Consider the following 84,746-nt stretch of genomic DNA (forward strand, 5'->3'; position numbering starts at 1 on the left):
TGCCCTGCCCGGACACCCCATTCTTGGCCCGCAAATTTCTCTACGTCTTCGCGTTCCTGATCGCGCTCGTCATCGCCGGCGCCTTCGCCTACCGCCTGTACGGCGTCGAGATCCTGCGCATGGCGCTGGTCCCGTCGGAGGCGTTCAAGGCGCAGCCGCGCGTCGCTCCGGAGCGCTACGCCGATCGCGCGATGTGGATCGCCCGTCCCGACATCCCCGCCAACCCCGCGCTGTGGACCCCCGCCGGCTACACGCCCGAGCCGAGCCCCGGGGCCGCGGTCTTCTTCATCCACCCGACCTCGTACATCGGCCGCGACCATTGGAACGCGACGCTGGACGATGCCGAGACCAACGCGCGTGCCGCGATCTTCCTGCGCGGCCAGGCGAGCGCGTTCAACGCCGCCGGCGAGATCTGGTCGCCGCGCTATCGCCAGGCGACGTTCGGCGCCTTCCTGACCAGCGTCGCCGACGCCAATCGCGCGCTCGACCTCGCCTACGGCGACGTCGCCGCCGCCTTCGCCACCTTCGTCGAACAGGTCGATCCCAAGCGGCCGATCATCCTCGCCGGCCACAGCCAGGGCGCGCTCCACCTCACCCGCCTGCTGCGCGAGCAGATCGCCGGCAAGCCGATCGCGAAGCGGATCGTCGCCGCTTATGTCGTCGGCTGGCCGGTGTCGAAGACCACCGACCTCGCCGCGCTCGGCCTTCCCGAATGCACCCGTCCCGACCAGGCGCGCTGCCTGCTGTCGTGGGAGAGTTTCGCCGAGCCCGCCGACCCGCAACAGATCACCGACCTCTACGACCAGACGCAGGGGTTCGACGGCCGCCCGCGCCGCGGCACCGACATGGTCTGCACCAATCCGCTGACCGGTACCGCCGGCGCCGACGCCCCCGCGACCGCCAATCTCGGCACGCTCTATCCCTCCGCCGATCTCAGCAGCGCGAGCATCGCGCCGGGCGCGGTGCCGGCGCGCTGCGGCCCGCGCGGCATCCTGCTGATCGGCGCGCCGCCGGAGGTCGGCAGCTACGTGCTGCCCGGCAACAATTACCACGTCTACGATTACAGCCTGTTCTGGGCCAACGTCCGCGCCGACGCGCAGCGCCGCCTCGCCGCCTTCGGGGCGAAGCGATGATCACCCCCGACCGCGCCGTCTTCCGCGAGGCGTTGCCGACCGGCGGCCGGCTGCTCGGCCTCGACCTCGGCAGCAAGACGATCGGCACCGCCGTATGCGACGCCGGCTGGAGCTTCGCCAGCCCCGCCGCGCTGATCCGCCGCACCAAATTCACCAAGGACAAAGCCGCGCTGGTCGCGCTCGCCACCGCGCAGCAGGTGAAGGGTCTGGTCCTCGGCCTCCCCCTCAACCTCGACGGCAGCGAGAGCCCGCGCAGCCAGTCGACCCGCGCCTTCGCGAGGAATTGCGACGACCTCGGCCTGCCGATCCTGCTGTGGGACGAACGCTGGTCGACGGTCGCGGTCGAGCGCACGATGATCGAACAGGACATGAGCCGCGCCAAACGCGCCGAGCGCATCGACAACCTCGCCGCGGCGCACATCCTGCAAGCGGCGATCGACGCGCTGGTGATGGTTTAGGGGGGGTGTGGTGAGTTGCCGGCCGTCCGGTTACCGGAACGCGCATTGCGATATGCACCGCCAGGCAGCACCACTTTTCCCGAAAACGATCAGACCCCGGTAAGGCGATTTCGCTCGACTCGATCAACCGATCCAGTTTTCGACGCGCAGACCGCGAACACGTTGGAATTCCCCGACGTTGCCAGTAACCAACGTTGCGCCGACGGCGTAAGCGTGCGCCGCAATCAGAAGGTCGTTCGGACCGATCGGTTTGCCGGCAGCTTCCAGTCCGGCGCGGATACCCGCATATTCCGCGTCGGCGGGGACATCGAGGGCCAGAATGTCGATGCTCGCAAGGATGGCCTCCACCTGTGCGACCAGTCGGGGCGAACCCTTCTTCGCGCATCCGTAGCGCAACTCGGCCGCGGTGATGATGCTGACGCACATCGCCTCGCTGCCGTGAGCTGCCACCCGTTCGAAGACCCGGCCTTGAGGGCTGCGCACCAGATCGGACACGATGTTGGTGTCGAGCATATAGCGGGTCCGGCTCATAGATCGATATCCCTGAGCAGCAGCAGCGGCGCGTCGAGATCGTCGGGAAACGCATCGGAAGGATCGAGGGGGGACAGGGATCGAAGCGTGTCGAGCAGGTTGGGCCGGGGTTCGGGCTCGATGATGAGACGATCACCCTCCTTGTGGATCAGGACACGACTGCCGGAAAATTCGAACTCCGCTGGAATGCGGACGGCCTGACTGCGGTTGTTGCGGAACAGCTTCGCTTCGCGGACGTCGCGACTCGGGGCGGGCTTGGCCATCTCGCAACCTCCATTGTATATGCCATGTATATACCAAGGATGCGGCCATTCTTCAAATGTCGGTACCGCTGCGCTATCGACCGCCGCTGTGGCGCACATCCTGCAAGCGCCGATCGATGCGCTGGTGATACGTCAAGATCGTTGATGACTTGCGAAATGGCCTCGTCAGGGCAGGTTCTTCTCGACGACGGCCTTTCTCCGCGGATCGGCAGGAACATCAGCAGCGGATTGGGCCCTTGCCCTCGCGGTACATGACGGTGGCCGTGGTCGGCTTCGATTGAGCGTTTACAGCTACGCTCAAAGAAAATCCGGACGCATCGTTATAGGTCGAGAAGTGAAACCCGGGACGTTGCTGAACCGCGGAACGGTTCAGGCCGGACTTCCTCGCCTGCCGATCATAATGGTCGACGACGTCCTTCAAGGTCGAAGACGTCGAGAAGCTGTACCCCCGATAACAGCCAATGGCTTGATCGCGGAGCAGCAAAGTAACTCCAACGGGCGCCGGAAACTGCGACGGCTTGGCCAGAACCGGCGATGCGATCGCGGCAGCGGCAAGGAGTGCCACCAGTCGGTTCGACATGCCCATCATTCCACTGCCTCCTGTTTCTGCTCGGTTGTACCGGCATCTTGAACAACCATACAATTATGGCGCCGCAAGCCAAGGGAGAGGAAACCCGCTTCTCGCGCATGGATCTGGAGGATTATCATGGCACTTAGACTGCATCCGTCGCTCGCGGTGCACGCCGGCGACTGGCTCAAGACCGAAGTCGTCGAGCCGCACGGCATCACCGTGAAGGCGCTCGCCGAGCACCTCGGTGTATCGCGTCAGGGGCTGAGCAACCTGCTCAACGGCCACGGCGGATTGTCCCCCGATATGGCGCTGCGCTTCGAGAAAGCGTTCGGCATCAAGGCGGATACGCTGCTGCGTATGCAACTCGCCTACGATCTGGCGCTGCTGCGCGAGCATCAGGACGACATCAAGGTCGAGCGGGTGGCGCAAGCCGCCTGACCGGAGATAGTCGCCGACCTGCCCCTGTCCTACACCCCGCCCCCTCTGCTACGCCCCGCTTGCTCTTTCGCATCGTCGACCCGCATCATCACCAAAACGGAAACGATCGGGCCGGATCGTTTCCATTCAAGTGTCCATCTTGTCCATGTTGCCCCGATTCCGCCACAATCTCACCGGCCCCGGGATCGCGCCTCCCCGCTTGCCCCCACCCGCCCTGCGCGCTAACCGGCGCGCTTGATGAACCGTTCGGACCACCGCCCCGCTGCCCTGATCCAGGGTGGCGCCGTCTTCCCGCACCGGCACCTCACCGGCATCGACGGGCTCCAGCCGCATGAGATCGCCTTTCTGCTCGACGAGGCGGAAAGCTGGGTCGCGGCGAACCGCAGCCATGCCGCGCCCGACAAGCGGCTCGACGGCCTCACCCAGATCAACGCCTTTTTCGAGAACAGCACGCGCACGCTGCTGAGCTTCGAGATCGCCGGCAAGCGGCTCGGCGCCGACGTCGTCAACATGCACGCGGCGCAGTCTAGCGTGAAGAAGGGCGAGACGCTGATCGACACCGCGCAGACGCTCAACGCGATGCGCGCCGACGTCATCGTCATCCGCCATATGGCGAGCGGCGCAGTGCGGCTGATCGCCGACAAGGTCGATTGCCCGGTGCTCAATGCCGGCGACGGCCGCCACGAACATCCGACGCAGGCGCTGCTCGACGCGCTCACCATCCGCCGCCGCAAGGGGTCGATCGCCGGCCAGCGCGTGGTGATCTGCGGCGACGTGCTGCACAGCCGCGTCGCGCGCTCGAACATCCTCGCGCTCACCGCGCTCGCCGCCGAGGTGCGCGTCTGCGCGCCGTCGACGCTGATGCCCGCCGGGATCGAGCGGATGGGGGTGACGCCGTTCACCGATTTCGACGCGGCGCTGGTCGGCGCCGACGTGGTGATGATGCTGCGCGTCCAGAACGAGCGGATGGCGGGCGGCTATATCCCGTCGAGCCGCGAATATCGGCTGCGCTACGGGCTGACGCCGGAGCGGCTGGCGAAGCTGCCCGACGCGCTGGTGATGCATCCGGGGCCGATGAATCGGGGGGTGGAGATCGATTCGGTGGTGGCGGACGGGCCGCAATCGGCGATCACCGAACAGGTGGAGATGGGCGTGGCGGTACGGATGGCGTGTCTCGACGTGCTCACCCGGCGCGCGCGCGGCGTGGAGGGCTGGGCATGAGCACGGGCACGATCGCCTTCCTCGACGCGCGGCTCGCCTGCCCCGTCGCCGGCGTCGCGCCGGGCGGGCTGCTGGTCCGCGACGGCGTGATCGTCGCACGCGGCACGTTCAAACTGCCCGGCGACGCGGTGACGGTCGATTGCGGCGGGCGGGCGCTGGCGCCGGGGATCGTCGACCTCGGCGTGTTCAAGGTCGACCGCGATGCCTGCCGAACGGGCGGAATCGTCCGCGTCGCGCTGATGCCCGACGGCAATCCGGTGCTCGACGATCCCGGCATCGTCCAGCGCGCGGCGCTGATCGGCAAGCCCGATCTGTGGATCCACCCGATCGCCGCGGCGACGCAGGGCCTCGCCGGCACCGACATGGCGGAGATGGCGATCTGCGTCTCGGCCGGCGCGCGGGCGGTGGGCACCGGGCGCGGCTGGATCGCCGATACCGGCGTCATGCTGCGCGTGCTGTCCTATGCCCGCGACCTCGACATCGCGGTGATCGCGCATGCCGAGGACGGCGCGCTGACCGCGGGCGCGGTGGCGACCGACGGCGAGACCGCGACGCGGCACGGCCTGCCCGCCGCGCCGGCGGTGGCCGAGGCGCTGGCGGTGGCGCGCGACCTGATGCTGGCCGAGGAAAGCGGCGCGCGGCTCCACATCCGCCAGGCGACCACCGCCGCCGCCTTCGACCTGATCCGCGCGGCCAAGCGCCGCGGCGTCCGCGTCACCTGCGGCATCACCCCCGCGCATCTCCATCTGTCGGACATCGCGATGAGCGACTTCCGCACCTACGCCCACCTTTCGCCGCCGCTGCGCAGCGAGAGCGACAGGCTGGCGGCACGCGCCGCGGTGGCGGACGGGACGATCGACGTCCTCTCCTCGGGCCACGACCCGCACGGACCGGAGGCGAAGCGCCTGCCCTTCGTCGATTCGGCGGCGGGGATGGCGGGGGCGGAGACGCTGCTGCCGCTCGGGCTGCTGCTGGTCCGCGACGGCGTGCTGCCGCTCGAGCGATTGCTGGCGATGCTCTCGGTCCATCCGGCGAAGGTGCTCGGGCTCGACACGGGGACGCTGGAGGTCGGCAAGCCTGCCGACCTGATGCTATTCGATACCGACACCCCCTGGCAGGTCGACGGCGAGGCCTTCGCCTCGGCGGGCAACACGCCGTTCGACGGCCTGCCCGTCCAGGGCCGGGTGCTCAGGCTGTGGAAGGCCGGCCGGGAGGTCTGATCAGCGCGCCGCCACCTGCACCGGCGCGCGCAGCCATTGCGCGACCCGGTCGCCGGCCTCGCGGCGGACGAAACAGGCGCCACCCTCGGCGCGATAGCGGCCGCACATCCGGTCCGCCTCGGCGCGGCTGAACCCGCCCACCGACACGCGGTAGAGCGACCCCTGCGGCGCCGCGACCATCGTCCCCGTCGGCCGCTGCCCGGTCAGCGCCGCGAAGCGCCGCGTCGCATCGGTCCAGCCCGATTTGGCGACCGCGACATTGCTGTATGCGCCGATCTGCACATACCATTCGCCCGCCTCGGCTGCCCGGACGGGCATCGCCGCCGCCTGCCGCACCGGCGCCGCGACGGTGCGGACCAGCATCGTCGGCAGCGGCTGCGCCACCTCGCGCGGCGGCGCGAACACCACCCGCGTGAACGGCGAGGCCGGCACCGGCGTCTCGACCGCAGCGGTCCGCACGGGCACCGCCTGCGCCGGCATCACCGGCACCGGCGCGTTGAGCGCCAGCGCCACCGGCCGGCCGGCATCGGCCCCCGCGGTCACGCCGAGCAGGCTCGCGACCTGATCCGACGCCGCCCGCGGCTGCGCGAACGCCGCCCATTGCTCCAGCCGCGCATCGACATCGGCGGGCGACATATCCGCCGCCGCCGCGACCCGCGCCATCGCCCATTGGCCGGCGAGCGCATAGCTCAACGCCAGATTCTGCCGCACCTTGGCATCCGCGCCCGGCGCCCGCGCCGCCGCGTTGAGTGTGGCGATCGCCCCGGCCGGATTGCCGGCGAGCGCCGTGGCAAGGCCGAGGTCGCCGACCGGAATGATCGCCGCGTTGCGCGTCAGCGTCGCCTGCGCCGCCGACCAGTCGCCGGTGGCGATCTGCGCCAGCGCGAGGTTGAGCGCCGCCTTGCCGTTGCCCGGCGTCAGTTCCATCACCTCGGCAAAGGTATCGCGCGCCGACGCGAAGCGCCCCGCCTGCTGATATGCCTGCCCCAGCACCATCCGATAGTCCGCATTCCGCGGCGCCAGCGCGACCGCCGCCTCGGCGCGTTCGATCGCGGTGGCGGGATCGCGTTTCGCCAGCGCCCGCGCCGCTTCCTCGGCGTGCCGCGTCGCGGTCCGCGCGACGATCCGGTCGTTGCGATCGCTCGCCGCGGCAATGCGCCCGCCGCCGCCGGTACACCCGACCACCGATCCGCCGAGCACCAGCGCGGACAGGCCGAAGGTCAGGATCAGCCGCGGGGCAGAAGCCATCACCGCGCTCATGCTCCGACCACCCGACGACCGAAGCCACCCGCTGCCGGGCGCGGTCCGAAGCCTCCGCCATGCACCGTCGGCACGCTGAACACGGTACGCCGGAAATTCGTCTCGAGCCGCCCGGAGACATAGCTCCACAGCTGCGCGATCTCCGCCGCCGACTGGCCGCCGGGATCGGCCTCCATCACCGTGCCGCCATCGATCATCGCGGTGGCATAATCGGGGCGCTGGTGGACGGTCACCGGCGCGACGCTGCCATGCTGCGCCAGCGCCACCGCGGCGTCGGCGTTGATCGGGGCATCCGGCGTCGCGGCGTTGATGACGAAGATCAGCGGCTTGCCGGCGCGCTGACACAGATCGACGGTCGCGCCCACCGCGCGCAGGTCGTGCGGCGACGGCCGCGTCGGCACCACGACCAGTTCGGCGACCGCAATGACGCTCTGGATCGCCAGCGTGATCGCCGGCGGCGTGTCGATCATCACCAGCTTGAACCCCTGCTGGCGCAGCATCTCCAGATCCGCCTGGAGCCGCGCCACGACGGTCTGCGCGAAAGCGGGATACGCCGTGGTACGATCGCCCCACCAGTCGGACAACGTGCCGTGCGGATCGATGTCGATGAGGACCACGGGGCCATGCCCGGCGATCTGGGCCTGCACCGCCAGATGCCCGGACAATGTCGTCTTGCCCGAACCACCCTTTTGCGATGCCATCGCGAGAACGCGCATAGGCCCCCTTCAATCTGTGCCGTCAAACCGTAAGCGAACCTGACAGGACAGCGCTAACGGACGGTTAATGTAGCGCTTTGCGCGATGTGGCTTTGCCTGCGCGCCGGTCCGGGGCATGATGCGACCGATATGGTGAAGAGGGTGACGAGCATGCGGAATACCGGTTGGATCGCGGTCGCGTTGCTGGCCAGCCTCGCCGGTGCCGCACCGGCCGGGGCGCAGGCGGTCAAGGCGGGCGTCGATGCCTGGAGCCGCGGCGACTTCGCCGGCGCGGTCGCGCAATGGCGCGGCCCGGCGGTCGCGGGCGATGCCGACGCGCAGTTCAACCTCGGCCAGGCGTATAAGCTCGGCCGCGGCGTGCCGCTCGATCCGGCGCTGGCGGAAAGCTGGTTCCGCAAGGCGGCGCTGCAAGGCCATCCGCAGGCCGAGGACAATTACGGCTTCGCGCTGTTCCAGGCCGGCCGCAAGGCGGAAGCCGCGCCCTGGCTCGAAAAGTCGGTGCGGCGCGGCGAGCCGCGCGGCCAGTTGGTGCTCGGCACGATGCTGTTCAACGGTGACGGCGTGCCCCGCGACTATCCCCGCGCCTATGCGCTGATGACGCTGGCGTCGCAGGCGGGGCTGAAGTCGGCCTCGGAAACGCTGGCGCAGATGGACCAATATATCACGCCCGCCGACCGTCAGCGCGGCACGGCACTGGCGCAGCGCTACGCGACCGAATCGCGCGCCGGGCCGCCCGCCGCCGACCGCGGTGGGATGATGGCGGCCGAGAACACCGCCCCCCGCCGCGGTACCGTTCCGATTGCCACCCCGGCGAAGGCGCCGGCGCGCCCGAAGCCGGCCCCCGCGGACCTGTCGCCCGACCGCCCGGTCGCCGATCGCATCGCGCCGCACGAGAAACGCCCTGCCCCGCCCCGCCCCGCTGCGGCGCCCGCCGGCGGCGCATGGAAGATCCAGCTCGGCGCCTTCAGCACGCAGGCGAACGCGCAGACGCAATGGTCGCGGGTCCGCGGCAAGCTCGGCAGCGCACAGCCGGTCTATGCCAAGGCCGGCACCGTGATCCGCCTGCAAGCGAGCGGCTTCGCATCAAAGGCGGCGGCGCAGAAGGCGTGCGCGGCGGCAGGCGTCGCATGCGTGGTCGTCGCGCCTTAGATCCGATCGACAGCCCTCAGCCCGTCACCCCGGACTTGATCCGGGGTCCCGCTGCGTCCTTTTTATTGCTGTCGGGAAAAAGCGGGACCCCGGGTCAAGCCCGGGGTGACGGAGGAATGGTTCGCGCGGAGGCGCAGAGGACGCAGAGGTGTAGCGCATGGGGTTCAGCGCGATCTTGCCCCCGGCTTCGGCGAGAAAGTCGTCGACGCGGCGAGCGTAACAGCTCTGCGTCCTCCGCGCCTCCGCGCGAACCCGATCGTCGTTTAGACCTTTCGCTTCCGACGATGGTGAATGTCGGGTCCGCCGCAATTCCGCGTGGCGGCCTTTATCCGTCGACCCAGTCGGCGCGCCGATACCCCTGCGCATAGAGGAGCGTCGACAGGTCGCCATGATCGATCCGCGCGCCGGCTGCCGCGGCGACGATCGGCTTGGCGTGATAGGCCACACCCAGCCCCGCCCGCTTGATCATCGCGAGGTCGTTGGCGCCGTCGCCCACCGCAAGCGACAGCGCGGGATCGATGCCGCGCTCGGCGATCCAGGCGAGCAACGTGTCCTCCTTGGTCGCCGACCCGACGATCGGCTTGGCGACTTTGCCGGTCAGCCGACCGTCCTCGATCAGCAGCACGTTGGCGATCGCGCGATCGAAGCCGATCTCTGCGGCGACGGGTTCGGCGAACCGGGTGAAGCCGCCTGACACCAGCACCGCCGCCGCACCCTGCGCGCGCATCGTGCGGACCAGCGCCTTCGCGCCCGGCATGATCCGCACCCGCTCGGCGAGGCATTGCGCGATCACCGCTTCGTCCAGCCCGGCGAGCAAGGCCACACGCGCATCGAGCGCCCCCTCGAAGTCCAGCTCGCCGCGCATCGCCGCCTCGGTCACCGCCGCTACCTCCGCCTTGATGCCGGCATAATCGGCGAGTTCGTCGATGCACTCGACGGTGATCATCGTCGAATCCATGTCGGCGACGATCAGCGCCTTGCGCCGTGTGGCGGTCGGCTGGACGATGACGTCGCTACGGGCGAGAACGCTTTCCAGCGCGCCGCGCGCCGCATCCGCGTCGCCGGCGAAGGCGATATCCGCGGCGACGCCGGGCTCCAGCCACGTCGTCGCGCCCGGTACGCAGCCCGCGGCCGCCAGCCGGTCGGTCGCTACCGACAGGTCGCCTGCGCCGAGCGTTTCGCCTATGAGCGTCGCGGTGAACATGCCTGTCTCCAACCCCAAACCAAGGGTCGCGCTCATCGCAGGCCCCACCGCCAGCGGCAAGTCCGCCGCGGCGATCGCGCTTGCCGAGGCGCACGACGGCGTCGTCATCAACGCCGACGCAAGCCAGGTCTATGCCGATCTCGCCGTCCTCACCGCCCGGCCGAGCGCCGAGGAGACTGCACGCGTACCGCACCGGCTGTTCGGCCATGTCGACGCCGCGGATGCCGGTTATTCCGCCGCGCGCTGGGCCGACGAAGCGCGCGCTGCGATCGCCGCGGCGCAGGCGGCGGGCAAGCTGCCGATCCTCGTCGGCGGCACCGGCCTGTACCTGCGCACGCTGCTCGACGGTATCGCGCCGGTGCCGGAGATCGATCCGGCGATCCGCGTCGCGGTGCGCGCGCTGCCGGTCGCGGAGGCGCATCGCCTGCTCGCCGGCGAGGATGCGGCCGCAGCCGCCCGCCTCGCCCCGGCGGATACGACGCGGGTCGCGCGGGCATTGGAGGTGGTGCGATCGACCGGCCGGCCGCTGGCGGCATGGCAGCACGAGCGCGTCGGCGGGATCGGCGATACGATCACGCTTGCCGCCGCCATCCTGCTGCCCGACCGCGACCGCTTGTTCGAACGGATCGACACGCGGTGCCACGCGATGTTCGACGGCGGCGCGATCGAAGAGGTCGCCGTCCTGCTCGCACGCGACGACGTTCCGGCCGACGCGCCGATCCGCCGGGCGATCGGCGTCCCCCCGATCGCCGCCCTCCTCGCCGGGACGGTCGATCGCCCCGCCGCGGTGGCGCAGGTGCAACTCGACACGCGCCGATATGCCAAGCGGCAGTATACCTGGTTCCGTAATCAACCGCCGGAGAGCTGGCGGTGCGAGACAGATTCAAACGAATTAATCTATTCATTAGCAAGTTTGTTACGCGAAGAGGGTTGACCCGTATCGGACCGGCGGCTAACCGCACCGCAGCATTCCCGTACAGCAACGTTGGAGACAGACCGTGGGCGAAAAGAGCGGAGCAGACATCCTGGTCGAGGCGCTGTGCGATCTCGGCGTGGAGGTCGTGTTCGGCTACCCCGGTGGGGCGGTCTTGCCGATCTATGACGCGATGTTCCGCGCCAATGCGAATGGCGCGCGGCTGAAGCACATCCTCGTCCGCCACGAGCAGGCGGCGACGCATGCGGCGGAGGGCTATGCGCGCTCGACCGGCAAGCCCGGCGTCGTGCTCGTCACCTCGGGTCCCGGCGCGACCAATGCGGTCACCGGCATCACCGACGCGTTGCTCGATTCGATCCCGATGGTCGTCATCACCGGACAGGTGCCAACCGCATTGATCGGCACCGACGCATTTCAGGAGGCGGATACGGTCGGCATCACGCGCCATTGTTCCAAGCACAATTATCTGGTCAAGGACCCGGCGACGCTCGGCGCGACGATCCACGAGGCGTTCCATATCGCCACCTCGGGCCGCCCCGGTCCGGTCGTCGTCGACATCCCCAAGGACGTTCAGGTCGCGACCGCGCGCTACAGCAAGCCCGGCCCGATCCAGCACAAGACGTATCGCCCGCAGGTGAAGGCACCGCAGCCGCAGATCGAGCAGCTCGTCGACATGCTCGCCGCGGCGGAGCGGCCGATACTCTACACCGGCGGGGGGATCATCAATTCGGGTCCCGCGGCGTCGCAATTGCTGCGCGAGCTGGCGCGGATCACCGGTGCGCCGGTGACGTCGACGCTGATGGGCCTCGGCTGTTTCCCCGCCTCGTCCGACCAGTTCCTCGGCATGCTCGGCATGCACGGGACCTATGAGGCGAACATGGCGATGAACCAGGCGGACCTGATCGTCGCGATCGGCAGCCGCTTCGACGACCGCGTCACCGGCCGGCTCGACGCGTTCAGCCCGAACAGCCGCAAGGTCCATATCGATATCGACCGGTCGAGCGTGAACAAGAACGTCCGCGTCGATCTCGCGATCATCGCCGATGCCGGTCACGCCATGGAGGATATGGTCCGCATCTGGAAGGCGCGCCAGCATCCCAAGCCCGATACCGGCGAATGGTGGAACCGGATCGCCGGGTGGCGCGCCAAGAAGAGCCTGAGCTTCCCTGAAAGCGGCGAGGCGATCATGCCGCAGCGCGCCGTCCGCGCCTTGTGGGAGGCGACGCATCGCCGCGACCCGATCATCACCACTGAGGTCGGCCAGCACCAGATGTGGGCCGCACAGCATTTCGGCTTCGAAAAGCCCAACAAATGGCTGACCAGCGGCGGGCTCGGCACGATGGGCTACGGCCTGCCCGCGGCGATCGGCGCGCAGCTCGGCAACCCCAATGCGCTGGTCATCGACATCGCCGGCGAAGCCTCGATCCAGATGAACATCCAGGAGCTCGCCACCGCCTCGCAATACCGGCTGCCGGTCAAGATCTTCATTCTCAACAACGAATATATGGGGATGGTGCGCCAGTGGCAGGAGCTGACCTACGAGAGCCGCTATGCCGAAAGCTATTCGGATTCGCTGCCCGATTTCGTCAGGCTCGGCGAGGCCTATGGCTGGAAGGGCATCCGCATCGACACGATGGGCGAGCTGGACGACGGCATCCAGGCGATGCTCGATCATGACGGCCCGGTGATCGTCGACTGCCGCGTCGCCAAGCTGGCGAACTGCTTCCCGATGATCCCGTCGGGCGCGGCGCATACCGACATGATCCTTCAGGCCAACGAAGTGTCCGGCACGATGGACGACGAGGCCAAGGCCCTCGTCTGACCAAACCAGAACAGACCGTCACCGCGGCTAAAGCTGGGGTTTCGTGCCCCAAGCGCGCGCTCATATAACAGGGAGACCCTGGCCTTTGCCGGGGTGACGATGCGGATGCATATCAAGACCGAAGCTGCCGAACGCCATACGCTGGCGGTGATCGTCGACAACGAGCCGGGCATCCTCGCCCGCATCGCCGGCCTGTTCACCGCACGCGGCTATAATATCGAGAGCCTGACCGTCAGCGAGATCACCGCCGACAAGACGGTCAGCCGCATCACCATCGTCACCAGCGCCTCGCCGGCGACGATGGAACAGATCATCGCGCAGCTCGACCGGCTGGTGCCCGTCCACAAAGTCACCGACCTCACCGCGCAGGGCGCCCACGTCGAGCGCGAACTGGCGCTGATCAAGGTCGCCGGCACCGGCGATCACCGGATCGAGGCGCTGCGCCTCGCCGACGTCTATCGCGCCCGCGTGGTCGATGCGACCACCACCAGCTTCGTCTTCGAGGTGACGGGCTCGATCGAGAAGATCGACAAGTTCGTCGAGCTGATGAGCGAGGTCGGCCTGATCGAGGTCGCCCGCACCGGCATCGTCGCCATTTCGCGCGGCCGCGAGGCGGCCTGAATTTTACCCACCACCCCGTCACCGGCGGTGACGAAAGGAAGAAGCATGAAAGTCTATTACGATCGCGACGCCGATCTGAACCTGATCACCGACAAGAAGATCGCCATCGTCGGCTACGGAAGCCAGGGTCATGCTCACGCGCAGAACCTGCGCGATTCGGGCGTCAAGGACGTCGCGATCGCGCTGCGCGAGGGGTCGGCGACCGCCAAGAAGGCGATCGATGCCGGCTTCGCGGTCAAGTCGAACAAGGAAGCGGCGCAATGGGCCGACATCGTCATGATCCTCGCCCCCGACGAGCATCAGGCGGCGATCTGGGATGCGGACCTCAAGGGCAATATGAAGCCCGGCGCGGCGCTCGCCTTCGCCCATGGCCTCAACGTGCATTTCGGCCTGATCGAGCCGCCCGCGGACATCGACGTCATCATGATCGCCCCCAAGGGCCCGGGCCACACCGTGCGCAGCGAATATGTCCGCGGCGGCGGCGTGCCCTGCCTGATCGCGATCCATCAGGACGCCAGCGGCAACGCGCATGACGTCGCGCTCGCTTATGCCAGCGGCGTCGGCGGCGGTCGTTCGGGAATCATCGAAACCAACTTCCGCGAGGAATGCGAAACCGACCTGTTCGGCGAGCAGGCGGTGCTGTGCGGCGGCATCACCCATCTGATCCAGGCGGGTTTCGAGACGCTGACCGAGGCGGGTTACGCCCCCGAGATGGCCTATTTCGAGTGCCTTCACGAGACCAAGCTGATCGTCGACCTGCTCTATGAGGGCGGCATCGCCAACATGCGCTATTCGATCAGCAACACCGCCGAATATGGCGACATCACCACCGGCCCGCGGATCATCACCGACGAGACCAAGAAGGAGATGAAGCGCGTGCTCGCCGACATCCAGTCGGGCCGTTTCGTCAAGAACTTCGTCCTCGACAACCGCGCCGGCCAGCCCGAGCTGAAGGCGGCGCGCAAGCAGGCCGCCGCGCATCCGATCGAGAAGGTCGGCACCGAGCTGCGCGCGATGATGCCGTGGATCGGCGCCAACAAGCTGGTCGACAAGGACAAGAACTGACGTCGTACAGCTCCTCCCCCGCCAGGGGGAGGGGGACCGCCACGCGTCAGCGTGGTGGTGGAGGGAGAGGATACGGGACGTTTCGACAACGAGGCTCCCGCCTTTCCTCCCCCTCCGTCAGCGCCGCGCGCTGCCACCTCCCCGTGGCGGGCAAGGAATGGTAATTGGAACGATCCGTTTCGGCTTTGCCTCTTCCGATTGTCACAAACCCGTGGTTAAACCTCCGAAACATCTATTCGGAGCTTCCCATGCGCCTCATCCTCGCCGCCGTGCTCGCAACGGCCGCCGTCCCCGCCGTCGCCCAGATCATCCCGACCGCCCCCGGCCAGCCGGGCCAGCCGACCGCGAAGGTGCCGGCCGGCACCTATCAGGTCGATCCCGCGCACACGCAGGTGTCGTGGGAGGTCAACCACATGGGCTTCTCGATCCTCGAAGGCATGTTCGGCGCCGCGAGCGGCTCGATCACCGTCGATCCCGCCAAGCCTGCCGCCGCCAAGGTCGACGTGACGTTCCAGATCGCCGACCTCGCCGTCACCGCGGCGCCATTCGCCAAGCACCTCCAGTCGCCCGACTTCTTCGACGCCGCCAAATATCCGACCGCGCGCTTCGTCTCGACCAGCGTCACGCCGCGCGGCGGCAACAAGGCGACGATCACCGGCAATCTGACGATCAAGGACCAGACCAAGCCGGTGACGATCGACGCGAGCTTCATCGGTGCGGGCGCCAACCCGATGAGCAAGAAGCTCAACTTCGGCTTCAACGGCACCGCGACGATCAAGCGCAGCGACTTCGGCGTCGGCGCCTATGCGCCGGTCGTGTCGGACGAGGTCAAGCTCCACATCCACGCCGCCTTCGCCGCGCAATAACCGGGCCGGCGCGCGACCGGTCAGGCCGCGCGTCGCACCTTGGCGAAACCCGCGAACGTCGCCCGCACCGCCGGGTCGGCGTTCGCGGTGAGCTTGCCGATCCGTTCCAGCGGATCGCCGCCGTCCTCGCCCGGCGCCTGATAGGCCATCGCCCATTCGCCGAACTCGCGTTCCTCGATACGCCGGTTCGACAGCACGACCAGAGCATGATGCCGGGCATCCGCCTGGATGCGCGCGAACGTGGCGTCGACCGTCGCCTCGTCGCCCTCCAGCGCCTGAAGGAAGCGCTTGCCGTCGAAGAACAGCAGGCCCGTCACCCGCGCCCGCGCGTTGTTGCGGCGCGACTGCGCAAGGATCGTCGCAGGATCGACATCTGCCGGTTTTCGCACGCTGCTGATATAGACGAGCTGACGCATCCTAAGCCCTTCAAAACATATGTTAATGAGAGGTTTCGCCGTCTCATCCCGGGCTACCCCGGAGAGGCTTAACGCAGCGTCAACGGCGATGCGACGGGTGGACAAGCCGAACCGCCTCGGCCATGAACCGCTCCGATATGGACCGCACCGCCCTTCTTCTGCGACTTATCCGCCCTTAGGGCGGCGGTTGCTCGTGCACGCTTCCCTAAGGGCCGGATAACGCTTCAGCGCCACCCTGCCGCGTGCGACCCGATGGTCCGCGGCCTCCAGACGGGACCAGTCATGCTCCGCGATCCTTCGACCAAATACCGTGCCTTCCCGACCATCGACCTGCCCGACCGGCAATGGCCGTCGCGCGTCATCACCCGCGCGCCGCGCTGGCTGTCCACCGACCTGCGCGACGGCAACCAGGCGCTCATCGACCCGATGGACGCCGAGAAGAAGACGCGCTTGTTCGACCTGCTCGTCAAGGTCGGCCTCAAGGAGATCGAGGTCGGCTTCCCCTCGGCGGGCGCCACCGAGTTCGATTTCATCAGCGGGCTGGTGAAGACCGGCCGCATCCCCGACGACGTGTTCGTGCAGGTGCTCACCCAGTCGCGCCGCGACCTGATCGAGACCAGCTTCGCCAGCCTCGACGGCGCGAAACAGGCGATCGTCCATCTCTACAACGCGGTGTCGCCGGCGTGGCGCAAGATCGTGTTCGGCATGACCCGCGACGAGGTGAAGCGGATCGCGATCGAGGGCGTCAAGGTGCTGCGCGACGAAGCCGCCAAGCGCCCCGACACCGACTGGCGCTTCGAATACAGCCCCGAGACCTTCTCGACCGCCGAACTCGATTTCTCGCTCGAGGTCTGCGCCGCAGTGATGGACGTGCTCCAGCCGACCGCGGACAGACCGATCATCTTCAACCTGCCCGCGACGGTCGAATGCGCGACGCCCAACGTCTATGCCGACCAGATCGAATGGTTCGGCCGCAACATCCCCAATCGCGACGCGGTGGTGATCTCGCTCCACACGCACAACGATCGCGGCACCGGCGTCGCCGCGGCGGAACTGGGACTGATGGCGGGGGCCGACCGCGTCGAGGGCTGCCTGCTCGGCAATGGCGAGCGTACCGGCAATTGCGACCTCGTGACCGTCGCGCTCAACATGTACACGCAGGGCGTGGCGCCGGGCCTCGACCTGTCGGACATCGACGGCATCGTCAACACGATCAATTATTGCACCAATATCCCGGTGCATCCGCGCACGCCCTATGCCGGCGATCTGGTGTTCACCGCCTTTTCGGGCAGCCATCAGGACGCGATCAAGAAGGGGTTCGCCGCACAGGCCGCGCGCAATGACGAATTGTGGGAGGTCCCGTATCTGCCGATCGATCCCGCCGATCTCGGCCGCAGCTACGAGGCGGTGATCCGCGTCAATTCGCAAAGCGGCAAGGGCGGCGTCGCCTGGGTGATCGAGCAGGACAAGGGGCTGAAGCTGCCCAAGCGCTTGCAGGCGGATTTCAGCCGTCACGTCCAGGCGCTGGCCGACGAGACCAGCCGCGAACTCGGCGCCGCCGACATCTGGGGCCGGTTCGAGGCGACCTATCTGCCGCGTCCGACCGACCGGTTCGTGCTGCGCGATTATGACGAGAGCGGCAGCGCGGGCGACCGGCTGTTCGTCGGCCGGGTCGCGGTCGACGGCGAGGAGCGGTCGATCTCGGGCCGCGGCAACGGCCTGATCTCGGGCGTGATCGCCGCGCTCGGCGAGACCGGGCCGGCGCTCGACGTGGTGGATTACAGCGAGCATGCGATCGGTCACGGCGCCGACGCGCAGGCGGCCGCCTATGTCGAATGCCGCACCGCCGACGGACGCATCGTGTTCGGCGTCGGTATGGATACCGACATCGCCACCGCCAGCGTCCGCGCGGTGCTGAGCGCCGCCAACCGCGCCTGACCGCGCCGCCGCCCGCGGGGGTCGGCGCATGCGGTGCCGGACGACATGGACAACATGGACACCTGAATGGAAACGATCCACCCCGATCGTTTCCATTCCTGCACCTATCGCGTCACCGAGTCGCGCGCCGGGTGCGGCGAGGATCGCCTAGCGCCGGAAATATATCGTTCGGCATCAAGCCGATGAGAAAGAGCCGGAGAGGATATTAGCCTTGCCGCAGCATGTAGGACAGGCCGTAGTTGCTTGTCTCGCACGGTGCGTTAGTCTGGCGCGGGTTCGAAGGTCTTGCTGCTGGAGAAGCGCATCATGCTGATGATCGTCGCACTGGCGCTCGCCACGCCGCAGGTCTGTACCGACGTGGCGAAGGTCTGCCGCGCGTGCACCGCCAAGGACGGCAAGACGGTGTGTTCGGACATCGGCATCGCCTGCCAGCCGAAGCTGCGGACCTGCCGGCCGCGGAAGGGGCCGGAGATGCGGGCCAAGACCCCGCGCGTGCGTTGAGGGCGGTTGACGACGATGGTGCTGATCCCGTCTCTCCGGCTCATGCGGAGGCGACAAGGATATCGTGTCGCCTCAAGCCCATCTCCTAGCCGCAGGGTAGACCCTAGAACAAGTCCGGGGTGACGGTGTGGGTATGAAGAATATTTTTGCTACAATACGGATAAGTACCTGTTTTTCAGTGGGGCGATCAAGTCATTCTTATTACTCGTGGAATACTCATTCTCTAAAATCATTGCGCAAATCTCCACAAACCGATAGCTTCCCTCCACTAAAGTCCGGAGCGTCACATGGCCCGTGCGTTTCTCGTTGTCGACATCCAGAACGACTATTTTCCGGGCGGCGTGCTGCCGTTGTGGGAGCCGGAGGCGGTCGAGGCGAGGATCGTTGCGGCGATCGGGCGGGCGCGGGCGCAGGGGGATCGGGTGATCCTCGTCCGGCACGAATCGGCGGCTGCCGCCGGGCCGTTCGTGCGGGGCAGCGCCGGGGCCGAGATCCGTCCCGCGATCCTCGCCGCCGCGGGAGACGCTCCGGTCGTCGTCAAGCAGCATGCCGATGCGTTTCAGGATACCGATCTCGCGCAGCATCTGACGGGGATCGACGCGCTGATCGTCGGGGGCATGATGATGCAGAATTGCGTGGTGTTCACCGCGCTGTCGCGCGCGGCCGAGGGGTTGCGGGTGCAGGTGGTGGGCGATCTCTGCACCGCGCCGATCGAGGTCGTACACCGGATCGCGCTCGGCGCGCTGGAATCGAAGACGATCGTCAGCAGCGCGGCCGACGTCTGGCTCTGAGCCTTTCGGGGACGGGAGGTGCGGGGTCAGCGGGTGCGGACGATCTCGCAGCCGACTGCGGCGTCCGGATAGACGTCGGGCTTGAGCGAGCGGACGCGGACCTCGCGGACGCGCGGGTCGGCGAGGCAGAGCGTGGCGATCGCCTCGACCAACGTCTCCTGCAACGCGAAGCCGGGGCCGGCGGCCATCGCGAGGATGCCGTCGCGCAGGAAGTCATAGTCGAGCACCTCGTCGATGCCGTCGGCGCCCGGCGGCGCGGGATAAGCGACCGTCATCCACACCGACAGGCGGACGCGCTGCGGCGCCGCCTCGTGCGGGTGGATGCCGAGGCGCATCGCGACCTCGAGCCCGTCGAGGATCGTGGTATAATCAGCCATCGCGTCCCTCGAACATCACGTCGCCGTCGCGGCGCAGGAAACGCTGGCCGCAATCGACGTAGAGCGTCTGGCCGGTGACGCTGCGCGCGTCGAGCAGATAGACCACCGCCCCGGCGACCGCCGCCGCGCCGACCGGGCGACGCAGCAGATTGTCGGCGGCGACGGCGGCGAAATCCGCCTCGCTCTGGTCGCCGCTCGGCAGGGTGATGCCCGGTGCGACTGCATTGACGCGGACCTTGGGCGCCAGCGCCTGCGCGAGCATCTCGGTCGCGCCGGCCAGCGCGTATTTGCTGAGCGAGTAACTGAAGAAATCGGGATTGGGATTGGCGAGCTTCTGGTCGAGCAGGTTGACCACCGCGCCGTCGGCGAGGTCGTCCTGCGCGGCGAGTGCGGCGGCGAGCATCGCCGGGGTCACTGCGTTGATCGCGTGGAGCCGTGCCGCCAGCGCGGGGTCGATCGCCTCGGGCCGGTCGTAGGCGAAGAGCGAGGCGCTGTTGACCAGTGCCGCGATCGGCCCGCCGGCGGCGTCGCGGGCGCGGGCGAACAGCGCGGCGGCGCCTGCGGGATCGGCGAGGTCGCCGTGCACGGCCGCGCCGCCCAGGTCCGCCGCCAGCGCCTGCGCCTCGGCGGCGGAGGCGCCGTAATGCACCACCACGCGCCAGCCGGCGGCGGCGCAGGCGCGCGCGATCGCCGCGCCGAGCCGCTTCGCGCCACCGGTGACGAGGACGGTGCGGGTCAGCATCCCATCAGCGCCAGCACTTCCTTGCGGCTGCGGTCGTCGTCGCGGAACACGCCCATCATCCGGCTGGTCACCATCGACACGCCCGGCGTGCGGACGCCGCGCGCGGTCATGCAGGCGTGGCTCGCCTCGATCACCACCGCGACCCCCTGCGGCTTGAGATTGTCCCAGATGCAGTCGGCGACCTCTGCGGTAAGCCGTTCCTGCACCTGCAACCGGCGGGCGAAGCCGTGCAGCACGCGGGCGAGCTTGCTGATCCCGACGACATGGTCGCGCGGCAGATAGGCGATGTGCGCCTTGCCGATGATCGGCGCCATATGGTGTTCGCAATGCGATTGGAACGGAATGTCCTTGAGCAGCACGATCTCGTCATAGCCGCCGACCTCCTCGAACACGCGCGACAAATGGCGGGCGGGATCGTCGGCATAGCCGGCGCAATATTCCTTCCACGCCTTGGCGACGCGGCGCGGCGTGTCGATCAGCCCTTCGCGGCCGGGATCGTCGCCGGCCCAGCGGATCAGCGTGCGGATCGCCTCGGCGACCTCGGTGGGGACGACCGGCGCGTCGCCGGTTGCGGCGGTGGTGCCCTCGTCCGGCGCGTCGTGCTGATCGGTCATGCTGCGTTCCTTGATCCTGCCGCCGGTGGTGGCATCGGCCTGTCATAAGTTCGTTTCGGCAACGCGTCCAACCGCCCCGCCGCAGCGCGTGCAACCCTTTGCCGCATCCGCGCGCTGTTGCGGGCGTAACGAACGGAGAGAGACGATGGCGGACCTCAAGAAGGGCGACGACGTGACCTGGAACAGCCATGGCGGCACCGCGCACGGCACGGTCCAGAAGAAGCAGACGAGCGACACCGAGATCAAGGGCCATACCGTCCGCGCATCGAAGGACGACCCCCAATATATCGTAGAGAGTGACAACGGGGGAAAGGCAGCGCACAAGGCGACCGCGCTGAAGAAAGCGTAACGTTTAGAGCACCCGGGATCGACCGGGTGCGAGCAGGAAGGAATGCGATGGCTACGACTACCAAGACCGGCGGCATCCACGCGCCCGTTCAGCCCTCCCCGGAGCTGGGCGCGATCGTCGGCAACGAGAAGCTGCCGCGCAGCCAGGTGATCAGCAAGGTGTGGGAATATATCAAGTCCAACAACCTGCAGAACCCTGAGAACAAGCGCGAAATCCTTGCAGACGACAAGCTGCAGAAGGTGTTCGGCCGCGACAAGTGCACGATGTTCGAGATGAACAAGTACATTTCGCAGCACGTGAAGGCCTGAACCCCACACGACTTTCGATCGGGAGCATCGCGCCACTTGCGGCCGGCGATGCTCCCGACGTCAATAACAAGCGATCGATCGGGATGAGCCGCGGTGCGCCGCGGCGCCGGCTCAGCGCGAGCGGGCCGGCATGAACGGCAGCGCGATCGCCGAGGCGATGATCATCACCACCCCGACCAGCACATAGAGCCAGAAGGCGAGCGGCTTGATTCGCGATCCGCCGAGCGCGGGCGAATCGGCCTTGGCCGGCGCCGGCGCGCTGATCGTCTGGCTGATCATATTCATCCCCAAGTGGCTGATCCGGCTGCCGACGTAGCAGCGGATTGTTGCCGGCATTTTGCAGTCCGGGCGATCGCCCCCCGGCGACCCCAGCGGGCGCGCTATGCGCCGCACGACGGCCGGATGCAAGCCGGGCCGATCCGGACCGATGGCGTCACACCGCGGCGGGATCGACGATGACGGGAATGGTGACCCCGGCGCGATTCGAACGCGCGACCTACAGATTAGGAATCTGGCGCTCTATCCGGCTGAGCTACGGGGCCACTGTGCGTCTGATACCGGGCGGCGCCCGGCGGGTCCAGCGGCTCAATTGGTCTTTTCGGGCGGCACCACCGGGCAGAGCAACGGCGCCACCGGCACGCCGTCCGCGACCAGCGCCTTCGCCTCGGCGAGGCTGGCCTGGCCATGGATCGGGCGGACGACCTCGTCGCCGTCGTGCATCGCGCGCGCCCGCGTCGCGAAGTCGCCGCCGACCCAGGACGAGGTGGCGAGCGTCCTGGCCTGGTCGGCGGCGATCTCACGCAGCGCCGCCTTGATCGCCGCGGCCGGCGGCAGATCGGCGCGGCGGTTGCCCTTGGCCGGAATGCTCGGCGCCATCAGCGCCTTGGCGACCGCGGTGTCGCCGCACATGGGACAGGCGAGCAGCCCCGCCGCCGCCTGCGCATCATAGGCCGCGCTCGACGCGAACCACGCCTCGAAGACGTGATCCAGCCCGCAGCGCAGGTCGAAGACGATCACGCGCGGGTGACCGGCGGGATCGCGCGGGCATGGTCGAGCACCGGGATACGGGCGCGGACATCGGCGACGCGCGCCGGGTCGATCTCGGCGAGCCCCAGCCCGCGCGCCTCGCCCATGTCGAGCAGCACGTCGCCCCACGGATCGATAACCAGCGAATGGCCGTAGGTGGTGCGGCCATCCGCATGCGCACCGGCCTGCGCCGCGGCAACGACGAAACAGCCGGTCTCGATCGCGCGGGCGCGCATCAGCGCATGCCAATGCGCCGCGCCGGTTGGGCGGGTGAAGGCCGCGGGGATCGCGAGCATCTGCGCGCCCGCCGCGGCGAGCGCGGCATAAAGCGCGGGAAAGCGCAGGTCGTAGCAGATCGACAGGCCCATCGGCCCGACCGGCGTATCGACCACCACCGCGGCGTCACCGGGCGCATAGGCCGCGGATTCGCGCCAGCTTTCGCCGGTCGGCAGGTCGACGTCGAACAAATGGAGCTTGTCGTAGCGCGCGCGGATCTCGCCCGCGGCATCGATGACGAAGCTGCGGTTGGCGTAGCGGCCATCGTCGCGACGCACCGCCAGCGAGCCGACATGCACCCACAGGCCGGCGACCGCGGCGGTCTCGCGGACGCTGGCGAGCACCGGATCGTCGGCCTCGGCGTGGATCGACGCGGCGGCACGCGCGCGGTCGCGATCGATCAGCCCCGCCATCTCGGGCAGGAACACCATGCCGGCGCCGTTGGCGGCCGCGGCGGTGATGCCGTGGCGCATGTCCGCGGCATTGACGGCGGGATCGATCCCGCTCGTCATCTGCAGCAGCGCGATCCTCATGCGGCGAGCAGCGGGTCCAATCCTCCGCGCGCGTTGAGCGCGGCGAGATCGTCCGAGCCGCCGATATGCGTGCCGTCGATGAACACCTGCGGCACGGTGGTGCGGCCGTTGGCGCGCTGGATCATCTCCTGCCGCTGCGGCCCGCCGAGCGAGATGTCATGTTCCTGCGGCGCAACGCCCTTGGATGCCAGCAACGCCATCGCGCGCGTGCAATAGGGACAATATGCCTTGGTGTAGATTTCGACCTTTGCCATGGGCTTGAGGTGTGGGCTGAGGACCGGCTTGTCAATCGCCCGCCGCCCCCGAGCCGACCACCCGTGCCCAGCACAGCACCACCACCGCGGCGGCCCCGGCGCGCAGCAGCGCCTGCGTACAGGCGGCGGCGGTGGCGCCGCTGGTATAGACGTCGTCGACCAGCGCGATCGTCCGGCCCGCCACCCGCGCCGGATCGGGCACCGCGAACGCGCCGGCGACCGCCTGCCGCCGACGACCGCGACCGAGCGCGCGCAGCGGCACCGTGGCGCGGCGGCGGACCAGCGCGAACGGATCGTGCGCGATGCCGGTGCGCCGCCGGACCGCGGCGGCGATCAGCGCCGCCTGATTGAAACCGCGGCTCCACAATCGCCAGCGGTGCAACGGCACCGGCACGAGCAGGTCGATGCCGGGCGGCAGCGTCGGCGCCATCCGCTCCGCCATCGTCGCGGCGATACCAATCCGGCCGCCATATTTCAGCTTGAGCGCCAGCCGCCGCGCCACTGGTCCATAAGCGACGGCGGCGCGGATGCCGGCATGGCGCGGCGGATCGGCGAGGCAGGCGGCGCAGCGTGCGTCGGCGCCGCGGTCATGCGCGAACGGCCGGCTGCATGCGGCGCACCACGGTGGGGTCAGCCAGCGCAACCCGCCCCAGCATGTCGCGCAGAAACGGTGGTCGGCGGCGACCGGCGTCCCGCAGCCGGGGCAGCGCGGCGGCAGCGCCGCGCCGGCGATCGGACCGAGCAGCAACGCCAGCGCCCGGCGGCCGCGCGCCGCGATCGCTGTCAGCCCGCCCGCGCCGATCGTCCGCATGCCCGCTTGTCGCGCACCGCCGCAACAGGCACAAGCCGGGCGGTGAACGCCAATGCCATCTTCGACCGCCCTGCCCGCCGCCTGCGCCGCGACCGCGCCGCCGACGGCTATCCCGACCACGCCTTCCTGCGCGACGTCATGGTCGAGGGGCTGCTCGAACGGCTCGACGCGGTGAAGCGCGCATTCACCGACGTGCTCGACATCGGCGTGCCCGACCGCAGCATCGTCGTTCCCGGTGCGCGGATCGCACGCGTCGATCCCGGTTTCCGCTTCGCGCAGGCCGCCGGCGGCGTGCAGGGCGACGAGGAGCGGCTGCCGTTCGCCGACGGCAGTTTCGATGCGGTGCTGAGCGCGGGCGTGCTCGATCAGGTCAACGATTTGCCGGGCGCGCTGACGCTGATCCGGCGGGTGCTGCGGCCCGACGGACTGTTCCTCGGCGCGTTCCTCGGCGGCGGCAGCCTGCCCGCGCTGCGCGCGGCGCTGCGCATCGCGGAAGGCGAGCGGCCGGCGGCGCGGCTGCATCCGCAGATCGACGTGCGGTCCGCGGGCGACCTGCTGATGCGCGCCGGCTTCGCGCTGCCGGTCGCCGATATCGAGACGTTCGACGTCCGCTATGCGAGCTTCGGCCGGCTGCTCGACGATTTGCGGGGCATGGCGGCGAGTAACATCCTGATCGGTCGCTCGGCGATGACGCGCGGCACGCTGGCGCGGACCGCGGCGGCGTTCGCGGCGGCGGCGGGGCCGGACGGGCGGACCACGGAGCGCTTCTCGATCGTCTTCCTCACCGGCTGGGCGCCCGACGCCTCGCAACCCAAGCCGGCGCGACGCGGCAGCGCCACCTCGTCGCTGGCCGCCGCACTGCGCGTGCCGTCTTCGCCGCCAAAGGCCGATTAGACATTTAGGGCTCAGTCGAATTCCTCCCCCGCCAGGGGGAGGTGGCGCGGCGAAGCCGTGACGGAGGGGGAGGACACGGAACCGAGGTCGTCGCTTACCTCCCCCTCCGTCATGCCTTCGGCATGCCACCTCCCCCTGGCGGGGGAGGAATTGGATGGGTCGATCCGGCCGAACGGGGGAGAGCAGTGTTCACGCGGAGGCGCGGAGGTGTTGCGCTTGCCGCGCTAGCGGCTCTTCCCATCGGCGATGCGATGACAGCGCCACGCAGCCCCACGCGATTCCTCTCAGCGCCTCCGCGCCTCCGCGCGAACACAGCCTTTCTTCTGCATTCTTCCCCGGTTGGTGCCGAGCTTGTCGAAACACCGTGAGACTCAGGGCGAACCCCAAGACGGTCTCGACGGCCTGTGCCTACAAGCCCCTTATCTCAAACCCTTCCCGCCTCGCGGGCGTGGATCAGCCCGGCTTCGAGACCGCGCAGTTCGGCGAGACCGCGCAGGCGGCCGATCAGCGAATAGCCGGGGTTGGTACTTTTGTGCAGGTCGTCGACCATCTGGTGGCCGTGGTCGGGGCGCATCGGCAGTGCGCGGCCGGTCCGTTGTTGCAGATCGACCACCGCCGCGACGATTCCCGCCATGTCGGCGTCGCCGCGGAGATGCCCGGCCTCGTGGAACGCACCATCCGGCTCGCGTTGCACCGAGCGGAGGTGGAGGAAGCCGATACGCTCGCCCAGGCGCCGGACCATCCCGGGTAGATCGTTGTCGGCGCGCACGCCGAGCGAACCGCTGCAGAAGCACAGGCCGTTGGCCGGCGACGGCACCGCGGCGAACAGCGCGGTGACGTCCGCTTCGGTGCTGACCACCCGCGGCAGGCCGAAGATCGGGAACGGCGGATCGTCGGGATGGACGACGAGCCGGATCCCCTCGGCCTCGGCGATCGGACAGACCGCCGCGAGGAAGGCGATGTGGTTGGCGCGCAACCGGTCGGCGTCGATCGCGGTATAGCTGCCGATCCGGCGCAGCAGCTCGGCCGAAGTGAAGCTTTCCTCACTGCCCGGCAGGCCGGCGATGATCGTCCGTTCCAGCCGGTGGCGGCCCGCCTCGTCCAGCGCGGCGAAGCGCTGCGCCGCCGCGGCGACAACCGCGGGGGAATAGTCCGCCTCCGCACCCGGTCGGCGCAGGAGATGGAGGTCGTAGGCGGCGAGCGCGTGCAGCTCGAAGCGCAGCGCGCGGGCGCCATCGGGCAATTCCCAGCCGAGGTCGGTCCGCGTCCAGTCGAGCAACGGCATGAAATTGTAGGTCACCACATCGATGCCATGCGCGGCGAGGCGGCGAAGGCTGATCGCATAGGCCTCGATCAGGCGATCCCAGTCCGCCGACCGGGTCTTGATCCCCTCGGCGACGGGCAGGCTCTCGACCACCGTCCAGTCGAGGCCGGCGTCCTCGATGATCCGCTTGCGGGCGGCGATCGCATCGTCGGGCCAGGCGTCGCCGTTGGGGATGTCGTGCAGCGCGGTGACCACCCCGGTCGCGCCGGCCTGCCGGATCGCGGCGAGCGGCACCGGATCGTTCGGGCCAAACCACCGCATGGTCTGGGTCATCATCATCGTCGCCGCCATCCCCGTCTTGATTGGTTGGGGTGACTAGCAGCGCGATGATTGGTCTGACAACATAGAAGCGTGCGGTTTGCCGCTTTGCATCAGGCGGCGGGCAAGGCGCCGTAGCGCCGGCGCGTGCTGGCGAGCGAGCGGCGCACCTCCTCGACCGCGAGTTCCTCGGTGCGGAACAGCAGATGATCCATCACCGCCGACAGATGCGCACGCATCGCGGCGCGGGCTGCATTGGCATCGCGCGCGCGGAGCGCGTCGATGATCGCGGCATGTTCCTCGACCACCGGGCGCACCTTGGCATTGCGCGCCTTGGCGTGGAGCAACGCGCATTCGGGCGAGGTCGAGCGCAGATGCCACAGATCCTCGATCGTGCGCAGCACGCCGGCGTTGCGGGTGGCGGCAGCGATGGTCAGGTGGAAATCGCGATCCGCCTCCTCGGTCACCTCGGGCAGCAGGTTTTCGGTGGCCATCGCTGCGACCAGCGCATCGAGCCGGTCGATCTGGTCGTCGGTGACGTGCAACGCCGCGAGTGCCGCCGCCTCGCCCTCGAACATCAGCCGCACCTCGGTGAGTTCGAACGCGGTGATCGCGAAGCCGGGTTCCTCGCCCTGACCGGGCAGGCGGCAGACATAGGCGCCCGAGCCGACGCGGACTTCGATGAACCCCTGCACTTCCAGCGCGATCAGCGCCTCGCGCACCGCCGGGCGGCTGGCGCCATATTCGATCGCGAGTTCGCGTTCGGCGGGCAGGCGGTCGCCGATCGCGAACGCGCCCGAGGCGAGCTGGTCGAACAGCTTGCGGGCGAGGCGCTGATACAGGCGATCGTTGGTGGCGCTCTCCTTGCCGAGATCGACCTTCGAAGGGCGGCGGATGGTCGGCTTGGGCATCGGACTTACCAATTAAAGCGGGCTGAGCGTCCTCATTACTACGAGAGGCAAGCGTATGGAAAGGCCGCGCTGCACGCGATTCGAACCGGAACCGGTCAGACGAGCATCCCGCCGTCGGCATCTCGCGCCAGGATGCGGCCCATCGCCTCGAACAGCGCGTCCATCGCGACCGGCTTGAACAGCACTTCGTCCGCACCCGCGGCGATGCAGCGCTCGCGCAGGTCGAGCGCGGTGTCGGCGGTGATGACGATGATCGGCACCGCCGCCTTGCCGTCGGGCCGTGCGCGGATGTGGCCGATCGCGGTGATGCCGTCCATGCCGGGCATGCGCAGGTCGATCAGCAGCATGTCGAAATCCTGCGCGTCGATCGCGCTCAGTCCATCCTCCGCGCTTTCCGCCTCCATCATCGTGACCCCCGCGACATCGAGCATGTCCCTGACGACGCGGCGGTTCATCCGGTCGTCTTCGATGAACAGGACGTTCATCGGGAGGGCTGCGGGGTCGGTGGGATCAGCGATGGCATGCTAATGCGTCTACGCTTCATGCCGCCTGCGACACAAGCGCCACATGGCGCGCGGGATAGAGGAATGCGACCAATGTCGAACCACTGACCGGTTTGATAACGTTACGGAATGCTGCATCCGTTTCGGACGTGCATCGATCGGCATCCCCGGCGTTCGGCCAGAGGATCGTCATGTCCGCAGCAGCGGCCGCATCGGCCAGTTTTCGCAAGCCGACGCGGGCTTCGTCGGGCTCGCCGAGCGCAGACGCGTCGACCAGCAGTTGGTCGAACCGCGTCGTGGCGAGCGCGGCGAATGCCTCGTCCAGCGTCGCGCTGACCATTACCGCGCCGGCGTGCGGCGTCATCAGCGTCCGCAGCATGCTGCGCGTGATCGGGTTGCGGTCGAGCACCAGCATCCCCGCGGTGCCAGCCGCGGCATCGGCCGGCGCGGTCGCGGCCTCGGCACGGACCAGCGGCAGATCGACGATGAACCGCGACCCCTCGCCCATCACGCTGGTGACGGTGACGTCGCCGCCCATCGCGCGCGCGAGGTTGCGGCAGATCGACAGGCCCAGGCCGGTGCCGCCGAAGCGGCGGGTGGTGCTGGTGTCCGCCTGACGGAAGGATTCGAAGATCGCCTCGCGCGTCTCGGCCGGGATGCCGATGCCGGTATCGGCGACGACGATCCGCAGGCGGTCGTCGCCAACCGCGGACACGTGCAACGTCACGCTGCCCTCCGTCGTGAACTTGAGCGCGTTCGACATCAGATTGAACACGATCTGCCGCAACCGCGCAGCGTCCCCCTGGATCATCGTCGGGCACGCCGCGATGTCGCGGTGGAACGCGATACCCTTTGCCTCCGCCTGGTCCTGCCACAAGCGGGTCGATTCGGTGATCATCGCGCGCAGGTCGAACGGCGCGTCCTCGACCGTGAGGTTGCCGGTTTCCATCTTGGCGACGTCGAGGATGTCGTCGACCAGAGTGCGCATCGTCACGCCGGCGCTGTACACGACGCTGAGCCGGTCGCGCGTGCTGCCGCCGATCCGCGCGTCGGCGAGCATCACCTGCGTCATGCCGAGGATGCCGTTGAGCGGCGTGCGGATTTCGTGGCTGGTGGTGGCGAGGAATTCGGTCTTGGCAGCCAATGCCTTGCCGAGCGCGGTGTTGGTGACGGCGAGGTCGTTGTTGGCGGCGCGGACTTCGTTGCGGCTGCGGCGCAGGGTGATCAGGCCGATGCCGAGCAGACCGATCGCGAGGATGGTCGAGGCGACGACGCCGAGGAAGATGTTGCGCTGCGTACGGGTGCGCGCCTGTTCGTAGGCGACGTTGCGGCGGGCCTCGTCGCGCTGCAGGCTGGCGATCTTGAGTTCCTGATTGGCGAAATCGAACCGCGCCGCCATCAGCGCCGCGCTGGTCGAGCGGGCGAGCGCGGTCGATTCGTCGTCGAGCCGCTTCAAGGCGACGAGATGACGCAACGCCAATTCGGGCCGGTCGGCGGCGCGATAGATGGTGTAGGCGGTGCGATGCGCCTCGCGATCGATCAAGGTGGTGCGGTCGATATCCTCGCCGTCGAACCGTTCGGCGATCAGCGCCAAGGCCTTGGGGATATTGCCGCGCTGATAGGCGGCCTGCGCGTCGAGGCCGATCAGCGTCTTGCGAAACCCCGCCGCCTCGCCGCGGGTCGACAGTTGCAGCCCCTGGTCGATCGCACGCTGCGCCCCGGCGACATCCTTGTCCATCAGCCGCGCCTCGGCGATGTTGCCGAGGATCAGCACGCGCAGCAACGGGCTGTTGATCCGTTCGGTAAGCGCCAGGCCATTGCGGAACTGCTGCGCCGCCTCGCGGTAACGGCCGAGGTCCTTCAGCGAGTTGCCGCGGTTGTTGTAGAGCGTCAGCGCCAGCATCGGATCCGAACGGTAGAGTGCAAGCGCCTGATCATAATAGCGAAGCGCGCTCGCCTGATCGTTGGCGTCGGCGTAGAGCGACCCGATCGACTGCAATGCCTTGGCTTGGCTACGCGTATTGCCCAAAGCCTGAAAGATGCCGTGCGCGCGTTGATAGTCGCTGAGCGCACGAGCAACATCGGCATGTACGGTATGAATCCAGCCGCTGGCGAGCAATGCGTCGCCTTGCAATTCCGATCCCGGTGCCAGCCGTGACGACAACGTCACCGCCTTTTCGATCAGTGGTTCGGCGGCGCCGACGTCGTTGAGCCGCATCAGCGCCTCGCCGCGCAGCCAGTTGGCGGTTGCTTGCCGGAGCGCACGCTGACGCGACGGCGGCTCGCGATCGGCGAGGCGTTCGGCAGCGAGCGCGCGATCGGCGGTACGGTGGGGATCGCTGAGCATCGCCGTCTTGGCGTCAACCACAAGCGTATCGAAGACATCCGCCGTTGCCGAAACCGGCGCCAGCGCGAGCAGGCCGACCGCCAGCCACGACCGCCAGGGCCAGCGGCGCATCGTCAGACGACGCGTCGGGTAGCGGCGAAGCCGCCGAAGCCCGCGAGCGGATCGGGTGCCGGCGCGCGGTGGCGCCCTTCGTCGAGATATTGGATCAAGGATTCGAGCACGACGGGGCGGCTGATCAGGAAGCCCTGCACCATGTCGCAGCCCATCACGGTGAGCAGCGCCAATGCGGCATGCGTCTCCACGCCTTCGGCGACCACTTCCATCTCCAGCGCGTGGGCGAGATCGATGGTCGAACGGACGATCAACGGATCGCGGTTGGAGCTGGTGAGCTGGGTGACGAACAGCTTGTCGATCTTGAGCTCGCGCGCCGGCAATTGCTTGAGATAGGCGAGCGAGGACAGGCCGGCACCATAATCGTCGATCGCGATCGTGATGCCGAAATCCGCAAAGATCTGGAGATTGGCGATCGCGCTAGCGGGATCGCGGATCACCGACGTTTCGGTGATCTCGAAGCCGAGCTTGGCGTCGCTGCCGCCGACGAGATCGCAGGCGGCGCGGACGAAGGCGCTGTCGGCGAGCAACTGGCCGGCGATGTTGATGAACAGGCGGAGATCATGGCCGCGCGCGGCGAGGGTCCGCTGATCCTCGATCGCACGACGGATCGTCCACAGGGTCATGCGGTCGATCAGCATACATTCTTCGGCGACCGAGATGAAATCGTTGGGCATCACGAGGCCGCGTTCGGGATGATGCCAGCGCACCAACGCCTCGGCGCTGCGGATCTCCTGATGGCGGACGTGCACCTTGGGCTGATAGTGCAGCACCAATTCGTCGCGATCGATCGCCTGGTCGAGGTCACGCGCAACTTGCAGCACGTCGAACGTCGACCGCGGCGCGACCGCGTGGGTCACCGTATGATAAGCGGTGCGTGCCTCGGCGAGGGCATTCTCCGCTTCCTCGATCAGTGCCACTTCATCGAGATTGGCGGCGGGTGCGGCGGCGGCACCGAAGGTCAGGCGGATGGTGACCTGCTGATCGTCGAGGATGAAGGCCTGTTCGAACGCTTTTTCGATCGCGACGATGTTGCGATCGACCGCGGCCCGGTCGCCGTCGCGGAAACCGCTGGCGACCTGGGTCCGGCCAAGCACGGCGACGCTGGCGGTCGGCAGCACCCGCGCGACTCGGTCGGCAACGAGGCCGACGAGCAGTTCGGCGCGGGCGCAGCCGAGGCGGCGGCGTAGTTCGATGAAATTGGCGATTTCCGCGATCAGCTGGAAGCGGAACGCCGGATCGGTCGTCCGCTGTGCCCCCGTCTTGGCACGGGAAGCCAGCATTTCCACGGTTTCCGAGCGGTGCGCGACGGTCATGGGCTCGGGGTAAGCCATCAGGTTTGAAGATAAGATTAATCGCGCATGAGCCATCTAAGCGGCTGCGGGACGGATTGTTAAATGCTTAACATCAGGTTAAGGAAATTACGCATCCTGGAGATGCCACGATAAGGGAGATTAGCATGTCGGTAGTTTTCGCACTCGTCCTCGCGGCCATTTCGGTTAACATCAAGCCCTGGTAACCGCCTTCGCGGCCCGGGCCGTGTCGTTCTCTGTCGCTGGTCGGCGGGATTGCACGGGCCGGGCCGTTTCGCGTTCGAGGGTCATCGCCCTCCCCTGACGGGCCGCCGGCGAACGATCAGGCGGCGTCGCGCCGGCCGGGCTCCGGATTGTCGAAGACCATGTCGTCATCGATCGAGCCGAACCGCAGCGCGACCACATCCAGCACATAATTCTGGTTGAGCTTCCACGGCTTGCGCGAGCCCTGCTGCGGCAGGAGATGCGCCGCGCGCTGGATGTACCCAGAGGTAAAATCTACGAAGGGTTCGGTCGCCATCGCCGGATCGCGCAGCCGCGGCGTCGCCTGACGCAGGCCGCGCTGGCGCATCGTGTTGAGCAACCGGCAGACATAGGTCGCCACCAGCTCCGCCTTCAGCGTCCACGATGCGTTGGTATAGCCGAAGGTGTAAGCGAGATTCGGCACGTCCGAGAACATCATCCCCTTATATTGCAGGGTCTTGTCGAACGCGATCGGTGCGCCGTCGCGCGTGAAGCGGATGTCGCTCAGCCATTGCAGCCGCAGTCCGGTCGCGGTGACGATCACGTCGGCGGGAAGTTCCTCGCCTGAGTCGAGGCGGATACCCGTTTCGGTGAAACGCTCGATCGTCCCGGTCACCACCGAGGCGTCGCCGCGCTTGAGGCTGGCGAACAGATCGGCGTCGGGGACGAGGCAGAGCCTTTGGTCCCACGGATCGTAGCGCGGCGTGAAATGCCGCTCAATATCATAATCGGGGCCGAGATGGCCGCGGACCATCGCCAGCAGACGTGCCCGGAATTGTGCAGGGCGGGTCTTCGCGAGCCGGTAATAGACCATGCTGGTCAGCACGTTCTTCCAGCGGGTGAGGCGATAAGCAGCCTTGCCGGGCAGCCGCGCGCGCAGCCAGTTGGCGAGGCGATCTTCCGCCGGGCGCGACACGACATAGGTCGGCGAGCGCTGCAACATGGTGACGTGCGCCGCCTGCCGGGCGAGTTCGGGTACCAGCGTCATCGCGGTCGCACCGCTGCCGATCACGACGATCCGCTTGCCCGCATAAGAAAGGCCGTCGGGCCAGAATTGCGGATGGACGATCGTACCGCCGAACCGCTCGGCATCGGAGAAGTCGGGTGTGAAGCCCCGGGCGTAATCGTAATAGCCCGAACACATGCACAGGAAATTGCAGGTGAACACCCGCGGTTCGCCGTCGGGGCCGGCCGCCTCGATCGTCCAGCGCGCCGCCTCGGTCGACCAGGCGGCGGTGATGACGCGGTGGCCGAAGCGGATGTGGCGATCGATGCCATGCGCGCGCGCCGCCTCCTCGACATAGCTGCGGATCGTCGCCCCGCTGGCGATCGAGCGGTCGTCCGTCCAGGGATGGAAGGAGAAGCCGAGCGTATGCATGTCGCTGTCCGAGCGGATGCCGGGATAACGGAACAGGTCCCAGGTGCCGCCGAGCGTCGGCCGGGCTTCGAGGATCAGATAGCTACGGTCGGGGCAGCGGCGTTGCAGGTGATAGCCCTGGCCGATGCCGGAAATCCCGGCACCGACCACGAGGACATCGACGTGCTCGGCCATCGCCTCCTCAATAATCCTTCGAATATTTCAGTCGGGCATCCGAACCACCGGCCGAGCCGGTCGAGGTGAGCAGGCTCAACGCCTTGGTGAGCGCGATCTCGAGCTGCGTCGCGGTATAGCCGCGGGCATCGGTGACGATCTCGACGTAGATGTTATCGGTCAGATATTTGCCCGCGGCGAGGCTGGTGCCGCGACCGCTCGCCTCGTCGGCGCCTAGGACGCGCAGCCGGTCGAAACCGGTCGCCGAACGCAGCTTGCCGAGCGGGTTGAGCCCACCACCGCCCGATCCCCGCAGCGAATTGAGTGCGCTGGCCAATTGCAGCGCCTCGGTCGCCGAGAGGTTCTCGGGGTTGGTGCCGAACAGCAGACGGCTGAGCACTTCGTCCTGCGGCAGCGCCGGAGTCGAGGTGAAGGCGATCTGCGGACGCTGGCCGGTGCCGGTGATCGCGATCACCGCGGTGATGCCGTTGACGGTGGTCGACGCCTGGATGTTGATGTCCGGATCCGTCAACTGCCCGCCGCGGAAGCGGATCGTGCCGCGCGTCACTTCGAACCGCTTGCCGGCGAACGAATAGGTGCCGCGCACCAGATCGAGGCCGCCGGTGATCACCGGCGCCACCGAAGTGCCGCCGACCTTCAGGTTCATCTCCCACTCGGATTCGAGGCCCATGCCCGACACGAAGAGCTGGTTGGCGGCGCGGACGGTGAGGTCGAGCTTGATCAGGCTGACCGGCGCCGGCTTGGGCCGATCGGTCGGCCGCGGCGTCACGATCTGGCTCTTGCGGCGGATGCCGGTGAGTTCGGGAACCTCGGCCGAGCCCTGGCGGATGATCTCGTAGCGCGCCTCGGGGATGTTGAGGTTGCCCTGCAACAGGCCGCCGTCACGCCCATACGTGAAGCGGATGTCGCCCGAGGTGGTCGCCGACAAAGCGTCGCTCTTGGCGAGCTGCGCATTGTCGAGCTTGGCACGCAGGTCGATCGGGAAGCCGCTCGCGGCGGCCAGGCCGACACTGCCCTGCGCCTGCACCGTGCCGTTGCCGGCACGCGCCGACAGGCTGGTCAGTTCCAGGCGATCGTTGGTGAAGCGCGCGGCGATCTTCATCTGCGACAGGCGGGTCCCGTAGGTCTCGTTGTCGTAGGTGAGATTGTCGGCACGGATCAGGCCGTTGAGCTGCGGCGCGGAGACGCGGCCGGAGAAATCGGCGGCGACCGCGATCGGCCCGCTGAGCTGCTGGCCGGGCAGCGCGGCGAGGCTGAACAGCACGCCCGACGGACCGTTGTAGCGGATGCCGCCGGACAGCGGCGCCTGCATCAGCCGCGTCGTCCACGAGCCCGCGCCCGGCGGCAGCGGCCGCAGCGTCGCGAGCAGGCGACCGACGGTGGTCGCCCCGCGCTTGACCAATGCCCGCGCCTCGCCGCCGTCGGGCACGAGCCGGCCGACGAACTGGACGTCGACGGGTTCGGACACCGCGGCAAGGCCGGTGCGCTGGAAGTTGGCGATGGTGATGCGCGCGTCCGCCTGCGGGATGGCATTGCCCTGCTGGCGGTAATCGAGGCTGCCGGTGACCGCGCCGGACACGCCGAGATTGGGCATGAACGCCGAGAGCATCGACAGGTTGAGCCGGTCGAGCCGCGCCTGCGCCGCGGTGACGCCGCCGCCGAACGAGCCGGCAATGCGCGTCGAGCCGGCGGTGGCGCCCTGACCGAAGTCGATCCGCGTCGCGGCGAGGCGATAGCTGCCGCCCGCCTTGGTGACGTGCGCCGGATTGACCGTACGGAACGGAATGTTGTTCGCCTGGCCCTGCGCGGCGATCAGATAATCGTCGGGCGACAGGCGGGCGTTGAGCGCGACGCGCAGCGGCACGCCGCTGGAGCCGGTGAGCAGCGCCTGCGCAGTGCCGCGACCGCCGACATAATTCACCTTGGCGCGCATCGCCTGGATGACGAAGGCATTGTAGCGCGTGTCGGCGACCTGCACGTCGGCGACCACCTGCGGCGCCTTGGGCGTCATCACGACGCTGGCGTTGACGATCGCGCGGCCGATGGTGAAGTCGGCATAACCGGGGATGGTGGCATTATAGGCGCGCGCGGCGACGTCGGCACGCTGGTTGCCGCCCTGATCGGTGAGGCGGACGTTGCCGGTGATGCCGCGGCCGGCGAATTGCAGTGCGCCCGCGAACGGACCCGCCGGCGTCGCCGCGACCCGGCCGCTGCCGACGATGCCGGCGAAGACGACCCGGTTGACGTCGACGGTGAGGCGCGGGCTCGGCCGCACCAGCACGTTGGCGGTGAACGGACCGTAATTGGTGCCGCCGCTGGCGGTGACCGCATAGGCGCCGCCACGGCCGACGACGCGCGCATCAAGGTTGACGAGGCCGATGCCGACGCCGGGCCGCGCCGCCCGCAGGACAACGACGGGCGCATCGGCGCTGCCGGTGACGCGCGCGGTGAGCGGGCCATATTGGGTCGAGACGGCGTCGGCATTGACCGCGACGCTGCCGGTCGCCGGATCGAACCGGCCCTCGCCACGGGTGATGCGGAATTGCGGCGCGTTCATCCGCAGATTGGCGAAGGTGACGATGCCTTCCGGGCTGTAGCCGATGTCGCTGCGCACCACCGCATTGCCGCCGAGGAAGTCGCGCACGCCGCTGTTGAACAATTGCTTGGTCTGCGCGACGACGCGGCCGGTGATGCCGAAGCCGCCGCGCGCGCCGGGGACGAGCTTGGCGTCGGTCGACAGATCGAGGATGCCGATGCTTTCGAGCCGGTAGTTGTTGACCCGCCCTTTGAGCGCGCCGGTGTAGCGGCCGGTCGCGGTATTGGCGACGACGATCGCGGTGGCGTCGATATTGTCCGAACGGATCCGCAGATTGTCGGACAGGATGTTGGGCATCGAGATGGCGAAATCGCCCTGGATGCGGACGTTGTTGGCGAGGCCGCCGACCGCGGCGTTGAGCCCGGTGACGCGGCGCGCGCGGGCGTTGACCGGCACCAGGATGCGATCGCTGTTCACCCGCGCCAGCCCTTCGGCATAGACGTTCTCGACGGTCGTGGTGCCGAAGCCCAGCGCGGCGGCGTTGATCTTGTAATTGACCGTCGGCGTCGCGAAGGCGCCGTCGAGCACGACGCGCGCCATCACGTCGCGGCCGCGCACGTTGGGGGCGATCGCACCGGGCGTGAGCAGCCGCGCGTCGACCGCGAAATTGCCGAACCTGCTGTTGGCGAGGTCGATCAGGCCGCCGGCATCGACCGCGAGCGCGTTCGATTTCAGTCGCATCCGCGTATCGGCCTTGCGGTCGTTGAGCGTGGTGTCGATCGCCAGATCGAGCCGCGGCGCGGTCAGGCGTTCCACCGGACCCTGCATGTAGAGACCGGGCGTCGCGAACCCGCGCAGCTCGATATGGCCGTCGCGGGCGTTGACGTTGATATCGGCGAGCTGCCCGCCGCCGAGCGTGGCGAGCGCACGGCCCTGCCAGGCCTTCCAGCTGCCGCGGCCGTCGACGCTCGCGGTGAGCGGCGCGTTCAGCGACCCCATCGTCGCGACGACGCCGCCGACGGGGGCGTCGAGCTTCAGATTGACGTCGAGCTTGTTCTGGTCGGGCACCGCGTCGAGCTTGAGGTGCAGCGTGTCGCCGCCGGCGACCCCTGCCCCCTTGAGCGCGGCGGCGTCGGTGACGAGCTGCGCGCGGCGGTCGGCGATATGCACCGCGCCGTCGAGGCGGACGATATGCGTCTGCCCAGTGACCGGCTTGGCGATCACCAGCCGGCCGACGTGCAGCCGGTTCACGTCGATATCGAGATCGGGGAGCAACGGCGCGTTGGGGTCGCTCGGCGTCTGCTTGAGTTCGGGCTTGCGCGCCAGCGTGACGAGGTCGGTCGACAGGCTGCGCACATCGACGTGGTTGCTGGCGAAGGCAAACGGTCGCCAGTCGACGCCGAGCTTAGGGCTGGTCAGGAAGACGCCCTTGGGATCGGCGACGCGCACGTCGGACAGCACCATCTGGCCGTAGAGCGAACCGTCGATCCGCCCGACCTTGATGTTGAGGCCGGAGGCGGTGGTGTAGCCGCCGATCCGGTTGGCGACGAAGCGGCGGCCCGGATCGGTGTTGATGCCGAGCACGACCACGCCGGCGAGCACGACGACGCCGAGGACGGCGATCAGCACCCATTTGAGGATGCTCTGCCACAGCGGGCGCTTGGTCACGGCCGGAGCGTCGGTCGTTTCGTAATCGGGCTGCGCCATTAGAATGCCTGCCCGATCGAGATGTAGAGCGCGACCTTGCCGTCGCCCGGCCGCGGATTGAGTGGCGTCGCCACGTCGATCCGCATTGGCCCGAAATTGGTATAGAAGCGGCCGCCGATACCGGCGCCGAACTTCAGGTCCGAGCCCTTGGGCAGGCTCGATTCATAGCTGTTGCCGGCATCGAGGAACGGCACGATGCCGAAATTGCCGAAGCGATAGCGCGCTTCCAGCGCGAATTCGTTGAGGCTGCGCCCGCCGACCGGATTGCCCTGCGGATCGAGCGGCCCGAGCCGCTGATAGCCGTAACCGCGCACCGAGCCGCCGCCGCCGCCATAATAACGGCGCGACGGCGCAAGATCGTCGCGATCGATGCCCTGGATCGAGCCGGCCTTGGCGCGGCCGGCGATCACCAGGCTGGACGAGATCGGATAATAGACCGTGCCTTCGATCATCGTACGGACGTACGGCCGCACCCCGCCGTTCACCGCGCCTTCCGGGCTGAGGTTGAGGCGCAGGCGATAACCGCGGGTCGGGTTGAGCAGGCTGTCCGACGTGTCCCATTCGACCTGGCCGGGCAGCGCGACGATCCCGTAGGTGCGCCGGACGGTATCGCCGCGCGCGAAATCGTAGACGCTCTCGTTGGTGCCGACGAGTTCGCCGCCGTAATAATATGTGAAACGCTTCTGCCAGATCGGCGTCGAGACGCGGCTCCAGCGCGCCGACAGCGTGCCGGTGAAGGCGTCGAACGCATCGTAGCTCTGGTGGACCGCGCTGGCGATCGCGGTGAAGGTCTTGTCGCGCTGCCCCGCATTGGAGCGGCGGAAGGTGCCCGACAGACCCTGTTCCTGCGTACCGGCGACGACGGTGCCGATCAGCGCACCCTCCGGCGGGAACAGATTGCGGTGCGTCCAGCTCCCCTCGGCCTTGAAGCCCTGCCCGGTCGAATAGCCGGCGCTGCCGGCGAGGCTGCGCGGCGGGCCCTCGGTCTGGCGGACGAGCAGGTCGATCGCCTCGGTGCCGTCGGCATTGGTGCGGCCGGTGCGCTGCGGCTCGACCGCGACGCTGCGGAACAGGCCGGTGGCGACCAGCGCGTCGCGCAGGTCGTCGGTCTTGCGGCTGTCGTAGAGGTCACCGCTCTTGAAGCGCGGGAAGACATTGAGATGATCGACGCCGAACACCGGATCGCCCGCGGTGACGAGCTGGCCGAAGCTGGAGCGCGGGCCGGCGTCGACCGGCAGCGTATAGGCACCGGTCGCCTGTTCGGACTGGTCGTCGAGCAGGATGTCGCGCTCACCGACCTTGACGAAAGGATAGCCCTGCTGCGGCAGGACGAGGCTAACATTGGCCTCGGCGCCCTGGATGCGCGCCGCTTCGATCGGATCGCCGACGCGCAACGGCAGATTGTGCGTGATGAGATCGGCGGGAACGACCGGCTGGGCATCGACCTTGATCGACGACAGACGGTACAGGCGGCCGGGCGTGCCGGTGACCGTCGCCTTGAGGCGGCCGGGCTTGCCGGGATCGGTGCTCGTCGACGTCTCGATCAGCGAGATCGCGGTCGCGTCATAATAACCGAGCGACTTCATCAGCCGTACCGCGAGCGCCTCGTCCTCGCGGGCGCGGGCGGCGACCTGCGTCGCGTTGGCGGCCTTGCCCTTGCCCTCCTTCAGCGCGGACAGGCTGTTGAACTGCGCGGCGAGATCGAGCTTTTCGAGCCCCTTGAGTTCCGTATCGTAACGAATCTCCGGCGCATCCTTGTCTTTGATGTCGGCGGCGGTCTGCAACGGCGCGGTATCGAAGGTGCTGAGCGGCTGAAGCGGCTGCGCGAGTTCCGGGTTCTCGGCGGCGGCGGGGGGCAGCGTGCCGTCGGCGGCGACGAGTGGCTGCGTCGACGCCGGGGTGGCCGGCGTGGTCGCGGGCGGCGTGGCGGCCTGCTGCGCGGGCATCGGTTCGAGGGGGGCGTTGATGTCGCCGGTCAGCGGCGGCAGGCTGGCGTTGAACTCGCTGTCGGGGACGATTGGTGCGTTGGCATCCGGCGTCGCGGTCTGAGCGCCAGCTGGCTGAGAATTGGCGTTCTGGGGATTGGTACTCTGGGGATCGGTCTTCGGCGCATCGGGACCGCGCGCGGGGGCGGTGCCTTGCTGCTGGTTGAATTGCGCGCCGGTCGGCGCCGCAGCGACCAAGGCGATGGCCAGCCAATACTGTCGTCCGGTCAGAAATCGCACGCGGTTTTCGTTCCCCTTTGCGAGAGCGTTCGCGTTCGAATCCACCCCCAAGCCTTCCGACAACGTTCCGATCCGCCTCTGGTTGCGCCGCAGCGTGAAAATAGCTGGGGATGATTGGGAAAGTGCGTGCGGCCGTAACGGGTTAGGCCATAGGCCAACACGCCCTCCCCGTCACCCCGGACTCGTTCGAGAGGTCAGAAAAACGGCTGATGCACCCCGGCGAAGGGCGGGGTGCAAGCTTGGTTTGTCAGGGACCGAGCTTTGCAGAGATCGCGAGATGCGCCGGGATGACGGACGGGCGGGTCGCCGTACCGTCCCGCCCCCCTCAGTCGCGCAGCAGGTCGTTGATGCTGGTCTTGCTGCGGGTCTGCGCATCGACGCGCTTGACGATCACCGCGCAATAGAGGCCGGGCTTGCCGTCGCTGCCGCCGGTCGAACCCGGCACCACCACCGCATAAGGCGGGACCTCGCCCTTGAAGACCTCGCCGGTGGCGCGGTCGATGATTTTGGTCGAGGCGCCGAGATAGACGCCCATCGACAGCACCGCGCCCTCGCCAACGCGCACGCCCTCCGCCACTTCGGAGCGCGCGCCGATGAACGCGCCGTCGCCGATGATGACGGGGTCGGCCTGCAACGGCTCGAGCACGCCGCCGATGCCGGCACCGCCCGAGAGGTGGACGTTCTTGCCGATCTGCGCGCAGGAGCCGACGGTCGCCCAGGTATCGACCATCGTGCCCTCACCGACATGCGCGCCGATGTTGACGAAGCTCGGCATCAGGATCGCGCCGGGGGCGACATAGGCGCCGCGGCGCACGACGCTGCCCGGCACCGCGCGGAAACCGGCGGCGCGGAATTCGGCCTCGCTCCAGCCGCTGAACTTGGAGGGGACCTTGTCGAACCAATGGCCGGCGCCCGGACCGTTGTCGATCAGCGTATTGTCGTTGAGGCGGAAGCTGAGCAGCACCGCCTTCTTGAGCCATTGGTTGACCCGCCAGCCGCCCGCGCCGTCAGGCTCGGCGACGCGCGCCTCGCCCGCGTCGAGCAGCGCCAGCGCGCGATCGACCGCGAGGCGGACCTCACCGGTGGTGGCGAAGCCGAGCGACGCGCGATCCTCCCATGCGGTGTCGATGACGGTGGACAGGTCCTGGCTCATGATGCCTCCATGATGTGCTGCAGCCACGATGCGAGATCGTGAACGGTGAAGTCGATGAAATCGCGCGCGGTTTCCGGCCCCTGTTCGGAGCCGTTGTCGATCCAGACGGTGGTCATGCCGATCGCCTTGGCGGGCGCGAGGTTGCGTGCCATGTCCTCGAAGAAGATGGCGCGGGTCGGCTCGATGTTCAGCCGCGCGCACAGGTTCGCATAGGCCGACGGGTGTGGCTTGGGGACGAGGTCCATCGCGTGGATGTCGTGGATCGCCTCGAAATGCGCACCGAGGCCGAGCCGGTCGAGCACCTTCAACGCATAGGGTTTGTCGCCGTTGGTGAAGACGAGCTTGCGGCCGGGCAGCGCGGCGATCGCCGCGGCCAGCGGCGCATCCTGTTCGAGCACGTCCATCTCGATATCGTGGACCTCGGCGAGGAAGTCGTGCGGATCGACGTCGTGGTCCGCCATCAGCCCGGTCAGCGTCGTGCCGTGGCGGTGGAAATACTCCTTCTGCACCAGCCGCGCCTCGTCCCACGGCAGATCGAGCAGCCGCGCGATATAATCGGTCATGCGGTGATCGATCCGCGCGAACAGATTGGCGCGGGCCGGATACAGCGTATTATCGAGATCGAAGATCCAGGTGTCGATCGGGGCGAGCGTCGCGAGCATGCCGCGGCGTCTAGGCGGCGATCGCGACAGGCACAAGCAAGTGGCTGTCCCGCCTGCCTGACGTTCGCGTTAAGGTCTTGTAAGGACGCCGACACTAAGTCGACTTCCGACCGGGGGTGGATGTGCGCGCAGGAACGGGAATACGATACGGCGCCGCTTTGGCGTGGCCGCTGCTGATCGCCGGTTGCGGCGGTGGCGGCGGTGGCGGGATCAACTCCACGCCCGCCCCGCCCACCGCGCAGACGCCGACACCGACGCCGGTCGCGACGCCCGCGCCGACACCGGCGCCCGCTCCCGCACCGACACCGACGCCGGCCGCGACACCCGCGCCGACGCCGACGCCGACCAATTACGACACGAGCGAATATCGCGCCGCGGTGGGCGCGGTGTCGATGAACGCGCTCGCCGCCTACAACAAGGGCGCGACCGGGGCCGGCGTCAACGTCGCGGTGATCGACAGCGGCATCAGCCTGTCGAGCCAGGAATTCACCGGCCGATTGTCGAGCGCGTCGCAGGACGTCGCGGGCAATGCGACGATCGGCGACGAGGGCGGCCATGGCACCGCGGTCGCCTTCGCCGCGGTCGGCCGGCGCAACGGCATGGGATCGCAGGGCGTCGCGTTCGAGGCGACGCTGACCGTGCTGCGCGCCGACCGGCCGGGCTCGTGCGCGTCGAGCAGCGAGGCGGGGAGCGATTCGGGCTGCAAGTTCGGCACCGACGCGATCACCAAGGGCGTCGATGCGGCGCGCGGCGCGGGCGCGCGGGTGATCAACCTGTCGCTGGGCGGCGCGACGATGCCGCAGTCGCTGATCGACGCGATCGGCCGCGCCACCGCGCGCGGCATCATCGTCGTCATCGCCGCGGGCAACGACGGCAGCGACAATCCCGATGCCTTCACCTCGGTCGCCGGCAATGCCGCGGCGCGCAATCTGGTGATCGTCGCCGGCTCGGTCGGTACCAACGACGCCATCTCCTCATTCAGCGACCGGGCGGGCACCGGCGCGGCGCATTACCTGACCGCGGTCGGCGAACAGGTGCGCGCGCCCAACCAGAACGGCACGCCGTATCTTTGGTCGGGCACCTCCTTCGCCGCCCCGCAGATCTCGGGCGCGATCGCGCTGCTCGCGCAGGCGTTTCCCAACCTCAGCGGCGCGCAGATCGTCGACCTTTTGTTCCGCACCGCGCGTGATGTGGGCGCGGCGGGGGTCGACAGCGTGTACGGCAACGGCGTGCTCGACCTGACCAAGGCGTTCCAGCCGGTCGGCACGTCGAGCGTCGCCGGATCGCATATCGCGGTCTCGCTCGCCACCAATGCGACGCTGTCGGCGCCGATGGGCGACGCGCGGGTCGGGCAGCTCGGCACGGTGATCCTCGACAGCTACGACCGCGCCTTCGCAATCGATCTCGCCGGCACGATCAACCGTGCCGGTCCCTCGCGCACGCTCTCCGGCGTGTTGCAGAACCGGCAGCGCAACCAGGTGCTGGCGGCGGGCGACACGACCATCTCGCTGACGCTGGCACCGCGGCCAAACGGCGAGATCGCGCTGGAACGCAGCCGATTGAGCGAAGGCCAGGCCAATACCGCGCGGGCGATCGCCGGCGCGGTGACGCAGCGGCTCGGCGCCAGGACCAGCTTCGGCTTCGCCTTCTCGCAGGGGACCGGCAGCCTGACCGCGCAGATGACCGGGCAGGCGCAGCCCGCCTTCCTCGTCGCCGGGCAGAGCGGGCTCGGCTTCGACAGTATCGCCCGGTCGGCGGGCGCGTTGCGCCAGCAGGTCGGCGGCATCGGCCTGACCGCGACGATCGAGAGCGGCGACGTACTGGCGCGGCGCGACGCGATGCTCGCCGGGCTCGATGGCTATCGCCGCTCGGGCTATCAGCGGGTGACGGTGACCGCGGATCATCATTGGGGCGGGCTCGACGCGACGCTGTCGCTGAGCAATCTCAACGAAAGCGACACGTTGCTCGGCGCGCGCTTCGACGGCGGGCTCGGCGCGGCGCGGGCGCGCAGCTGGTTCATCGACGCCGATGCGCGCTGGAGCATCGGCGCGGGCTGGTCGCTGGGCGGATCGTGGCGGCGCGGCCGCAGCGATGCGACCCTGCGCGGCGGTTTCGACGGCCGCGGCCGGCTGCTCACCGAGGCGTTCGCCGCAGATGTCGGCAAGGATCATCTGTTCGGTCGCGACAGCATCGGATTGCGCGTCGCGCAGCCGCTGCGGGTGGCGCGCGGCGGGCTCGACTATCGCCTGCCGACCAACTGGGATTATGCGTCGCTGACGGTCAGCGACTGGACGACGCAGCGGCTCAACCTCGCCCCGCAGGGCCGCGAGATCGACGTCGAGGCGCGCTATCGCATCCTGCTCGGCACCGGCGACCTGCAGACCAACCTGTTCTGGCGGCGCGATCCCGGCAATTACGCGGTGTTGCCCGCCGACGTCGGGGGCGCGGTGCGCTACACGATCGGCTTCTGATTGCGCGGGCGGGATGGCGCCCCCATCTTGGCCGGCATGACACGTTATTCCCTGCTCGATCTGGTGCCCGTCGTCGAAGGCGGCACCGTGGCGCAATCGCTGGCCAATGCCGCCGACCTCGCGCGGCATGCCGAGACGCTGGGCTTCCAGCGCTATTGGGTGGCCGAGCATCACGGCATGCGCGGCATCGCCAGCGCCGCCACCGCGGTGGTGATCGGCCATATCGCCGCCGCGACCAGCCGCATCCGCGTCGGTGCCGGCGGCATCATGCTGCCCAACCACGCGCCGCTGGTGATCGCCGAACAGTTCGGCACGCTCGACGCGCTGTTCCCCGGTCGGATCGACCTCGGCCTCGGCCGCGCGCCGGGGTCGGACCAGCGCGTCGCCCGCGCGATGCGGCGGACGCTGGAGACCGATGCCAACGCCTTTCCGCAGGACGTGATGGAGCTGCAGAGCTATTTCGCCGACGACGGGCGTACCGGCATCGCCGCGACGCCGGGCGCGGGGGCGAACGTGCCGCTGTGGATCCTGGGATCGAGCACCTTCGGCGCGCAGCTCGCCGCGGCGCTCGGCCTGCCCTATGCCTTCGCGTCGCATTTCGCGCCCGACGCGCTCGACAGCGCGCTGGCGATCTACCGCCGCGACTTCCGCCCCTCGGCGCAGCTCGCCAGGCCCTATGCGATGGCGGGCTTCAACGTGTTCGCCGCGGAGACCGACGAGGAAGCCGAGCTGCTGGCGAGTTCGCAGCAGCAGTCGTTCGTCGCGCTGCGCACCGGCAACCCGCGCCAATTGCCGCCGCCGGTCGCGGGCTATCGTGCCGGGGTGGGCGCGCAGGGCGCGTCGATCCTCGACCATGTGCTGCAATGTTCCGCGGTGGGCTCGCCCGCGACGGTGGCGCGGCAGACCGCGGCGTTCATCGAGCGGACCGGGGTGGACGAGGTGTTGGTCGCCAGCGCGATCTACGACCCGGCGGCGCGCAAGCGCAGCCTGGCGATCACCGCCGAGGTGATGAGCGGGCTGACCGTTCCCGCCTGATCGCCGCATGGCGCGCCGCGGCGGCGAGCAGCGCGTCGAGGTCGGCGCGGGCGATGTCGAAGCTCTCGTGCATCTCGGCGAGCGCGGCGTCCATGTCCTCCGCCGCGAAGGGCGACGGTGCCGGCACCGCCGCGGCGGGCCGGTGCGGATAGGCGCGCCGCGACAGCCGATGGAAGATCATGGCGCCGAGCACGAGCAGCGCCGAATCGATCCCGACCGGCAGCCACGGATATAGCCAGCCGTTCGGCAGATGACCGGCGGCGAGGACGACCCCGAGCGCGACCGCGCCGCCGGGCGGATGCAGGCAGCGCAGCAGCGACATCACCACGATCGCACCACCGACCGCGAGCGCCGCCGCGGCGACCGGCTCGGGTACGCATTGCACGACCAGCAGACCCCACAATGCGGACAGCATGTTGCCGCCGATCACCGGCCAGGGCTGCGCCAAGGGGCTGGCGGGCACCGCGAACACCAGCACCGCGCTCGCCCCGATCGGTGCGACGAGCAACGGCAGCGCCCCCTGCCCCGCCAGCACCGCGGCGAGAACGCCGGTCAGCGCGATACCGAACGTCGCCCCGACACCGGCGAGCAAACGATCGCGAAGGGCTGCGCCGGCGAGGATCGGGCGGAAGAGCATGACCCGCGCGTTAGCGGCTGCGGCGATCATGGCAAGATCGAGTCGTTATGCGGTTGGGGAAGAACTAGCCCGGATCGGCAGTGACCGCCTTCGGCTTGTCTCAGCCCTGTCTCCTCGCTGCGACGTCGCCCCGCCGGGGTACATATGATGTTTGGCAGAGGTCTCGAGCCAGTCTGGGACGACAAAGAGGGTCAATAGAGGTGCGCGAACCTCACCCCGCCGCGGGCAGCCGCAGCCGGACCATCAGCCCGCCCAGATCCTCGCTCTCTTCGAGGCTCACCGTGCCCCCGTAGATCTCGGCGACGTCGCGGACGATGGCGAGGCCAAGTCCGGTGCCCGGCTTGCCGGTATCCAGCCGCACGCCGCGGTCGAAGATGCGCACCCGGTCTTCCTCGGGAATGCCCATGCCGTCGTCCTCGATCAGCAGTTCGACGAAGCCGGCTTCGGCGCCGACGGTGACGAAGACGCTGCCGCCGCCGTATTTGGCGGCATTCTCGATGAGATTGCCGAGCATCTCGTCGAGGTCCTGGCGCTCGACATGGACCTGCAGGTCGCGGGGACCGGTGACGTCGATGCGGACGTGGCGATAGAGGCGGCCGACCGCGCGCTCGACCGATTCGAGGCTCGGCCACACTTCGGCGCGGCTGTGCGCCGAGCCGCGGCGGCCGACGGCGCGCGCGCGCGCGAGGTGATGGTCGACCTGACGACGCATCGTCCGCGCCTCGCGGATCACCGTATCGGCGAGATCGTCTGACTGCGCGGTGGCGGCGTTCATGATGACGGTGAGCGGCGTCTTGAGCGCATGCGCGAGGTTGCCGGCATGACGCCGCGCCTCCTCCGCCTGTCGTTCGTTATGCTCGATCAGCGCGTTCAATTCCTCGACCATCGGCGCGACCTCGTCGGGCATCGCGGTCGAGATGCGGTTGGACTGGCCGGCGCGCATCCGCGCGATCTCGTCGCGCACCCGGCGCAGCGGCCAGAGGCCATAGAAGGTCTGGAGCCAGACGAGGACGATCAGCCCGAGCCCGAGCAGCGCGAAGCTGCGGATCAGCGTGCGACGGAGGACGGCGATCTGCGCGTCGAGATCGCGGCGGGTCTGCGCGACCTGGAAACGCCAATGGATCTTCGAACCCGGTATCTGCGCGTCGCGCTCGACGACCCGCAGACGTTCGTCGGGAAACTGGTTGCTGTTGTAGAAATGGACATCGCGATCATTGTGGATGCCGCCGAACGCAAGGCGGCGGTCCCACAGCGAGCGCGACGGAAAGGCATCGTTGATCGGTCGGCCGGGTGCCGAGATTTGCCAATAGAGGCCCGAATTGGGTTCGAGGAACAGCGGGTCGCCCGTCGCATCACGGCTGAGGATCACTTCGCCTTCCGGCCCGATCTCCGCCGAGACGAGCAGCGACCGCATGACGTTCTCGAGCTGATGATCGAAATTGTTGGTCACCGCATTGGCCAGCACGCGGTCGAGCGCGAAGCCGCCGCCGAACAGCAGCAGCCCGATCCATGCCGCGGCGATCAGGATCATCCGCCGCGACAGCGATCCCGTCGTCACCGCGCGTTGGCGTGGCGGGGCTTCGGCGAGCGGCGGCGTATCCATGACGGTAAGACCCGATCCGAACGGCGGATCAGGCGTCCGGGTCTTCGAGGCTGTAGCCGAGGCCGCGGATCGTGGTGATCACGTCTTGCCCCAGCTTCTTGCGGATGCGCGTGACGAACACCTCGATCGTGTTCGAATCGCGGTCGAAATCCTGATCGTAGATATGTTCGATCAATTCGGTGCGGCTGACCACCTTGCCCTTGTGGTGGAGCAGGTAGCTCAGCAGCTTATATTCCTGCGCGGTCAGCTTGACTGGCTCGCCGGCCTTGGTGACCTTGCCCGAGCGGGTGTCGAGGCGGACGTCGCCCGCGGTCAGTTCGGACGAGGCATTGCCCGAGGCACGGCGGATCAGCGCGCGCAGGCGGGCGATCAGCTCTTCGGTCTGGAACGGCTTGGCGACGTAGTCGTCGGCGCCGGCGTCGAGCCCCGCCACCTTGTCCGACCAGCTGTCGCGCGCCGTGAGGACGAGGACGGGCATCGTCTTGCCCTCCTTGCGCCAGCGGTCGAGCACGGTCAGCCCGTCGATCTCGGGCAGGCCGAGGTCGAGCACGATCGCGTCGTAATTCTCGGTCGAGCCGAGGAAATGCCCCTCTTCGCCGTCGGTGGCGAGGTCGATGGCATAGCCCGCGCCTTCGAGGGTGTTCTTGAGCTGCTGGCCGAGGTTCGGCTCGTCCTCGACGATCAGAACGCGCATGTGATCCCCCTTAATTTCCGGTGCGGCCGATGATCTGGCCCGATCGGCCGTCGACATCGACCCAGACGACGACGCCATCGCGCATGAATTTCAGCGTGTAAACCGCAGTGCTGAAATCGAGGTCGAAGCCGAGATATTCGTAGCCCTTCATCGTCGGGATGACCCGCGCCTCGATCGCGCGGGGCGAGAGCACCTCGCCCTTGCGACGGGCGTCGTAGGCGCGCGCCTGATCGCTGCGACGCTGATCCGGTGCCTGCGCGACGGCGGGAGACACTGCGGCGACCATCGCGAATAACATGAGGGGCACGACCATCTTCATGAGGACTGGCATAGGCGGAAGGCATTGAACAGCCTGTGAATGGAGCAGGCGCAAAGCATTCGGAGCAACGCCGGTTCCCGGCATTGGTCGCGGGTGCGCTTGCCGCGGGCGCTCCGGCCCCCTACCTGCGCCGGCCATGGCTGCCCCAATCCTTGCGTACGAAGACCTTGGCGTGATCCAGGGCCACGGCTGGCTGTTCCGCCACCTCGACATCCACATCGGCGCGCGCGACCGGCTGGCGCTGATCGGGCGCAACGGCGCGGGCAAGACGACGTTGCTCAAACTGATCGGCGGCCTGATCGATTGCGACGAGGGCCGGCGCGTCATCGTGCCCGGCACCCGCGTCGTGCTGCTCGAACAGGAGCCGAGTCTCGCCGGCTGCGCGACGCTCGCCGATTACGTGCTCGGCGGCGAGGGCGCGCCCGAGCGGCACGAGGCGGATGCGATCGCCGACCAGCTCGGCATCGACCTCAGCCGCGAGTCCACCTCCGCCTCGGGCGGCGAGCGGCGGCGGGCGGCGATCGTCCGCGCGCTGGCGCAGGACCCCGACGTGCTGCTGCTCGACGAGCCGACCAACCATCTCGACATCGCCGCGATCGACTGGCTGGAGGACTGGCTGGGCCGGTTCCGCGGCGCGTTCGTCGTCATCAGCCACGATCGCACCTTCCTCACCCGGCTGACCAAACAGACGCTGTGGATGGATCGCGGCTCGATCCGCCGCGCCGAGATCGGCTTCGGCGGGTTCGAGGCGTGGACCGAACAGGTCTATGCCGAAGAGGAGCGCAACGCGCAGCGGCTCGACGCCAAATTGAAGATCGAGGAACATTGGCTGCAGCGCGGCGTCACCGGGCGGCGGCGGCGCAACCAGGGGCGGCTCGCCAAATTGAAGGACATGCGCGCCGAGCGTGCGGCGATGATGGGGCCGCAGGGCGCGGCGAACCTCGTCACCGCCTCGGACGACAGCAAGACCAAGGTGGTCATCGACGTCAAGCATGCCACCAAGAGCTATGGAGACCGCACGATCATCCGTGACCTCGACCTGCGCGTGACGCGCGGCGACCGGATCGGCATCGTCGGACGCAACGGTGCGGGCAAGACGACCTTGCTGAAGCTGCTGACCGGCGAATTGCAGCCGGACTCGGGCGAGGTGAAGCTCGCCAAGACGCTCGACGGCGTCATCATCGACCAGCAGCGCAGCCTGATGGCGCCGACCAAGACGGTGCGCGAGGTGCTGGCGGACGGCGGCGACTGGATCGACGTGCTCGGGGTGCGCAAGCATATCCACGGCTATCTCAAGGAGTTCCTGTTCGATCCCAGCCTCGCCGAGGCGAAGGTCGGCACGCTGTCGGGCGGCGAGCGTTCGCGGCTGCTGCTGGCGCGGGAGTTCGCGCGCGAATCGAACCTGCTGGTGCTCGACGAGCCGACCAACGACCTCGATCTCGAGACGCTCGACCTGTTGCAGGAGGTGATCGCCGATTACGGCGGCACGGTGCTGATCGTCAGCCACGATCGCGACTTCCTCGACCGGACGGTGACGGTGACCCTGGGGCTCGACGGATCGGGGACGGTCGACGTCGTCGCCGGCGGCTATGAGGATTGGGAACGGCAGCGCAAGAAACCGGCCGAGGCGAAGAAGGCGTCGGGGTCCAGGGCGGCGCCCCCTCCCCCGGTGCAGGCGAAGACCAAGCTGACCTACAAGGACCAGCGCGACTACGACCAATTGCCGGCGCGGATCGAGGCGATCGACGCGGCGATCGCGCGGGACGAGGCGCTGCTCGCCGATCCCGCGCTCTACGTGCGCGATCCCAAGAGGTTCGCGGCGCTGACCGCGGCGATCGACGCGGCGCGGGCGGAGAAGGATGCTGCCGAGATGCGCTGGCTCGAACTCGCCGAACAGGTCGAGGGGCTGGGCTAGGCCAGATCGACATTCATCGTCGTAGCGAAATTCCTCCCCCGCCAGGGGGAGGTGGCGCCGCGAAGCGGTGACGGAGGGGGAGGACACGGAACAGACGTGTTGCTTACCTCCCCCTCCGTCATGCCTTCGGCATGCCACCTCCCCCTGGCGGGGAGGAATTGGGCTGAATGTCGATCCTGGCTAGGCGGGCAGGTCCATCGTCACCGTCGTGCCCTCCGGGCCGCTTTCGGTGGCGAGCGTGCCGCCCGCCTGCCGCGCGAACGCCGGGATGAGGCGCGAGCCCAGGCCGTGATCGATGCCGGTCGGCGCGGCGGCGGCGGGCATGCCGACGCCGTCGTCGCTGACGATCAGCGTGCAGCCGCCGGGCCGCTGCCGGAAGCCGACGGTGATCGTGCCGCCGGTGCGCCCGCCGAAGGCGTGTTTGGCGGCGTTGGTGACCAGTTCGTTGACGACCAGCCCGATCGACACCGCGCGGTCGCGCGGCACCTCGACATCGTCGCTCGAACAGACCAGCGAGATGCCGCCGCGCAGCAGCAGCGCGTCCGACAACGCCGAGCAGAGATCGCCGAGATAGCCGCGCATCTGCACCGCATCGCCCTGCCCGGCGCCGCGGTACAGGTGCCGGTGGGCTCGCGCGATACTCTCGACCCGGTTGAGCGCGGCGCCGAGCGCCTCCGCCGCATCGCCGTCCGACCGGCGGCGCTGGATGTCGAGGATCGAGGTGACGATCGCGAAATTGTTCTTCATGCGATGGTCGATCTCCTGCAGCAGCAGGTCGCGGTCGGCGATCTCCTGATCGCGCTCCGTCGTCGCGCGCCGCACCGCGCGGCGGAACAGTTCGGCGGTGGCGACCGTCACCACCGCCGCGACGACGATGAAGCCGAGTGTCACCGCCGCGCTGCGATCGGGAAGGCGCAAGCCCGCGGTGGCGGGAAAGACATAGGCCCAGGCGTAGACGATGCCGATCGCCCCGGACAGCGCGCCCGCCGGCCAGCGCGCGAACAACGTCGCCAGCATCATCGCCGGGAAGCACAAGGCGAAGGGCGCGCCGTCACCGACGGTCAGCCGATCGAGCGCGGTGTACAACACTATCGCGATCAACGCGGTGAACAGCCCGACCAACACCTGCGTCACCACCCGCGGAACCGCGGGGGCGAGGCGTATAGTCAGATCGAGTTCACTCAGCCGAGACACGCGCGGACTGAGCCGTTGCGGCCCAATGCTGTCAAGCGCTTTGCAACATGATTGGCAAAGCGGTCAGCCGATCTCGCGCAAGCTTCGTCCTGCCCGCCCGGCCAGCTCGGTAACATATTGCCAGGCGACGCGACCCGAACGGCTGCCGCGCCGCGTCGCCCAGTTGATCGCTTCCGCCGCGTCGAAGGGCAAGCCGTAGCGCGCCGCATAGGCGGCGACGATCGCACAATAATCGTCCTGATCGAGCGCGTGGAAGCCGAGGCTGAGCCCGAACCGGTCGGCGAGCGCGAGCTGGTCGTCGATACTGTCGCGCGGGTTGATCGCGCCATCTTGTTCCGCGATGTCGCGCACCACGAGATGGCGGCGGTTGGCGGTGACCAGCAGCCGCAAATTGTCCGGGCGTGCCTCCGCGCCGCCTTCGAGCAGCGAGCGCAGCATGCGCGCCTCGGCGGGCAGATCGATGCCGAGGTCGTCGAGGAACAGCGCGAAGGCGCGCGGCACTGGCGCGAGCAAGGCGAACAGCTGTGGCAGCGTGTCGAGCGCGGCGACCTCGACCAGCGCGATGGCGCCGCCTTCCCCCTGCACCGCGCCGATCGCGGCCTTGACCAGCGCCGACTTGCCGGTGCCGCGCGCGCCCCACAGCAGCACGTCCTGCGCGGCGGCGCCGGCGGCGAGACGGCGCAAATTCTCCACCAGCGCGTCGCGCTGGCGATCGACGCGGATCAGCAGGTCGAGCGGCAGCGGCGTGAAGGCGCGGGCGGCGACCAGCGCGCCGTCGCGCCAGACGTAGGCGGGATGCGCCTGTGGATCGTCGCTGGCGGGCGATGGCGGGGCGAGGCGGTCGAGCGCCGCGGCGATACGCTCCAGGGGATCGGTCATGCCGCGGTCATGACCGCGCCACCCCGCCGGCGCAAGCGATCCGGGCGCGATCAGGCGGCGATCCGGCGGGCATGCGCGGCGATCGCCGCATCGCCGGGCGCGAGCGCGACCGCCTTGGCGGCGAGCTGCCGTGCCCCCGCCAGATCGCCCGCCGCGGCGAGCGCCACCGCATATGCGTCGCACACGCCCGCGTTCATCGGTGCGAGCCGATAGGCGGCCCGGCCGTAGCTGCGCGCCACCGCCCCGTCCGCCCCCTCCCCGCCGCCGGCATAGGCCAGCGCGAGATCGGCGAGCAGCGCGGCGTCGCGATTGCCGGCCATGCGGCGGACGCCCTCCAGCGTCTCGATCGCCGTGTCCGTCTCGCCGTTGCGGACCTGCCAATGGCCGAGAATCCGGCGCCCGGACAGGCTCTGCGGATTCTGGCCGAGGTAGAGCGACAGCGCGGCTGCAGCCTCGCGCGGGCGGCCGGCGCGGCCCCAGGCGTCGACCAGCCGCAGCATCGTCGGTTCGTCGAAGGCGAGGCTGGCGGCGCGCGCATAGGCCTGCGCCGCCTCGGCGAAGCGGCCGCCGACCGCGAGCACGTCGCCCAGGGCGGTCTGCGCGGCGGACGCGCCGGGGCTGGCAACGGCGAGGCCGCGCGCGCGTGCGATCGCGCCGGCGATATCGCGGCGGCCGAGCTGCGCGCGGATGACGCCGAGCAGGTAATTGGGATCGCGGGGGTCTGCGCGCGCGTCAGCGAGCAGCGCCGCAACATCGTCGTCGCTGGCGAAGGCGACGGGACCGCCATGCGCACCGGCCGCGGCGCGGTCGAGATAGCGCGCGGCGGCGATGCGGTCGCCGGTCGCCTCGAACGCGCGGGCGACGAGCGTCAGCGTATAGCCATCGGCATCGTCGCGCAGCGCGATCGGCTGCAATTGGTCGAGCGCGCCCTGCGCGTCGCCCGACCGCAGCAGCGCGGCACCAAACAGCCGGCGGACGGCGACGTTCATCGGCTGATCCGCGGCGAGCTGCCGCCAGGTGCCGATCGCCCGCTCGGTCTGGCCGCGCGCGAAATCGAGGCCACCGCCCAGCAGCGCCGCACCGGGCAAGGCGCCGATACCGTCGCCGGCGCGCTGGAGCAGGTCGCGCGCCAGCTCGCCGCGCCCGGCGCGCGCGGCGAGCACCGCCTGAAGGTAGAAGGCCTGCGGACTGCCCGGACGCGCGGCGAGCGCGCGGCGGGTGGCGTCGAGCATATCGGCGTTGCGCCCGACCTCGCCGAGCGTCGCGGCATATTCGATCAGCGCCGGGTGATAATAAGCGTCGCGGTCCAGCGCGGCCTCGAACCACGGCAGCGCGGCGATCGGCCCATAGCGGGTGCGGACGATCTCCGCCTGCAGGGCGAGCGCGACCGGATCGCCCGGTGCGAGCCGTTGCGCACGCGCCGCGGCATCGCCGGCGGCGGCGATCTCGCCGGCATCGAGGCGGATGCGACCGAGATCGGTCCAGGCGGCGGCGTCGCCTGGCGTATGCGCGAGCAGGCCGACGAGCGCCTGCGCGGCGGTGCCGCTGTCGCCCTGCATCGCCACCGCGCGGGCACGGGCGCGGATCGCCTCGCCGTCGCCGGCCGGTGCGAGCGCGGCGGTGTCGATCGCGCCCTGCCAGTCGGACTGGAGGAAGCGGGCCTGCGCCCGCAGACCGGCGATGTCGGCGGGCGTGATACGCAGCGCACGCGCACGGCTCAGCGCACCCTCCGCCGCGACGCCGTCACCGAGCCGCAGATAGGCGCGGGCGAGCAGCAGCATCGCCGGTCGCGATCCCGGCGCGCCGGCGAGCGCGGCGAGCGCATGGTTGCGCGCGGCGCTGTAATTGCCGATCCGATAGGCGGTGCCTGCGTCGCGCAGCGCCACGGCGGGGTCGACGCGCGGCGCGGGACGCAGCAGCAGCAGCGCAGCGAGCGCCGCGACCAGCGCCAGCACGGCGAGCGCGATCACCTGCCGACGGCGCGGGCGCGGCCAGACGATCCGCCGGCGGCGCTTGCCGGGAAGCAGGGGATAGCGGCGCTCAGCCATGCAGGTCGTAGCTTTTGAGCAGATCGTACAGCGTCGGCCGGCTGACCCCGAGCAGCCGCGACGCGCCCGAGATATTGCCGTCGGCCTGCGCCAGCGCCTGGCGGATCGCCTTGCGGTCGGCCGTCTCGCGCGCGCTGCGCAGGTTGAGCGGCAGCGGATCGACCGCGGTGGCGTCGAGGTCGAGATCGGCGGCGCTCACCGATTTGCCGTCGGCCATGATGACCGCGCGCTTGATCCGGTTTTCCAGCTCGCGGACGTTGCCCGGCCAGCCCCAGGCATCGATCGCCGCCAGCGCATCGGGCGCGAGGCCGGTGACCGCAGGGTTCATCGTCGCGGCGTGGCGGCGGACGAAGGCGCGGGCGAGCAGGCTGGCGTCGCCCGGCCGCTCGGCAAGGCCGGGGATGGGCACGACGATCTCGGCGAGCCGGTAATACAGGTCGTCGCGAAACCGGCCGTCGGCGACCATCGCGTTCAGGTCCTGATGCGTCGCGCAGACGATGCGGGTGTCGACCGGGATCGGCCTCCGTCCGCCGATCCGTTCGATGACGCGCTCCTGCAGGAAGCGCAGCAGCTTCACCTGCAACGGCAGCGGCACGTCGCCGATCTCGTCGAGGAACAGGGTGCCGCCCGCCGCCTGTTCGATCTTGCCCGGCGTCGTCTTGACCGCGCCGGTGAAGGCGCCCTTTTCGTGGCCGAACAATTCGCTTTCGAGCAACGTCTCCGGAATGGCGGCGCAGTTGATCGCGACGAACGCGCCGCGGCGGCGCGGCGAATGATCGTGGATGCCGCGGGCGAGCAGCTCCTTGCCCGTGCCGCTCGCGCCGAGCAGCATCACCGAGACGTCGGCGGGCGCGACTCGCTCGATCGTGCGCACCACCTTCGCCATCTCGTCGGAGGCGTAGAGCAACCCGCCGAACCCCGCCGCGGCGACCTCGCGCGCGGCGAGCCGGCGGTTCTCCGCCTCCAGTGCATGGACGTGGAAGGCGCGGGCGACGATCAGGCCGAGCGCGTCGATGTCGATCGGCTTGGCGTAGAAATCCCAGGCGCCGAGCGCGATCGCGCGCAACGCGCTGTCGCGGGCGCCGTGGCCCGAGGCGACGATGATCTTGGTCGCGGGCTTGAGCGCCAGCATCTCGGCGAGCGTCGCGAACCCCTCGCTGGTGCCGTCCGGATCGGGCGGCAGGCCGAGGTCTAGCGTCACCACCGCGGGCTCGCGGCTGCGCAGCGCCTCGATCGCCTCCGCGCGGGTGGCGGCGCCGACGATCTCATAACCCTCATAGGCCCAGCGAAGCTGACGCTGGAGCGCGAGATCGTCCTCGACGATCAGCAGGACGGGCTTGTCGGTCATGCGGCATGCTCCAGCGCGGGCGCGGCGGGAAGGGTCAGGCGGAACCGGGTGCCCTCGCCTTCGCGGCTGGCCACGTCGAGCCTCCCGCCCATCTCCTCGGCAAGCTGCCGCGCCTCATAGGCGCCGATGCCGAAGCCGGCGGGCTTGGACGAGGCGAAGGGGCGGAACAATTGGTCGCGGACGAAGGCGGCGCTCATCCCGCAGCCGGCATCGATCACCTCGATATAGGCGCCGTCGCCGGTCGTGCCGGCGACGAGGTCGATGGTCGCGGCGACGGGGCTCGCCTCGATCGCATTCTGGAGGAGGTGGCCGAGCAATTGTTCGAGCCGGCCGGGCTGGGCGAGCGCCGTCCCCTGCCCCGCGACGCGCACCGGATGCTGGGCGCGTCGCCCGGCGGCGAGGCGCAGCGCGAGGTTGGCGAGATCGACCGGCTGGAGCGGTTCGGGCGTCGCGCGATGATGCTGCGACAGCCGGGCGAGCAAGGCGTTCATGCGGGCGGCGGATTCCTTAAGCGTCTCGACCATGTCGGCGCGGAATGCGGGATTGTCGGCGTGACGCTCGGCGTTGCGCGCGACGAGGCTGAGGCCGCTGACCAGATTCTTGATGTCGTGGATGATGAAGGCGAAGCGGCGGTTGAACTCGTCGAATCGCGCGGCGTCGGCGAGCGCGGCATGCGCGCGATCCTCGGCGAGGTAGCTCGCCGCCTGCCGTCCGGCGACGCGCAGCAGGTCGAGGTCCTCCCAGTCGAGCGGCCGTTCGTACGGCGGGCGGGCGAGCAGGATGACGCCGATCAGGCTGGTGCCGTGGATCAGCGGCACCAGCGCCCACGCCTCGGCATGGTCGCTTATCCAGTGCGGGATCGCCGCCGCTTCCTCGGCCGGCGCCGCGCCGCGGCGGACCTGATCCAGCTCGACGATGCGCGCGCTGGCGGCGAGATGGTCGCGCAGCGCCGCGTCGGCGGTCCCCGCCTCGTGCCAGTGCCACGCGGCGCCGGGGGCGAGGCCGCTGCCGTCGGGCTCCAACAGCACCCCGGCAGGCGAGCCGGTGAGATCGGCGATCGCGCGGACGATGCGCAGGTCGAGCGGATCGGCGCCCGCCCCCGGCGTGCCCAGCGTCGCGGTGAAGCGCTGCCATTCGGCGCGATAATCGTAGCGATGGCGGAAGAAATTCTTGGCGACCTTCACCTTGAGCCAGGCGCGCAGCCACGGCGTCGACAGCAACGTCATCAGCGCGGTGGTCGCTCCGAGCACGATCGCGGTCTGCACGATCCGCACCGTGCTGCCGGCATAATGTTCGGCGATCCGGGTCAGCAGGATGGTGAACGCCGCATAGAGCAGCACCGCGGCGATCGAGACGAAGCGCAGCACGATGCCGTGCGACACCGCGAGGCTGCGCGCGCTGCGGCGGGTGGCGAGAACCAGCGCGACGCCGGTGACGACGAAGCCGCGCAGCGCGATCGCCGCCGGCGGCACCGTAGCGAGGCCGTAGCCGAGCATCGCGACGAGCAGGTCGACGCCCCACATCCCGCCGAGCGCGATGGCGACGGGCACCGCCGGTCCGGCGGGGCGCGACCCGCCGCTTACCGCGACCTGATGCGCGAGCATCAGCCCGGCGACCGCCGCGAGCATCGCCGCGATCAGCCGCAGCACGGCGATCGCCGCCAGCGCATCGCGGGCGAGCGGCAGCGTGTCGAGGATCGCGAGCAGCCCCGCCGCGGCGGTGATCGTCGCCGCGACCAGATAGACCGCGTAGAGCGCGATGCTGCCGCTCCGTCCCCGCCGAACGAGCGCGAGCAGCACCGCCAGCCAGACGAGGTTGCGCAGCGCCTCGCCGAGCCGCGCGGCGACATCGTCCGCGCCGATCCCCGCCACCGCCAGCGCCCACAAGGCGGTCAGGATGCAGGCGAACGTCAGCCCGTTGCGCGCCGCCCCCGCCCCTGCGCTGGCCCCCGACCCCAGCCCCTGCCGGCGCAGCGCGTCGAGCGCCAGCAGCCCGAATGCCAGTGCCGCCAGCGCATGGCCCCACAGGATCAGTGCCGCCATCGGCTCAGCGCGCCCCCGCCGGCCACAGCACCACACGCAAGGTCTGCAACAGGATCAGCATGTCGAGGAACGGCGAATAGTTCTTGGCGTAATACAGGTCGTATTCCAGCTTGTGGCGGGCATCCTCGATCGACGCGCCATAGGGATAATTGATCTGCGCCCAGCCGGTGATCCCCGGCTTCACCATATGCCGCTCGGCGTAGAAGGGCAGATGCTGTTCGAGCTGTTCGACGAATTGCGGCCGCTCCGGGCGCGGCCCGACGAAGCTCATCTCGCCTTTCAACACCGCCCAGGTCTGCGGCAATTCGTCGATCCGGACGAGGCGGATGATGCGGCCGATGCGGGTGATGCGCGGATCGTCCTTCTCCGCCCATACCGCCTTGCCCGCAACCTCGGCATCCTGCCGCATCGAGCGCAGCTTCACGATGTCGAACCCCTGGTTGTAGAGGCCGATGCGGCGCTGGCGATAGAAGGCCGGCCCGCGCGATTCGAGCTTGATCGCCAGCGCGGTGAGCAGGATCAGCGGCAAGGTCAGGATGAGCAGCAGCAGGCTGGCGAGGATGTCGAAGGCGCGCTTGAACACGCTCGACAGCATCCGGCCCGAGGCGAAGCCGTCGGAGAAGATCAGCCACGACGGATTGACCGAATTGAGGTCGATCCGCCCAGTCTCGCGTTCGAGGAAGGTCGAGATCTCGCTGACCGCCACGCCGGTGGTGCGGACGCGCAACAGGTCCTTGAGCGGCAACGCGTTGCGGCGTTCCTCCAGCGCCAGCACCACCTCGCCGGCGCCATGGTCGACGACGTGCGCGGCGAGGTTGGGGATGGCGTCGCGCGGCACCGCGCCTGCGACCACCGGATCGGCCTCCCCCATCGCGACATAGCCGGCGACGATGACATTGGCGCCCGGCAGGTCGGCGAGCGCGCCGATCCGGGCGGCGCGATGCCCGGCGCCGAGCACGATGATCCGCCGCTTGAACGTATCCCCACCCAGCGTCCGGTTGAGCAGCGCGCGCACCACGACCAGCAGCACCGCCGCGATCAGCGTCGCATAGGCGAGGTTGGAGCGCCACAGCGCCACCGGCGGGATCAGGAAGAAGAGGATCGACAGGAAGACGACGCCGATCAGGATCGCCACCGCGAGCCGCGCCGCGGCGAACCGCAGCGACAGGAACGAGCCGACGCCATAGGCGCCGACCGCGATCAGCGCGATCTGCAACGCCGCGGCGAAGGCGAACAATTGCGGCAGACGGGTGGTCACCGGCAGCACCAGCATGCCGATCTGATGCGCGCGAATCACCCAGCCGAGCTCTGCCGCGGTCATCAGCAACAACGCGTCCACCACGCCGAGCAGCAGCACGGCATAGGGCACATAATGCTTGAACAGGCGGATCATGCGGGCCCTCTCCTGCCGGTCTGTAAGCTTTTCCGACAGCTATCCCGCAGGTCGCAGAAAAAAGAAAAGAAAACTTGAAGAAGGCGCCCTTAAGGATCGTTTCGCGCGCGCTTCATTTCGGTTAGGGATGCGCCTCCCAAGGAGTTTAGTACGCATCATGACGATCGTCCCAGTGATCCTTTCCGGAGGGTCCGGCACCCGCTTGTGGCCGATGTCTCGTCCCGAGATGCCCAAGCAGCTGCTGGCGCTGACCGCCGAGGAAACCATGCTGCAACTGACCGCCAAGCGCGCGCACGGCGAAGCCTTCGCGGCGCCGATCGTGGTCGCCAATGCGCGGCACGCCGATCATATCGACGAGCAGCTCCACGCCGTCGGCGCGGCGCCGCAGGCGGTGATCCTCGAACCGGTGGCGCGCAACACCGCGCCCGCGATCGCGCTCGCGGCGCTCGCCGCCAAGGGCGAAGAGGCTTTGCTGGTGATGCCGTCCGATCACGTCATCGCCGACGTCGCCGCCTTCCACGCCGCGATCGAGGCGGCGATGCCACTGGTCGCCGACGGCTGGCTGGTCACCTTCGGCATCGCCCCCGATGCGCCCGAGACCGGCTATGGCTGGATCAAGGTCGGCGAGCCGCTCGCCGCTGGCGTCCACCGCGTCGCGCGCTTCGTCGAGAAGCCGATCCGCGAGCGTGCCGAAGAGATGCTGGCCTCGGGCGATCATGCCTGGAACGGCGGCATCTTCCTTTTCCGCGCCGACATCTTCCTCGGCGCACTCGCCGCACACGCCCCCGGCATGCTCACCGCGACGCAGGATGCCATGACCAAGGCCCGCCGCGACGGCGTCCGCATCTATCCCGATGCCGAGGCGTTCGGCGCATCGCCCGACGATTCGATCGATTATGCGGTGATGGAGCGTGCCGAGCGGGTCGCTGTGGTGCCGGTGGCGATGGGCTGGAGCGACGTCGGCAGCTGGGACGCGCTGCACGCGATCAGCGAGCGCGACGAGAGCGGCAACGCGCATCGTGGCGACGTGCTGGCGATCGATACGAAGGACTGCCTGATCCGCTCGGACGGCATCCGCATCTCGGCGGTCGGGATCAGCGACCTGATCGTGGTGGCGAGCGGCAACGACGTGATGATCCTGCCGCGCGGCCGCAGCCAGGAGGTCAAGAAGCTGATCGCAGCGATGAAGAAGGACTGAGGCGGAACCGGACGGTCGCGCTCAGGCGGCGACCGTCCACGCCCACAGGCCCGCCAGTCCCGCCGCGCCGATCAGCAACTGGCGGGGCCGCAGCGTCGCGAAATAGGCGGGGGCATTGCCGGCGAGCGCCGCTCGGCGATCGAGCAACGCGGCGAGCACGTAACCGACGATCAGCGGCAGCAGCGCGCCCGACGGTCGGCCGATCACCAGCGCGAGACCGGCGAGCGTGAAATAGGCGATGCTGGTCGCGATCTCGACCGGCTTCGACGCGCGTGGATAGCCGAACCCGAACCCGCGACGCACGCCGGCGATGAAGGCGAGCACCAGCGCCCCCCATATGATGCCGAGCTGCACCGCCCAGAACGGCCACGGCGGCGGCAGCACCCAGGCCCCCATCGCAGCGACGACCAACGGCACCATCGGCCCATAGCCGAGCAGCACACCATCGGCAGGAATATCGGGACGATCGGCATCATGGTTCATGCCGCGAGCAACGAGCGGAACGCCGCCGGGTTGCCTGCCGGTTCGGCGGCGATGCGACGATGGTCGCTCCGTCTGTAGGCGTGAGATGCAAAAAGGGACCGGCGGTTGCCCGCGCGGTCCCTTTTCGTGTTCGGTACTTGGAACGGACGTCTCGGCATAGCGCCGTGACGTCGACCGGGGCAGGCAGCGCCTGCCCCGGTGCCGGATCAGAAGTCCATGCCGCCCATGCCGCCCATGCCGCCACCGCCGGGCATGGCCGGAGCCTTGTCCTCGGGCAGTTCGGACACGGTCGCTTCCGTGGTGATCAGCAGGCCGGCCACCGAAGCGGCGTTCTGCAGCGCGGTGCGGACGACCTTGGTCGGGTCGATCACGCCAGCGGTCACCAGGTTCTCGTACGTGTCGGTCGAGGCGTTGAAGCCGAACGACGTGTCGTCCTGGTCGAGCAGCTTGCCCGACACGACGGCACCGTCGTGACCGGCGTTCTGCGCGATCTGGCGGACCAGGGCGGTCAGCGACTTGCGGACGATGTCGATACCGCGGGTCTGGTCCTCGTTGATGCCCTTCAGGCCATCGAGCGACTTGGTGGCGTACAGCAATGCCGTACCGCCGCCGGGGACGATGCCTTCTTCGACGGCTGCGCGGGTCGCGTGCAGTGCGTCGTCGACGCGGTCCTTGCGCTCCTTGACCTCGACCTCGGTCGAACCACCGACCTTGATCACGGCGACGCCGCCGGCGAGCTTGGCGAGACGCTCCTGGAGCTTCTCACGGTCGTAGTCGCTGGTGGTGTTCTCGATCTGCGCACGGATCGCCTCGGTGCGGCCCTTGATCGCATCGGCTTCACCCGCACCGTCGATGATGGTGGTGTTGTCCTTGTCGATCGTGACGCGCTTGGCGGTGCCGAGCATGCCGACGGTGACGTTCTCGAGCTTGATGCCGAGGTCTTCCGAGATCATCTCGCCCTTGGTCAGGATCGCGATGTCCTCGAGCATCGCCTTGCGACGATCGCCGAAGCCCGGTGCCTTGACCGCTGCGACCTTGAGGCCGCCGCGCAGCTTGTTGACGACGAGCGTGGCCAGGGCCTCGCCCTCGATGTCCTCGGCGATGATCAACAGCGGGCGACCCGACTGGACGACGGCTTCCAGGATCGGGAGCATCGCCTGCAGGTTGCTGAGCTTCTTCTCGTGGATCAGGATGTACGGATCGGCGAGCTCGACCGTCATCTTCTCCGGGTTGGTGATGAAATAGGGCGACAGATAGCCGCGGTCGAACTGCATGCCCTCGACGACGTCGAGCTCGAAATCGAGACCCTTCGCTTCCTCGACGGTGATCACGCCTTCCTTGCCGACCTTCTCCATCGCTTCCGCGATCTTCTCGCCGACTTCACGGTCGCCGTTGGCCGAGATGATGCCGACCTGCGCGACTTCCGACGAGCCCGAGACGGGCTTGGAGCGCGCCTTGATGTCCTCGACGACCTTCAGGACGGCGATGTCGATGCCGCGCTTGAGGTCCATCGGGTTCATGCCGGCGGCCACCGACTTCATGCCCTCGCGGACGATCGCCTGCGCCAGAACGGTCGCGGTGGTCGTGCCGTCGCCGGCGATGTCGTTGGTCTTCGAGGCCACTTCGCGCACCATCTGCGCGCCCATGTTCTCGAACTTGTCCTTGAGCTCGATCTCCTTGGCGACGGTGACGCCGTCCTTGGTGATGCGCGGTGCGCCGAAGCTCTTGTCGATCACGACGTTGCGGCCCTTCGGCCCAAGCGTCACCTTCACCGCATCGGCGAGGATGTCGACGCCGCGGAGGATGCGCTCACGCGCGTCGCGGCCGAATTTTACGTCCTTGGCTGCCATGGTGGCTACCCTTTCAGTTGGTCTGGAAATTCATAGAAGTCACACCGATTGAGGTGCGACGCGAAGTCAGCCGACGATCCCGAGGATGTCGCTTTCCTTCATGATAAGAAGGTCTTCACCGTCGACCTTGACCTCGGTGCCCGACCATTTGCCGAACAGGATCTTGTCGCCGGCCTTGACGTCGAGCGGAGTGATCGTGCCGTTCTCGGCGCGCGCACCGGTGCCGACGGCGACGACCTCGCCCTCCTGGGGCTTTTCCTTGGCGGTGTCGGGGATGATGATCCCGCCAGCCGTCTTTTCCTCGGCCTCGACGCGCTTCACGAGGACGCGGTCATGCAACGGACGAAAAGTCATTGCGAAGTCCCTCTTTCAGTCAGTGTTACAGATTTCTGGCACTCACGAAACGCGAGTGCCAACGGGGCGGATATGTGCCGGCTGCGCGGGATCGTCAAGGCTCCCGCCACGCAGAAAAACGCGATGCGGCGGCAGACGGTGCGCTGCGCGGGACGGCGGACGCAAAGTGCACCATGATCACCCGCCCTTCGGCAGGCTCCGGGCGAACGGATGGCCGTGCGCCGCCCCTGCCGGTCGGCTCAGCGCGCGATGACGACGTCGCGATAGCGCGGGTTGAGGAGGTGGAAGGCGAGCAGCGCGACGAGATAGGCGAGGCCGCAGGCGACGAAGAACGGGCCGTAGCTGCCGACCTTGTCGAGCAGCAGGCCGAGCGACTTGGAGGCGATGAAGCCCCCCGCCGCGCCGGCGAAACCGCCGAGCCCGATCAGCGTGCCCTGCGCATAGCGCGGGAACTGGTCGCCGGGCAACGCGAAAAGGTTGGTCGAGAAGCCCTGATGCGCGGCGCAGGCAAGGCCGATCATGCCGACCGCAAGCCAGATGCTGCTCGCCTGCGCGGCGAACATCACCGGCAGCGCGAACAAGGCGCAGACGAACATCGCGCGCTTGCGCGCCCGGCCCACCGCGACGCCGCGCTTGAGCAGACGGGACGAATACCAGCCGCCGGCGATCGCGCCGAAATCGGCGAGAATGTAGATCGCGACCAGCGGCGGGCCGAAATTCTTGAGATCGTAGCCATAGCGGCTGTGGAAGAAGTCGGGCAGCCAGAACAGGAAGGTCCACCACACCGGATCGATCAGGAAGCGGCCGGTCATATAGGCCCAGGCCTCGCGATGGCGCAGCACCGCGAGGAAACCGGCGCGGCCGACGTCTTCCGCGGGCTCGGCCTCGATCCAGGCGCGCTCCTCGGCGCTGACGCGGGGATGCGCGTGCGGCGGGTGATAGAGGCGCCACCAGGCGGCGAGCCAGACGAGGTTGAACAGGCCGGTGACGATGAACGCCCAGCGCCAGTCGAGCACCAGATTGACAACGAGGAAGCCGATCAGCAGCGGCGTCACCACCGCGCCGACGTTGGCGCCGGCGTTGAAGATGCCGATCGCGAAGGCCCGCTCCTTGCGCGGAAACCATTGCGACGCCGCCGCGAGTGCCGACGGATAGGTCCCCGCCTCACCGAAGGCGAGCGGGATGCGCGCGATCGCGAAGCCGGTGGTCGAGGTGACGAGCGTCTGCGCGAAATGGCCGATCGTCCAGCTGCCCATCGCGAGCAGATAGCCGTTGCGTGCCCCGATCCGGTCGATCAGCCAGCCGAACAACAGGAAGCCGAAGCCGTAGGCGACCTGGAAATAGCCGGTGATGTCGCCATAGCCGGCGTTGCTCCAGCCATAGAGCGCGGTGAGCTGCGGCTTGAGCACGCCCAGCACCAGCCGGTCGATATAGCTCAGCACCACCGCGGCGAATAGCAGGCCGCAGATCAGCCAGCGGATGCGGCCGCGCGGCGGCGCCACCGCATGGACGGCGGTTTCGGGGGCGGTGGCCGCCGCGTCGCCGATCGCGCTCACGTCACCAGCTCCACAATGTGCCATCCTCCAGACGGTTCACGGGCAGATAGGCGCGCTTATAGGCATGAGTGGCGGCGAGATCCTCGTCGATCGACACGCCAAGCCCCGGCGCGTCGCCCGGATGCATCGTCCCGTCGTTGAAGCGATAGGCGTGCGGAAAGACCGCGTCGGTCTCGTCGCTGTGCGGCATATGCTCCTGGATGCCGAAATTGGGGACCGACAGGCCGAAGTGCAGCGCCGCCGCCATCGCCACCGGCGACAGGTCGGTCGCGCCGTGGCAGCCGGTGCGGACCTGATAGAGATCGGCGAGCGCGGCGATGCGGCGCAAATGGGTGATGCCGCCGGCATGGACGACGGTGGCGCGGATGTAATCGATGAGCTGGTTTTCGATCAGATGCTTGGCATCCCAGATCGAATTGAACACCTCGCCGACCGCGAGCGGCGTCGTGGTGTGCTGCCGGATCAGGCGGAAGGCGTCCTGATTCTCCGCCGGGGTCGCATCCTCGATCCAGAACGGCCGATAGGGCTCGAGATCCCTACCGAGCCGCCCCGCCTCGATCGGGGTCAGCCGGTGGTGGACGTCGTGGAGCAGATGCACGTCCCAGCCGAGCGCCTCGCGCGCCGCGGCGAAGAGTTCGGGGACGACGCGCAGATATTTCTCGGTCGACCACACCGCCTCGCTCGGCAGGTCGCCGTCGGCGGGTTCGTAGCGCTGGCCCTGTTTGGCGACGCCGTAGGTCGAGGCGAGCCCCGGCACGCCGCATTGCAGCCGGATCGCGCGATAGCCCTCGTCGCGGTGGCGCAGCGCGGTCTCGATCGTGTCGGCGATCGTCGTGCCGTTGGCGTGGCAATAGACGAGGCACGAATCGCGCGCGGCGCCACCGAGCAATTGGTAGACCGGCAGGCCGGCGACCTTCCCCTTGATGTCCCACAGCGCCATGTCGACCGCGGCGATGGCGGTCATCGTCACCGGGCCGCGCCGCCAATAGGCGCCCTTGTAGAGATATTGCCAGATATCCTCGATCCGGTGCGCATCGCGGCCGATCAGGCAGGGGACGACGTGATCCTCCAGATAGCTGGCGACGCTGAGTTCCCGGCCGTTGAGCGTCGCATCGCCGAGGCCGGTGGTGCCGTCGTCGCAGGTGATCTGCAACGTGACGAAATTGCGTCCCGGCGCGGTGACGATGACGCGGGCTTCGGTGATCGTGGGCATCGGATGATCCTTCAGGCGATGTCGAGCGCGACGGTCTGGACGTCGCGGCTGTTGGGGCCGGTCATGATGTCGAAGCGGCCGGGTTCGACCACTTCGCGCATCTCCCGATTCCATAGACGGAAAGCGTCGGGACCGAGCGTCAGGCGCACGGTGCGGCTCTCGCCGGGCTTGAGCGTCACGCGGGCGAAGCCCTTGAGCGCCTTGACCGGGCGGGCGACCGACGACACCTGGTCGCGGACGTAGAGCTGGACGACCTCGTCGCCGGTGCGATCGCCGATATTGGCGACGTCGACCTCGACGGTGACCGATCCCGCCACGCCGATCCGCGCCGCCGACAGCCGCGGCGGCGACAGGCGGAAGCGGGTGTAGCTGAGCCCGAAGCCGAACGGGAACAGCGGTGCATCGTCGTCGAACAGATAGCCGCGGCGGCCAGAGGGCTGATGATCGTAATAGAAGGGCACCTGCCCGACGTCGCGGACCACCGTCACCGGCAGCTTGGCGCCCGGATTGACGTCGCCCCACAGGGCATCCGCCATCGCGTGCCCGCCCTGCTGGCCCATGTACCAGCATTCGAGCATCGCATTGGCGCCCGCCACCACGGTCGGCCAGCTCGGCGGGCGGCCGTTGATCGCGACGACCACGACGGGCTTGCCGGTGCCCTTCAACGCAGTGAACAGCGCATTCTGTTCGCCGAGCAGGTCGAGCGAGGTGCGGTCGCCGAGATGCGTCCTGGCATAGCCTTCGCGGCTGGTCTGTTCGGTATCGCCGATCGCCAGCACGATCACGTCGGCGTTCGCCGCGACGCCCACCGCCTCGGCGATCAGCGCGCGGTTGCGCGCGGGATCGGCGAGCAGCACCTCGTTGGCGGACCGGTCCTCGCTCTGGGTGATGAACACGCCCTGCGCGTGGACGACCTCCGCCTTGCCTTTCAGCTTGGCGCGGATGCCGTCGAGCAGCGAGACGGGATCGGTCGGGATCGACGAATAGCCGCCGAGCCGGGCGACGGCGGCATTGGGGCCGATCACCGCGACGCGGCGGTGGCGATCCGGCGACAGCGGCAGCGTGCCGTCGTTCTTGAGCAGCGCGATCGAGCGCGCCGCCGCCTCGCGGGCGAGCGCCAGCGCTTCGGCATTCGCGGTCAGGCGGGCGGCGGCGCGGGCATCGATGCGCGGCTCCTCGAACAGGCCGGCGCGGACCTTGAGCGTCAGCATGCGCGCGCAGGCGGCGTCGATCGCCGCGACACTCACCTTGCCGGCGCGGACCTGATCGGCGAGCGTGCGATAGGCGACGCCATCGGGCAGGTCGCTGTCCACCCCGGCGGCGAGCGCGAGACGCGCCGCCTCGCCCACGTCGGCCGCGATATGGTGGAAATAGTCGAGTTCGGGAATCGCGGCGTAATCGCTGACGATCGCGCCGTCGAAACCCCATTCGCCGCGCAGCACGTCGCCGAGCAGCCAGCCGTTGGCGTGGCTGGGGACGCCGTCGATCTCGTTGTACGAGGGCATCACCGCGCCCACCCCGGTACGCTCGACCACCGCGCGGAACGGCGGAAAATAACTTTCGCGCAGCTCGCGTTCGCCGATCTGTGCGGGCGCGACGTTGTTGCCCGCCTGCGGCTGGCCGTGGCCGGTCATGTGCTTGAGCGTGGCGAACACCTTGCCCCGCGTCAGCTCGCGCCCCTCGCCCTGCAGGCCGTGCACCGCGGCGACGCCCATCTCGCCGCACAGATAGGGGTCCTCGCCGAACGTCTCCTCGATCCGCCCCCAGCGCGGATCGCGGGCGATGTCGACCACCGGCGAAAGCGCCAGCACGGTGCCGTGCGCGCGCACCTCGCGGCCGATCACCGACTGGACGCGGGTCATCAATCCGGGGTCGAAACTGCCCGCCAGGGCGATCGCCTGCGGGAAGCTGGTCGCCTCCGGGGCCATATAGCCGTGCAGCGATTCCTCGTGGAACAGCACGGGAATGCCGAGCCGGGTGCGGCCGCGCGCCCAATCCTGCGCGGCGTTGACGAAGGCGATGGTATCGGCGGGCTTGCGCCAGCGGCCGGTGACGTCGGTGCCGGTGTTGGTCGCGGTCGCCGCACCGCCGCGGTCGGACGGCCGCGCGATCTGGCCGATGCCGTCGGGATAAGCGGCGCTGGCGCGGGCCGGATCGAAGCCGCGCGCCTCGTCCATCACGTCGCGCTTGGTGGTCGACAGCGTGATGAGCTGCGCCACCTTCTCGTCGAGCGTCATCCGGCCGAGGAGGTCGCGGACACGCAGGTCGACCGGCGCGCGCGCATCCCTGTAGGGCGGCAGCGCGGGCCGCGCGGCGGCGGGCAGCAACGCCATCAGCGACACCCCGGCACTCCAGCGCAAGACCTCACGACGGGACGAAACGACGGGGCGTGAGGTCAAGACAGGCTCTCCGGGATTGGCAAACCAATACGATGCGGCTTGCCTGTTATGTTGATAGCGATAACATGAAAGCTGGACCGCGGGCTTGTCAATCGTCCGCGACGGGAGAGTGAGATGAACGGCTATCGTGCGCTGATCGGAGCGCTGGGCGCGAGCTGGCTGGCGCTGGCCAGTCCGGCATTTGCCGATGACGGCTATTCCCTCTGGCTGAGGACCAGTGCCCCGGCGACCGGTCAGGCCGCCGTGACGCGGCTGGGCGACAGCGCGACGCTGCGGCTCGCCGAAACCGAGCTGCGCCGCGCGCTGCCCGCGGGCACGCCGCCGGTGGTCGTCGCGACCGCCGCGGCGCCGGGGATCGCCGCACTCCGCCTGCCCTTCGCCGGGCTGGGCGACGAAGGCTATCTGGTGCGCCGCGTGACGCTGGCAGGCCGGACGGTGCTGCTGGTCGCGGGCAACGGCGATCGCGGTACGCTGTACGGCGCGTTCGCATTGCTGCGCGCGCTCGGCGACGGCGACGACGTGGCAACGGCGGGCCTGCGCTCCGCGCCCAAGGTGAAGCTGCGCGTGCTCAACCATTGGGACAATCTGGATGGCACGGTGGAGCGCGGCTTTGCCGGCCAGTCGCTGTGGGACTGGTGGACGCTGCCCGACTTCAAGGACCCGCGCTACACCGATTATGCCCGCGCCAACGCCTCGATCGGCATCAACGGCACGGTGATCAACAACGTCAACGCCAAGGCGGACAGCCTCACCGCGCCCTATATCTCCAAGGCGGCGGCGCTCGCCGACGTGCTGCGGCCGTGGGGAATCCGCGTCTATCTGTCGGCGCGCTTCTCGGCGCCGGTCGAGCTCGGCGGGCTGAAGACCGCCGATCCCCGCGATCCCGCCGTCGCCGCCTGGTGGCGCGCGAAAACGGACGAGATCTATCGCGCGATACCCGATTTCGGCGGCTTCCTGGTCAAGGCGAACAGCGAGGGGCAGCCGGGGCCGCGCGATTACGGCGCGACGCATGCCGACGGCGCCAACATGCTCGCCGCGGCGGTGGCGCCGCACGGCGGCATCGTGATGTGGCGCGCCTTCGTCTATGCCGAGACCGACCCGACCGATCGCGCCAAACAGGCATATAGCGAGTTCAAGCCGCTCGACGGCCGCTTCGCCAAGAACGTGCTGGTGCAGGTGAAGAACGGCGCGATCGACTTCCAGCCGCGCGAGCCCTTCCACCCACTGTTCGGCGCGATGCCGCGCACGCCGCTGATGATCGAATTCCAGATCACCAAGGAATATCTCGGCTTCGCCACGCACCTCGCCTATCTCGGCCCGCTGTTCGCCGAGACGCTGCACGCGAAGACCGGCCGCCGCGACGAGACCGTCGCCGACGTCGTCGATGGATCGGCGGAGGGCCATACGCTGACCGGCATGGCGGGCGTCGCCAATATCGGCCGCGATCGCGACTGGAGCGGATCGACCTTCAACCAGGCCAATTGGTACGCCTTCGGCCGGCTCGCCTGGGACCCCGATCTGACTTCCGACGGGATCGCGCGCGAATGGGCGGCGCAGACCTTCGGCACCGATCCGCAGGTGATCGCGACGACGACCGCGATGATGGCCGGATCGCGCGAGGCGGTCGTCGATTACACCGGCGCGTTCGGGCTCGCGCATCTGATGGCGACCGGCCACCATTACGGGCCGGGTCCGTGGGTCGCCGATCTGGCGCGGCCCGAGTGGAACCCGACCTATTACCATCGCGCCGATCAGGACGGCATCGGCTTCGAACGCGGCCGCACCGGCAGCGACGCCGTTGACCAATATGCACCCTCCCTGGCCCGCCGGCTTGCTCGGCCCGAGACGACGCCCGAACGCGAATTGCTGTGGTTCCACCATGTCCGCTGGGACCGCCGCATGGCGGACGGGAAGACGCTGTGGGAGGATTTGGTCGCGCATTACGACGCCGGCGTCGGCTATGTCGCCGGCATGCAGCGCCAATGGGATACGCTGCGCGACAAGATCGACGCCGAACGCTGGCAAAAGACCGCGACCTATCTGGCGATCCAGCAGCGCGAGGCACGCTGGTGGCGCGACGCCAGCCTCGCTTATTGGATGTCGGTCAACCACCGCCCGCTGCCCGCCGGCGTCGCGGCGCCCGAGCACGACCTCGCCTGGTACAAGGCGCAGAGCTACCCGCACGCACCGGGGCATACGCCGTGACGCGATGCCGCTGAAAGCATGAACAAAACGTCATCGGTTGGCCTAACCGAAACCGATTGACTTGCTGACCAATACGAGGAAGATAGCGCTATCAAAGGCCGCGGCAGACGGGCGTGACGAGGGACGGGATGGCTGGAACATCGCTGACATTGCTGACGGGCCGTCGCCCCGCGCCGACGATGCCGGAGACGGCATCGCCAGGCGGTGCGACCTCGTTCGCCGCCCTTATCACGACCGGGACCTGATCCGCGTCCAACCTATCCGCCGGTGGCCGTCCGCCGCCGGCGACACGTCATGCTGCGCATGCCGCGACGACGGCAGCGTGTCACCAGAGAGGAACCTGAAGTTGAGCACCGTCCGTACCCTCCGTCTCCGTCGCATCGCCTTGTTGTGCGCTACCACGCTCGGCACGCTCAGCGCGTCGATGGCCGCGGCGCAGGCCGTGCCGCCGCCGCAGGAGCAGACGCCCGCCGATGGCCAGGACAACGGCCCTGCCGTCGCGCCCGCGCCGCAGACCGACCAGAGCCAGGGCGCGCCGGGTGAGGACATCGTCGTCACCGGCTATCGTTCGAGCCTCGCCAAGTCGACCGAGTCCAAGCGCGCCTCGACCGGCTTTACCGATTCGATCTTCGCCGAGGACATCGGCAAGTTCCCCGACACCAACATCGCCGAATCGTTCAACCGCATTCCGGGCGTGACGATCACCCGCGACGTCACCGGCGAAGGCACCAACGTCGCGATCCGCGGCCTCGGCTCCAATTTCACCAACGTGACGCTGAACGGCGCGACGATCGCCGTCGCCTCGTCGGGCGCGACCGACGCGCAGGGCACCGACCGTTCGGTCGACCTCAGCTTCTTCCCGACCGACCTGTTCACCAAGCTGACCGTCAACAAGAGCTATACCGCCGACCTGCTGGAAGGCGGCGCGGCGGGCAACATCGACCTGCGCTCGGCCCGGCCGTTCGACCGCAACACCTCGTTCCTCGCCTATAACGTCCAGGGCACCAAGCAGACGCCCGAAGACCGGATCGGCGCACGCGGCTCGCTGATCGGCAGCTGGCGCAACGACACGTTCGGCATCCTCGCCGGCGTCTCGGCGCAGCGGCTGTTCACCGACACCCGTGGATTCGAGACGATCGGTTATACCAACCCGGCGCTCACCGCGGCACAATGCGGCGCCGCGTCAGGTTGCAATACGACGGGCGGCGGCAATTGGACGATCCCCGCGGTGGTGCCGGCCGGCGCCGGCGCCGGGCTCGTAGCCGGTACGCCAATCAACAGCGCGTTTCTGCTCGCCAACAATCCCGGCGCGACGATCCAGCAGATCGACAACGGCCTGCTGCCTCGCCTCGGCCGCAATACCAGCATCCGCGGCCCCCGCGACCGCGTCAACGCAATCGTCAGCGCCGAGTGGCAAGCGTCTGACACGCTGCATTTCTACGTCGACGGTCTCTACGGCTACAAGAAAAACGAGCTGACGCGTGAGAATATGGCGTGGATCGTCCGGAACGGTGCGATCATTCCAACCAACCTGACCTTCGACAAGGCGGATTGCAGCGTCGGCTGCACCGTCACCGGCGGCACCTTCGCCAATGTTCAGTTCTTCAATGAATTCCGCCCGTACACCGAGACGACCAAGCTGTTCAGCGTCAATCCCGGCGGCGAGTGGGAGATCAACGACAAGCTCAAGCTGACGCTGCAGGGCAATTACGCGCGCTCGACGTTCCACCGCGAAAGCCCAAGCGTAGGCATGACGACGCCGCTCGGCGTCGGCAACACCGTAACATATTCCAATGACGGCGGTATTCCGCAGATCACCAGTGCACTCGACCTCAACGATCCAAACAACTTCGGCTGGTACAATGGCAGTCGGGTCAACGTCAGCGACGAGCGCCGACTGAACGTCAACAAGGGCTTTCGCGGCGACCTGACCTGGGGCGACAAGGCGCTCAACCTGAAGGTCGGCGGGGCGTTCGACGACGTGTCGCGGCGCATACGTGGCTACGACAACAGCCAAGCGTATCAGAATGCCGTATGCGGCAACAATCCGAGCGTCTTTGTCCCTTCTCCAAATAGCCAACCGCCATGTGAAGGCCTGAACGCGCCCGGCGTGGTCCCGGCGGGCTATCCTACTTATCCTGGCCTCGGCACGGGCTCCAGCGCAGGCGCAGGGCCGCTGACCTATGGCGGCTCGCTCGTTCCCAACAGCGCCGCCCCGACGTACCTCTCGCCTGGGCCGGCGGGCTTCGTGACGGTCAATTGGCCGGCATTCGCCGCGGCGACGAATTACAACTTCTATCATGACAATTCACCGGAAGTCGGCGCTTCGGGAACCGGCGCAAGCGGCGGCTCGATTCGCGAAGTAGTGAAATCCGCCTTCGCCACGGTGAACGGCGCGCAGGAACTCGGCGGCAACATGCTGCGCTTCAACGTGGGCGTGCGTTACGTCAACACGATCCAGACGATTGCGGGGCGTGTCTCGATCCCCGACCCGCGCAACACCACTGCAGCGGGTACGACGTTGCCCGACGGCAGCCGCTATCAGAACATTGTCAACATCGCCGAAACCCGTAACGTCTATACGAAGTGGCTGCCCGCAGCGACCTTCGCCTATGATGTAAGCGAACATGCGGTGGTGCGCGTCGCGGGGTCACGCACGATGACGCGGCCCGATCCGTCGGCGCAGCTTCCCGGCGTCAACTTTGGCGCGCCTTCGGCCGACCAGGCATCAATCGGCAACCCTGCCCTTGCTCCATACCTTTCGACCAATCTCGATCTCGGATTTGAATACTACACCGGGCGCGAGGGCGTGATCAGCTTTAATGCGTTCCGTAAATCGATCGAAGGCTTCACTACGACGGCGATCAACACCGTCCCGTTCTCGAACTTGGCACAATATGGCATCACCTACGATACGCTGAACCCGACACAGCAGATCGCGCTCAACTCGCGTGGCGGGCCAACCGCGGCGCAGGTACAGGTGACCTCGCAGGTCAACGTGCCCAACAAGCTGACGATCAACGGCCTCGAATTCCAGTGGGTGCAGCCGCTCGACTTCCTGACGCGGCACATCGGCGTGACCGGCTTCGGCTTCAACGCCAACGCCACCATTGTAGATCAGCGTAGCGATGGGCCGGCACAAGCGTTCGGCGTCGCGCCGTTCACCTACAACATCACAGGCTATTACGAGAAGAACGGCGTCATGCTGCGCGTCTCGACGACCTCGCGCGAGGGCTCGCAGAACAGCGGCGCAGCGCAGAACGGCATTCCGGCGGCGGCGCTGTTCGGCACCGACTATACGACCTACGACTTCTCGTCGTCGTTCGACCTCGACAAGATCTTCGGCTTCGCCGGAGCGCCGCAGCTCACCGTCAATGTAGCGAACTTCACCAACGCGACGCTGCGCTCCTACTTCCAGTTCGAGAATGCGACGTTCACCCAGTACAAGCCGGGCCGCCAGTTCCTCATCGGTCTGCGCGGCACCTTCTAGGCGACAAAAGGGGACGGCAATCGGCCGTCCCCTCCCCTTCGCAATCATTCGCAGCCACGCCGGGAGACGAGGGCGTCGCAGGAGAAACATCATGATCACCAGGCGAAACCTGATGGGCAGCGCCCTCGCTGCCGGAGTCATGGCGTCGCCTCTGGCGGGTGCGGTCCGCTTCGATCGGCGCCGTGCGGGCTTCGACATCACGGCACCAGACGGCGGCGTGGTTCCCGTCTTCGTCGATGCCGCCGATCTGCCGGGAGTCCGGCGCGCGGCGGCGGATCTGGCGGCGGACATCGGCCGCGTCACCGGCACCGATGCCCGCATCGTCAACGAGGCCTCGGCGCTCGCGGGCACGCTCATCATCGTCGGATCGCTCGGCCACAGCCCGGTCATCGACCGTCTGGTCGCGGCGGGCAAGCTGGACGTCGACACAGTGCGCGGGCGTTGGGAATCGTTCGTCGTGCAGACCATCGTCGACCCCATGCCCGGTATTACCGAAGCGCTCGTGATCGCCGGTAGCGACAAGCGCGGGGCGATCTACGGCGTCTACGATTTGTCCCGCATGATCGGTGTCTCGCCCTGGTATTGGTGGGCGGACGTGCCGGTGGTCAGGCGCGCGCGACTCAGCGTCGCGCGGGGGCGCTATGTGCAGGGATCGCCCGCGGTCAAATATCGCGGCATTTTCCTCAACGACGAAGCGCCCTGCCTTTCCGGCTGGACGACCGAAAAGTTCGGCGGAATGAACGCGCAATTCTACGGCCGCCTGTTCGAACTGCTGCTGCGGCTGCGCGCAAACTATCTCTGGCCGGCGATGTGGAACAACGCCTTCGCCATCGACGATCCGGCGAACGCGCCGATGGCCGAAGACTACGGTATCGTCATGGGGACGTCCCATCACGAACCGATGATGCGGGCGCACAAGGAATGGACCGACAACCGTAGCCGGTACGGGAACGGTGATTGGAACTACGCTACCAACAAGGCCGGGGTCGCCCGCTTCTTCCGGGAGGGGATCGAGCGGAACCGCACGAACGAAGTCGTCGTCACGATCGGCATGCGGGGCGACGGCGATGTCGCGCTCGAAAGCACCGGTAGCCTCCAGTCAGATGTCAAATTGCTCGAATCCATCATCGCCGATCAGCGGCGGATTATCGCCGACGGCATGGCAAAACCCGCCGAGCAGGTCCCTCAGGTTTGGGTCCTGTTCACCGAAGTGTACAAATATTATGATGCCGGGCTGACCCTGCCGGACGACGTGACGCTGATGTTCGCCGACGACAACGTGGGCAACCTTCGCCGCCTTCCGACGCCGGCCGAGCGCCATCGGCGCGGCGGCTTCGGCATCTATTTCCACATGGACATGCACGGCGGCCCCTTTGCTTATCAGTGGATCAACTCTAATCCGCTGCCCAAGATCTGGGAGCAGATGAACCTCGCCAACACCTACGGCGCCAACGAGATCTGGATTGCCAACGTCGGCGACCTGAAGCCGCTCGAATTGCCGATCGAGTTCTTCCTGGCGATGGCATGGAACCCCGCCGACGTCGGCAAGGACAAGATCGCCGGCTGGACCCGTGCCTGGTGCGCCCGCCAGTTCGGTGACGATCAGGCTGGAGAGATTGCCGAACTCGTCGCGCGCTACGCCAAATACAACGCCCAGCCCAAGCCCGAGCAGCTGCGCCCGGACACGTACAGCGTCGAATATCATCGCGAGGCGGAACGCGTCTGCGAAGCGTGGAGCGATCTGGTCCGCCGCGCCGACGCCGTGAATGTGGCGCTGCCCCCTGCGTATCGCGACGCCTTCTTCCAACTCGTGCTGTACCCGATCCGCGCCTGCGCCAACCTCACCCTGATGTACGTCGCTGCGGCCCGCAACGCGATCTTCGCCGAACAGGCGCGTGCCAGCACCAAGGCGGAGGCCGAAGAGGTGCGGCGTCGATTCCGCTACGATCGCGAATTGCGTGACACCTACAATCACGTGATGGCGGGCGGCAAATGGAACCACATGATGGACCAGACGCACATCGGCTATTTCGACTGGTATCCACCGGAAACCGACATCATGCCGCCGACGACTGAGATCGACGCTTCTGGGGCCAAGGGCTTCGGGGTCGCGGTTGATGGGTCGCGCAAATCCTGGCCAGGCTATTATCTTCCCCCGACGCTACCCACGCTCGACAGCCTGAGCCGCCGGCCGACCTTCATCGACGTCTTTCCGCGCGGCGAAACGGCGGCGACCGTCACGGTCAAGGCGGACGCGCCGTGGGTGACTATCCGCGAGGGCAAGGCGTTCAGTGCCTCGCCGCGCGACCGTCGCTACTGGATCGACGTCGATTGGACGAAGGCACCGGTCGGCCGGTCGGGCGCGACCGTGACGATCGAGGGCGACACCGTCGTCAAGGCGAAGCTGACCGCGATCCGCGCAACCGAACGTCAGGCGAAGGAGGCGCGCGGCACCTTCGGCGTCTTGGCGGGCGCGTTTGCGGTGCCGGTCACCGGCTTCTCCCGATCGCTTCCGAACGATGGCGTACGGTGGGAGCCGATTCCAGACTATGGCCGCGTACCGGCGGCGATGTCGATCTTCCCCGTCGACGCGCGCTCGTTCGCCGACCCGGCGCGATCGCCGCGCTTGGAGTATGACGTCTTTCTTCCGGAGGCGGGCGCGTACCGCGTCGACCTTTTCACCGGCCCGACGCTGGAGGTCATACCGGGACGCAAGCTGAGCGTGGCGGTCGGCCTCGATGACCAGCCTTTTGTGATCGGGACGGTCTTCACCCCCGAGAATGGCCCGGTGCAGGATTTCCTCGGTGAGCGGCACGCGGCCAATACGGCGGCGAACGTGCGGATCATGCCCTTTGCTATTACCGCGGCGCAGCCTGGCCGCCATCGACTGAAGATTGCCATGATGGACCCGACCATCGTGATCCAGTCGATTGCGATCACCCCCGCGACTGCCGCGCCGAAGAGGTCGTTCTTCGGCCCGCCGGCGGTCGCGCGTACCTGACGCCGGAGACAAAGATGCGTTTTCGTTTCACTCTGCTGGCCGTGTTGCTGGCCACCGTCACGCTGCCCGCCACCGCTCCCGCCAGATCCGCGGCACGGCAGGCCGCTGCGGCATTGACCGCCGATGTCGTCGTCAATCTCGATGCCCCCGGCCCAACGATCGATCGGCACATCTACGGACAATTCGCCGAACATCTGGGGCGGGGCATCTACGAGGGCATCTGGGTCGGCGAGACCAGCACGATCCCGAACATTCGTGGCTATCGGCGCGACGTCGTGGAGGCGTTGCGACGCATCCACGTGCCGGTGGTGCGTTGGCCGGGCGGCTGTTTCAGCGAGATCTACGATTGGCGCGACGGCATCGGGCCGCGCGAGCAGCGTCCGACGCGGGTCACGATGAACTGGCCGAACACGATCGATTCCAATCATTTTGGCACGCATGAGTTTCTCGATTTCGCCGAACTGATCGGTGCGGACGCCTATGTCTCCGGCAATGTCGGGTCGATGACGCCGCGCGATATGGCGCAGTGGATCGAATACATGGCGTCCGATCAGCCGGAATCGACGCTGGTGCAACAGCGAAAGCGCAACGGGCGCGACAAGGCCTGGCGCGTGCCCTTCTTCGGGATCGGCAACGAAACCTGGGGGTGCGGCGGGGATATGCACCCCGATTATGCCGCGGACGTGAACGCGCGCTACGCGACTTTTGCGCGGGCGCCGAGCGGCTATCCGATGGTCAAAGTCGCCAGCGGCGCCAGCGTCCAGGGCGGCGGCGATTTCGAAAAGTTTACGGAAGCGATGATGGCGCACATGGGCGCGACGCAGGCGCTCAGCTTCCACTATTATGCGATGCCGGACGGCGCCAAGGGGCCGGCAACCGGCTTTGACGAAACCGGATGGGCGCAGGAGCTCGCGCTGGCGCGCCGCATGGAACCGCTCGTCAGCCGAACCGAGGCGATCATGGATCGCACCGATCCGCATCGGAAGGTCAGTCTCTTCGTCGATGAATGGGGCAGCTGGTACCTTCAGCCGCCGGAAGCGCCCGAGGGCGCGCATTATCAGCAGAATTCGCTACGCGACGCGATGGTCGCCGCATTGACGCTGGACATCTTCCACCGTCACACCGCTCGCATCCGCATGGCGAACATCGCGCAGATGGTGAACGTGCTCCAGGCGATGATCCTCACCGAAAAAGAAAAGATGGTCCTGACGCCGACTTACCACGTTTTCGACATGTACCAGCCCTTCATGGATGCAACTCCGTTTCCGGCACTGGTGGCAGGACCAGTATACAAGGAGGGCGACGTAAGCATGCCGATGATCGATGCCTCGGCCGCCCGCGGCAAAGATGGAAAACTCTACCTCGCGTTGGTGAATTCCAGCCCCGACCGGCTTGTGCACCTTCGCACCAACCTCCCCGGATCGGCACGAGGTCGCATTCTGACGGCGCCGCATATCGATAGTCACAACAGCTTCGATGCGCCCGATACGGTACGACCCATGCCCTTTGCCAGTGCCATGAACACGAAGGCACTGACTTTCGAATTGCCTGCCAAGTCGATTGCAGTGGTCAGATTGGATTGATGCGCCAAGAATTCCGTCGAGAGTTTACCAAAAACCGCGTCAGACCATCGATTGCGGCAACGCTTCAGCCCGCCGCCAGCCGCCATTCGCGTAGGCAAAGCGAAAGCGCGGGCGACCCACGCGCCGACAGCGCTCGTTCATCCCTAGTTTCTTGCTTTCCGCTTGGGTCCACCAAATCAGAAAAAAGGCCGGCGATAACGCCGGCCATTAAGGGGATGGGCCTTGAAGGCAGATACCTGATAGCATCATACCATTGGTATGACATCTAAAATCATTCATATTTTACCAATTTTTTGCAGCATCTTGTAGCCTGAGCACGTATGCGCCCCTGACGTTGAATATGCAGACGAAGCGCGCTTGCGTCTGGGATATAACTGCGTCGGTGACGCTACAGCCGCAGGTCGCGGCGAATGCTCGATTCATGCTGTTCATTGGGGAGACGATAATGCTGAGTGGATTTAGGCACGTGATTAGCCCTTTGGCGCTGCTCGCCGCCGTTTCTCTGAGCGGCGTTGCTTCAGCAGGTGACCTACCCCGCCTCGTCGAGAGGAATGGTCGCCACGCGCTGTTGGTCGATGGTGCGCCCTTCCTGATGCTCGGGCTTCAGGCCAACAATTCAGGCAATTATCGTTCGCAATTGCCGACGGTATGGCCGGCGGTGAAAGCCGCCCACGCCAATACCTTGGAGATGCCCGTGGCATGGGAGCAGATAGAGCCGACCGAAGGCAAGTTCGATTTTTCGTTCGTCGATGCGCTGCTCACGCAGGCGCGTGCGAACGAGATCAAGCTGGTCTTGCTGTGGTTCGGCACGTGGAAGAACAACAACCCGGACTACGCACCCGAATGGGTCAAGCTCGATAATGCCCGCTTCCCGCGCGTCATCAACGCGAGGGCGCAGGCGGCTGACCTCAGGAAAGCGTTAGCCTACGAAGCAAGAAGAAGCAGGCTTAGGACAGGCAACGATGAGACTTGACCGCAGAACCTTGATGAGCACCGCCGCGTTGGCTGGCATCGGGACTTGGATGCCGAACTCGGCAACAGCAGACGCAGCGCCCAAGCGGAGGCGGTCGGCACGTGGTTCTTTTGGCCTTATCGCCAACGGTCGGCCAGCCGGTGTCCTGATCGACGCCGGGGCTGACAGCGCCGTCAAGCATGTCGCGAGCAGCTTCGCGGCTGACCTCGAACGGGTCAGCGGGCAGGCAGCGCCGCGTCCGGCCAGTCCCGAGGAGGCGAGCGGCCCGCTGGTGATCATCGGCGTACTCGGCGGGAGCGCGATCATCGACCGCTTGGTCGCAGATGGCCGGCTCGACGCATCCGACCTGAAAGGCGAGTGGGAAGCCTCCCGCCAAGTCGTGGTCGATCGGCCGATGCCGGGCGTGCCTCGCGCACTGGTGATCGTCGGATCCGACCGCCGCGGCGCCGTGTTCGGCACCTATGACGTTTCTGAGCGGATTGGCGTGTCGCCCTGGCACTGGTTCGCAGACGTGCCCGTTGCCCGCCGCCGGAGCGTCTTCCTTTCCGCCGAACCCCGCCGTGACCAGCCCAAGGTGCGGTATCGCGGCTTCTTCATCAACGATGAGGCGCCAGCCTTCAGCAATTGGGCGACAGAGAAGTTCGGTGGCGCCAATTCCAAGATGTACGCCCACGTCTTCGAGCTCCTGCTCCGAATGAAGGGCAATTACCTGTGGCCCGCGATGTGGGCGCCTCGGGCGTTCAACGACGACGATCCGCAGAACAAGGTGCTGGCCGACGCGATGGGCGTCGTCATGGGTACGTCGCATCACGAGCCTCTGACGCGCGCGCAGGACGAATGGCATCGTAACACCGTAGGTGGGGTGACCGGGGGCAAGTGGGATTATACAACGAACCGGGACAACCTGCGTCGCTTCTGGCGCGGGGGCGTCGAGCGGATGATGTCCAAGGGCGACGGCCGCGGCTATGAAAGCCTGCTGACGGTCGGCATGCGTGGCGACGGCGACGAGGCGATGGCAGAGGGCACTGCCACCGAGCTACTCGAGACAGTCGTCGCAGATCAGCGCCGGATCATCGCCGACGTCACCGGCCGCCCGGCGGAGCAGACTCCGCAGATGTGGGCGCTCTACAAGGAGGTCCAGGACTATTACGACCACGGCATGAAGGTGCCGGACGATGTGACCCTGCTCTTCTCCGACGATAACTGGGGGCAGATCCGGCGGCTGCCGCCCGCCGGCGCCCCCCCACGCAAGGGCGGCTACGGAGTTTACTATCACTTCGACTACGTCGGGGTTCCCCGCAACTACAAGTGGATCAACACCAACCAGATCGAGAAGGTCTGGCAGCAGATGGACCTCGCCTACCAGCGGGGCGCACGCAACATCTGGATCGTCAACGTCGGCGACATCAAGCCCCTGGAGTTCCCCTTAAGCTTCTTCATGCGGCAGGCTTGGGACCCTGAGGCAATGACGCCTGCCGCGCTGGCTGCCTACCCCGAAGACTGGGCGACCGAAGTGTTCGGCCCCAAACACGCCAGGGGAATAGGTGAGATGCTAGCGACCTATGGCCGCTATGCAGCACGCCGAAAGCCGGAGCTGATCGACCAAGACAGCTTTCCGCTTGGTGCGAGCACCGGCCGCGGGCCGCTCGATGGCGGCGAGTTCGGCGCGATGGTGGCGGAATGGGATGCACTGGAAGCCCGCATGGCGGACGTACGCGGCCGGCTTGGGCCTGAGCAGCGCGACGCCTACTACCAACTCGTAGAGCATCCGATCTCGGCGCTCGCCAATCTTTATCGGCTTTACTACGCCGCCGCGTGGAACGCGCGCCTCGCGTCGAGCAACGACCCGAGAGCGAACGCCTTTGCTGACCAAGTCGAAGCAACCTTCCGGCGCGACCAGGAGCTGACCGACCGCTATCACTCGATGAAGGGCGGCAAGTGGAACGGGATGATGGCTCAGGTCCACATGAATTATGTGATCTGGAACGACCCGGTCCGGCAGAGCATGCCCAGCATCACGCGGGTGGGCGGCGACGTGCCCGAGGAAGAGCGTAACCGCCCTGTACGGTTCGTGCCCCGGGCAGAATCGCCGGCGGGCGTCATCGCGATCGAGGCAACCGCGTTCAGCAGGAAGCGCGACGCCAAGGGACTGGTCTGGACAGCAATTCCGAACCTGAGCCGCACCGGCGGCGCCTTGGTCGCGCTGCCGCAAGGCAGAGACTCCACCACCGTAGCGGACCAGGTCTGCGTCGAGTACGACGTTCGCGTGGATAAGCCGGGCGCGGCTCGCCTCTCCCTGTACTTGGCTCCGACGCTGGACACGCTTGGCAAGGGCGGCGTCCGGATCGGTGTATCGGTGGACGACAGCGCTGTTCAGATACTTAACTCAAATCTGGAAGCGACCGGCGGGGCGCAGGACACTCCCGGCAAAGTTCAGTGGGCGGACGCCGTACGGAACAACGCCATCGTCGTGTCAGCCGGCCTGGGCGAACTGACCCGCGGCAGGCATACTATCAAGCTTTGGCGATTGGATGACAACGTCGTGCCGCAGATGTTGGTGCTCAGTACGGCGTCTGTGCCGGAAGCCTATCTTGGCCCCGAACCCGCCGCGAAACGGCTCTGAGTGGTCTCGCCTCTGGGAAGCTGAATGACCCATTTTAGGTCGTTCACACGTCCCTGTTCCGCTACCCAAAACCTGCCGCTCGTTCAGGTGGAGCAATAGAGCGCTGGAGCGAGGTCGGTAGGCCAATCGGAACGGCCTAGATCAGGGCCTTCCTGGCCGGCAGCTAGCGGGAGCCCGGAAGAGGATATCTGCCGCTAGTTTTGCGCCTCTGAGGGGGCCGGCGCCATGTTCAGAGCCTAATACCTGCCCCTTCAAGAGCGCTATCGATGCGATCATCGACTTCGAGCTTTGTCGCAGCCCAAGCAGGCACCGTGTCCAGCAAGCGCTGCTGCCACGCGACGAGGTTGGGGAACTCGTTGAGCGGGATCTTCGTCCGCTCGTTCTGCGAAAAGGGGCCCGCGATATCAAAGTCAGCCAATGTCAATCGGTCGCCGACGATGTGGCTGTGCGTTGCGAGATGCACGTCCAGCACGGTGGCAGCCGCCCGAAGCTTGTCAGCCGCCATATGGACGATGCTCTCGTCCTCGGGCTGGGCCATGAAGCGTTTGCCAATCCGTTCGTCGAACGTGAGTGTTGCAAAGACCCGCCACTGCTCGCCGGACCAGAACATCCACTGGAGGATCTCGTACCGCTCACGCATCGTGGCACCGGCCAGATCACTGCCGACCTTCTCGGCGAGATACAGGTTGATCGCAGCGGACTCATAGAGGACGAAGTCACCATCGACCATCACGGGCGACAGCCCATGCGGGTTCAGCTGCAAGAACTCGGGCGTGTGGCTCTCGCCCCTGAAGAGGTCGACGCTCACGCGCTCGATGTCGACGCCCATGACGGCTGCGGCCGACGTCACGCGGCGGAGGCTGCCGGAACCGGGATCGCCGTAAATTTTGATGGACATCGCAAATGATCCTCTAAGTGAGGGGCACCAACTAGGCCATTCGGGAAAGCGGGTGTATCTACTCGTTTCGAACAACATATATCCGAGTTTCGAATGAGCGATCGCTGGCAGGAGATGACCGTGTTCGTCCGGGTAGCGGAAAGCGGTAGTCTCTCGCGCGCGGCGCGCGAACTTAAGCTATCCCAACCCTCGGTATCGCGTATCGTCGGTACGCTGGAGGCGCGGCTGGGAACGACGCTACTGCTACGCACCACCCGCAGCATTTCGCTCACGGAAGCCGGCGCTCTGTATCTGGCGCGCGCGAGAGACCTGCTCGCGGAGATGGAGGAAGCCGAGCAGGCCGCCCGTGGCGTAGACTCACTGCATGGCGTGATCCGCATCGCGATGCCGGTGCTTTATGGCACGCACGCGGTCATTCCCGCGCTGGCGACGTTCCTGCCGCGTCATCCGGATCTTCGGATCGAAATGATCATGAGCGACGGCCGCCAGAACCTCATCACGGAAGGAGTGGATGTGGCCATTCGGTTGGGCGTCGGGCCGCTGGGGGACTCCACCTTCGGGGCGCGGAAACTCGGCGTGGTGGAGCGGCTAGTGGTGGCGGCACCAGCTTATCTCTCGACATATGGCGCGCCCGCCACTCCGGCGGAACTCGCACCGCACGATTGCATCGTCCAGCATGGCCTTTTCGGTCGCGAGAGCTGGCGCTTCACGCACAATCAGACCGTCACCTGCGTCAATGTCCACGCGAAGCTATGGATCAACTCAGCGCCGGGAGTACTGGCGGCTGCGGTGGCGGGCTTGGGAATCGCGCTGGCGACAAGCGTTATGGCAGGAGAGGAGTTGCGCACCGGCCAACTTACGCGCCTGCTCCAAACGTATCAGCTCGATCCGGCGGAGGTCTACGCCGTTTTCCCTGCGGGTCCGAAGCCATCAGCAAAGGTCCGGGCGATCGTGGATCACCTCGAATCGTCGCTGAACACTTTTGCAGCCCGGTAGACCCAGATGCGTTCGCTCAAGGCACCCTGCCCGCTCGCGAACTTCGGACGTCCTTTCATCGCAAACTAGCTCGGTCGTCGGCGGGGCTGGAATGGCAGCTGACGTTGATAGAAGCCAATCAAGCAGCCATCTTTCGTCCTTGACCTTATCGATAAACGATGCACATTGTTTATCGATAAGGAGTCGAAGATGCAGGATA

70 protein-coding genes and 1 tRNA gene are annotated in these 84,746 nt (G+C 68.0%); 28 read left to right on the forward strand and 43 right to left on the reverse strand.

What is annotated here, in order from left to right; genetic code table 11:
* Positions 1-23 precede the first annotated feature (23 nt).
* Positions 24-1,133 carry a DUF3089 domain-containing protein gene (locus tag ACLBWH_RS17630; RefSeq protein ID WP_447800153.1) on the forward strand — a complete coding sequence of 370 codons (1,110 nt, stop codon included), beginning with the start codon at positions 24-26 and terminating at the stop codon, positions 1,131-1,133.
* Complete coding sequence (gene ruvX, locus ACLBWH_RS17635; protein WP_322849031.1) at positions 1,130-1,591, forward strand: Holliday junction resolvase RuvX; 462 nt, start codon at positions 1,130-1,132, stop codon at positions 1,589-1,591. The genes ACLBWH_RS17630 and ruvX overlap by 4 nt, the downstream gene beginning before the upstream one ends.
* Before the next feature lie 123 nt (positions 1,592-1,714).
* Here ruvX and ACLBWH_RS17640 read toward each other — a convergent pair whose 3' ends face one another.
* The 3 genes from ACLBWH_RS17640 to ACLBWH_RS17650 form a co-directional block, all read right to left on the reverse strand.
* On the reverse strand, positions 1,715-2,122 hold the full coding sequence (locus ACLBWH_RS17640; protein WP_447800154.1) for a PIN domain-containing protein: 408 nt from the start codon (positions 2,120-2,122) through the stop codon (positions 1,715-1,717).
* Positions 2,119-2,385 carry an antitoxin gene (locus ACLBWH_RS17645; protein ID WP_447800156.1) on the reverse strand — a complete coding sequence of 89 codons (267 nt, stop codon included), beginning with the start codon at positions 2,383-2,385 and terminating at the stop codon, positions 2,119-2,121. Before ACLBWH_RS17645 ends, ACLBWH_RS17640 begins: the two co-directional genes overlap by 4 nt.
* A gap of 217 nt (positions 2,386-2,602) precedes the next feature.
* On the reverse strand, positions 2,603-2,974 hold the full coding sequence (locus ACLBWH_RS17650) for a hypothetical protein (protein WP_447800157.1): 372 nt from the start codon (positions 2,972-2,974) through the stop codon (positions 2,603-2,605).
* A 117-nt stretch (positions 2,975-3,091) separates the two neighbouring features.
* Here ACLBWH_RS17650 and ACLBWH_RS17655 point away from each other — a divergent pair, with 117 nt between their 5' ends.
* The 3 genes from ACLBWH_RS17655 (at position 3,092) to ACLBWH_RS17665 (ending at position 5,835) form a co-directional block, all read left to right on the forward strand.
* Positions 3,092-3,394 (forward strand): HigA family addiction module antitoxin, encoded by a 303-nt coding sequence (locus tag ACLBWH_RS17655; protein WP_447800158.1) that lies wholly within the window; start codon positions 3,092-3,094, stop codon positions 3,392-3,394.
* A 237-nt stretch (positions 3,395-3,631) separates the two neighbouring features.
* Positions 3,632-4,615: an aspartate carbamoyltransferase catalytic subunit gene (locus ACLBWH_RS17660; RefSeq protein WP_447800160.1), complete on the forward strand. Its 984-nt coding sequence runs from the start codon at positions 3,632-3,634 to the stop codon at positions 4,613-4,615.
* Complete coding sequence (locus tag ACLBWH_RS17665) at positions 4,612-5,835, forward strand: dihydroorotase (protein WP_447800161.1); 1,224 nt, start codon at positions 4,612-4,614, stop codon at positions 5,833-5,835. The genes ACLBWH_RS17660 and ACLBWH_RS17665 overlap by 4 nt, the downstream gene beginning before the upstream one ends.
* Here the strand turns inward: ACLBWH_RS17665 and ACLBWH_RS17670 are convergent, their stop codons facing one another.
* Both ACLBWH_RS17670 and ACLBWH_RS17675 read right to left on the reverse strand, forming a co-directional pair.
* Positions 5,836-7,083: a tetratricopeptide repeat protein gene (locus ACLBWH_RS17670; protein WP_447800163.1), complete on the reverse strand. Its 1,248-nt coding sequence runs from the start codon at positions 7,081-7,083 to the stop codon at positions 5,836-5,838.
* Positions 7,084-7,091: 8 nt separating this feature from the next.
* The gene (locus ACLBWH_RS17675) at positions 7,092-7,811 is read right to left on the reverse strand and encodes an AAA family ATPase (RefSeq protein ID WP_447800164.1); all 720 of its coding nucleotides are present in this window, start codon (positions 7,809-7,811) and stop codon (positions 7,092-7,094) included.
* Between the two features lie 150 nt (positions 7,812-7,961).
* Here ACLBWH_RS17675 and ACLBWH_RS17680 point away from each other — a divergent pair, with 150 nt between their 5' ends.
* Positions 7,962-8,960 carry an SPOR domain-containing protein gene (locus ACLBWH_RS17680; RefSeq protein WP_447800165.1) on the forward strand — a complete coding sequence of 333 codons (999 nt, stop codon included), beginning with the start codon at positions 7,962-7,964 and terminating at the stop codon, positions 8,958-8,960.
* Between the two features lie 325 nt (positions 8,961-9,285).
* Here ACLBWH_RS17680 and serB read toward each other — a convergent pair whose 3' ends face one another.
* A complete protein-coding gene (gene serB / locus ACLBWH_RS17685; RefSeq protein ID WP_447800167.1) occupies positions 9,286-10,164 on the reverse strand; it encodes a phosphoserine phosphatase SerB in 879 nt (292 codons plus the stop codon).
* On the opposite strand from serB, the gene miaA reads away from it, so the two are divergent.
* From miaA to ACLBWH_RS17710, 5 genes are all read left to right on the forward strand, one after another.
* Positions 10,163-11,098 carry a tRNA (adenosine(37)-N6)-dimethylallyltransferase MiaA gene (gene miaA, locus ACLBWH_RS17690; protein ID WP_447800223.1) on the forward strand — a complete coding sequence of 312 codons (936 nt, stop codon included), beginning with the start codon at positions 10,163-10,165 and terminating at the stop codon, positions 11,096-11,098. The genes serB and miaA overlap by 2 nt on opposite strands.
* Before the next feature lie 64 nt (positions 11,099-11,162).
* On the forward strand, positions 11,163-12,920 hold the full coding sequence (gene ilvB, locus ACLBWH_RS17695; protein ID WP_447800168.1) for a biosynthetic-type acetolactate synthase large subunit: 1,758 nt from the start codon (positions 11,163-11,165) through the stop codon (positions 12,918-12,920).
* Positions 12,921-13,025: 105 nt separating this feature from the next.
* Positions 13,026-13,541, forward strand: coding sequence for an acetolactate synthase small subunit (gene ilvN, locus ACLBWH_RS17700; protein ID WP_322849018.1), 516 nt, complete (start codon positions 13,026-13,028; stop codon positions 13,539-13,541).
* A 45-nt stretch (positions 13,542-13,586) separates the two neighbouring features.
* On the forward strand, positions 13,587-14,606 hold the full coding sequence (gene ilvC / locus ACLBWH_RS17705; RefSeq protein ID WP_447800170.1) for a ketol-acid reductoisomerase: 1,020 nt from the start codon (positions 13,587-13,589) through the stop codon (positions 14,604-14,606).
* 248 nt (positions 14,607-14,854) lie between these two features.
* Entirely contained in the window at positions 14,855-15,472 is a 618-nt protein-coding gene (locus ACLBWH_RS17710; protein ID WP_322849016.1) for a YceI family protein, read from the forward strand.
* Positions 15,473-15,492: 20 nt separating this feature from the next.
* Here ACLBWH_RS17710 and ACLBWH_RS17715 read toward each other — a convergent pair whose 3' ends face one another.
* Entirely contained in the window at positions 15,493-15,888 is a 396-nt protein-coding gene (locus tag ACLBWH_RS17715) for a BLUF domain-containing protein (protein ID WP_447800171.1), read from the reverse strand.
* A 282-nt stretch (positions 15,889-16,170) separates the two neighbouring features.
* Between ACLBWH_RS17715 and leuA the strand changes: the two genes are divergently transcribed.
* The 3 genes from leuA (at position 16,171) to ACLBWH_RS17730 (ending at position 19,118) form a co-directional block, all read left to right on the forward strand.
* Positions 16,171-17,826, forward strand: a complete 1,656-nt coding sequence (leuA, locus tag ACLBWH_RS17720) for a 2-isopropylmalate synthase (RefSeq protein ID WP_447800172.1) — start codon at positions 16,171-16,173, stop codon at positions 17,824-17,826.
* Between the two features lie 285 nt (positions 17,827-18,111).
* Positions 18,112-18,327: a hypothetical protein gene (locus ACLBWH_RS17725; RefSeq protein ID WP_447800173.1), complete on the forward strand. Its 216-nt coding sequence runs from the start codon at positions 18,112-18,114 to the stop codon at positions 18,325-18,327.
* A 287-nt stretch (positions 18,328-18,614) separates the two neighbouring features.
* Positions 18,615-19,118 (forward strand): isochorismatase family protein, encoded by a 504-nt coding sequence (locus ACLBWH_RS17730; protein ID WP_447800175.1) that lies wholly within the window; start codon positions 18,615-18,617, stop codon positions 19,116-19,118.
* A 26-nt stretch (positions 19,119-19,144) separates the two neighbouring features.
* On the opposite strand, the gene ACLBWH_RS17735 is transcribed toward ACLBWH_RS17730, so the two are convergent.
* From ACLBWH_RS17735 to folE, 3 genes are read right to left on the reverse strand one after another with little or no spacing between them, the layout of a single operon-like run.
* The gene (locus tag ACLBWH_RS17735; RefSeq protein WP_322849010.1) at positions 19,145-19,495 is read right to left on the reverse strand and encodes a dihydroneopterin aldolase; all 351 of its coding nucleotides are present in this window, start codon (positions 19,493-19,495) and stop codon (positions 19,145-19,147) included.
* Positions 19,488-20,237, reverse strand: coding sequence for an SDR family oxidoreductase (locus ACLBWH_RS17740; RefSeq protein ID WP_447800176.1), 750 nt, complete (start codon positions 20,235-20,237; stop codon positions 19,488-19,490). Before ACLBWH_RS17740 ends, ACLBWH_RS17735 begins: the two co-directional genes overlap by 8 nt.
* Entirely contained in the window at positions 20,231-20,851 is a 621-nt protein-coding gene (gene folE, locus ACLBWH_RS17745) for a GTP cyclohydrolase I FolE (protein ID WP_322849008.1), read from the reverse strand. The genes ACLBWH_RS17740 and folE overlap by 7 nt, the downstream gene beginning before the upstream one ends.
* A gap of 145 nt (positions 20,852-20,996) precedes the next feature.
* Here folE and ACLBWH_RS17750 point away from each other — a divergent pair, with 145 nt between their 5' ends.
* Both ACLBWH_RS17750 and ACLBWH_RS17755 read left to right on the forward strand, forming a co-directional pair.
* On the forward strand, positions 20,997-21,200 hold the full coding sequence (locus ACLBWH_RS17750; protein WP_322849007.1) for a hypervirulence associated TUDOR domain-containing protein: 204 nt from the start codon (positions 20,997-20,999) through the stop codon (positions 21,198-21,200).
* Between the two features lie 47 nt (positions 21,201-21,247).
* Complete coding sequence (locus tag ACLBWH_RS17755) at positions 21,248-21,508, forward strand: SWIB/MDM2 domain-containing protein (protein WP_038661921.1); 261 nt, start codon at positions 21,248-21,250, stop codon at positions 21,506-21,508.
* Positions 21,509-21,619: 111 nt separating this feature from the next.
* Here ACLBWH_RS17755 and ACLBWH_RS17760 read toward each other — a convergent pair whose 3' ends face one another.
* The 6 genes from ACLBWH_RS17760 to ACLBWH_RS17785 form a co-directional block, all read right to left on the reverse strand.
* Complete coding sequence (locus ACLBWH_RS17760; RefSeq protein WP_447800178.1) at positions 21,620-21,844, reverse strand: hypothetical protein; 225 nt, start codon at positions 21,842-21,844, stop codon at positions 21,620-21,622.
* 129 nt (positions 21,845-21,973) lie between these two features.
* Positions 21,974-22,050, reverse strand: a tRNA-Arg gene (locus tag ACLBWH_RS17765).
* Between the two features lie 43 nt (positions 22,051-22,093).
* Positions 22,094-22,525 (reverse strand): DUF1178 family protein, encoded by a 432-nt coding sequence (locus ACLBWH_RS17770; RefSeq protein WP_322849004.1) that lies wholly within the window; start codon positions 22,523-22,525, stop codon positions 22,094-22,096.
* The gene (locus ACLBWH_RS17775; RefSeq protein WP_322849003.1) at positions 22,522-23,343 is read right to left on the reverse strand and encodes a carbon-nitrogen hydrolase family protein; all 822 of its coding nucleotides are present in this window, start codon (positions 23,341-23,343) and stop codon (positions 22,522-22,524) included. Before ACLBWH_RS17775 ends, ACLBWH_RS17770 begins: the two co-directional genes overlap by 4 nt.
* The gene (gene grxC / locus ACLBWH_RS17780; RefSeq protein ID WP_322849002.1) at positions 23,340-23,597 is read right to left on the reverse strand and encodes a glutaredoxin 3; all 258 of its coding nucleotides are present in this window, start codon (positions 23,595-23,597) and stop codon (positions 23,340-23,342) included. The genes ACLBWH_RS17775 and grxC overlap by 4 nt, the downstream gene beginning before the upstream one ends.
* A 31-nt stretch (positions 23,598-23,628) precedes the next feature.
* Complete coding sequence (locus tag ACLBWH_RS17785) at positions 23,629-24,408, reverse strand: double zinc ribbon domain-containing protein (protein ID WP_447800179.1); 780 nt, start codon at positions 24,406-24,408, stop codon at positions 23,629-23,631.
* A gap of 42 nt (positions 24,409-24,450) precedes the next feature.
* On the opposite strand from ACLBWH_RS17785, the gene ACLBWH_RS17790 reads away from it, so the two are divergent.
* Positions 24,451-25,302 carry a class I SAM-dependent methyltransferase gene (locus ACLBWH_RS17790; protein ID WP_447800181.1) on the forward strand — a complete coding sequence of 284 codons (852 nt, stop codon included), beginning with the start codon at positions 24,451-24,453 and terminating at the stop codon, positions 25,300-25,302.
* A gap of 424 nt (positions 25,303-25,726) precedes the next feature.
* Here the strand turns inward: ACLBWH_RS17790 and uxuA are convergent, their stop codons facing one another.
* From uxuA to ACLBWH_RS17840, 10 genes are all read right to left on the reverse strand, one after another.
* Entirely contained in the window at positions 25,727-26,902 is a 1,176-nt protein-coding gene (gene uxuA / locus ACLBWH_RS17795; RefSeq protein ID WP_447800182.1) for a mannonate dehydratase, read from the reverse strand.
* Positions 26,903-26,997: 95 nt separating this feature from the next.
* Entirely contained in the window at positions 26,998-27,795 is a 798-nt protein-coding gene (locus ACLBWH_RS17800; RefSeq protein WP_447800183.1) for a FadR/GntR family transcriptional regulator, read from the reverse strand.
* 95 nt (positions 27,796-27,890) lie between these two features.
* On the reverse strand, positions 27,891-28,280 hold the full coding sequence (locus tag ACLBWH_RS17805; RefSeq protein ID WP_322848997.1) for a response regulator: 390 nt from the start codon (positions 28,278-28,280) through the stop codon (positions 27,891-27,893).
* A gap of 55 nt (positions 28,281-28,335) precedes the next feature.
* A complete protein-coding gene (locus ACLBWH_RS17810) occupies positions 28,336-30,756 on the reverse strand; it encodes an ATP-binding protein (protein ID WP_447800185.1) in 2,421 nt (806 codons plus the stop codon).
* Positions 30,757-30,758: 2 nt separating this feature from the next.
* Entirely contained in the window at positions 30,759-32,039 is a 1,281-nt protein-coding gene (locus ACLBWH_RS17815) for an EAL domain-containing protein (protein WP_447800186.1), read from the reverse strand.
* Between the two features lie 352 nt (positions 32,040-32,391).
* On the reverse strand, positions 32,392-33,864 hold the full coding sequence (locus ACLBWH_RS17820; RefSeq protein ID WP_447800188.1) for a flavin-containing monooxygenase: 1,473 nt from the start codon (positions 33,862-33,864) through the stop codon (positions 32,392-32,394).
* Positions 33,865-33,871: 7 nt separating this feature from the next.
* Positions 33,872-38,107 (reverse strand): translocation/assembly module TamB domain-containing protein, encoded by a 4,236-nt coding sequence (locus tag ACLBWH_RS17825; protein ID WP_447800190.1) that lies wholly within the window; start codon positions 38,105-38,107, stop codon positions 33,872-33,874.
* Positions 38,107-40,323 carry an autotransporter assembly complex protein TamA gene (locus ACLBWH_RS17830; protein ID WP_447800224.1) on the reverse strand — a complete coding sequence of 739 codons (2,217 nt, stop codon included), beginning with the start codon at positions 40,321-40,323 and terminating at the stop codon, positions 38,107-38,109. Before ACLBWH_RS17830 ends, ACLBWH_RS17825 begins: the two co-directional genes overlap by 1 nt.
* Positions 40,324-40,657: 334 nt before the next feature.
* Entirely contained in the window at positions 40,658-41,485 is an 828-nt protein-coding gene (dapD, locus tag ACLBWH_RS17835; RefSeq protein ID WP_447800192.1) for a 2,3,4,5-tetrahydropyridine-2,6-dicarboxylate N-succinyltransferase, read from the reverse strand.
* Entirely contained in the window at positions 41,482-42,147 is a 666-nt protein-coding gene (locus ACLBWH_RS17840) for a pyrimidine 5'-nucleotidase (RefSeq protein WP_322848991.1), read from the reverse strand. The genes dapD and ACLBWH_RS17840 overlap by 4 nt, the downstream gene beginning before the upstream one ends.
* A gap of 158 nt (positions 42,148-42,305) precedes the next feature.
* Here ACLBWH_RS17840 and ACLBWH_RS17845 point away from each other — a divergent pair, with 158 nt between their 5' ends.
* Together ACLBWH_RS17845 and ACLBWH_RS17850 are read left to right on the forward strand one after the other, a co-directional pair.
* A complete protein-coding gene (locus ACLBWH_RS17845) occupies positions 42,306-44,618 on the forward strand; it encodes a S8 family peptidase (RefSeq protein ID WP_447800193.1) in 2,313 nt (770 codons plus the stop codon).
* Between the two features lie 36 nt (positions 44,619-44,654).
* Complete coding sequence (locus tag ACLBWH_RS17850; protein ID WP_447800194.1) at positions 44,655-45,653, forward strand: LLM class flavin-dependent oxidoreductase; 999 nt, start codon at positions 44,655-44,657, stop codon at positions 45,651-45,653.
* Here the strand turns inward: ACLBWH_RS17850 and ACLBWH_RS17855 are convergent.
* The 4 genes from ACLBWH_RS17855 to ACLBWH_RS17870 form a co-directional block, all read right to left on the reverse strand.
* The gene (locus ACLBWH_RS17855; RefSeq protein ID WP_447800195.1) at positions 45,613-46,290 is read right to left on the reverse strand and encodes an HPP family protein; all 678 of its coding nucleotides are present in this window, start codon (positions 46,288-46,290) and stop codon (positions 45,613-45,615) included. The two genes, ACLBWH_RS17850 and ACLBWH_RS17855, sit on opposite strands and share 41 nt — an antisense overlap.
* 211 nt (positions 46,291-46,501) lie before the next feature.
* Positions 46,502-47,821, reverse strand: coding sequence for a sensor histidine kinase (locus tag ACLBWH_RS17860; RefSeq protein ID WP_447800225.1), 1,320 nt, complete (start codon positions 47,819-47,821; stop codon positions 46,502-46,504).
* Between the two features lie 100 nt (positions 47,822-47,921).
* Entirely contained in the window at positions 47,922-48,587 is a 666-nt protein-coding gene (locus tag ACLBWH_RS17865) for a response regulator transcription factor (protein ID WP_037533025.1), read from the reverse strand.
* Positions 48,588-48,597: 10 nt separating this feature from the next.
* Positions 48,598-48,906 (reverse strand): hypothetical protein, encoded by a 309-nt coding sequence (locus ACLBWH_RS17870; protein WP_416222400.1) that lies wholly within the window; start codon positions 48,904-48,906, stop codon positions 48,598-48,600.
* 136 nt (positions 48,907-49,042) lie between these two features.
* On the opposite strand from ACLBWH_RS17870, the gene ACLBWH_RS17875 reads away from it, so the two are divergent.
* Positions 49,043-50,821 carry an ABC-F family ATP-binding cassette domain-containing protein gene (locus tag ACLBWH_RS17875; RefSeq protein ID WP_447800196.1) on the forward strand — a complete coding sequence of 593 codons (1,779 nt, stop codon included), beginning with the start codon at positions 49,043-49,045 and terminating at the stop codon, positions 50,819-50,821.
* A gap of 180 nt (positions 50,822-51,001) precedes the next feature.
* Here ACLBWH_RS17875 and ACLBWH_RS17880 read toward each other — a convergent pair whose 3' ends face one another.
* The 6 genes from ACLBWH_RS17880 to ACLBWH_RS17905 form a co-directional block, all read right to left on the reverse strand.
* Positions 51,002-52,015 carry a sensor histidine kinase gene (locus ACLBWH_RS17880; RefSeq protein WP_447800198.1) on the reverse strand — a complete coding sequence of 338 codons (1,014 nt, stop codon included), beginning with the start codon at positions 52,013-52,015 and terminating at the stop codon, positions 51,002-51,004.
* 63 nt (positions 52,016-52,078) lie between these two features.
* Positions 52,079-52,894 (reverse strand): DUF815 domain-containing protein, encoded by an 816-nt coding sequence (locus ACLBWH_RS17885; protein WP_447800199.1) that lies wholly within the window; start codon positions 52,892-52,894, stop codon positions 52,079-52,081.
* A 50-nt stretch (positions 52,895-52,944) separates the two neighbouring features.
* Positions 52,945-54,942: a tetratricopeptide repeat protein gene (locus ACLBWH_RS17890; protein WP_447800201.1), complete on the reverse strand. Its 1,998-nt coding sequence runs from the start codon at positions 54,940-54,942 to the stop codon at positions 52,945-52,947.
* Positions 54,935-56,290, reverse strand: coding sequence for a PEP-CTERM-box response regulator transcription factor (gene prsR / locus ACLBWH_RS17895; protein WP_447800202.1), 1,356 nt, complete (start codon positions 56,288-56,290; stop codon positions 54,935-54,937). The genes ACLBWH_RS17890 and prsR overlap by 8 nt, the downstream gene beginning before the upstream one ends.
* Positions 56,287-58,332: an XrtA/PEP-CTERM system histidine kinase PrsK gene (prsK, locus tag ACLBWH_RS17900; protein WP_447800204.1), complete on the reverse strand. Its 2,046-nt coding sequence runs from the start codon at positions 58,330-58,332 to the stop codon at positions 56,287-56,289. The genes prsR and prsK overlap by 4 nt, the downstream gene beginning before the upstream one ends.
* 4 nt (positions 58,333-58,336) lie before the next feature.
* Positions 58,337-59,725, reverse strand: a complete 1,389-nt coding sequence (locus tag ACLBWH_RS17905) for a TIGR03013 family XrtA/PEP-CTERM system glycosyltransferase (protein WP_447800206.1) — start codon at positions 59,723-59,725, stop codon at positions 58,337-58,339.
* Positions 59,726-59,882: 157 nt separating this feature from the next.
* Here ACLBWH_RS17905 and ACLBWH_RS17910 point away from each other — a divergent pair, with 157 nt between their 5' ends.
* Positions 59,883-60,923 carry a mannose-1-phosphate guanylyltransferase/mannose-6-phosphate isomerase gene (locus ACLBWH_RS17910; protein ID WP_447800207.1) on the forward strand — a complete coding sequence of 347 codons (1,041 nt, stop codon included), beginning with the start codon at positions 59,883-59,885 and terminating at the stop codon, positions 60,921-60,923.
* A 21-nt stretch (positions 60,924-60,944) separates the two neighbouring features.
* On the opposite strand, the gene ACLBWH_RS17915 is transcribed toward ACLBWH_RS17910, so the two are convergent.
* The 6 genes from ACLBWH_RS17915 to ACLBWH_RS17940 form a co-directional block, all read right to left on the reverse strand.
* The gene (locus ACLBWH_RS17915; protein ID WP_447800209.1) at positions 60,945-61,406 is read right to left on the reverse strand and encodes a DUF3429 domain-containing protein; all 462 of its coding nucleotides are present in this window, start codon (positions 61,404-61,406) and stop codon (positions 60,945-60,947) included.
* 206 nt (positions 61,407-61,612) lie between these two features.
* Positions 61,613-63,256 carry a chaperonin GroEL gene (gene groL, locus ACLBWH_RS17920; RefSeq protein WP_322848975.1) on the reverse strand — a complete coding sequence of 548 codons (1,644 nt, stop codon included), beginning with the start codon at positions 63,254-63,256 and terminating at the stop codon, positions 61,613-61,615.
* A 66-nt stretch (positions 63,257-63,322) separates the two neighbouring features.
* Entirely contained in the window at positions 63,323-63,610 is a 288-nt protein-coding gene (groES, locus tag ACLBWH_RS17925; RefSeq protein WP_322848974.1) for a co-chaperone GroES, read from the reverse strand.
* Between the two features lie 239 nt (positions 63,611-63,849).
* Positions 63,850-65,157: an MFS transporter gene (locus tag ACLBWH_RS17930; protein ID WP_322849094.1), complete on the reverse strand. Its 1,308-nt coding sequence runs from the start codon at positions 65,155-65,157 to the stop codon at positions 63,850-63,852.
* A 10-nt stretch (positions 65,158-65,167) separates the two neighbouring features.
* A complete protein-coding gene (gene manD / locus ACLBWH_RS17935) occupies positions 65,168-66,379 on the reverse strand; it encodes a D-mannonate dehydratase ManD (RefSeq protein WP_447800211.1) in 1,212 nt (403 codons plus the stop codon).
* An 11-nt stretch (positions 66,380-66,390) separates the two neighbouring features.
* Positions 66,391-68,712 carry a glycoside hydrolase family 3 N-terminal domain-containing protein gene (locus tag ACLBWH_RS17940; RefSeq protein ID WP_447800212.1) on the reverse strand — a complete coding sequence of 774 codons (2,322 nt, stop codon included), beginning with the start codon at positions 68,710-68,712 and terminating at the stop codon, positions 66,391-66,393.
* 180 nt (positions 68,713-68,892) lie between these two features.
* Between ACLBWH_RS17940 and ACLBWH_RS17945 the strand changes: the two genes are divergently transcribed.
* From ACLBWH_RS17945 to ACLBWH_RS17970, 6 genes are all read left to right on the forward strand, one after another.
* A complete protein-coding gene (locus ACLBWH_RS17945) occupies positions 68,893-70,983 on the forward strand; it encodes an alpha-glucuronidase family glycosyl hydrolase (RefSeq protein ID WP_447800214.1) in 2,091 nt (696 codons plus the stop codon).
* Between the two features lie 424 nt (positions 70,984-71,407).
* Positions 71,408-74,473 (forward strand): TonB-dependent receptor, encoded by a 3,066-nt coding sequence (locus ACLBWH_RS17950; RefSeq protein ID WP_447800227.1) that lies wholly within the window; start codon positions 71,408-71,410, stop codon positions 74,471-74,473.
* A gap of 91 nt (positions 74,474-74,564) precedes the next feature.
* Entirely contained in the window at positions 74,565-77,474 is a 2,910-nt protein-coding gene (locus tag ACLBWH_RS17955) for a glycosyl hydrolase 115 family protein (protein ID WP_447800215.1), read from the forward strand.
* 14 nt (positions 77,475-77,488) lie between these two features.
* Positions 77,489-79,057: an alpha-N-arabinofuranosidase gene (locus ACLBWH_RS17960; protein WP_447800216.1), complete on the forward strand. Its 1,569-nt coding sequence runs from the start codon at positions 77,489-77,491 to the stop codon at positions 79,055-79,057.
* A gap of 382 nt (positions 79,058-79,439) precedes the next feature.
* Positions 79,440-80,030, forward strand: a complete 591-nt coding sequence (locus tag ACLBWH_RS17965; protein WP_447800218.1) for a beta-galactosidase — start codon at positions 79,440-79,442, stop codon at positions 80,028-80,030.
* Positions 80,031-80,043: 13 nt separating this feature from the next.
* Entirely contained in the window at positions 80,044-82,653 is a 2,610-nt protein-coding gene (locus ACLBWH_RS17970) for a glycosyl hydrolase 115 family protein (protein ID WP_447800220.1), read from the forward strand.
* Positions 82,654-82,882: 229 nt separating this feature from the next.
* Here the strand turns inward: ACLBWH_RS17970 and ACLBWH_RS17975 are convergent, their stop codons facing one another.
* The gene (locus ACLBWH_RS17975; RefSeq protein ID WP_447800221.1) at positions 82,883-83,551 is read right to left on the reverse strand and encodes a glutathione S-transferase family protein; all 669 of its coding nucleotides are present in this window, start codon (positions 83,549-83,551) and stop codon (positions 82,883-82,885) included.
* A gap of 93 nt (positions 83,552-83,644) precedes the next feature.
* On the opposite strand from ACLBWH_RS17975, the gene ACLBWH_RS17980 reads away from it, so the two are divergent.
* Positions 83,645-84,547, forward strand: a complete 903-nt coding sequence (locus ACLBWH_RS17980; RefSeq protein WP_447800222.1) for a LysR substrate-binding domain-containing protein — start codon at positions 83,645-83,647, stop codon at positions 84,545-84,547.
* Positions 84,548-84,746: the final 199 nt, after the last annotated feature.

This window comes from Sphingomonas sp. M6A6_1c (assembly GCF_053345135.1).

Coding starts and splice junctions, on each gene's coding strand:
- ruvX (WP_322849031.1), top strand. CDS start 1,130: ATGATCACCCCCGACCGCGCCGTCTTCCGCGAGGCGTTGCCGACCGGC.
- ACLBWH_RS17640 (WP_447800154.1), bottom strand. CDS start 2,122: ATGAGCCGGACCCGCTATATGCTCGACACCAACATCGTGTCCGATCTG.
- ACLBWH_RS17645 (WP_447800156.1), bottom strand. CDS start 2,385: ATGGCCAAGCCCGCCCCGAGTCGCGACGTCCGCGAAGCGAAGCTGTTC.
- ACLBWH_RS17650 (WP_447800157.1), bottom strand. CDS start 2,974: ATGATGGGCATGTCGAACCGACTGGTGGCACTCCTTGCCGCTGCCGCG.
- ACLBWH_RS17655 (WP_447800158.1), top strand. CDS start 3,092: ATGGCACTTAGACTGCATCCGTCGCTCGCGGTGCACGCCGGCGACTGG.
- ACLBWH_RS17660 (WP_447800160.1), top strand. CDS start 3,632: ATGAACCGTTCGGACCACCGCCCCGCTGCCCTGATCCAGGGTGGCGCC.
- ACLBWH_RS17665 (WP_447800161.1), top strand. CDS start 4,612: ATGAGCACGGGCACGATCGCCTTCCTCGACGCGCGGCTCGCCTGCCCC.
- ACLBWH_RS17670 (WP_447800163.1), bottom strand. CDS start 7,083: ATGGCTTCTGCCCCGCGGCTGATCCTGACCTTCGGCCTGTCCGCGCTG.
- ACLBWH_RS17675 (WP_447800164.1), bottom strand. CDS start 7,811: ATGCGCGTTCTCGCGATGGCATCGCAAAAGGGTGGTTCGGGCAAGACG.
- ACLBWH_RS17680 (WP_447800165.1), top strand. CDS start 7,962: ATGCGGAATACCGGTTGGATCGCGGTCGCGTTGCTGGCCAGCCTCGCC.
- miaA (WP_447800223.1), top strand. CDS start 10,163: ATGCCTGTCTCCAACCCCAAACCAAGGGTCGCGCTCATCGCAGGCCCC.
- serB (WP_447800167.1), bottom strand. CDS start 10,164: ATGTTCACCGCGACGCTCATAGGCGAAACGCTCGGCGCAGGCGACCTG.
- ilvN (WP_322849018.1), top strand. CDS start 13,026: ATGCATATCAAGACCGAAGCTGCCGAACGCCATACGCTGGCGGTGATC.
- ilvC (WP_447800170.1), top strand. CDS start 13,587: ATGAAAGTCTATTACGATCGCGACGCCGATCTGAACCTGATCACCGAC.
- ACLBWH_RS17710 (WP_322849016.1), top strand. CDS start 14,855: ATGCGCCTCATCCTCGCCGCCGTGCTCGCAACGGCCGCCGTCCCCGCC.
- ACLBWH_RS17715 (WP_447800171.1), bottom strand. CDS start 15,888: ATGCGTCAGCTCGTCTATATCAGCAGCGTGCGAAAACCGGCAGATGTC.
- leuA (WP_447800172.1), top strand. CDS start 16,171: ATGCTCCGCGATCCTTCGACCAAATACCGTGCCTTCCCGACCATCGAC.
- ACLBWH_RS17730 (WP_447800175.1), top strand. CDS start 18,615: ATGGCCCGTGCGTTTCTCGTTGTCGACATCCAGAACGACTATTTTCCG.
- ACLBWH_RS17735 (WP_322849010.1), bottom strand. CDS start 19,495: ATGGCTGATTATACCACGATCCTCGACGGGCTCGAGGTCGCGATGCGC.
- ACLBWH_RS17740 (WP_447800176.1), bottom strand. CDS start 20,237: ATGCTGACCCGCACCGTCCTCGTCACCGGTGGCGCGAAGCGGCTCGGC.
- folE (WP_322849008.1), bottom strand. CDS start 20,851: ATGACCGATCAGCACGACGCGCCGGACGAGGGCACCACCGCCGCAACC.
- ACLBWH_RS17750 (WP_322849007.1), top strand. CDS start 20,997: ATGGCGGACCTCAAGAAGGGCGACGACGTGACCTGGAACAGCCATGGC.
- ACLBWH_RS17755 (WP_038661921.1), top strand. CDS start 21,248: ATGGCTACGACTACCAAGACCGGCGGCATCCACGCGCCCGTTCAGCCC.
- ACLBWH_RS17760 (WP_447800178.1), bottom strand. CDS start 21,844: ATGCCGGCAACAATCCGCTGCTACGTCGGCAGCCGGATCAGCCACTTG.
- ACLBWH_RS17775 (WP_322849003.1), bottom strand. CDS start 23,343: ATGAGGATCGCGCTGCTGCAGATGACGAGCGGGATCGATCCCGCCGTC.
- grxC (WP_322849002.1), bottom strand. CDS start 23,597: ATGGCAAAGGTCGAAATCTACACCAAGGCATATTGTCCCTATTGCACG.
- ACLBWH_RS17785 (WP_447800179.1), bottom strand. CDS start 24,408: ATGCGGACGATCGGCGCGGGCGGGCTGACAGCGATCGCGGCGCGCGGC.
- uxuA (WP_447800182.1), bottom strand. CDS start 26,902: ATGATGACCCAGACCATGCGGTGGTTTGGCCCGAACGATCCGGTGCCG.
- ACLBWH_RS17800 (WP_447800183.1), bottom strand. CDS start 27,795: ATGCCCAAGCCGACCATCCGCCGCCCTTCGAAGGTCGATCTCGGCAAG.
- ACLBWH_RS17805 (WP_322848997.1), bottom strand. CDS start 28,280: ATGAACGTCCTGTTCATCGAAGACGACCGGATGAACCGCCGCGTCGTC.
- ACLBWH_RS17810 (WP_447800185.1), bottom strand. CDS start 30,756: ATGCGCCGCTGGCCCTGGCGGTCGTGGCTGGCGGTCGGCCTGCTCGCG.
- ACLBWH_RS17815 (WP_447800186.1), bottom strand. CDS start 32,039: ATGCTGGCTTCCCGTGCCAAGACGGGGGCACAGCGGACGACCGATCCG.
- ACLBWH_RS17820 (WP_447800188.1), bottom strand. CDS start 33,864: ATGGCCGAGCACGTCGATGTCCTCGTGGTCGGTGCCGGGATTTCCGGC.
- ACLBWH_RS17825 (WP_447800190.1), bottom strand. CDS start 38,107: ATGGCGCAGCCCGATTACGAAACGACCGACGCTCCGGCCGTGACCAAG.
- dapD (WP_447800192.1), bottom strand. CDS start 41,485: ATGAGCCAGGACCTGTCCACCGTCATCGACACCGCATGGGAGGATCGC.
- ACLBWH_RS17840 (WP_322848991.1), bottom strand. CDS start 42,147: ATGCTCGCGACGCTCGCCCCGATCGACACCTGGATCTTCGATCTCGAT.
- ACLBWH_RS17850 (WP_447800194.1), top strand. CDS start 44,655: ATGACACGTTATTCCCTGCTCGATCTGGTGCCCGTCGTCGAAGGCGGC.
- ACLBWH_RS17855 (WP_447800195.1), bottom strand. CDS start 46,290: ATGCTCTTCCGCCCGATCCTCGCCGGCGCAGCCCTTCGCGATCGTTTG.
- ACLBWH_RS17860 (WP_447800225.1), bottom strand. CDS start 47,821: ATGATCCTGATCGCCGCGGCATGGATCGGGCTGCTGCTGTTCGGCGGC.
- ACLBWH_RS17865 (WP_037533025.1), bottom strand. CDS start 48,587: ATGCGCGTTCTGATCGTCGAGGACGAGCCGAACCTCGGCCAGCAGCTC.
- ACLBWH_RS17870 (WP_416222400.1), bottom strand. CDS start 48,906: ATGAAGATGGTCGTGCCCCTCATGTTATTCGCGATGGTCGCCGCAGTG.
- ACLBWH_RS17875 (WP_447800196.1), top strand. CDS start 49,043: ATGGCTGCCCCAATCCTTGCGTACGAAGACCTTGGCGTGATCCAGGGC.
- ACLBWH_RS17885 (WP_447800199.1), bottom strand. CDS start 52,894: ATGACCGATCCCCTGGAGCGTATCGCCGCGGCGCTCGACCGCCTCGCC.
- ACLBWH_RS17890 (WP_447800201.1), bottom strand. CDS start 54,942: ATGGCTGAGCGCCGCTATCCCCTGCTTCCCGGCAAGCGCCGCCGGCGG.
- prsR (WP_447800202.1), bottom strand. CDS start 56,290: ATGACCGACAAGCCCGTCCTGCTGATCGTCGAGGACGATCTCGCGCTC.
- prsK (WP_447800204.1), bottom strand. CDS start 58,332: ATGGCGGCACTGATCCTGTGGGGCCATGCGCTGGCGGCACTGGCATTC.
- ACLBWH_RS17905 (WP_447800206.1), bottom strand. CDS start 59,725: ATGATCCGCCTGTTCAAGCATTATGTGCCCTATGCCGTGCTGCTGCTC.
- ACLBWH_RS17910 (WP_447800207.1), top strand. CDS start 59,883: ATGACGATCGTCCCAGTGATCCTTTCCGGAGGGTCCGGCACCCGCTTG.
- ACLBWH_RS17915 (WP_447800209.1), bottom strand. CDS start 61,406: ATGAACCATGATGCCGATCGTCCCGATATTCCTGCCGATGGTGTGCTG.
- groL (WP_322848975.1), bottom strand. CDS start 63,256: ATGGCAGCCAAGGACGTAAAATTCGGCCGCGACGCGCGTGAGCGCATC.
- groES (WP_322848974.1), bottom strand. CDS start 63,610: ATGACTTTTCGTCCGTTGCATGACCGCGTCCTCGTGAAGCGCGTCGAG.
- manD (WP_447800211.1), bottom strand. CDS start 66,379: ATGCCCACGATCACCGAAGCCCGCGTCATCGTCACCGCGCCGGGACGC.
- ACLBWH_RS17940 (WP_447800212.1), bottom strand. CDS start 68,712: ATGGCGTTGCTGCCCGCCGCCGCGCGGCCCGCGCTGCCGCCCTACAGG.
- ACLBWH_RS17945 (WP_447800214.1), top strand. CDS start 68,893: ATGAACGGCTATCGTGCGCTGATCGGAGCGCTGGGCGCGAGCTGGCTG.
- ACLBWH_RS17950 (WP_447800227.1), top strand. CDS start 71,408: ATGGCCGCGGCGCAGGCCGTGCCGCCGCCGCAGGAGCAGACGCCCGCC.
- ACLBWH_RS17955 (WP_447800215.1), top strand. CDS start 74,565: ATGATCACCAGGCGAAACCTGATGGGCAGCGCCCTCGCTGCCGGAGTC.
- ACLBWH_RS17960 (WP_447800216.1), top strand. CDS start 77,489: ATGCGTTTTCGTTTCACTCTGCTGGCCGTGTTGCTGGCCACCGTCACG.
- ACLBWH_RS17970 (WP_447800220.1), top strand. CDS start 80,044: ATGAGCACCGCCGCGTTGGCTGGCATCGGGACTTGGATGCCGAACTCG.
- ACLBWH_RS17975 (WP_447800221.1), bottom strand. CDS start 83,551: ATGTCCATCAAAATTTACGGCGATCCCGGTTCCGGCAGCCTCCGCCGC.
- ACLBWH_RS17980 (WP_447800222.1), top strand. CDS start 83,645: ATGAGCGATCGCTGGCAGGAGATGACCGTGTTCGTCCGGGTAGCGGAA.